This window comes from Streptomyces sp. CLCI03 (assembly GCF_053615355.1).
On record NZ_CM132132.1, the window covers coordinates 677438 to 790886 of the forward strand.

A 113449-nucleotide genomic window follows, 5' to 3' on the forward strand; every position below is an offset into this window, starting at 1 on the left:
GCAGGTGGGTCTCGCGGGTGCGGCGTCGAGGCCGGCGTCCGGGGATCGGCGCACGATCGGCGCTACCCGCGAGGAGGTCGCTACGGCTGATCGCCTGCGATGTGCTCCGGTGCGGCCGGGAGTCGGGTCAGGTACGCCCCCGGCGCATGGCGGACGGCGAGTTCCGCGGTGACGGTGACGCCCGGATCGAGCCAGGCCATGGCGAGCACCCTGCCGGCTATCGTCTCGCTCAAGGCTCTCTCTCCCCCGCTTCATTGCATTCTGTGTGAAGGAGTACACAGGCAACCGAGCTCAGTCAGGCAGGGACGGAAGACATGAAAACGATCGCCGGCTGAAACCCACTCTTCGTACAGATCTACAAGAACCGGTTCGGGCGCGTGCCATGACCGCTGGTCGATGGACCAGCGGACCAGCGGAAATACGAGGTTTTCCGGCGAATGAGGCAGCTGCCACAGAGGCCCCTGCCGCACCGCCGACGGGGCCGGAAGCGGAATTCACGGGTGGCCCATGTCGGCGCGCGCATGGTTTCCCGCCACCCGGCGCGGAGCGGCCTCAGCTCCTGATCGTCGCCCCTGCCGGCGGGAACCGGAATGCGCCGGCGGCTCCTGTGCGGTGTCCGGCGGTCAGCGGCAGGCGTCGATCTCGTGGTGCCACGCGGGGGACGGGAAGGCCTGCGGACAGAGCCGGGCGCACGTGTCCAGGTGGGCCCGGAAGGCCGTGCGCAGGCGGGCCGCGTAGTGGGCGCACAGGGCCTGGGGGGATGTGCCGGTGGCCTCGGCGTGGATCTTCCGGACGCGCGCGCCTTCGGGCGTGGCCGGGTCGTGCGCGTCCGGGGCGTTCAGGGAGTAGTGCGCGTAGAGGTATTCGAGGCAGAGCGCGTGAAGGTCGGGTCGTCGGCCAGTCCTGGGACGGAAAACGGCACGTCGACACCTCCTGACCGGGCGTGACCCCGTGGGTGACGTAGTGAGCGACCGAGATCGCGACACAGAGTATCGATTTATTCGCATACAGTAGTCAAGACTGCGTGGCGTGACCTTCCGGACCCGGGAAGCGGCGCCGTCAGCCGATGGTCAGCACGACCGGACCGCCCGACCGGTCGACCCGGTCCGTCCACCCCGACGCGAGCCGCAGCGACCGCGACGGGGTCGTCCGGAGCGGGTACCTCCGCCGCCACAGCAGCCGGCCGTCCTGGGCGACCGTCAGCACCGGGGCGGTCAGCGGCTCCCCCGACCGCAGCAGCAACGGCCGCCCCGCGAGGGCCGTGAGATCAGTGAGGTCCGTGAGCCGGTTCGGCGTGACCCACAGCAGCGGGGCCCGGACGACCAGCGGTGGCCCCGCCTCCGGCCACGGAGCACCCGAGAGGCGGGCCAGGACCGGGGCCGCGGCGGCGGCGCCCTCCGCGGCCGCCGTGGCGGCCCGCTCGACACCGTGGAGGGCATTGCCCACCGCGAAGACGCCGGGTACCGACGTACGGAAGGAGCCGTCCACGGCGGGGCCTCGGGTGCCCCGGTCCACCACGATGCCGCCGCGGCGCGCCAGCTCGTGGTCGGGGATCCAGTCGCCGGTGAAGACCACCGTGTCGCACGCGAGGATCCCGGTGCGGCCGTCCGCGTGGCGCACGACCACGCCCGACAGGCGGCCCCGGCCGCGTAGTTCGCCGACCGTCGTGGCCGTGAGCAGCGGAACTCCTGGTACGGCGGTGCCGCGGGGGCGCTCGGTGACCATGGCCACCACCTCCGCTCCCGCCCGGCGCAGGGTGCGTACCGCGTGGCGGGCCACCGGCTCGGCGCCCACCACGACGGCCCGCCGGCCGATGTCCTGGCCGTACAGGTCGACCGACTGCTGCAGTTCCCCGGTGGTCAGGACGCCCGCCGGGCGGGAGCCGGGCACCAGCCGGGCGCTGCGCGGGCGTTCCCGGGCGCCCGTGGCGAGGACGACGGCCCGCGCGGTGATCCGCTCCAGGCCCGCCGGGCTCGTGGTCTCCAGGGTCAGCGGGCCGGCCCAGCCGGTGGCGCTGACGCCGGTACGGACCGTCGCCCCGGCGGCCGTCGCCGCCCGCACGGCCCGTCGCGCGTACGTCGGTCCGGTGAGCCAGGGGCGGACCGGCCCGCCGAACCCGCCGTGGTGGCAGTGGCGGGGCACTCCGCCCGCGTCCTGCTCGCGCTCCAGGACCTCGACCTGTCCGGCGCCCGCGCCCGCGAGGCGGGCCGCCAGGCCCAGCCCGGCGGGGCCGGCGCCGACGATCAGGACGTCGACCGTCCGGTCGTGGATCACCGCCGGGCCTCCTCGAACAGGGCGCGGACCGCGGCTCCGCAGTGGAAGCCCTGGCAACGGCCGCCGCGGGCCCGGGTGCGCCGCCGCAGGCCGTCCGGCGAACCGGGCGGGACGGTCGAGGCCAGCGCGTCGCGGATCTCCCCACGGGTGACGCGCTCGCAGTGGCAGACGATGCGGCCGTACTCCGGGTCCCGGGCGATCGACTCGGCGTCGCGGTAGGGGCGCGGGAACGCCTCGCCCAGGTTCGGCATGCGCGGCGGCTCCAGGTCCCGGGCCCCGGCCACCCGCAGGCCGCCGTCGGCGAGCAGTTCCACCACGTACGCGGCGATCGCCATCGAGGCGCTCAGCCCCGTCGAGCGGATCCCGCCCACGGTGACGTACCGCTGCTCGGGGTGGGCCCGGATCGCGTAGTCGTCGTTCCCGGTGGCGGCCCGCAGACCGGCGTAGACGGCGGTGACCTCCTCCTCCAGGAGGGCCGGCAAGATCCGTCGCCCCTTCTGCCGCAGCAGCGCGAGTCCCTCGGCGGTCGATCCCGTGTCCGTCTTGTCGTCGAGGTCCTCGGCGGTGGGCCCGAGCATCACCTTCCCGTACACCGTCGGCGACACCAGGACCCCCTTGCCGAGGGCGCCCGGCACGGGCAGCAGGATGTGTCGTACGAGGCCGCGGGCGAGCTCGTCGAAGACGATCAGCTGGCCGCGCCGGGGCGTCACGGTGAAGTCCGTGTGGCCGAGGAGCCGGTCGATCTCGTCGGCGTACAGCCCGGCCGCGTTGACCAGGTACCGGGTGCGCAGCGGGCCCCGACCGGTGGCCACGGTGTGCGTCTCACCCGAAGTTACCTTCAGTACGCGGCAGTTGAGGTGGAGTTCGACACCGGCGCGCACGGCCTGCGTCGCGTACGCGAGCGTGGTCGTCCAGGGGCAGATGAGGGACTCCCCCGGGACGTCGAGCGCTCCCAGCGCCCCGGGTCCCAGCTCCGGCTCGCGGGCCCGCACCTCCTCGGCCGGGATGATCCGGGCCGAGCGGTAGTCGTTGCGTACGGCCTTCTCCGCGAGCCCCGGCAGCGCGGCCTGCTGCTCCGCGTCCCAGGCGACGAGGAGCGCACCGAGCGGCTCCACCGGGATGCCGGTCGCGGCGGCGTACGCGGACAGCATCCGGTGCCCCTCCCGGACGAGCCGGGACTCCAGGGAGCCGGGCACCGCGTCGAAACCGGTGTGCAGGAGGGCGGTGTTGGCCTTCGAGGTACCGTCGCCGACGTCGTCGGACGCGTCGACGAGGGCGATCCGTAGCGGGAGCCGGGCCAGTTCGCGGGCGATGGCCGTGCCCACCACGCCGGCGCCGACGATCGTCACGTCGTACTCCCCGCCGGGCAGGGCGCCACCGGTGGTGACCGTGGTCGCGGTGGGAGCCGTGGGTACGGTGCCGGCGGTCATGCCGGTGCGTCGCCCAGCAGGGCCGAGACCGCCGCGCGGAACCGTGCGCGGCGTTCCGCCGCCTGCGCCGCGCCGGCGCGCGGCTCGTACACGGCGGAGGGCTTCCATTCGGGGACGGCCTCGGCGACGGTGAGCGAGGGATCGAGCCCGAGTCGGGCGACGGCGCCGACGCCGAGCGCGGTGACGTCCGGCAGCGCCGACACCTCGACGGGGATGCCGAGCAGGTCGGCCTGGGCCTGCATGAGCAGCGCGGAGCGGGTCAGGCCGCCGTCGACGCGCAGGGCGGCGAGCGGAGCGCCCAGGTCGGCGGCGACCGCGTCGGCGAGCTCCGCCACCTGGGCGGCCACGCCGTCGCACAGGGCGCGCACGAGATGTCCGGCGGTGGTGTCGAGGCCCAGGCCGGTGACCGAGCCCCGCAGGTCGCCCCGCCACCACGGGGCGGCGAGCCCCGCGAGCGCCGGGACGAAGGTGACACCGCCGGCGTCCGGGACGCTCCCGCCGACGGTGTCGATGTCGGCGGCACCGGAGATCACCCCGAGATCGGTGAGCCAGCGCACGGCGGAGGCGGCGGTGTACACCTGCCCGTCCAGGCAGTAGCTGGTCCGGCCGGCGAGCCGCCAGGCCACGCAGCCGACCAGACCGGAGGTGCTGCGCAGGGGTCGTGGGCCGGTCTGCGCGAGCAGGAACGCGCCGGTGCCGTAGGTGCACTTGGCGGTGCCGGGCTCGGTGACGCTCTGCGCGAGGAGGGCGGCCTGCTGGTCCACGAGCAGTCCTGTCAGCGGCAGTGCGGGACCGAAGGCGGTGGTGGTGCCGACATGGGTGTCGGCGTCGACGACCTCGGGGAGCCGCTCACCCGTGAGGCCGAAGGCGTCGAGTGCCGCGTCCGACCAGCGGGTGGTGTCGAGGTCGAGGAGCTGGGTGCGGCCGGCGGTGGCCGCGTCGGTGACGAACGCACCGGTGAGGCGGTGCACGAGCCAGACGTCGCTGGTCGTCACGACGCCGCGCCGGGTCAGGTGGCGGCGTATCCAGGCCATCTTGGGGGCGGCGAAGTACGGGTCGAGCGGCAGGCCGGTGGTCTCCCGCAAGGACGGTGCGTGCGGGGCCAGTTCGGTGCAGAGCGCCTCGGCGCGCCGGTCCTGCCAGACGATCGCGTCGGTCAGCGGTTCGCCGGTCGCCGGGTCCCAGGCCAGTACGGTCTCGCCCTGGTTGGCGAGGCCCACCGCCACCACCGGCTCGCCGGCCGCCGCCAGCGCGGCGCGCCCGGCGTCGACCACCGAGTCCAGCAGCTCGCCGGGGGTGACCTCGACCCGGCCGCCCGGCAGGTGGCGGGGCCGCACGGGGGCGGATCCGGAGCCTATGACTCCACGGATCGGACAGACGACCAGCGCCTTGGTCCCCGAGGTGCCTTGATCCACAGCGAGCACCGGGCCCGTCATCACCACTCCGTCCCTGGTGTCGCCTTGATCGAACGTCGGTCGGAAGCCTTCCCCAGCCACCCTCGCCCGTCAAGATCCGCCCGAGGGTCACCGGTTGTGACTGACGCATCTTCATATGTCGATCGTGGCTTGATACTTACGTTCGAACAAGGATCTGGATGCGTATGCTCCTGATCGCCATATAGTGATCGCCGATCAACGGGCAGCGACATCGACCGTGGGTCAACGGCGGGGGTTCGACGAACAGTTCTCGCATGGTTCACGCATCCCTGGCACCGGGCACGGCTGCATCGCGGCAGCCGGCGGCCGGATGGACCCACCTTCCATGCGATCCGAGGACTGATGATCACGACCACCGCAGGACGCGCCCACCCGGGCCGCCGCCGCCCGTCGACCGGGACGAGGTGATGGCGGGCAGCGATTTCCGGCCCGTCTACCACCCGGCCGGTCACGACAAGGAGCTGCGTTCCGCCTCCCAGGACCTGCGCACCGGCCGTTGGGTCTCCATGGCACGCTTACTCGAACGCACCGACAACTGGGGCCTGTGGACCCAGCGCACCCAGGTGCTCGCCGCCGTCGCCGCCGGCTCCGACGTGGTCCAGGCCTGGCGGGCCGAACAACCGCACAGCGTCGCCGCACTCGTGATGCACACGCGCGTCAGCGTCGAACGGGCCGTCCGCGCCCACCGCGCCGGACACGCCCGCACCGGCGAACTGTGGCAGGAAGCGTGGTCGACCTGCCGGGAGGCCGCCCGCATCAGCCCCGCCGACCCCGTGCCCTGGGTCTGCCTGCTCGCCCTCGCCCTCCTCGACGAGCAGCGCCAGATGGCCGAGCACCGGGTGCCACCTCCCGGCCCGATGCTGCCCCCCGGTCCCTGGGGGATCCTCGCGGAGGTCGACAAGCGCGACCCGCACAACCGCGAGGCCTACCACCGCATGCTCCAGTTCGTGTACGCGGGCACGCCCGGACCGCTCTCCGAGGCCGCCAACTTCGTTCACTGGGCCGCTGGTTCCGCACCTCCGGGATCCCCCGTGCACGTCCTGCCGCTCTACGTACGGGTCGAGCGCTACCGCCGCGAACGCGGCCAGGAACGGGCCCTGGACCTGCACTGGGTCGCCGAGGACGCCGTACGCGACGCACTCCACGCCCTGGACACCTGGTTCCACCACGCCGATCTGCCGCGCGCCTCCCCGCTCGACCTGAACCAGCTCGCCCACGCCCTGTGGGGAGCCCTCCAGTTCGACGAGGCGGCCCGCGTCTTCGACGCGATCGGCCCGTACTGGACCACCCTGCCGTGGGCCCACCGGACACGTGACCCGGCCGACCGAGCCTTGGCCGAGGAGGTGTTCCTGCAGGCCAGGTCCCGAAGCCTGGCCGGCCGGAACTGACCCCCGCCGCCTCCCCCGAGGCGCCGACCACTGGCTCCACCCGCACCACCCAGGCCGCACCCGCACCCCCGTGCTCCACCGTCCCCTCGCTCCACAGACCCCCGGAGGTACCGCCGTGTCCAGAACCGATTGGGCAGCCCGCCAGGATCGTAAGGCCCCACCCCAGCAGGACGAGGAACAGCGCCTCAGGGAGCTCGGCTACCAGCCCGTCCTCGCCCGCCGGATGGGTGGCTTCGGAAACTTCGCCATCAGCTTCTCCGTCATATCCGTCCTCTCCGGATGCATGACGCTGTACGGCTTCGGCATGGGCTCCGGCGGCCCGGCCGTGATGCTGTGGGGCTGGATCGGCGTAGGCCTCTTCGTCCTCTGCGTGGGTCTCGCCCTGGCCGAGGTGACCAGCGCCTACCCCACCTCCGGCGCGCTCTACTACATGGCCGACCGGCTCGGCGGCCGCCGCTGGGGCTGGTACACGGGCTGGCTGAACCTGCTGGGTCTGCTCGGCGCCATCGCCGGCATCGACTACGGCGCCGCCCTGTTCACCGGCGCCTTCCTCAACCTCCGCTTCGGGTTCGTGCCCACCCCCGGCTCGACGTTCCTGATCTTCCTGTGCATCCTGCTGCTGCACGCCGCGCTCAACCTCTTCGGGGTCCGCCTCGTCAGCGTGCTCAACTCCATCAGCGTCTGGTGGCACCTGGGCGGTGTCGCCGTGATCGTCGGCGCCCTGGCCTTCATCCCCGACAACCACCAGTCGGCCTCGTTCGTCTTCACCGAGTTCGTCAACGACACCGGCTGGGCCAATCCGTTCTACGTGGCGGCCGTCGGCCTGCTGCTCGCCCAGTACACCTTCTCCGGCTACGACGCCTCCGCGCACCTCTCGGAGGAGACCAGGGACGCCTCCGTCTCCGCCGCCAAGGGCATCGTCCGCGCCATCTGGGTCTCCTGGATCGCCGGTTTCGCCCTGCTCGCCGGCCTCACCTTCGCCATCCAGGACTACGCGGCGGTCCAGGGCAGCGCCACCGGCGTCCCGCCCGCCCAGATCTTCATCGACGCACTGGGCTCCGGCGGCGCCACCGCCCTGCTCCTCGTCGTCATCGTCGCGCAGCTCTTCTGCGGCAACGCCGAGGTCGCCGCCGCGAGCCGCATGGTCTTCGCCTTCAGCCGTGACAACGCGCTCCCCGGATCGGCCCTGTGGCGCAAGGTCAGCGGCCGGACCCAGACCCCGGTGCCGGCCGTCTGGCTCTCCGTCGTCGTCGCCGGCGTACTCGCCCTCCCCTCGCTGTACTCCGCCACCGCCTACGGGGCCGTGACCGCCATCAACGTCATCGGCATCACCCCGGCCTACGCCATCCCGATCTACCTGCGCCTGCGCGCCGGCAACCGCTTCGAGCCCGGCCCCTGGAACCTGGGCCGCTGGAGCAAGCCGATCGGCTGGATCGCCGTCGTCTGGGTGGGGCTCGTCACCGTCCTCTTCTGCCTGCCCCAGAAGTCCCCCGTCACCATCGACTCGATGAACTACGCCGTGATCGCCCTGGCGGTGGTCCTGGTCCTGGCCAGCGTCTGGTGGTACGTCGCACGCCGCTCGTACGGCACCCCCTCGGCCTACGGCAACGCCCGCGAGCAGGCGGAGATCGCCGAGGACATCGTCTGACCCGGCGGGGCCGCCGTGACCGGCCGCGCTCTCGCCCCGTCCCCGGACGGCAGGTGAGCGGCGCACGGCCGGTCAGCGGCGGCCGGCCGGGCGCCGCCGCGGGGGCTCGATGCGCACCCGCCGCTGGGCGGGCCCGCTCTCGATGCCGTCGAGCTGGGCGACGACCGTGCTGCGCAGGTCGTCGTAGTCCTCGAAGCGGAACTCGTGGAACAGCGTGTAGCCGGTCCACATGAGGTTGGCGCAGACCCGGGCCGGCACCCGGCCGGTCCGGGCGCCCATGCCGACCAGCGCCACCGACCGGATGCTGCCCGGTACTTCCGCATTCTGCCGGTGGATCGCCTGGAACGCGGCCGCGCACGCCAGGGCGACGTTCACGGTGTCCCGCACGTTCTGCGAGGACCGCTCCATCGTCGGCGTCGATATCAGGAACTTCGGCACGACCGCCCCCGAGGCGACGCACACCGCGCTTCCCACCGGGAGGCAGCCCGCGAACTGCGCCCGGACGGCCCGCTGCACGCGCAGCTGGATGCCCGCTCCCAGATGCCGCTTGATGGCCGCGTCGACCCCGCCGTCCATCCGCCCTCGGGAGTTGGTCGGGGTGACCCAGGCGTCGACCGCCTCGTCAAGGATCGAACCGTGCCGGATCTCGACCCCGGGCGTGTCCGCGAACGCCGCCCGCCACGCCTGGACCACCTCCGCGTCGGTGTCGGTCAGCACCACCCGCAGCGGCGCCGGCCCACGGTCCACACTCATGATCCACTCCGATCGGGAAGGGAATCCTGCACTGGTGAACGACGCTACCCGGGGCCACTGACAACGCCGTTGGCGGACGCGGACCAGGGCGTGACGACAGGACGGTGCGCCGAGCCCGCCTTGCCCGTATCAAGGCCTGGGAGATCCTGCGCGACCGCCGCCTGAGAGGCGACGGTGCGCGCCACGCGATGCACGACGTCGCCCGCCCGCACAACCTCGCTCCCACGGGACGACTCCCGCCACATGCGGGAATCAGGTGAGGCAGAACTCGTTGCCCTCGATGTCCTGCATCGTGATGCACGACTCGTTGACGCCATCGGCGAGCTGCGTCAGCACGTGCTTCCCGCCGAGCGCCATCAGCCGTGCGCATTCGGCCTCAAGTGTGGCCAGGCGCTCCTCACCCACGAGCCCGGCGCCGGCCCGCACATCGAGATGAACCCGGTTCTTGACGACCTTGCCTTCGGGAACTCGCTGAAAGAGCAGGCGCGAGCCCACACCCGAGGGATCGGTGCACGCGAAGTAGATCTCGTCCTCGGGCGGCAGCGAGCGGTGGAACTCCTCCCACGTGGCAAAGCCCTCCGGGACCGCAGGCACGACGTACCCCAGCACCTCACACCAGAAGGCGGCGAGGCGCGCAGGCTCCGCGCAGTCGAAGGTCACTTGGAACTGCTTGATCGTTGACATCGGCGCACGATAACAGGGGCCCTGCCGATCTCCCCAGGTCAATAGATCTGCACGTGGGGGGAGGAGGCGCGCGGCGACCACCGGTACGCCCACGTGCGCAATCTGGAGGATCTGCGCGGACGGATCGCCCTGCTGGCGGCGGACGAGAAGACGCTGCGCATCGCGGAGGCGACGGCCGGTCGATCGGGCAAGGACGCGCTGGTCGCGTTCGCCGACGCCTGGCGGGAGTACGCCCACGCGCATCCGGGCCGCTACACCGCGCCCCAGACCCGGATCCGGATCGACCCCGAGCTCGCCGCACAGGCACCCGGACCGCGCCGCGCGGTCGAGCTGACCTACGGCATGCTGCGCGGCTACGCGCTGACGGAGCCCGATCTGACCGACGCGGTCCGGCTGTTGCGCAGCACATTCCACGGGTTCGTCGCCCTGGAGGCGGCCGGCGGGTTCGCGCACGAGCGTTCACCACAGCGCTCCTGGGTCCGCACCCTCGACGCCCTGCACACCCTCCTGGAGCACTGGCCCCCGCCCCGCGAAGGAGACTCCTCATGACCGGCCCGACCATCGGCCACCTGCACGGGAACGGCGCGACCCTGCGCTACGAGGTACGTGGCCACGGCCCGCTCCTGCTGCTGATCCCCGGAGGGTCGGGCGGCGCGGCCTCCTTCGACGGCATCGCCGACGACCTGGCCGCCGAGTACACGGTCGCGACCTACGACCCGCGCGGCCTGTCCCGGAGCCCGCTGGACGACCCGGAGGCCGATCAGACCGTGGCCGAGCACGCCGACGACGCGCTGCGGATCGTGGACCTGCTGTCGCCCGGCGAGCCCGCCCGGGTGTTCGGCACCAGTTCGGGCGCGATCGCCGCCCCGCACCTGCTCGTCCGTCCCGAACGCCTCGAACGTGTCGTGGCGCACGAGCCGCCGGTGGTGGAGGTCCTGCCGGACGTCCTCGCGCACCGGGCGCTCCTCGCACGTGTGGGGGGAGACGCTCCGCACCCAGGGGCTCATGCCGGCGATGACCGTGTTCGCCGCCGGCCTGCGCAAGCCCGGGGACATCCCCGGGCCGCCGGCCCAGGTCGCTCTCCCGCCACGGGCGGCGGCTCGCGCCGAGCGGACGATGGCCGACCTGCCGTACTTCGTCGGCCGTATCGTCCCCGCCTTCATGTCCTACGTCCCGGACGTCGACCGGTTGGAGGCCTGGTCGGAGCGGCTCGTGCTCGCCTGCGGCCAGGACTCCCGCGGCGAACTGCCTTACCGTCCGGCGGCTTTCCTGGCCGAGCGCCTCGGCGCTGACCTGCGGCACTTCCCGGGCGGACACACCGGCCTGACGACGCACCCGGCCGAGTTCGGCGAGCACCTCCGGAAGGCCTTCCGGGGCTGACCTCCTCCTCCGCGCGCATCCGGGCTACCGCCGGTCGGCGTACGCCTCGCTGCGCGCGACCCGATGCATTTCTACGCTGGATGAATGAGCATCAGATCCTCCGGGCGCAGAACCGGCGCGGGCGCGGCAGCTCTGGCCATCGGCGCGTCGGTCCTCCTCGTGCCGACGGCCGCGGGCACCTCGCACGCCGAGCCGCTGCCGCCCCGACCCGCCTCGTCCGTCGACGCGTCGCTGTTGCACCGGTCCGGGACCCATGTCCGGGCACGGCAGGGGGCGCCCGCGCTACCGGACGACGTGTCCGCCCTGTCGTGGCTGGTGGCGGACGTGGGGACGGGTGCGGTGCTCGCGGCCCACGACGCGCACCGCCGGCTGCCACCGGCCAGCACCCTCAAGACCCTCTTCGCCCTCACCGCGCTGCCCCACCTGCCCGGCTCGGGCCGGCACACGGTCACCGAGGCCGAGCTGGACGAGGTACCGGACGGGAGCAGCACGGTCGGTCTCTCCGCCGATCACACCTACCGGGTGGCCGACCTGTGGCGGGGTGTCTTCCTCAGCTCGGGCAACGACGCCGTGCACGTGCTGGCCGCGATGAACGGCGGCTGGGACGTCACGTCGGCGCAGATGCAGGCCAAGGCGCGCTCCCTGGGCGCGCGCGACACCACCGTGGTCTCCCCGGACGGTTTCGACGCGGAGGGCCAGGCCTCCTCGGCCTTCGACCTCGCCGTCTTCGGCCGTACGGGCCTGGCCGACCCCGCCTTCGCCGAGTACGCGGCGACCGCCGACGCCCAGTTCCCCGGCGGCACCCTCGCCGACGGCAGTCCCACCTGGACGTACGGGATCGAGAACACCAACCGGCTGGTGACCGGTCAGGACGGGCTGGGCCGCTATCCGGGGATCATCGGTGTCAAGAACGGCTACACCTCCCAGGCGGGTTTCACGCTGATCGCGGCCGCCCGTAGGGACGGCCGTACCCTGCTGGCGACGGTGATGAACCCGCAGTGGGGCGGCGCGAACGCCGTGTACGAGGAGGCGCGGTCCCTGCTGGACTGGGGATTCGCCGCGGCCGGACATGTGGACCCGGTCGGATCGCTGGCTCCTCCCCCGGCGACGCCGCCCGCAGCACCGCCCGCCCCCGTCGCCGCCGGCGCCGTCACGCCGGACCGGCTCCACGTGGGTGCCCCGATGCTGTACGGGCTGTCGGCCGCGTTCCTCGCGGCGGTGGCGGCCCTGGCCGGGACGGCCGTCCTGCGCAGGCGCCGCACCGGGTCGTGACGGGGGGCGCACCGAGTCGTGACGGGGCGCGTCCCGGTCGCCGGCCGCGCGCGCCGGCCGCGGGCACGGTCGACGCGCGAGGGGCAGGGTCCGGTGCCAGGCTGAGGCCGTACCGGACCCGCGAAAGGCAATCCCATGATCACCACTGACTTCGTCCCCGGCTCCCCCTGCTGGCTGGACCTCGGCGTCCCGGACGTCCGCGCGGCCGCGGCCTTCTACGGCGCCGTGCTCGGCTGGGACTACGAGTCCATGGGCGAGGGCGAGGACATGGAAGGCGGGATGTTCCGGAAGGACGGGAAGTTCGTCGCCGGGCTCGGCAGGCTCACCGAGGAAGGCGCCCGCCCGGCCTGGATGATCTATCACAGCGTCACCGACGCGGACGCCACCACCCAGGCGGTGGAACGCGCGGGCGGCACCGTGCGGGTGGCCCCGCGGGACCTCGACGAGTGGGGCCGGATGGCGCAGTACAGCGACCCCCTGGGGGGACAGTTCGCCGTCTGGCAGCCGGGAAGGAGCAAGGGCGTCGAGCTGGTGGACGCGCCGGGCTCACTGTGCTGGACGGAGCTGTACACGACGGACGCCGCCGCCGCGAAGGAGTTCTACGGCGGCGTCTTCGACTGGCGGTTCAGCGACATGGCGCTGCCCGGCGGCGGGGGCGCGTACGCCCTCATCACTCCCGCCGGCCTTCCCGAGGAGCGGATGCACGGTGGCCTCATGGAGCTCCCGGCGGAGCACCTGGCCCTCGCGCACGGGCGGCCGTACTGGCATCCGGTCTTCGCCGTCACCGACTGCGATGCCGCGGTCGCCGCGGTCACCGAGCACGGCGGGAGCGTGCAGATGGGCCCGCAGGACGCGGAGGGCGTCGGCCGGCTCGCCGTCTGCCTCGACCCGGCGAACGCCGACTTCGTGCTCCTCACACCGGTCCGTGGGTGATCCCCCGGCGAGCTCTGTCGCACGTCGCGCGCGGGGACCGCTGGCCGGGGCCGGAGGCCCGTCGAGCGGGGAACCCCGGTGGCGGCCTCGGGTCCGGGCGGGGCAGTCTGTAGTCATGAGAGCGCCCTTGCGCTCGCCTCCCGGACCGCGAGCCGACGGCCACCATCAGGTCCTTTTCGTCTTGGCGAAGTGCGTTCCCTTCGCGATCGCCCTGCTGGTGCTCCTCGTCGAGTTCACGCCCCTGCACGTCCTGTACACCGGCCCCCTGTTGGTCGCGACCCCCGCTCTGGCGGCCGTGACGATGGGCCCCAAGGGCACCCTCGCGGCGGCGGGGGTGGCCGTCGGTGTCAGCGTGACCACCGCCAGCTACAACGGCGCCTGGGGAACCCAGCAGGTGTACACGAACTTCCTCGCCCTGTTCCTGGTCTCGGTGGCGAGTTTCCTGACGAGCCGCTCCGCGCGCACCCGCACGGAGAACGAGCTCAACCAGGTCCGCCGGATCGCCACGGCCGCCCAGGAGGTCATCCTGCGGCCGGTGCCGGACCGGCTGGGGTCCGTACGGTCGGCCAGCATGTACCTGGCAGCCGAGACGGGCGCGCAGATCGGTGGCGACCTGTACGACGTGGTCCAGACCCGGTACGGGGTCCGGATGATCGTCGGGGACGTCCGGGGCAAGGGACTGCCCGCGGTCCGGGCCGCCGCGATCGTGCTGGGCGCCTTCCGGGAGGCCGTGCACTACGAGGCCGACCTGGTGAAGGTCGTCGACCGGTGCGGAGCGGCCCTGCACCGGGACGCCGCCGTATCGGGCGCGGCCGGAGGCGCGGACGCCCTCGTGGAGGGGTTCGTGACCGCGCTCGTGGCCCAGATCCCCGACGGCCGGCACATCGAGATGATCAACCGGGGCCATCCGCCCGCGCTGCTGCTGCACGACGGAGCCGTCCGATCCCTGATGCCCACCGCTCCCCTGCCGCCGCTCGGGCTCGAGGAATTCCTCGACGGCCCTCCCGGGCGGGCGGAGCGCCATCCGTTCGTGCCCGGGGATCGGCTGCTGTTGTACACCGACGGCGTCATCGAGGCCCGTGACCAGGACAAGGCCTTCTTCGACCTGGCCGAGGCCATGGTGACCCTGCGCGACCACACCCGGGAGGCGTTCCTGACGGGCCTGCACCAGGCATTGCTGCGCCACACCCGGAACCGGCTGGCCGACGACGTCGCGGTCGTCCTCGTCGACCGGTACGAGGAGGAAGAGGAGGAGCCAGGGCCGGCCGGAGGGCCGACGTAGGACCCGTGGAGTCGCCCGTACGGTCCAGGACGCGACAGCATGGAGAGAGGCCGACCGGCGAGATGCCCTCGACAGGAGGTGATACGCACAGTGACCAGCCATCGCTTCTCCTTCTGCGGGGCCGAGCTCGCCGCCGTCTACGTGATCGCCGACCAGGGCAGGGAACTCCATCTGGCCGAGCTGACCGGTAACCGTGGCGTCCTCTACGGGCTGCCGGCGATCCTCGCCGTGGCCGGCCATTCGCCCGCCGCCAACGCCTTCCGCTCCGGCCGCCCGCTGTGGCTGACGCCCAAGGAACTCGCCACGTTCATCGAGGAGGACCCCCACCACTTCCCCACCCGGGTGCGCAACAGTGCCCCCAACTCGCCGACCCGGGTCTCGCTGGGCGCGCTGCCCCTGGGATACGACGACATGGAGCTCGGGTGCCTGGTCGTCGCCGGGCAGGCCGGGGACGGCGGCTTCAGCGCCGACGACCGGAGCCTGCTGGAGCTGTACGCCGACCAGGTGGCCACGGGACTCGAATCGGTCGCCGCCCGCTTCGCCGGCCGCAAGGCGCCGCAGTCCCATCTGGGCCAGTCGCTGGTGCCCGACCAGGGCGGCGCCTTCATCCTGGAACTGAGCACCGGCCGGATGGAGGCCCACGCCCATGTGCTGGAGCTGCTCGGGCTGCCTCCCGATCAGTTCGACGGGCAGGTGGAGACCGTGCTCGCCTGTGCCGTTCCCGACGACATGCCCGCGCTGATGGCGATCGTGGAGCCGAACCGGCTGGCCGCGTCCGGACAGCAGCTGGCGTTCCGGATCCGCCGGCCGAACGGCGAGCTGCGCTGGCTGGGGCTGCGTTGCCGCGTGGAGGTGGACTCCGAGGGCATCCCGCGGCGCGTGCTGGGCGTGGTGGCCGACGCCACGTACCTGCGCCCCAGCGCCGACGAGGTCTCCCTGGTGCAGCGGCTGTCGGCGACCCTGGCGGGAGCGGCGACCATCCGGGAGGTCAGCCGGCTGGTGGTCGCCGCCCTGCGCGAGCCGCTGGGCACCTCCCGGGTCGCCGTCGGCGAACTGGAGCCGGATCGGCTCATCGTCACCGCCCTCGATCCGCCGGAGCCCGATGCCTGGCCCGAGGTCTGGCGCGCCGAGTGGCGGTCGGAGTGGCCCGACGTCGCACTGAGCGACCTGCCCACCCTGCAGAGCGCCCTGCGCGGGGGGCATCTGAGCCTGTGGCCGCCGGGGGCGGATCTGGAGCCCGGACTGCTGGGCGTCGGGCCCGGTGGTCTCGCGGTGCTGCCGCTTCCCGCCGACGGTCGGATGGTCGGGGTGGCTCTGGTGGGGTGGGACGCTGAGCACCGGTTCGGACCCGAGGAGCGGACGCTGCTGACCGCGACCGCGGGGCTGGTCGGGCAGGCACTGGTACGTGCCCACGCGCTGGACGCGCGCCATGAACTCGCCACCATGCTCCAGCGCAGTCTGCTGCCCCGTAAGCTCCCGGAGCTGCCGGGCGGGATCGCGGTCGCCCGCTACCTGCCCGCGACCGCCGGGCTTGAGGTCGGCGGGGACTGGTACGACGTCATTCCGCTCCGCGACGGCCATGTGGCCTTCGTCATCGGGGACGTCCAGGGGCACAGCGCGGGAGCCGCCACCATCATGGGCCAGATGCGTACGGCGGTCAGGGCCTACGCGGTGGAGGGACACCCGCCCGATGTGGTGGTCGCGCGGGCCAACCGGCTGCTCGTCGGGATGGAGACGGACCTCTTCGCCACGTGTGGGTACGTGGACCTGGACATGGAGGAGGGCATCGCCCGGGTCGTCCGGGCCGGCCATCTGCCACCGATCCTGCGTCACCCCGACGGCGTCGCCGAGGAGATGGCGGTCGAGGGCGGGCCTCCCCTGGGGGTGCTCGCCGAGGCCGAATTCCCCATGACCGAGGCGGGGCTGCTCCCCGGCACCCTGCTCGTGCTGCTGACGGACGGCATGGTCGAGTCCGCGCGGCTCCCGCTGGACGAGGGCATGCGACGGGTGTGCGACGCGCTCGCGGCGGCCGACCCGGTCGATGTCGGAGCGGTCGCCGACGAGTTGGTCGGCGGTGTGGGGCGGCGCGACGACGACGTGGCGTTGCTGTTGCTGCGCTACGACGGCCAGGGCGACCGGCCGAGACGGAGCCACTGGACGGTGTGGCGGCTGCCCGACGCGGTCCTGCACGCGCGCCGGTTCACGGCGCGCACCCTGCGGTCCTGGGGAGTGGTGGACCAGCTCGACGAAGCCCTGCTGGTCGTGTCCGAGCTGGTCACCAACGCCATCGCGCACACGCAGGGCGAGGTGGGGATGGATCTGACCCTGTCGGCGGACCGGCTGCGGATCGCGGTGAACGACGCGTCGCCGCGCAGCCCCGTCAAGCCGCTCTGGGTGAGCTGGGAGTCGACCGGCGGCCGCGGGCTCCTCATCGTCGACGCGGTGACGGCGGCCTGGGGCTCGGTGCCGCTCAGTGGCGGCAAGCAGGTGTGGGCCGAGATCCCCTGGCGCCGCGACGCCTGACGCGCCGACCCGGACGACCCGGTCCGGAAGTGGTGCCCGGCCGGTCAGGCCGGGAGGGGGCGGATGGCGGGACCGGTGTAGGAGCCGAGGGGGCGGATCAGCGCGTTGTGCTCCAGTTGTTCGATGATGTGGGCCGCCGGCCGGTGATCCGGCTCATCACGAAGAGCGGGGTGAAGGCCGGGGTGTCGAACCCCATCAGGTGGTATGCCAGCCCGGCGGGGTGGTCGAGGTTCGGGTGGATGCCCTTGCGGCTGATCATGGCGTGCCGGAGCGCGGCGTGCAGGGTGGCGAGCCGGGTCGTGTCGGGGTCGGCGGCTCGGGCGACGAGTCGGTCGGTGGCCTCCTGCATGATCGGTACGCGGGAGTCGCCGTCGCGGTAGACGCGGTGCCCGAAGCCCATGACCTTCCTGCCGGCGGCCAGCGCCTCGTCCAGCCACTCCCCCTTCCACGCGGCGGCCGAACGACTGCGCTACGACATCGAGCTGTTGAATGGCTGGATCCGCTCTGGCCGGCCGGGCACTGGGTGCCCGAGCAGATCGTGTGCGCGGGCGGTGAGGCACTGATCGCCGCCCCGGGCGAACACACCCGGCCGATGGAGCGGGAGGCGGTCCGGGCCGCGCGCCCGGACGTACTCCTCGTCATGCCCTGCGGGTTCGCCCCGGAACGCACCCTGCGCGAACGGGACCTGCTGAGCGCGCTGCCGGGCTGGGAGGAGCTGCCCGCGGTGCGCGCGGGTGAGGTGTGGGTGCTGGACGGGCCCGCCTACTTCAACCGCCCGGGCCCGCGCGTCGTGCGCGGTGCGGAGGTACTGGCGCACGTCTTGCACGGGGTCGGGGCGGGCGCCCCGGTGGAGCCGACGGAGGCCGTCCGGCTCGCCCACGGCTGACGGCGGTCCGCCTCCGGCTCGGCGGACGCTCCTCGCGGGTCCACACCCTGCCCTTATTGCATATACATTGCAGTTGCGGGAATTGCACATCAGAGGGTGGAGAGCAGTGAGCGGACCAGTGGTGCTGGGGATCGAGTCGTCCTGCGACGAGACCGGCGCGGGAATCGTGCGGGACGGCAGGCTGCTCGCGCACGTGGTGGCGTCGAGCATGGACGAGCACGCCCGCTTCGGCGGCGTGGTCCCGGAGATCGCGGCCCGTGCGCACCTGCACTCCTTCAACCCGGTCGTCCGGCAGGCCCTCGACCAGGCCGGGCTGAGGCTGAGCCAGATCGACGCGGTCGCCGTCACCACCGGGCCCGGCCTCTCGGGTGCGCTGCAGGTGGGTCTGGCCGGGGCGAAGACGCTGGCGTACGCGGCCGGGGTGCCGCTGTACGGCGTGCATCACCTGGCCGGTCACGTGGCCGCCGACACGTTGGAGCACGGTCCGCTGCCCCGGCCGTGCGTGGTGCTGATCGTCTCCGGCGGCCACACCTCGCTGCTGCTCGTACGCGACCTGGTGCGCGAGCCGATCCTGCACCTCGGGGACACCCTCGACGACGCGGCGGGCGAGTGCTTCGACAAGGTCGCCCGGATCCTGGGCCTGCCCTATCCGGGCGGGCCGGCCATCGACCGGGCCGCCCGCGACGGCGACCCGAAGGCCGTGACCTTCCCGCGCCCGCTCACCAGGCCCGGGGACGACCCGTACGCCTTCTCCTTCTCGGGCCTGAAGACGGCTGCGGCCCGCTGGGCCGAGAAGCACCGCCAACTCGGTCAGGAGCCACCGGTCGCCGACGGCGCGGCCGCCCTGCAGGAGGCCGTGGCGGACGTACTGACCCGCAAGGCCCTCGCCGCCTGCCGCGACCACGACGTCAGGACGCTGATCGTGGTCGGCGGCGTCGCCGCGAACTCGCGGGTCAGGGCGCTCGCGGAACGGCGATGCGCGTCCGCGGGCATCGAACTGCGCGTTCCGCCCCTGACCTTGTGCACGGACAACGGCGCCATGATCGCGGCCGTCGGCGACCTGCTGGTCCGCTCCGGAGCCGAGCCGGCCCCGCTGAACGTGTCCGTCGACCCGTCCGCACCCCTGGAGTACGCCTCCTTGACCCCGCTCCCCGCCCCACCGGTCACCCGCTCCGCGTGAACCCCACCGACACCCTAAGGACCCACCGCATGAGGGGCATACGCCCACTGTCCTCGTTCCTGGCCGCGGCCGCCGTACTGCTCGTACCGGCCTGCGGCAGCACGACCCAGAACCGCACCGACACCGCCGGACCGGGGGTGCAGGGTTTCCCCGTCACCGTGTCCAACTGTGGGGTGGAGACCACCTACCGGCGGCCGCCGCAGCGCGCCGTGTCCCTGAACCAGCACGCCACGGAGGTCATGCTGGCGCTCGGGCTGGAGAAGTCGATGGTGGGCACCGGCTATCTCGACGACAGGATCCTGCCGGAGTACCAGGCCGCCTTCGACTCGGTGAAGGTCCTCTCCAAGGAGTACCCGTCCTTCGAGACGCTGCTGGCCTCCGAACCGGACTTCGTCTACGGCGGGTTCACCTCCACCTTCGACGAGAAGGACGGCCGCGGCCGCCCGACCTTCACCAAGGCCGGCATCAACACCCACCTCAACATCGAAGGTTGTCCGGCCGGGCCGGTGACCATGGCCACCGTCGACGAGGAGATCCGCACGGTCGCCAAGATCTTCGGCGTTCCGGAGCGGGGCGAGCAGCAGGTGAACACGCTGCACGGCACCCTCGACCGGGTGGACGGCGCACTGGCCGGCGTCACCCCGACCAAGCTCTTCGTGTACGACAGTGGGGACAAGACCGCCTTCACCGCCGGCGGCAAGGGCATCGGCAACGAGCTGATCAAGAAGGCCGGTGGGGTCAACCTCTTCGCCGACGTGGACAAGGCCTTCGGTGACGTGTCGTTCGAGCAGGTGGCCGAGCGCGCCCCCGAGGTCATCGTGATCTACGACTACGGCGACCGGCCCGTCGAGGAGAAGAAGAAGTTCCTCCTCGCCAACCCCGCCCTCAAGGACGTCCCCGCGATCAGGAACGAGCGGTTCGCGGTGCTGCCGCTGTCGTCGACCGTGCTCGGTGTCCGCGTCCCGGCGGCCGTGGAGTCGCTGGCCCGCCAGATCCACCCGGACCGCTTCCGGTGACGGAGTCGACCGGTACGGGCGAGGCGGTCGTCGCCCCGACGAGAACCGCGACGAAGGCCTCGGCGGGGAACCCGGTGAAAGCCCCGACGGGAAGCCCGGGGTCCGCCGTGACCCGCCGCCGGTCCGTTCCGTACGCCCTGCTGCTCACCGCGCTGGGAGTCCTGCTGGCGACCACGGCGACGGCCGGCATCGCGATCGGATCGATCGGCGTCCCGGCCGAGCAGGTCTGGGGCATCCTGCTCCACCGGATCCACCCGGTCCTCGCCGACCCGACCTGGACGCCGGTCCGCGAGACGATCGTCGTCGACGTCCGGCTCCCTCGCGTGTTGCTGGCCGGTGTGGTGGGCGCGGGTCTGTCGGTGTCCGGGATGGCGCTGCAGGCCCTGGTCCGCAACCCGCTGGCCGACCCGATGATGCTGGGGGTCTCCTCGGGCGCGTCGGTCGGGGCGGTGCTGGTCCTCGTGTTCCACGTGGGCGTGTTCGGGATGTTCTCCTTGCCCCTGGCGGCGTTCTGCGGAGCCCTGGCCGCGCTGGTCGCGGTGTACTTCCTGGCGCGCTCCGGCGGACGGATGACCACCGTACGGCTGGTACTGGCGGGCGTGGCCATGGCCGAGGTCCTCTCGGCGGTGGCCAGTTTCCTGATCGTCACCTCCAACGACCCGCAGAAGACCCAGTCGGCCCTGCGCTGGATGCTCGGCGGGCTGGCCGGCACCACCTGGACGACGGTATGGATCCCCGTCGGCGCCGTGCTCCTGGGCACGGCCGTCCTGCTGGGGGTGTGCCGTTCCCTCAACCTGCTGCTGGCCGGGGAGGAGGCCGCCGCGGCGCTCGGACTGGACGTCCACCGCTTCCGCGGTGCCCTGTTCGTCCTGGTCGCCCTGATGATCGGCACGATCGTCGCCGTCAGCGGCCAGATCGGCTTCGTCGGACTGATCATGCCGCACGTGGTGCGGCTGCTGGTCGGCGCCGACCACCGCCGCGCGCTGCCCGCCGCCGCCCTCCTCGGCGCCACCTTCCTCATCGCCGCCGACCTGGGGGCGCGCACGCTCATGAGCCCGGAGGAGATACCCGTCGGCATCCTCACCGCCCTGGTCGGCGGCCCGTTCTTCCTCTGGTTGATGCGCCGGAAGGTGGCATGATGACCGACCGCCCGACCCCGAAGGCCGGCGCCCTCGACGCCGAGGAGGTCACCGTCGTGGTGAACGGCCGGACCCTCGTCGACCGCGTCTCCCTGCACGTGGCACCCGGCGAGGTCCTAGGCCTCGTCGGCCCCAACGGCGCCGGCAAGTCCACCCTGCTGCGCACCGTCTACCGTGCGCTGCGCCCCACCTCCGGACGGGTCCTGCTCGACGGCGAGGACGTGTGGCGGATGCCCGGCAAACGTCTCGCACGGCACCTCGCGGCCGTCCTGCAGGAGTCCACGGGCGACTTCGAGCTCACCGTCCACGACGTGGTGGCCATGGGACGCACCCCGCACAAGCGGGCCTTCGCGGGGGACGACTCCGAGGACCGCGCGATCATCATGGACGCGCTGGAGGAACTCGACGTCGCCGCGCTGGCGCAGGCCCCGTTCGACCGCCTCTCGGGCGGGGAGAAGCAGCGGGTCCTGATCGCCCGCGCCCTGGCCCAGCGCACCGGCACCATGGTCCTGGACGAGCCGACGAACCACTTGGACCTACGACATCAGCTGGACGTGCTCCGGCTCGTCCGCAGGGTCGGGGTCACCGCCGTGATCGCCCTGCACGACCTCAACCTCGCCGCGTCCTTCTGCGACCGGATCTGCGTGCTGGACGGCGGCCGCACGGTCGCGACCGGGGCACCGCAGGAGGTCCTCACCCGGGACCTGCTGGCCGAGATCTACCGGGTCGAGGCGGAGGTGTCCCCGCATCCGGGCACCGGGATCCCGCAGGTCACCGTGTTCCCCGAAGCCCGACGTGACGGGATCCGATAGCCGGTGGCCGGTGGCCGGTGGCCGGTGGCGCCACCGTCGTGAGCCGGTGCGGACGCTACGGAAGCGTGTCGTCCCGCCCGCCGCGGCCGGCGCCGGTGACCCGGCGCCTGACCTGGTCCTCCTGCGCGAGCCGCCGCAGCAGCTCGAACACCGGGGCGCAGATCGCGAAGACGATGACGGCCCGCTCGGCCAGGGCCACCGGGTCGTCCAGGCCGGCCGCGCGTTCCAGGTCCAGCCGGGCGACGGATTCGGCGAGCCGGGCGTAGGCGGCGAGCTCGCCGGGGGCGTACTGGGCGTCCAGGCGACGCAACTCCTCCAGCGCCGCCGTCAGCCCCTGCACGTGAGGGGAGGTGCTGGGCGCCTGCCAGTCAAGGTCCGCGAGGAGCCGGGCCACCTCGGCACCGGCGCTCCCCTCGGCCGCGACCTGCGCCTCCGACTCCGCCGCCGCCTCCTGGCCCGCGGCACCCTGGGCCGCCACCGGCACCGGGAGCGCGTAGCTGACCGCTCCGAGGGCGCTCTCGGAACTGTGGGCCTGGTCGACGGCCCCGAGCACCTCACGGGTCGCGGCGATGGACAGGCCGCCGAGCGTGGTCAGCGCCTTGATCAGCCGCAGCCGCTGGGCGTGCTCCTCCCCGTACTCGGCCAGGGTCGCGGCCGTCGCCCGCCCGGCGGGCAGCAGTCCCTGCCGCAGGAAGTACTTGATGCTGGCGACCGGCACGCCGGTCCGCCGGCTGAGCTCCGAGATCTTCATACGGCTTCCCTGCTGGTCTTGCGGTCCGGTATCCGGCATCGGCGATTGGACACCACAGCAAGATACTGCCACTATCCAGTAACTGGATACCATAAGTATCCAACCTCAGGAACGCAGCCGCACCGGAGAATCGATGCCTCACCCCACGCCCCCCTCCGTGCTCCGCCGACCCCAGCTGTGGATCGGGACGGGACTCATCGCCGCAGTGGTCTCGATGCTGTTCGCCCTGCTCTACGTGGGTGGCAACGTCAACCCGAAGGGCAACCTGCGCGACCTGCCCGTGGCCTTGGTCAACACCGACAGCGGAGCGGACGTGGGCGGCCGCCACGTCAACATGGGCGAGCAGATCGTCTCCGGCATCCAGAAGGCCGCCAAGGGCGACAAGAGCATCGACTGGCAGGTCGTCAGCCGGGAGGAGGCCGACAAGCGGCTGGGCCGGGGCAAGGTCTTCGGCGCCCTCGTCATACCCGCCGACTACTCCGCGACGGTGGCGGCCCTCACCGCCCCGCAGCCCGCGCCGCAGGGCCAGGCCGCCCCGCCGACACTGACCGTGCTGACCAACCAGGCGGCCGGCAGCATCGGCTCCTCCATGTCCTCCCAGGCCGCCCAGAAGGCCGCCCACGCCGCCTCCGCCCAGCTCGGCCAGGAGCTCCTCAAGCAGGCCGGCGCCCAGAAGACCCCGCTCCCGACGGCCGCGCAGCTGAAGCTGGCCGACCCGGTGACCGTGACCGTGGCCGACGGCCACCCCGTCGGCGCCCGCAGCGCCATGGGGCTGAGCGCCTTCTACTACGCACTGGTCCTGGTCGTCTGCGGCATGCTCGGCGCCAATGTGGTCAACTCCCAGGTCGACACCGCGCTGGGCTATCTGCACACCGACTTCGGCCCCGTCCGCAAGCGCGAACCCGTGCAGCACACCAGCCGCGTCCGCACGCTGGCCATCGGCATCGCACTCATGCTCGGCCTGTCCCTGGTGATGGGCACCCTGGTCGAGGTCGCCACGGTCGGCATCCTCGACATGGACGCCTCCCACCTGGGTCTGCTGTGGCTCTACTCGGTGGCCACCATCGCCGTGGTGGGCATCGGCAGCCTGGCCCTGTTCGCCGCCTTCGGTACGCCCGGCATGCTGCTGGCCACCATCGTCTTCGTCGCGATGGCCGTACCCTCCTCGGGCGCCACCGTGCCCGTCCAGGCGCTGCCCGGGTTCTTCCGCGCCCTCTCCGAGTTCGAGCCGCTGCGCCAGATCACCGAGGGCCTGCGCTCCCTGCTCTACTACGGGGCCCGGGCCGACGCGGGGCTGACCCGGGCCTGGACCTCGATGGGTGTCGCCCTCGTGGCCGCGCTGATCTTCGGCTTCGCCGTCACCCGCCTCTACGACCGCAAGGGGCTGCACCGCATCCCGCGCCCCGAGGCCGAGTCCGACGCCGCGGCCCCCGCCGAAGCCGCCGAGACCCCCGAGACCGCGACCCCGGCCACGGCCTGACATCGGCTCCGCAGGCCCCGTCCCTCACCCGAGGGGCGGGGCTCGCGTATGTGGTCGACCCTGGCCTCATCGCCGGCGCACGAGACGCACTCGACCCTTCCGCGCGCCAACAGGTCGTGCAGGCCTTCGCTCCCTACCCACGCGGGCGCCCCGGCCAGGACATCGACGGGCGGCCGGTACCGTCCGACTTCGCCGGCATCGTCCTGCCCGAAGAGGACGGCCCGGTCGTTCACGTACGCCTCACGCCGTACCGCCAGGCAACGCGGGGGGCAGGCTCCGGGCCCGGTCGGAAGACCACGCGGAGCACATGGCAGGCTCATGCCGCATGATCGATGAATTCGCGAAGGACACCCTGCACGGGAGACTGCGGCGGGACCGCGAGGCACTGCTCTGGAAACTCGACGGCCTGTCCGAATACGACGCCCGCCGACCTTTGACGGCGACCGGGACCAACCTCCTCGGCCTGGTCAAGCACGTGGCCACCGTCGAGGCCAGGTACTTCGGCGAGGTCTTCGACCGTCCTTCCCCGGAGCCGCTGCCCCGGTGGCAGGACTCCGACGGCAGCGACCTGTGGGCGACCGAGGACGAGACCCGTGATCAGGTCATCGGGTTCTACCGGCGCACGTGGGAACACTCGGACGCGACGATCGACGCGCTTTCCGTCGACGCCCCCGGCCACGTGCCGTGGTGGCCGGAGCCGCATGCCGACACGAACCTGTTCTCCGTCATGGTCCATGTCCTCGGCGAGTCCGTCCGGCACGCCGGGCACGCCGACATCCTGCGCGAAGGCCTCGACGGCCGGACCGGGTTGCGCCCCGAACACGAGAAGCGGATCGACGAGGAAGCCCGCGCGGCCCACCGCGCGAAGATCGAGCGGGCCGCCAGGTCGGCCGTACACGTGACCTGATGTTCGTGCGGCGTGCGGCATGCGGCCGGTGGAGGGTGCTGTTCTGTCGAAGCGTCCGGTTCCCGATGTACTCCGCCGGGCGGCGGGCCGGGCGGATATTGCCTGGTGGCGGCAGCCCAAGTCGGGCAGGGTCCACGTCATGGGTGAGGGTGACGAGATGCGCTACGCGAGCTTCGACTCGGTCGAGGGCCTCCTGCAACGGGGGCGGGGCCTGGGCGCCGTACGGGCTGTGCAGGACCCTCACGTGGCCGCGCCCTTCGTCCACGACGCGATCCGGCGGGACTGGCGGTGGGACGGCTTCGACGCGCGTTCCCGCTACCTCGCCGGTCTGGTCCGGGACCTGCGGCTGCCGCCGGCGCCGGTCGTGGAACTCCTGTCCGGTGACGAGGAGCAGTGCGAACGGGCCGTCGACGTGCTGGAGCTGCTCGCCCTAGGGGGTTGTGACGAGGCCCGGGAGGCTCTGCGCTCCCATGTCCGGGAGGGGGCGCACTGGGTGCGGGTACTGGAGTCGGTCGCCGGGCTCTGGCCCGTGGCGTGGTGGGAGGACCTGGGCGAGGTCGCGCGGCGGCGGATCGGCGGTGAGCCGGAGCCGCCGTGGTTCATCGAGCCGTGGACCCGCTTCGGGATCGAGGTGCGCAGGCCCGACCCGGGCCCGGACCCTGGTGATCTGTCCGACCTCACGGACGGCGAGTTGCTCGACCTCCTGGCCGGGGATCGGGCGGGGAGCGGCGACAGGGTCGCCGCCCTGTCCGAGCTGTCCCACCGGGATCCGGTGGAGGGATTGATCCCGCTCGTGCCCTCGCTCGTCGCTCCGGACGGTCGCCACCCTCTCTCCCGGCTGAGACAGGCCGTCGACCGCCTCGGCCCCCTCGCCGTTCCGGCCGCGCGCCGCTGGGTGACCGACGAACGGGAGTGGCTGGCACGGCTCGGCTCGGACGTCCTTGCCGATCACCTCGGCCCCGAGGTGATACCGGTGCTCGTGGCCGAACTCGCAGAACAATGGCGGGCCCCGGCCTGGTGCGGCCCCGGTGTGACGGCGCGGCGGTTGGCCCGCTTCGGCCCGGCGGCCGCCGGAGCGGTGGCGGACCTGCGCCGGTTCTGGCTGCGCACCCCGCACTCCTGCGAGCGGGCCGACTACCTGGAGGCCTTGGCCGCCATCGACCCGGGTGGGCTGGACCACGCCCACACCGAGTCCCTCTGGGACTGCGAGGAGCGGGCCCGTCTCCTCGGCATCGCCCACGCACCGGACGGGCCCGAAGCCCTGGAGCGGATCACGGCGCTGCGCGACGACCCCATGGAGACCTCGGACGTGCGAGCCGCCGCCGAAGCACGGCTGACCGGCACGACCGCGCGGCGGCCGTCATAGCCCTGTCCCTCGGCCCAGGCACTCGACGAGGCGGGCGGCGAGTGTCGCGTCCGGATCGAGGCGGGGGTTGAAGATGGTGACATCGAGGCCTACGGCGCGTTCGTCGGCCGGCGCGATCCGCAGCACACTCTCCAACTCCGGCCACGTCAGCCCGCCGGGGAGGCGGTGATCGACGGCCGGCATGAGCGCGTCGTCGAGGACGTCGACGTCGAGATGAACCCGGTATCCGGCGCTCTCCTCGTTGCCGAGACGGGGTCGGCCGCGCGGCACGCACCGCGAACGTGTGCCGGATCCCCTGCGATCCACGGACGGGGACGGGTCACGTCACGCATCGGTCGATTCCGGGGACGCTCAGGCAGTACGAGGCCTCCTCCTGCGGCGGTGCTTCGGTGACCAGGCGGAACACGTCCTGGGGGATGGTGAGGACGGCCAGTCCGGTGCGCGGCATGACCACCTGGCCGACCTTCCGCACCAGCACCGCGCGTGCGCTCGCTTCGGTGCGCGTCAGGCGGTAGATCCCGATCGGGACGCGGGCGCCGGCCGGGAATCCGAAGACCGCCAGCCGGTGGCCGCGCTCCCAGCCTTCCACCGTCTCCGCTCCCCGGGTCCGGCGCAGCGGAATCCCGCCGGTGGCGCGTGTGCCGCCGGCGCTCGCCGTCAGGGTGAGCCGACCGGCCGCGGCGACCGCTTCTCGGGCCGGGTCGGGCGGGAGGAACGTCCAGTGTCCGCTCCGCAGGAAGCCGCCGCCGAGGTCTTCGACCTCCAGGCCGCGTCCGTTGAAGAGTTCCTCCTTGGACGGGTTCCCGGAGCTCAGGGCGGCCACGCTCGTCACGGGCGTGGTGTAGGTCCGGCCTCCTGCCGCGATCGTGACCGTGATCGGCCTGCCCTGCGCGAACCCGTACAGGCACAGCGCCGATCGGCCTCCGAGGGCGAACGTCACCGCATCGCCCGACTGCCGCTCGTCGCGGCCCGACGACACCCAGGCCATGGGCCGGTCGGCGGGGCGACCTCGGGTGAGCAGGGCCAGTTCGTCGCCGCAGCGGACGGGATCGGCGCCGGGCAGGCCCATGTCGAACTGCTGGGCCAGCGACAGGTCCGGGGCCGAGGGGCTCGGCGTCCCGGGACGTGTGGTGGCCGTGGGGGCCCTGGCCAGGGGCGATGCCGCCGGGACCTCGTGGCCGGTCGTGCACCCGGCGACGAGAGCGAGAGCCAGGGCGAGAGCGCGTGCCGGAACGAGCGGACGGGGCCCGGTCGGACGCCTCGGGCGCCTCCCGGTGACGGTCGACCGACTCTCGGCGTCGTTCTCATCGCCCTCCGGCGTGTCGCCCGGTGGGCCGTGCGGATGGTCCGGCATACGCCTCCTCACCCCGTCGGCTCACCGGCGCGTCTCGCTGCCGACCAGCACAGTAGGGCCGCCGACCGGGCGGCGTCGGCCGACGCCGCCGTCGGCACCTGAATGCCGCCGTGAATTCCCCGGATCAGAGGCAGGCGCGCGTGCGCCGTGCTCGACCACGCCGTGGGAGCGGGGCTCGGCCCGAACGGTGGATCGGGCGGCGTTCGCGGGCATATACCGAGGGGTGATGAGCATCCCGCCGTCGCACATGTGTCAGCAGGGGGCGCCATGAGGTACGACCTGTCCGATCGCCTGGTGGTGGGGATCGCCTCCAGCGCCCTCTTCGACCTGACCGACGGTGACACGGTGTTCCGGGAGCAGGGCGAGGACGCCTACCGGACCTACCAGGAGACGCATGTCGACGAACTTCTGGCCAAGGGAGTGGCGTTCCCCTTCGTCAGACGTCTGCTGTCCTTGAACGACCTCGCGGAGCAGGCCGACCCGCTGGTCGAGGTCATCATCCTCTCGCGCAACGATCCGGTCACCGGGATGCGTGTCATGCGTTCGATCGAAGCGTACGACCTGCCGATCAGTCGGGCGGTCTTTCGGCAGGGCCGCCCCTCGCACCAGTTCATGCCGGCGCTCAACATGTCGTTGTTCCTGTCGGCCGACGGCCCTGGCATCCGGGACGCGGTCGCGGCCGGGCTGCCCGCGGGACACGTGCTCAGAACGGGGCGGGTCGACGACGAGAGCGATCCCGAACTCCGTATCGCCTTCGACTTCGACGGTGTGGTGGCGAGCGACACGGCCGAGCGGGTCTACCAGCGCGGTGGGGTCGACGAGTTCCGTGCCTTCGAGGTCCGCAATGCCGCCACCCCGCACGATCCGGGCCCGCTACGCGACTTCCTGGCCGGCATCAACCGTATCCAGCGCCTTGAGGAGGCGCGGCGCCGTGAGGACCGCGGCTATCGGCCCCGCCTTCGCGTCTCGCTGGTCACCGCTCGGGACGCCCCCTCGCACGAACGCGCCCTGGTGAGCCTCAAGGAGTGGGGGCTGCGGGTCAACGACGCCTTCTTCCTCGGCGGTATCGACAAGGCCGCCGTCATGAAGGCCCTCGACCCGCACATCTTCTTCGACGACCAGGTCGCCAATCTCAACGGCACCGCCCAGGGCACTCCGAGCGTCCACATCCCCTTCGGTGCGATCAACTCGCCGCCGCCGGGGCCGGCCTGAGCTCCGCGCGGCGACCGGCGACCGGCGGCCGGGCGCGCGGGGCCGGGCGCGCGGGGCCGGGCGCGCGGGGCCGGGAGCGGGGGCCGGTGTCGGTGGGCGCCGGCAGGATGCGCTCCATGAGTTCCGCCACCGCGGCCGATTACGGCTGGATACGCTCCCCCCGCTCGCTGTTCGCCTACGCACTGGAGATCGGATACACGCTGACGTTGGTGCGGGGAGTCTCACCCGCGCAGTTGCTCCACCTCGCGGGGGCCGAGCCGCGCGGTGTGTGCGAGGACCTCCACGCGTTCATCGGGGAACACAATGACTTCCTCGACGGATTCGAGCAGTGGCCCGATGCCTTCCTCGCCGGCGCGTTCACCGTGCCGGGCGACGGAGGGGACTGGGCGCTCGTCCTGGATTTCGGAGGCGATCTGGGCATTCGCCCGGACATCATGGAGGCGCTCTCCGCCACGACACGTGCCGTCTCCCACTCCAGCAACGGGGGGAAGCCGATGGACTTCTTCCACTGGTACGAGGACGGCGAGTTGCGGACCACCTTCGAGTGGCCGGCGGACAGGACGGGCAGCACCCCCGACGCGCTCAACCCCTTGATGCTGCAGGTCGGCCTCGACCCGTCCGGGGACGAAGATCCCGATGTCGACACGAAGGCGGCGGTCCTGGCGCTGACCGAGCGCCTCACGGGTGTCAGGCTGACCGAAGAGCTGCTCGCGACCGCCGAATACCACGTGGGAGCGGTCCCGGAGGAGCCTGTCGGGCACACGGAGCACCCCCCACCGTCGACCGGTTCTGTTACGCGGCCATGACACTCCAACACTTTTGAACACGATCAACAATCGCTAGATTGTTGAACATGATCAAAACTGAGTACGGGGCATGGGTGGGCGACTTCGAGGCCGAGCGGGAGCGCCGATCGGCTCTGGGAGATCCCGACTGGGGGAAAGGCGCGCACCTGCCGGCTGACATCGTCCGCAGCATCCAGAAGTTCCAGGTCGGCGAGGACGGCGACGGCTCCGCACTCACCGCCAAGGCCGACCTCGCGGGTGATCCCGGCTACTCCCGGGCGGTCCGGCTCTTCATCGCCGAGGAACAGAACCACGCGCGCATGTTGAAGCTGCTGCTGGCGGCCGGCGGGGCCGAGACCCTCGACGGGCATTGGAGCGACGCGGCCTTCGTCCGGGTCCGGCGGCTGCTCGGACTACGGGTGGAACTGCTGGTGCTGATGATCGCCGAGGTGGTGGCCCTGGGGTACTACCGAGCCCTGCGCGACGGCGCGACCGACCCGCTGACCACCGAGGTCGCGGGCCGGATCCTGGCGGACGAGGAGCGGCACGTCCCCTTCCACTGCCTGCGCCTGCGCGAGGGGCTCGCCGGGCTGCCCCGACCCGCCCGCCGGGCGGTGACGGCCGGGTGGCGCGGACTCCTGGCCGCTGCCGCCACCTTGGTCGCGGTGGACCACGGTCCGGCCCTGCGGACCCTCGGGGTGGACCGCCGCACCTTCGTCGCACGGACCGTGCGCTCCTCCGCGCGGATGGCCCGAGCGATGGCGGGCGACCCGGTCCCCGCACCGGCGGAGGTGGGCGCGGGCGTCTGACCTCACATCGAGGTGCCGGTGGCGGCCGAGGACGGGACGGGCGGGGTGTCGGTGCGGCGCGGTACCGCCGGCTCACCACCGTCGTCCGCCCCCAGGCCTTCGAGCAGACGCAGACCGTCCTCGGCGGGGCTGCCCGGGGCCGCGGACAACACCAGCAGTTCCATGCCCGATTCGCCCGGCAGGGCGAAGTTCTCCTGGTGCAGTTCCAGCAGTCCCACCAACGGGTGCCGGTACGCCTTGCGTCCGTGGGTGCGGGCGCGCACGTCCGCGCGGGCCCAGAGGCGGCGGAAACGCTCGCTGCCCATCGCCAGTTCGCCGATGAGCGAGGCCAGTCGGGGATCCTCGGGGTACTGGCCGGCGGCCAGACGTAGATGCCCGACCACGTCGAGGGTGCACTTCTCCCAGTCCGCGTAGAGGCCGCGCTCCGCCTCCTCCAGGAAGATGTGCCGGGCGGTGTTCAGGCCCGACACCGGGCGACCGTGGAGGAGCCCCGCCAGACGGTTCCCGGCGAGCACGTCGAGGCGATGGTCCATGACCAGCGCGGGTGCGCCGGCGACCAGGTCGAGGACGCGCAGCACCTCCGGCCGGACCCTCCCCCGGCCTCCGGTCGGGGGCACCCCCTTGCCCGGCGCCTTCGCGCGACGGCGACGCTGCCGCGCGAGCCGGCAGAGGTGCTCGCGTTCGGTCCCGTCGAGGCCGAGGACACCGGCGAGCGCGTCGAGCACCTGCTCCGACGGCTGCGTGGCGCGGCCCTGCTCCAGCCGTACGTAGTAGTCGACGCTGACGCCCGACAGGTGCGCCACCTCCTCGCGGCGCAGCCCTGTCACCCGGCGGCGGCTGTCGGTGGGGATACCGGCGGACGCCGGGTCGACCCGGGAACGCCGGGTCCGCAGGAAGCCCGCAAGATCGTCCATGCCTTCCAGTATGGCTTCGGCGATGCCCGCGAGGGTGGTCCTGTCGGTACCAGGAAGTCCGGTCCGACGGAAGCGGCGCCCCTGAACACCGGACGCCGTGGCCCCCAGGATCGGGGCATCCGATCCGAAGGAGTTGCCATGAAGACGCTGATCGTCCACGCCCACCCGGAGCCGAAGTCGCTCAACAGCTCGCTGAAGGACCTCGCGGTGTCCACCTTGGAGGGCGCCGGGCACGAGGTGCGGGTGAGCGATCTGTACGCGATGAACTGGAAGGCGGTCGTGGACGGCGCGGACTACGGCCCCCACGCTTCCAGTCCGTTGCGGGTCGCCTCGGACTCGGGCCGGGCCTTCGAGGCCGGGGCACTCACCCCGGACGTCCTCGCCGAGCAGGAGAAGCTGCTGTGGGCCGACACGATCATCTTCCAGTTCCCGCTGTGGTGGTACACGATGCCCGCGATCCTCAAGGGTTGGGTGGACCGGGTGTTCACCTACCGCTTCGCCTACGGAGTCGGCGAGCACAGCGACACCCGGTACGGCGAGCGCTTCGGCGAAGGCACCCTCGCGGGCCGCAGGGCCCTGCTGTCGGTGACCGTCGGCGGCCCGCGGTCGCACTACTCGGCTCGCGGGATCAACGGCCCCATCGAGGACCTGCTGTTCCCGATCCACCACGGCATCCTCTACTACCCGGGCATCGAGCCGCTGCCGCCGTTCGTGCTCCACGGCACCGACCGGATGACCGCCGAGGAGTACGCGGTCGCCGCCGAGGCCTGGGAACAGCGCCTGCTCACCATCGAGTCGACCGCGCCGATCGGTTTCCGGCGGCAGAACTTCGGTGACTACGAGATCCCCTCCCTGCACCTGAAGGAGGGACTGGAGCCCGCGGGCCGCACAGGCTTCGGACTGCACCTGCGCGGCTGAGCCTCCCCCGCCCGCGGGCTCCGGGTGGCCTCAGGAGGCCGAAGCGGGTGCGGGTGGCCCGAGCAGGGCCCGGGTGACCTCGGGCGCATGGGCGGCGAAGGGGCCGAGGTCGGTGGCGCGCGGGTAGGCGGGATGGTCCCGGTAGGTGGCGAGCCGGTCCAGCGCGCGCAGGCCGTAGTACGCGGACGGTTCCGCCGCCGTGGCGCGTACGGGGTGGGCGGTTCCCGCCGCGACCGCCGGGAGGATCCGCTCGAACAGGGCGTGGCAGGCGCGGATGCCGCGGAGCATGACCTGGTGGTAGCGGTCCTCCGGCCCGATGGGGAAACGGTGTTCGGCCAGGACGGGACCGGTGTCGATGCCGGCGTCGACCTCGTGGGCGGTGGCGCCGTACTCCGTGTCGCCGTTCAGCAGGGCGAACAGGACGGCCACGGAGGGCAGTCCGCGATGCCGTGGCAGCAGCCCGTTGTGGATGTTGACGATGCGCAGGCCCTCGGCCCGGAGCAGGGGTTCCCGAAAGATCTGCCGGTTGTTGAGGGACCACACTATGCCGTCGGTCCCGGCCCGGGAGAGCGTGTCGGCGTGGGCGTTGACGTCGGCCGCCGCGAGGTGGGGCGCGTCGGCGACCTCCGCGTCCGACGGGTCGGCGGAGCAGACCAGGTCCACCGGGTGGCCGTGGGTGGCCGCGTGGGTGACGGCGCGGCGGAGCAGGGCTCCTTCTCCGACGAAGATCATACGGAGGCCTCCTCGCGGGCGGCGGTCAGGTGCTCGCAGACCTGCCCGAGCGTCAGGTCCCGTACGAGGCAGTCGAGCCGGCCGGTGAACCGTCGAGCCTGATCGGGGGTGAGCAGGTCCGAGGAGACGGCGGTGAGCATCTCGACGAGGGCCAGGGAATCCCCGCCGAGGGCGTGGAAGTCCGAGTCCGGCGACAGCAGTGCGCCGTCGACGCCGAGGACCTCCGCCCAGTGGTGCCTGACCCGCGCGTCCAAGGTGACGGGCCCGGCGCCGGTCGCGGAATCGGCCGCGGCCGGCGCGGACGTGGCGAAGGGATCGGGGAAGGCGGCGAGATCGGTCTTGCCGCTGACCGTGCTGGGCAGTGCGTCGATCACGACGACATGGGCGGGGACGAGGTACGCGGGGAGCGTCCGGGCCAGTTCGGCCCGCAGGGCGCTGCCCAGGTCCCCGCCCGCCTCGGGATCACCGGGGTGGGTCGGCAGTACGTACGCGCAGAGCACGGCCGTCGTGGAGTGCGGGCGGCGGCGGGGCACGACGACGGCGCGGTGGACGGCCGGGTGCGCTTCGAGGGCGGCGACGACCTCGGCGGGATCGACACGGTGCCCGGCGATCTTCACCTGCTCGTCGATGCGCCCGGCGAACTCGACCGATCCGTCGGCCAGTCGGCGTCCGAGATCACCGGTGCGGTAGGCGCGGAGGCCGTCGGCGCCGGTGGTGAAGGTTGAGGGGCGGCCGTCGGGCGGGCCGAGGTAGCCACGGGCCACCTGGGTACCTCGGACGACGATCTCGCCGGTGCGGCCGATGTCCCCCGGTCCGCTGCCGATGGTCTCGCCGTCCTCGGTGACGAGGTCGACCCGGGCGTACGGGCCGGGGCGCCCTATCGGGACGGTGGCACCGCTCTCCGCCCCGTCCACGGTGTGGGCGAGCACGGCGACGGTCGCCTCGGTGGGCCCGTAGGCGTTGATCACACGGCAGTCGGCCCCGAAGGCGGCGTGCGCGGACCGTACGGCGGTGGGCGTGAGGGCTTCGCCGCCCAGCAGCAGGGTGCGCGGGCGTGGCGTGGGGCCGCCGCCCGATGCGCCGAGCAGGGCGAGGTGGGAGGGCGTGAGCGCGAGGGTGTCCGCGCGCTGCCCGGCGACGAGGTCGCGCAGGGTGGCGGGCGAGGGCGCGCCGGGGGCGAGGACGACCGTCCCGCCGGCCGTCAGCGGCAGGAAGAGGGGGAAGCACGAGATGTCGAAGGCGTAGGAGGAGGCGAACCCGAAGCGCGTGCGATCGGTGACGTGGCAGACCTCGGTCATCCAGCGGACGAATCCCATGAGGCTGCCGTGCTCGATCTGCACCCCCTTGGGGCGGCCGGTGGAACCGGAGGTGTGGATGACGTACGCGAGGTCCCGGGGCCGCGCGTCCGCCGCTATGTCCGCCTCGGCGGCCGGGCCGTCGAGCAGCTCCTCGACGGCGAGCAGGGTCCCGGGCACGAACGGGGCGAGATCCTCGACCAGGTGTCGTCGGGTCAGGCAGATGCCGGCGGCGGATCCCTGAAGGATCTCCCGGATCCGTACGCCGGGGTGACCGGGGTCGAGCGGCACGTAGGCGGCGCCCGCCTTCAGGATGCCCCAGAGGGCGGCCACCCCGGCGGGTGTGCGGTCGACGACCAGTCCCACCAGGTCCTCGCGTCCCACACCGCGGCTGCGGAGCCCGGCCGCGACGGCGTCGGAGCGTCGGTCGAGAGCGGCGTACGTGACCACGCCCTCGGGTCCGTCGATCGCGGGCGCCTCGGGGGTGCGGGCGGCCTGGGCGCGGAAGGCGTCCACGACGGTGAGTTCGGGGACCTGCGGGTCCGGACCATCGGCCGGATCGGGCACGGCCGAAGCGGGGTGCGCGGTCCGTGGTGCGGGGCCCGTGGCCGCGGCGTCCTCGGGGGCGAGGCCGGCCAGGACCGTGTCCAGCAGTTGCCCGGCGCGGGCGGCGAGGTCCGGGCCCGCGCCGCGGACGCCGAGGGTGATCTCGGTCGCCGTGCCGGTCTCGGCGGCCACCAGGGAGAGCGGAACCATCGGGGCGTGGACCGGAAGGGCGTAGGCCGTGGACGCCGTGAAGCCGCCGCCGGAGAAGTCCGCCGGGTCCAGGCGGCCGAGGTGGGAGACGACGGCCGAGGCGAGGTGCCGGTCGGTACGTGACGCCACGGCCTGGACGGTGCGCAGCAGGGCTGCGGTCACGGGCCGGGGCAGCGGCGCGAGGGCCGTTTCGAATCCGGCGGCGAGTTCGCCGTTCCCGGCCAGGGCGGTCAGCAGGAGGGTGTGCGCGGCCGTCCAGTCCGCCCCGGGGCGCAGTTCCAGGAACAGCGGCAGGCTCAGGTTGCCGGTGGCCGCGATCCCGGGGCGGTGGCGGCGCAGGTCGACGGGGACCATGACACGGGTGTCGAGCCGGGTGGCATCGGCCAGGGCCTGGGCGAGGCGGGCGGTGAGCGCGGCACGGCGGCCGGGCAGGGTGCGGCGCAGCCACAGCGTCCGGAGCGGGTGGCCGCCGTCGGCCGAGCCGAGCGGGGAGCGCCGGGGAGGCACCGGCGTGGGCCGCGTGCGGGTGCTGCCGAGCCGGCGCAGCAGTCCGGCGTCGGTGTCCGGGTCGAGGGCGGGTCGGGCGGGCTCGCCGCGCAGGGCCCGGAAGACCTCCCGTACCCAGGTCAGGGCGCCGTGGCCGTCCATCAGGGCGTGCGAGGCGCTGAAGACGAGGGTGGTGGGCCGCTTCGGGTCCCCGCCGTCCGCCCCGTCCGCCCCGGGCACGATCAGCACCTCGCAGCCGGGCGGCTCCGTTCGACGCGACGGCCCGGCGGGCAACTCGACCGTCCCGGGTGCCGAGTCGGTGTACGCACCGGCGCGTGGTACGTCGTACCGCACCTGCGGCGGCGGCCCCCCGACGGTCCACATCGCGCCGGCACGTACGAGCCGTGATCCCGGGCAGGACTCGGCGGCGCGGGCCACGGCCTCGCGGAGCGCCCGGGCGTCGGGTACGCCCTCGCCCTCGACGACGATGCGCAGGGCCATGGCCCCGCGGGCGTCCCCGGCGGCGAGGTAGAGGCGTTCGGTGGGCGACACCGGACGCCGGTAGCGGGCGTTCGCACCGGTACGCGCATCGATGTCGGTACCGGCACCGACCTGATGGGATGTCATGACGTGGTGTTCCCTTGTTCGGTGTGGCCGGGGCCGGGGCGGACCGACACGGCGGCCTCGGTGGGGGCGGCCGGGCCGGCGGTCCAGGCGGCCACGCCGCCCACCTCCGTCACCCACTCCCCCAGTGCGCGCAGCCCGTCGGCCTGGGTGCGCGGAGCGGCGTAGCCGAGGTCCCGGCGGGCGGCGGAGGTGTCGTACGTCGCCGAGCGGGTCAGCAGCGCCATCATGTAGCGGCTCATGGGCGGACCGGCGTCCGGACCCGCGTCCGGACCCCTGCCGGCGGACCGGTGGCGCAGGTTCCAGCCCGTCTCGACGGCCGCGGCCAGCCCGCGGCCGAGGAGGAGCGGGATGCGCGGGGCGGGCGGTGGGCAGTCGAAGAGGGCTCCGACCCGCGCGAGGAAGGGCCACAGGTCCGTCTCCTCGCGGTCCGCGACGAAGTAGGCCTTGCCGCCGATCCGCCCGGCGGGCGCGTGTACGGCCCGCAAGCAGGCGTCCACCGCGTTGTCGACGTGGCAGAGCGAGACCAGCACCTGTTTGCCGCCGGACAGGTCGGGCAGTCGGCCCACGCGCAGGGCGTCGACCATGCGCGGCAGGAATCCGGCGTGGTCGCGCGGCCCCCAGATGCCGCGCGGGCGCAGGGCACAGGTGGTGAACTCCGGCCCGTCGGCCGCCCGCACGTGCTGTTCGGCGATCGCCTTCGTCTCGCAGTAGTGGTTGAACCACCGCCGCGGGTAGGGGGTGCTCTCGTCGATGCCGAGACGGTCGCCCTCCCGGATACGCATCAACGCGCTCGGGCTGGAGACGAACACGAACCGCCGGGCGCCCGCCGACCGCGCCGCCGCCAACAGCCGCTGCGTGCCGGTGACGTTGGCGGCCTCGAACTGGGCGCGGCTGCCGTGGTCGACGACCCGTGCCGCGCTGTGCAGGACGGCTTCGCAGCCCTCCGCCGCCCGCCCGAGCGAACCCTCGTCGGTGAGGTCGCCGGTGACGACCTCGACGCCGGGCAGGGAGCCCAGGCGTACGGCGGCACGGCCGGGGCGGACCAGGGCGCGGACCTGATGGCCCTGGCGCAGGGCACCGTCGACGAGGTGCCCGCCCAGGAATCCGGATGCTCCGGTGACCAGGATCTTCACAGCGTCCGCCACCAGGTCGCGCCGTAGAGCATGGTGTTGCGGACCACCGAGGCGGTCCCGTGGCCGGCCTCCCGACCGCGCGGCAGCGCGAGCGGGATCTGCGCGGCGTGCACGCCGATGCTGAGGAAGGCGTCGGCCCACCACAGCCACCGCAGGACGGGAACGTCGGGTACGCCCCCGACCGCGGCCCACACCGCCCCGCCCACGAGGTACGCCCATCCGGCGATCGGCACGATCCGGGCCGCGCGCCGCCCGGTGGACGACGAGGGCCGGGCCTGCTGTCGCTCGGCCCAGCGGGCGAGCTCCTCACGGCCGATCTTGGCGTTGTGCCGGATGTCCACGGGGAATCCGGGGTGGCGCAGGAACTCCCGCAGGCCGGTGGTGGCGGCCTGCGCCTCGGCCATGGTGCCCAACTCGGCGACCAGCCGCGTCCAGGCGGCTTCGTCGAGCTCTGCCCCGTCCGGTCCGGTCTCGGTCTCCACGCAGACGACGGGCCGTTGGGCGCCCGCCGGGCCGATGCCGACCAGGGCGGAGCGGCGGACCAGCGGATGGGCGTTGAAGACTCCCTCGCAGCGCACGGTGTGCAGGTCCCGGTGGCCGGTGCGGACCCGCTGCGCCGCGCGCCCGCAGAACCACAGGCGTCCTTCGGCGTCGAGGTGGCCCAGGTCTCCGGTCCGGTGCCAGACGAGGGGCTCCGCACCGCCGGGGCGTTCCTCGATCGCCTTGTGCGCGGCGTCCGACGCGGGTGCGCGGTGGTAGCGCGGGCTGACGGAGTCGCCCTGGACCAGGATCTCGCCGACGCGCCCGGCCGGCAGGCCGGCCGCGGGGTCGAACCGGGCGAGCGGGCCGTCGGTGACGGGGGCGATGGCCACCCGGGTGCCGGGGACGGGCCGGCCGACACAGGTCCCTTCGCCCGCGGCGGATCCGGCAGCGGTCCCGGCCCCCGTACCTGCCGCGTCACCGGTCACGGTGCCGCCGCCTCGGCGGGCGGTGTCGGGGTCGTCGTCGCCGAGGATCTCGGCCGCCTCGATCGAGGAGATCGGCAGTACCTCCGTGGCCCCGTACGTCACATGGACGCGCGCCTTCTCGTCGAGGACGGAGCGCAGGTCGGCCACGACCGCGTCGGGCACCGGGGCCCCGCCGGAGACGACGCACCGCAGGTCGGGCAGCGGATGGCGGCCGCGGGCGGCGCCGGTGAGGTGTCCGGCCAGGTTCCGCAGCAAGGCGGGCGAGGCGAACATGGTGGTGACGCGGAATTGTTCCAGCGCGGCGACGAGCAGGGCGGGATCCGCCTGGGCCACCCGGGCGGGCGCCAGCGGCGCGAGGACCAGGGTGGATCCGTAGACCAGGTCGAGCACCCCGTAGAAGGGCAGGGTGACCAGCGAGACGTCGTCGCGGGTGCGGCCGTGGACGGCTTCTATCCGCCGGGCGATGGACAGCGCCATGCGGTGGGTGTATTCGACGCCCTTGGCGGGGCCCGTGCTTCCGGTGGTGAAGCCGATCATCAGCAGGTCGTCCCCGCCGGTCGGCGCCGCCGTGTCCACGGGCCCGTCGGTCGCGGGAGCGGTGCGCAGCGCGGCCAGGGTGTGGCCGCGGCCGAGCCGACGGCGCCCCAGGGTGACGGGCACCCGTACGCCGGCGAAGGTACGGCGGCCCAGGACGCGGACGAGCTGGGCGAGGGGCGGCCCGATGAAGGCCTCGGCGCCCACGGCCCGGTAGCAGTGCAGCATGCGCCGGATGCCCATGCCGGGATCGACGACGACGGGCACGGCCCCGACCCGGAACAGCGCGAAGCAGAGGGCGAACAGCTCCGGCCCGGGTGGGGCCATCAGCACCGTGCGCGTGCCCCGGGTGATCCCGGCGCGCCGGAATCCGCGGGACAGTTCCTCGACCGTGTCCTGCAACTCGCCGTAGGTGACGGTGCTGTAGCCGCCGGAGCCGCGGCCGTCGGGATGGACGACGGCCGACTTCTCGGGAAAGGCGCGGGCGTTGCGCTCCAGCCATCCGGCCAGGCCGTCCGACAGGGTGGCGGATCGTTCCACGGCCGGGTCTTCGACGAACCTCGTCTGCGGCATGGGGCTCACCGCCCCTCGGGCCGGTAGAGGGCGCACGCCGCGCTCGGGCCGGCGCCGACCGACACGAACAGGAACTGGTCGTGGTCGTGGTCGTCGTGACGTACGCCGTCCGTCGCCGTGAGGTAGCCGAGGACCGGCGCCGCGGTGTGCGGCTCTCCTTGGGCCCCGACGCCGTCGGCGGTCGCGGCCGGACCGATCACCAACGTCCGGTCGAGGTCGATGTCGAACTCCCGCGCGTAGTCGGCGGCGGCCCGCGCCGCGAACTCGGCCAGCCGCTCCGCGTGGTCCGGCTCGCGTCGGACGGTGATCGCGGTCCGGCCCTGCCGGCCCATGGTGGCGGTGTCGAGGTAGCCCTCGACGTCGGTGGGCCGGTCGGCGGTGTAGTGCCGGACCGGTCCGAACCCGGCGTCGGGGTCGGCGCTGCGCTCCAGCAGGAGGGCTCCGGCCAGGTCCGCGTACGGGTAGTCGACGTCGTCCCGGGCGTCGCCGCCGGGGTGGACGTCGGCGGCCGTGATCAGCAGCCGTTCGGTGCTTCCCGTGTCCAGCAGGGCCTGGCCCACCTGGACGGCGTTCAGTACGCCGCAGGCTCCGTTCATCAGGTCGAAGGAGAATCCCGCGGCCGGTTCGGGGTCGGCGATGTAGTCGAGGTTGATGCCGACCTCCTTCTGGACCAGGGCCGCCATGGCCGGTTCGAAGGTGTTGTGTTCGCGGTAGACGCCGACGTTGATGAGGGTGCCGATCGAGGAAGCCGGCACCTGGGCCCGCGCGAGGGCGCCGCGGGCGGCCCGGCCGGCGAGGTCCACGACGGAGGCCGGGGCGGACCTGTCGGGCAGTGCGGTCGCGGCCGCGGTGATGATCATGCCCATGGCTCACACCCCCACGTTCGTGAGCGTCGCGGAGAGGGCGCCGGTGACCACGCCGGAGGCGGCCGGCACCAGCAGGTACGTGGCTCCGGGGCGGGCGTCGCCCGCCCTGAGGTGTTCGCACAGCGTCAGGAAGTGCGAGGTCGTGGCGGTGTTGCCGTACCGCTCCACGACGGAGAGCGAGTCGGGCATGGGCGTGCCGAATTCGGCCTCGGCCGTCCGGTTGGCGTAGTCGATGAACCGGGTGCCGACCTGGTGCTGGATGATGTGGTCGAACTCCTCGGCGGCGAACGTCCGCCCCCGCTTGGCGAGGAAGTCCTCGTGGAAGCGGGGCCACAGCTTGAGCCGGTCGCGGTTGTGCATCTTCTTGTTGTCCGTGTAGAGGGAGATGCCCGGGGTGCGGTCGCTGGGCATGCCCATGCACAGGTGGGAGTACTCGGAGCAGGTCATGAGCTCGATGTAGTGGATGCGGTCGGCGGCGTCGACGGAGACGTCCAGGACGACCGCGGCCGCCGAGTCGCCGACGGACAGCGAGGCGAACTGCGGGTCGTAGGAGTCGGTCATCTCGCGTGCGGCGGTCTGCGCGACGCGGGTCGCCTGCTCGCCGCTGACGACGAGCCCGCGCCGCACGGCACCGGAGCGGATCATCCGGTCGAGCAGCCACACGCCGGTCATCATTCCGGCGCAGGCGTTGGAGACGTCGAAGTGGATGGCGGAGCGGGCGCCCAGCTCCCCGGCCAGCATCGCGGCGAAGGACGGCTCGAAGGTGAAGCGGCTGCCGTCCTTGAAGCGGGTGATCGACGCGGAGATGACGATGTCGAGGTCGGCGGCCTCGTAGCGGGAGGACCGCAGCGCGTCCCGGGCGGCGGCGAGGGCCATCCCGAACGAGTCCTCGCCGGCGTCCGGTTCGGGGTCGTACACGCGTCGCTCGGTGATCCCGGTGATCTTCTCGATGTCCACGTCCCCCAGCCCCGGGACCAGGGCGGCGAGTTGAGGCGTGGTCTGGACTGTCGGCGGAAGGCAGAGGCCTAAGGCTTCTATTCGGCTGTGTGCGGTGGCGGTGCTCATGTGTGTCGCTCTCCGTGGCGGTCCGCCGCAGGCATGGGAGTGCCAGGGCGGTGGTTGACAGAGGGATTCAAGGGGTGTCCGGGGAATAACGGACAGTCAAGTTACCGTAGCGTACGGAGATGTCGGCGGTGTGACAGGGCTTCGCAAATCCGGAACATACGGTCGAATATCGGCCATCGACCGCCGCTCACCGCCGCCGCGACATCAAGCAGAATCCACGCTTCCACCTCCCTTCACGGCGCCCTCGCGCTCGAAAACCTGTCCGGAACCACTCGGTCCACCTGGTGGACCGCGAGCGACTCGGGCCTGGGGCCCCCGTCGGACCGGCCAAACTGGTGATCGATTTCCGGCCGTCGGGTGGGTATGATCGCCGGCAGCAAGGCCGTAGCGCAGAGGTCGTCGCGCCCACGCATCGAGCTGGAGGACGTCGGTTCGAATCCGACCGGTCTTGCGTCTTCTTCCGCAGTTCTCTCGTCAACGTCGTGATGGACGCCGGGCACCGGCGCAGGAAACCGGTGGAGTGGTGATGACACAGCCGACACCCGTACGGTGCCCCGCGATCGAGCACCCCGACCTACCACCGGCCGACCCGGCGCGCCTCGACCCGCTGCTGGCCCGGCTCGCGGCGGACCGGCCCGTCGAGACCGACGAGACCTTCCCGCTCGGCACCCTGCGCACCGACGGCCGCCTCGACCTGTGCAAGCAGGGGCTCGGCCCGACCGGCGCGGCCCGTCTGCTGCCGGCCGCCACCGCCTCCGCCCACGCCAGGCACCTGCTGCTCGGCACCAACGCCATCGGCGACGCGGGCGCCGACACCCTGGCCGAGGCGCTCGCCGCCGGCCACGGGCTGCACACCCTCTACCTCGGCTGCAACCGGATCGGCCCCGACGGGGTGGGCTCCCTCGCCGGCGCCCTCGGCGAGGACACGACCGTCCGCGCCCTGTGGCTCAAGCGCAACCCGCTCTTCGCGGACGGCGCCCGCACCCTGGCCGCGCTGCTACGCCGCAACACCGTCCTGCGCACCCTCGACCTGGTCAACACCGGGATCGGCGCCGACGGCGTCCGTCTGCTGCTCGACGCCCTGCTGGAGCGCGAACAGCCCCTGGAACGGCTCTTCCTCGGCGGCAACGGCCTCGGTCCCGACGCCGCCCCGCTGCTGGCGGCCCTGATCCGGGAGGCCGGGGTGCGGGAGCTGTACGTCCCCGCCAACCACCTCGGCGACGAGGGCGTCACGACCCTCGCGGCGGCCGCGGCCGACTCCGCCCGCCCGGTCCGCCTCGGGCTCGGCGGCAACGGCATCGGCGCCGCCGGAGCGCGTGCGCTGGCCGCCTCCCTCGGCGGCATCGAGGTGCTCGACCTCGGCCGGACCCTGTCCGAGCGCAGCCTCGGGGCGCCCGGCAACCACCCCGGCGACGAAGGGGCGTACGCCTTGGCCGCGGCCCTTCCCGGCAGCCCCCTGCGTCGACTGGAGCTGCGCCACACCGGCCTCACCGGGCGCGGCGCGAAGAGCCTGCTCGCGGCGGTGCCCGCGGACAGCGCCCTGGAGTACGTCGGCCTGGGCCCCGGACTCCCGCGCCGGGTGAAGCGCTCCTTCACCGAGCGACTGCGTCCCGCCCGCGCGGCGCACCCGGACGTGCGCGCCATCGGCAGTGTGTACCGGTGAGCCCGGTCGACGCCGAACTGTCCGGCGGTTTCCGGCAGGAGGACGGCCCGGCGTGGCAGCGGATCCGCCGTTACGCGGTGCCCGGCCGGATGATCGAACAGGCCACCGCGCACCGCCTGGCCGGTGACTGGCGGGCGGCGTGCACGGCCGCGGCTTTGGACGTCGACTTCGAGCTGTCCGAGGTCGAGGCCCGGTACGGCGCGGGCGTCGCCGGGGCCGTGGCGGAGGACCTGGCGCACTTCGTCCCCGACCTGCTGCGCTGGCACCTGCCCCGGCTCCTGGGCGGCCGCACCACCATCGCCCCCGATCTACGGATCGTGCTCGCCTCCTACGGCGGCCCGGGAGGGCCGGCCCTGTCGGTCACCACGCCCGTCATGACCGAGGGATCGCAGCGGCTGCGCCTGCACTGCGCACCGGTCGTCACCGAGCGGAACAAGTACACGGGACGCGGCTTCGCCCCGGAACACTGGACCGCCATGCGGCCGTTCTGGGACGCCCGCCACGCCGCTGAGCTCGGCGCGCGCTTCGCCGACCCCGACGGCCTCGCCGAGCGGATCGCACGGCTGCGAGCCGCCGGGGACACGGTCGGCGCGTACGAGGCGGCGGGCGTCCTCTGCGACCTGACGGTCCCTCCGGTGCAGCAGTACCAACGCCCGGCGGACCCGGAGGCACTCTTCGCGCGGCTGCCCGCCGACCTCACCAGGATCGCGCCGGAGGTGACGCGGCTCGTGGCGGCCGGTGCCGGCGACCGGTACCGACTCACGGTCGCCTGGCCCTACTCGGCCGTGCTGGAGCACACCGGCCCGGACGCGCTGCGGGCCCGTATCGTCCCGCAGGCCGAGGCGGCATCCCTCCCGGCCCTGCCCCGGTACGCCTGGCAGCGGCTGCCCGATCTCGAACTGGTACGGACCGGCCGGATCTCCCCCGGCGAGCTGCACCCGCTGGTGGCCGACGCGCTGTTCCCGGACGCCGGCCCGGCGGTGGGACCGCCCGGCCCCCGCACGGCCGGCCGGCCGGTACGGGTGCGCTGCCGCGGCGGGTGGCACGAGGTGCGCTCGCGAGGCGGCGTACTCGACGTGCCGCACACCCCGGAGGAGCAGCAACGCGAGCGCGCGATGCGGGCGTTCGGCGGTGCGGTCTCGGGGTGCTTCGCCGTACAGCGGTCCTGGACCACGGGCGAGGGGCGGCTGCCGCGCGGCCTCCGGGCGGAACGGCAGGAGTTCTTCCTGCGCGTCCAGCACGGCGACACCCCTGCCGTGGTGGCTCTGTTGGACGCGGGTGTGGACCCCCGGATCCGGGACGGCCGCCATCGCGGGCTGCTGCACGCACTCCACCTGCTCGACCACGAGGTACTGCTGCCACGGCTGCTGGCGGCCGGTCTCGACCTGGAGGCGCGGGACAAGGCGTACCGCACCCCGCTCCTGTCCGCGGTGCACTGGGGTGGCTCGGCGGACCTGGTCAGGGCTCTGCTGGCGGCCGGCTCCCGCATCGACGTCATGGACGAGATGGACCTCTCCGTGTCCCAGGAGATCCGACGCTACAAGCGGACCGACCTCACCTTCCTCCGGGACCGTGTCGACCAGGAGTTCCCCGGGATCGGCGCCGACTGGTTCGACGAGCACATGGAGTACTGGGAGAACGAGGACGAGGACGGGGACGACGAAGAGGAAGAGGACGAAGCCGGAGAGGACGACGACGCGTGAGCGCCGACCGATCGCGACCCACCCGGGCGCTGGCCGCCGCCGACGCCCTCGGTGCCCGGCTGGACGCCACCCGCACCGAGCCCGCCACCAACCCCCAACTGGAGGCGCTCGCACTGGCCGTGACGGCCAATCAGCCCGTCCTCCTGTGGGGTGAGCCGGGCATCGGCAAGTCCGCCGGCATGGAGCGGCTCGCCACCGCGCTCGACGTGCCGCTGGAGACCGTCATCGCCAGCGTCCACGAGCCCTCCGACTTCGCCGGACTGCCCATCGTCGGCGAGGACCCGGCCACCACGGGGGTCCCGATGGCGCCGCCGGACTGGGCGGTACGCCTCGCTCGCACCGGCCACGGCCTGCTGTTCTTCGACGAGTTGTCCTCCGCCCCGCCGGCCGTGCAGGCGGCCCTGCTGCGCGTGGTCCTGGAACGCCGGGTCGGCAGCCTGGAGCTGCCGGCCGCGGTACGGATCGTCGCCGCGGCCAATCCGCCCGCCAGTGCCGCGGACGGCTGGCACCTCAGCCCGCCGCTCGCGAACCGCTTCGTCCACCTCGACTGGACGCACGACCCGCGCACCGTGGCCCGCGGCATGGCCGGTACCTGGCCCGAGGTGGCGATCCCGGCCGTCGATCCCGCCAAGGCGTCCGGTGCGGTCGCCCGGGCCCGTGGTGCCGTCTCCGGCTTCCTGACCGCGCGGCCGGGTCTGGTCCACCACATGCCGGCCGAGGCCGCCGGGCGGGGCCGCGGCTGGCCGTCCCCGCGCACCTGGGAGATGGCCCTGCGGCTGCTGGCCACGGGGTACGCGGCCTCGTCGGGCCGGGAGGCGCTGGCCGCCGCCCTCACCGGGGCCGTGGGCGAGGCCGCCGGGATCGAGCTGCTGTCGTACCTCGAACACCTCGACCTGCCCGACCCGGACCGGGTCCTGGCCGACCCGGACGCCTTCGCCCTGCCCGAGCGCGGTGACCGGCAGCTGGCCTTCCTCATCGCCGTGGTCGCGGCCGTGCAGAGCGAGCTCACCCGGCCCCGGTGGGAGGCGGCCTGGGCGGTCCTGGCCAAGGCCGTGGACGCGGGCGTGCCCGACGTCGCCGCTCGCGCCGCGGCCGACCTCGCCGCCCTGCGCGACCTCGACTGGCCGGTGCCCGCCGGCATCGACGCCTTCGTGGAACTGCTCCAGTTGTCCGGCTCGCTGCCGGGCGGCGGCTGAGCCCGGCCGGCCGTGCGCCCGGAGTTGGACCGCGCGAAGCTGCTGGCGGCCCGCTACAAGGCGGCCGAGACCCGTCCGTACCTCGCTTCCGCGCTGTACGCCCTGACGGTGGTCCCCTCGGCCGAGGTGCGCACCATGGGCGTCGACCGGTTCTGGCGTTGCTACGTCTCGCCCGCCTTCGTCGAGGCGACCCCGGTCGTCGAGTTGGCCGGGGTGTGGATCCACGAGGTGGCGCACCTGCTGCGCGACCACCACGGCCGGGCCGAGCGGCTGCCCGCCGCGGACCAGCGCGATCCGGTCCGGGTCAACATCGCCCAGGACTGCGAGATCAACGACGACCTGCTGGCCGACGGGCTGGTCCTGCCCGAGGGCCGGATGGAGCCTCGGCTCTACGGCCTGCCCACGGGCGGCCTGTTCGAGGCCTACCTGCCGGCGATCCCCCCGACGCCCCGCGGCCCCGACTGCGGTTCCGGCGCGCACGGCACCCCCACGCCCTGGGAGCTCGGCGAGGACGGCGGCCCCGCCCGGGTCGGCCCGGTGGAGGCGGAGGCGCTGCGCCGGCAGACCGCCGAGGCCGTACGGGCCCACCGGCGCACCCGCGGCCGGATCCCCGCGGGTTGGGCCCGGTGGGCCGAGGAACTCCTGGAGCCCACCGTCGACTGGCGCCAGGCGCTGGCGGGTGCGGTCCGTGAGGCGGCCGCCTGGGCGGCCGGCGCGGTGGACTACACCTACCGCCGTCCCTCGCGCCGCACGCCCGCGCTCGGCGGCCGGGTGGTGCTGCCCAGTCTGCGCAGGCCGCTGCCGCGGGTGGCCGTCGTCATCGACACCTCGGGATCGATGGGCCCGGACGACCTCGCGGCCGCCCTCGCCGAAGTCACCGGCGTCCTGCGGGAGGTGGGCTTCGGCGGCAACCGGATCGCCGTCCTCGCGTGCGATGCCGACGTGCACGCGGTGACGCGGGTGCGCAGCGCCGGCGAGGTGACCCTGGCCGGTGGCGGTGGCACGGACATGCGGGTCGGCATCGACGCGGCCCTGGCCCTGCCCGACCGCCCGAACGTGGTGGTCGTGCTGACCGACGGATACACGCCGTGGCCGCGGGAGACACCGTCCTGCCGGCTGATCGCCGCCCTGGTCGGCGACACCCCGCCGGCGCCCCCGCCCTGGGTGGAGACCGTGCGCGTCACGCCGACCACCTGAACCCGGCACGGACATGGCCGGCAACGGCGCCGGCCCACCCCTCCGTCGTGGCCCTCGTCAACGCCCTTACGCAGGCCTGATATTGCCGGATCGGCAACGCAGGCCCGGTCCTTGACGGCATCCTCCGTCACCCTCTGTGTTTAGCGGCGCGGAATTCGGTAACAAGATGTAGTGACAGGCAGTCAATACTCGACGAAAGGCAGGACCATGAACCTCATTACCGTGCTCATCCTCGTCGCGGTCCTCGCACTTGTCGGTCTTCTGATCGCGGCTCCCAGCGCCACCGTGCGGCGCAACCCCTTCCCGGGCCGCCGACAGCGAGCCGACCACCGGCGCTCCGACGCGCCCCGGTCGACCCGGGTACCCGGCCAGCGGGGCATCCAGCACCACGCGCCCTGACCCCGGGAGCGACCACGGTCGCAGGCCCCGCCGTCAGGCCGGCGGCGGGGGCGGGCCCTGCGTGAGGCTCCGAGCCGCGGCGAACTCCTCGCGGGATGCCTGCTCGGCCAGCTCCAGGTAGCCGTACGCGTCGTCGCCGACCGGGATCCGCAGCGGTGTGGGGTCCTGGGCCGCGACGATGGCGAGGACCCGCTCGGCGAAGTCCTCGGGGCGCCCGGTCTCCGGGTTCTCCGCGAGACCGCGGGCGCCTTCGAGCATCTCGCGGTTGGTCACGTCGTAGGCCGGAATCCGGTGGTGGGCCTCCGTCATGGACGTGCCGTAGCGCGTGGCGAACATCCCCGGCTCCACCACCGTGACGCGGATGTTGTGCGGGGCGGCCTCGACGGCCAGCGCCTGGCTCATGCCCTCCAGCGCGTGTTTTCCGGCGACGTAGGCCGCCAGGCCCGGAAAGGCGATCCGGCCGACGATGGAGGAGATGTTGACGATGTGGCCGTGGCCCTGGGACCGCATCAGCGGCAGGACGAGCCGGGTGAGCCGCCAGGGGCCGACGACCAAGGTCTCCAACTGGTCGCGCAGCTCGGCGTCCGACACCTCCTCGACCGCGCCGAACAGTCCGATGCCCGCGTTGTTGACGAGGACGTCGACACCGCCGAGACGGTCCACGGCGCTGCGCACGGCCTCCTCGCAGGAGGCGGCGTCCCGCAGTTCGAGCGGGATCGGGACGATGCGGCCGGGCCAGGCGGCGGCGAGGTCCTCCAGGTCTGCGGTCTTGCGGGCGGTGACCGCCAGTGAGTCCCCGGCCCGGGCGGCGGCCGTGGCCAGCGCCTGCCCGAGGCCGGAGGAGCATCCCGTGACCAGCCAGCGTCGTCCCATCGTTCCCCCGAGGCGAGTGAGTTGTTCCGGACCGTGGTGGTGACGGTCATGGTCGTGGGGCGGCGGCCCTCGGTCATCCCCTCCCGCGGGGGCGTGCGGAGGCGCGCGGGCGCACCCACGGGCGCGTACGGCACGTCCCGCCCGGGCGGCGCCGGGACGGACGCGGCGCGCCGGCCCACCGCCCGCGGGTGAGGTACTTCACCGTGGGGGACGTCCCGGACCACCGCCGGCGTTGCTAGATTGTCCGGCGGCCGGTCCACGGCCCCGGACGAGATGCGCCGTACCCGGTTACGCACGACGACGCGCGAGGTACTGACACGAGCAGTGCCGTCCGCTGTCCGCACCCGGGCAGCGTCCTCGTCGAGCAAGATGGGCCGAACAGCATGACCGTGCCACTCACCCGCAGCCTGTACCGGACGACCGCGCACGCCGCCGGGGGACGTACCGGATCCGTCCGTACGGACGACGGACGTCTGGACGTCCGCCTCGCCCCGCCGCGCAAGAAGGTCCCCGGTACCACCAATCCCGAGCAGCTGTTCGCGGCCGGGTTCGCCGCGTGCTTCACCTCCGCGCTCGCGGAGGTCGCCGCCGAGTTCGGGGCGGACGCCTCCGCGGCCCGCGTGGCCTGCGAGGTCCAGCTCGGCACCACGGACACGCCCGCGGGCTACGGCCTCGCGGTGACGCTCACCGTCAGCCTGCCCGGGTGGCGGGCGGCGGACCTCCAGCCGCTGCTGCACCGGGCGGACGCCGTCTGCCCGTACGCGCAGGCCGTGCGCGGGAACGTACCGCTGACGCTGCTGGCCGTGGACGAACCCGCTGCCGATGACCGCGCCTGAGCCCCGGCACACCGGGCCGGGCGTCCCCGTGCCCGAGCGCGGCGCCTGGCTGCGGCGCGGCATCAGCCGCGACGGCGGACCCCTGATCGAGGACCGCGAAGTGGTGTGGCTGCAGGCCGGGGCGTTCTACGCCGACAGCCGCGGCTTCGCCGGTACGACGTCCTTCGACGGCTCCCGGACGCGCTTCCACCACCTCACCGGTGAGCCCGGCGAAGACACCGGCACCTTCCGGTGGGACGGTACGAACCTGGTCGAGCGCGGCACCAATCCGGACGGCAGCACCTTCCTGGAGATCTGGACCCCGCTGCCGGACGCCGACGGCGCCTGCGGCTCCTGGTCCGGCCCGGACCACCACGTGGTGCGCGTCGGCCGCCACGTGGTGCACGTCGATTCCCATGCCGGTACGTACTGGCGCCTGTGACCCCTCGCGGGCCGTCAGGGCAGCAGACCCGCCGGGAGGTACTCCTCGTACGACGAGGACGGCCGGCCGGTGACCTGGCGGACCAGGTCCTCCAGGGGATCGACGGCCTCCTGCGGCGCGGGCGCGCCGAGGCGGGCGGCGACATCCTTGCGGAGGGTCGGCAGCTGGGCGTAGAGGCGGTCGCCGGGGCAGGAGGTGGCGTTGAAGTCGCGGTGGCCGTAGATCTCCGACGCGGGCAGGCCGTACTGGTCGCAGATGTGGGCGCACAGGTCGGCCAGCGCCGCGTACTGCGCCGCCGGCGGGGCCTCCGAGGTGTACGTGCCCTCGTTCTCGATGCCGATGGACACCGTGTTCTGGCCGACGCAGTGCGCCGCCCGCACCTGGCGGGAGCCGGTGCGCAGCTCCGCCAGGCTGTTGTGGCGCCCTTCCAGTACGAAGGCCCCGCGGCTGACGGTGAAGTGCTGGCCCGTGTCGATCCAGCCCTGCGCGTCCATGTGGTAGGTCTGGATCGCGCGGGCGAGGGCGTAGGCGCGCTGCTTCGAGTAGTCCGTCACGTTCGCCGTCGCCGTGTGGTGGACGATGATCCGCTCCGGGCGGTTGGCCAGGACGACGACGGGTTCGGACGCCGCGCGCGCACCCCAGGTGGCGCAGCCGATGATGTCCGGGGTGGCGGCGGAGTACGCCCGCCCCGCCGCGGCGAGCGGCAGTGCCGCGGCGGTGGCCAGGGCGAAGGCTCCGGTGAGGACCGAACGGCGTGAGTACGGCGCCGCGGCGCGCGCCGACGGCTGGTGCAGTGCGGAGAAGGTCATGCGGCGCCATTGAAGGGGACTCCCCCCGCGCCGGCCTCGCCGACACACCGCGCGACCCCCGGGAGTGTCCCCGACCGGCCGCGCCCGGGCGGCTCACCGGCCGAGGCTCGGTGGTGTCTCCTCCCCGTCGGTCCACCGGACGCCCAGCCGTTGGCGGGTCAGGAGCCAGCCGCCCCCGGGAGCCCGGCGGAATTCCCAGTCGTAGGGGCCGCCCATGGAGGTGGGCGACGTGCTCCGGTCTCCGCCCGTCACGGCGACGAACCACATGTACCCGACGCCCGTGGCCCGATCCCCCTCCACGTGGAAGTCCATGTTCAGGATGTGGTGTTGCATGTGCGGGAAGTGCGCCTCCGCCTGCTCCACCTTCGCCCGGATCGCCTCGCTCCCGTGGATCTCCCCCCACGGCTCGAACTCCAGCACCGCGTCCTTCGCCCAGCACTCGATCCAGGCCCGCCAGTCCTTGCGGTCCAGCGCCCGCCAGCCGCGGATCATGAGCCGCCGCAGTGCTTCCTTGTCCTCCAGGACCCGCAGCCGGCGCAGCAGGTCCTCGTACGGTCCGGCGGTCACTGCGCGCTCGCGGCGGGGCGTACGACGATCTCGTTGACGTCGACCTCGGCCGGCTGGGCGACCGCGTAGGCGATGGCTCCGGCGATGGCGGACGCCGGCAGCGCCACGGCGCGATAGGCCGTCATGGCCTCCCGCGCGGCAGGATCGGAGATGCCTTCGGCCAGCTCGGATTCGGTCACGCCCGGCGAGACCAAGGTGACGCGGACGGTGCCGTCCGACTCCTGGCGCAGCCCCTCGGATATCGCGCGGACGGCGTACTTGGTGGCGCAGTAGACGGCCGCGGTGGGCGACACCTCGTACGCGCCGACGGAGGCGACGTTCACGAAGTGCCCGCCGCCCTGGGCCCGCATCACGGGCAGCGCGGCGGCGATCCCGTGCAGCACCCCTCGCACGTTCACGTCGATCATCCGGTCCCACTCGTCGACCTTCAACGCGTCGAGCGGCGAGAGCGGCATCACCCCGGCGTTGTTGACCAGCACGTCCACCCGGCCGTACCGGTCGCGAGCGGCGGCCACGAAGGACCGCACATCGGCGGCGTCGGTGACGTCCAGTCGCCGGAACGCCGCGGTACCGCCCGCCTCGTCGATCTCCCGGCCGAGCGCGTCGAGCCGATCGGTGCGCCGCGCGCCCAGGAACAACCGGTGTCCGTCGGCGGCGAGCCGCCGGGCCGTCGCCTCCCCGATCCCGCTGCTCGCTCCCGTGATGGCCACGACCTTGGCTTCGTTCCTCATACCTGCCCTACTCCTCGTCGGAAGCGGATCACTCCGTCCGACCGAGTCTGGGCACGCCGCCGTCGGCCGACCAGGACGCGTCACACCCTGGCGACGCGGCCTGGACGGTGGTCTCCTACCCGGTGGTGACGCTGCCGAGCCACAGCAGGTCGCGGGCGCGGGTCATCGCCACGAAGAGCCGGCTGCGCAGCAGTTCCGCACGCTCCCGGGCCGTCTCGGACGTCTCCGTACCGGCCGGCGTACCGTGTCCGGGGACCGTGTCGTGCCGGGGCAGGAAGACGTGCTTGAACTCCAGACCCTTGGCCCGGTGATAGGTGCCCAGCTTCACCGCGTCGACGGCACGGCCGTCGTAGTGCTCCAACTGGCATACGGGAATACCGGCCTGGGTGAGCAGCCGCTGGTAGTCGCCCACGGCGCGCATGGACGGGCACAGCAGCGCGGTGTCGGCGAGGGCGCCCTCGGGCAGGGAGCGCAGGGCGTCCAGGAGCTCCCGGTCGTGGGCTTCCACGGTGGGCCGGGTGACGCGTACGACCTCCCCGTCGTGGTAGGTGAGGTCGACGTCGCGGCGGCCCGAGGTGCGCAGGCCGTCGAGGTCCTCGAAGGCGTCGTCGGCGACGACGGTGAGCGCCGCGTCCAGGATCTGTTTGCTGTTGCGGTAGTTGGTGCGCAGCACCTGTCCGCGGTCGCCCCGGATGTCGATGCCCGCGTCGGTGAGGCGGAACCCGCCCGGGTAGACGGTCTGCTGGCCGTCGCCGACGAGCAGCAGGCCGTTGGGCACGTCACCGACGAGCGCGTGCAGGAGGCGTACGCCGACGAGCGTGAGGTCCTGGACCTCGTCCACGATGACGGCCGCGTACGGAGGTCCTTCGCGGCGGCGGGACGCTTCGGCCAGGGCGAGGGAGAGGACGTCGTTGAAGTCGTGGACGCCGCGCTCGCCGCGCAGGGATTCGTACGCCTCGTAGAGCTCCCACACGGCTTGGCGGTGCGTGCGATGCAGGCTCGCCCTCCGCCGTCGCCTGGAGACGGCCGCGTACTCCTCGAAGCGGGTGAGGCCGCGTCCCTTGATGACGTGGTCGATCTCTTCGTGCCAGTAGGTGGGGGCCGGGTCGAGCGCGGCCAGTCGGCTCGCGCGGCCGACGTTCTTCCAGGCGAGGCTGAAGGCGGTCTCGGCCTTGTCGCCGTGCAACCGGACGGGTATGCCCCGCTCCTGCAGGAATTCCTGGGCCCAGGAGTGGAGGCTGCGGAAGTCGACCCGGTCGGCGACGGCCGGGGCCATGGCCTTGAGGAAGGTGCTCTGTACGCGGGGCAGGTTGTTGGCGAAGGTGACGTACAGGATGCGGCCGGTGGTCCGCCGGGCCAGGTAGGCCGCACGGTGCAGGGCGACGACCGTCTTGCCGGTGCCCGCCGGTCCGCTGATGCGGGCGGGGCCCGACCAGTCGCGGCGTACCAGTGCCACCTGGTCAGGGTGGAGGAAGGTCATCCACTGCTCGATCGGCGCGCGCCTCGCCCCCTCCAGGGCCGCGTCGCGCAACCCCTGCACGTCGAACAGTCCGTCCGGGGAGCCCGGTCGGTGGGGTTCGGGCGCCGGCGCCGGCCGCGGGTCGATCGCCGACCCCGCGTAGCCCGGGAACACCCGCTCCAGGTGATCGGTGATCGCCCGGACCGACTCGGCGCGCAGCCTGTGCCGTTGTGACAGGAGCACGGGGCCGATCTCGTGTTCGCCCAGGAGCCGGATCCGGCCCAGGGTCGCGTCGAGTCGCTGTCCGGCGAACACCAGCACCGGCTGGACCGCCACCGGTGACATGCCGAGGGCGGCCACCGCGCTCTCGGCCGCCTTCGTGGCGGCGAGCAGTCCGGGTGCGTGCCCTTCGGCCGGCTCGTGGCCGGCCGTGACGTCGACGACGAAGACGCCGCCGGGCCCCACCAGCAGCATGTCCGCGTCGGCGGCCGGGGTCCGGGACCATCGGCGGTCGACGAGCAACCGCCAGCCGCGCGCGGTCAGTACCAGCAGCTGGGCGAGGACCCGCTGCTCCCCCTCGCCGGCCGTGTCCCACCGCAGGGCCTGCCGGCGGGCGGCGTGCCACTGTTCGCGAAGTAACCGCTCCTGGCGCCGTGCCTCCTGCGTCCGCTGCGATGCCGCCCCGCCTGCCCCCATACCAGCCCCCCTCGTACGCGGAGTGACGATCATAGGGCGGAACGCGACGACGGCGGCAGGGCGCCTACGGGGCGGCCCCTTCGCTCGGTCCTGGCCGCTCCGCTCAGTCCTGCCAGTAGAAGACCGACGTGTCGACGCCCAACGGGCCGCGGCTGCCGAAGTGGTACACGCCGAAGTCGGTGACCTGGATGGCGCGGACGCTTTCGTCGAGCCGGCGCGGTCCCGCAGCACCGCCTCGGCCATGCCGTACTTGCCGTCCTGCCGCCGGTCCTCGTGCCGCAGCCACGGCAGCAGCTCGGGGCGGTCCGAGAGCAGGCCCAGCAGCGCGACGCGGACGTGACTCACGTCATCGGTGTCCTGGACGCACGCGATCAGCCGGCCCACGCGCCGCTCCGGCACGCGCCCGGCCAGCGCCTCCACGCAGGCCGCGCGGCGCCACCACGGCTGCTTCGCGTCGGCCACGCACCGCGCGAGGGCGTCCGCGTCGTACGCGTGCAGGGCCTCGGCGTCGGTCCGGCCGGCTTCCGGGGGCAGCTTCTTGATCGTCTTGAGCATCCCGGGATGCTACGCGGCGGCGTCGGGTGTCGGTGGGTGTCGATAGGCTTCGTGGATGGCACTTCCCGACGCTTCCACCGAGACCTCCGACGCTCTGCAGGTACTGCACCGCGTGTTCGGGTACAGCTCCTTCCGCGGCGAGCAGGAGGAGATCATCGAGCAGGTCGTCGGCGGTGGTGACGCCCTCGTGCTGATGCCGACCGGTGGCGGCAAGTCGCTCTGCTACCAGATCCCGGCGCTGGTCAGAGAAGGCACGGGCGTGGTGATCTCGCCGCTCATCGCGCTGATGCAGGACCAGGTGAACGCGCTGAACGCCCTCGGGGTACGGGCCGGATTCCTCAACTCGACGCAGGACACCTACGAGCGGCAGACCGTCGAGCAGTCGTTCCTCGCCGGCGAGCTGGACCTGCTGTACCTGGCACCCGAGCGGCTGCGCACCGAGAGCGCCCAGCGGCTGCTGGACCGGGGCAAGGTGTCCGTCTTCGCGATCGACGAGGCGCACTGTGTCGCGCAGTGGGGTCACGACTTCCGGCCCGACTACCTGGCGCTGTCCATGCTGCACGAGCGCTGGCCGAAGGTGCCGCGGATCGCGCTGACCGCGACGGCGACCGAGGCCACCCATGCCGAGATCGTGGCGAGGCTCGGCCTGGAGGAGGCCCGGCACTTCGTCGCCAGCTTCGACCGGCCGAACATCCAGTACCGGATCGCCCCGAAGAACAATCCGCTCAAGCAGGTGCTGGAGCTGATCCGCGGCGAGCACGCCGGTGACGCCGGAGTCGTCTACTGCCTCTCGCGGGCCTCGGTGGAGAAGACCGCGGCCTTCCTGGTGGAGCAGGGCATCGACGCCGTGGCGTACCACGCCGGTATGGACGCCCGGGCGCGCGCGGCGAACCAGGCGCGGTTCCTGCGGGAGGACGGTGTCGTGGTGGTGGCCACGATCGCCTTCGGCATGGGCATCGACAAGCCCGATGTGCGCTTCGTGGCGCATCTCGACCTTCCGAAGTCGGTGGAGGGCTACTACCAGGAGACCGGTAGGGCCGGCCGCGACGGGGAGCCCGCGACGGCGTGGCTGGCCTACGGGCTGCAGGACGTCGTGCAGCAGCGCAAGCTCATCGAGGGCTCCGACGGCGACGAGACGCACCGCCGCTCGCTGGGCATGCACCTGGACGCCATGCTCGCGCTGTGCGAGACGGTCGACTGCCGCCGGGTGCGGCTGCTGGCGTACTTCGGGCAGGCGGGCACTCCCTGCGGGAACTGCGACACGTGTCTGACGCCGGCCGAGTCCTGGGACGCGACGGTCGCCTCGCAGAAGCTGCTGTCGACGGTGTGGCGGCTCGCGAAGGAACGGCGGCAGAAGTTCGGCGCCGGCCAGATCATCGACATCCTCCAGGGCAAGAAGACGGCCAAGGTCATCCAGTTCGACCACGACGGGCTGTCGGTGTTCGGTGTCGGGGCGGATCTGGGCACCGCGGAGTGGCGGGGAGTCGTACGCCAGCTTCTGGCGCAGCGGCTGCTGGCGGTGGAGGGCGACTACGGAACGCTGGTGCTGACGGAGGAGAGCGGCGAGGTGCTGGGCGGACGCCGCAGCGTCTCGATGCGCAAGGAGAAGGCGCCCGCCGGTCCCGCCCGCAAGGAAGCCGGCTCGCGTTCCGGCAAGGGCGCCCGTGTGCCCGTCGATCTGCCGGCCGCGGCGGAACCGGTCTTCCTGGCCCTGCGTGCCTGGCGGGCCGAGACGGCGCGCGAGCAGGGCGTCCCGGCGTACGTCGTCTTCCACGACGCGACGCTGCGGGAGATCGCGACGCGGGTGCCGGCCACGACGGAGGAGCTGGGTGGCATCGGCGGCGTCGGCGAGGCCAAGCTCGCCAAGTACGCCGAGGGCGTGCTCGCCACGCTGGCGGAGTGCGGGGCGACGGCCTCACCCGATGCGCCGGCCGCGCCTGTGGCACCTGCCGCGCCTGTGGCTCCGGCCGCTCCGGCCGCTCCAGCCGCTCCGGCGCCGTCGTCGGCCCGGCCGGAGCACCACCGGGCGGCGCAGGATACCGAGGAGGAGCCGCCGTTCGACCTGGACGAGATGCCTCCGCCGCCCTTCGACGACGACTGGCGCTAGGCCGTCCAGCCATCCCCCACACCCGGGAGTTACCGATGGGTAGCCATGGGTGCGGCGGCACGGTAGCGTCGGCCGCCTGGAGGGGAGAAACATGCCTCGTACGTTCACCGTGTCCGACAGCATCGTCGTCCACGTCAGTCCCGCCGACGTCTACCGGCACGTGTCCGACCCTGCCCGGATGGGCGGCTGGAGCCCGGAGAACCTCGGCGCCACCGTGCACGGAGGAGCCGGGCCGACACGCGTCGGGACGGTGTTCGACGGGCGCAACAAGCGCGGGGCCTTCCGGTGGACCACCAGGTGCACGGTGACGGCGCTCGAAGAGGACCGGCTGTTCCGCTTCCGGGTGCACGCCATCGGGGTCCGGCGCCCGCGGGTGCCCGGTGCCATCGCGACCTGGGAGTACCGCTTCGAGCCGGTTCCGGAGGGCACCCGGGTGACCGAGACGTGGACGGACGACCGGCGGTCGTGGCCGGACTTCTTGGCCGACGCCTTCGACCGGGTGGCCACCCGGGGACACACCTTCGCCGACTTCCAGCGCGGGAACATCGCCACCACCCTGCGCAACCTCAAGAAAGCGTTGGAACCGGCGTCCGACATGGGGTAACGGTGGGGGCCGTCAGGCTTTCGCGGGTGCTCCGCCCCGCGCACGGCCCTCTACCGAGGAATCCACATGAACCACGCCGTCGAGTCCGTCCGCCCGGAGTCCTTCCGGCTCCTTCCCGGCGCCGCGACGTCACCGGTGATCCTGCACATACCGCACTCCTCGCGCGTCGTACCGGACTCCGTACGCGCCGGGATCGTGCTGGACGACGCCGCGCTCGACCGGGAACTGGACCACATCACCGACTCGCACACGGCGGACATCGCCGCGGCGGCCGCCGCCGGATGCGCCCTCACGCCGTGGCGGTTCGTCAACGGGCTGTCCCGTCTCGTCGTCGACCCCGAGCGCTTCCCCGACGAGCGCGAGGAGATGCTGGCGGTGGGCATGGGAGCGGTGTACACGCGCACCACGCATCGGGAGCGCCTGCGGGCGGACGGCTTCGACGGCGGACCCTTGATCGACCGCTACTTCCACCCGTACGCGGACGCGATGACGCGGGCGGTGGAGGACCGGCTGGAAGCCGTCGGCCGGGCCGTGATCATCGACGTGCACTCGTACCCGACGGAGCCCCTCCCCTACGAGCTGCACGGCGCCGGCCCGCGGCCGCCGATCTGCCTGGGCACGGACCCCTTCCACACCCCGGCCGCCCTCCTCGCCGCGGCCGAGAAGGCCTTCGCGGGCTTCGGCGGCACTGGGCTCGACAGCCCCTTCGCGGGTACGTACGTACCGCTGCGGCACTACGGCAAGGACCCGCGGGTCGGTGCGCTGATGGTCGAGATCCGCAGGGACACCTACATGTCCGAACCGGGCGGCCCCGCCGGACCGGGCCTCGCCACGCCGGCGGCCGCGCTGACCGAACTCGTGGACGGGCTGAGCCTCTAGGCATGCTGCACGGAGGCCATGGCCTTAGAGGATGACGGTGGCCTCCCCCACGTGGGGGAGGCCACCGTCCGGTTGTCGTTCCACAGGGTCGTCGGAGTGCCTCGCGCAGGGTGATGAGGTCTGTCGGACGGCACGTGACGATGTGTGGCATGGGCATGCGAACGAGTGACGCGACGGTCGACTCCGCGGCGCCGCCCCGCTGGGCTGTCCGCGCCGCGCATCTGACGACATGGGTGGTCCTGCCGAGCGGACTGTGGCGGATCGCCCTGGTGCTCGGATACCCGGCCGGATACACGGACGTCGGCTTCGAGAGCTTCCGGACGATCGGCGCGCAGGTGTGGATGCTGACCCTCAGCGTGGTCTGCGAGCTCGCAGCCTTCCTCACGATCGGTCTGGTACGGCCGTGGGGTGAGGTCGTGCCCCACGGGATACCGCTGATCGGAGGGCGAAGGGTCCGCCCCAGGGCCGCCGTGGTCCCTGCCGCCCTCGGTGCGGCGACCCTGACCGTGCTCTGGGCCTTCACACCCTGGTGGTGGCACTTTCCGCACGACGACATGACGCCCACCGGGAGCCTCGTGGTCGGCATCCTCTACCTACCGCTGTTCCTCTGGGGCCCGCTCCTCGCCGCCGTCACCGTCTCCTACCACCGCCGCCATCGCGTGCCGCGCCGCTGAGCGGAGGGCGTCCTCGTCGCACTCGGCGGTCAGGATGGTTGGAGCTGGTCGAAGAGGGCGAGGGCCGCGGTGGGGTCCGGGCTCACGAGGCGTTCCAGCCCGGCCATCGTGATCTTCGCCCACCGGGCGGCCCGTGCCCACATCTGGTCCTCGAAGGCGCGGACGGCCTCGTCCGGATCTCCAGGGCCGGTGGCGGCGAGGGACTCGGCGAGTTCGGCGCCTTCCAGCATCGCGAGGTTCGCGCCGGCCCCCAGTGGGGGCATCAGGTGGGCGGCGTCGCCCAGCAGCGTCACCCCGGGGACGTGGGTCCAGGTGTGGGAGGCGGGCAGGACGTGGAGGGGGCGACGGGTGAAAGCGGTGCCGTGGCGGAGGAGTTCGAGGAGGGGAGCGGCCCAGCCGTCGAAGAGGGCGAGCAGGGCCGCTCTCACCGCCTCGGTGTCGGCCGGGTCGAGGTGCGCGTGCAGGTCCAGCGGCGCACGGAACTGGGCGTACACCTTGACGTGGCCGCCGCTGTTGCGCTGGGCGACCAGGGCTCGGTTGACGCCGTACACCGCCACGGACCCGTCGCCGATCAACCGGGCGAGGTCGGGGTGGCGGGTGTCGACATCGTCCAGGGAGGTCTCGACCAAGGTGACGCCGGTGTACCGCGGCGTCACCGACGAGAGTGCCGGGCGGGTCCGGGACCAGGCGCCGTCCGCGCCGACCACGAGGTCGAACGTCTCGTGTCGCCCGTCCGCGAGATGAACCTGTACGCCGTCCCCGGCTCCGGGCACGACCCGCGTGACATCCCTCCCCCATCGGACGTCGAGCGGGCCGAGCAACAGGTCACGGAGTTGTCCGCGGTCGATCTCGGGGTTGGCCCGGTCGTCCGGGCGCGGTCGCCAGTCGCGCAGGACGGTCCCGTCCACGTCCAGGATCCGCATGGCCTGCCCTTCGGGCCGAGACAGCGCCTGGAACTCCTCCAGCAGCCCCGCCTTGGCCAGCGCGAGCTGCCCCATCCCTTCGTGCAGGTCCAAGGTGCCGCCCGGGGGGCGGGCGTCGGGGGCCGGATCGCGTTCGAGGACGGTGACGGGGTGACCGTGGCGGTGCAGGACGCGGGCGAAGGTGAGGCCGGCGGGACCGCTCCCGACCACGGCGATGCGTTGTCTCATACCGATACACTGTATTGACTCGCGACAGCACATCGCAACGGTACGATCGCACCGTGACTGTGTGGGACCGGCCGGAGCCGTCGACTCAACCCGTACCGCTCGACCGGGAGCGGATCGTCGCCGCCGCCATCGCGCTGGCCGACGAGGGCGGGCTGGAGGCGGTGTCCTTGCGCAAGGTCGCCGCGCGCCTGGACGCCGGCCCCATGCGGTTGTACCGATACATCTCCACCAAGGAGGAGCTGTTCGACCTCATGGTGGACGAGGTCCAGGCCGAGATCCTCCCCGAGGAGCGGCCCGGTGACTGGCGGGAGGCGTTGCGCGTCCTCGCCGAGCGCACCAGGCGGGCCGCTCTCCGCCACGAATGGCTGGCCGACCTGCTCGGCGGTCGCCCGGCCCTGGGCCCCAACGGCCTTGCCGTGACGGAGGCCACGCTGGCCGCGCTCGACGACCGCGCCGATATCGACACCGTCATGCGTGCGGTGGAGACGGTGAGCGCCTACTTCATCGGCGCGATCAGGCGCGAGATCGCGAACCTTCGGGCCGAACGCGCCACGGGCCTGTCCAAGCGCGACTGGCAGCGGGCGTCGGGCCCGCACGTGACGAGAATGCTGGCCACGGGCCGCTTCCCGGCGCTGGCCAAGGCCGTGCACGAGGGCACGGACGTGGACGCCGAGGCGTCCTTCACGACCGGCCTGGACTGGGTCCTCGACGCCGTGGCCGCCAAACTCACCCCGCCGCCGGCGTGACGCTCGACTCGGCGCTCCCGATCTCCCCGTCCTCCCCGTCGGCCTCGTCGATCCGCTGCTGAAGCCATTCACCGGCCCGGTACAGCCCGACTCCCAGGTCGAACCAGTGCCGATCCCTGCGGACTCCGGGCGGTGCGAGGTTCACGGCCGCCCAGCAGAACACTTCCAGCAGCAGGGAACGCCCCTGCTGCACACTGCTCACGGACAAGGCGAAGGGCGCGGCGAGTGCCGCACGGGTGACCAGGATGACCTGGTCGTCCTCGGAGTTCGGACGTCCACCCGTGAGGAATCGCGCGGACGGCCCAGCCGCCCCCGAGGGCGGGTCCCGACCCCTCGTCCGTAGGGATCGCGTGCGGAGACCGAAGTCGCTCCACGCCGCGTCAGGGACGCAGCCGGGCGGCCGCGGCCAGGATCGGGGTGCTCACGACGGTGGCTGCGGCGCCGAGCGTGGTGTCCGTGGCCAGGATCCACCGGACGGTCTTCATGGCCAGGGTGAGGACTTCGCTGCCGCGCCGGCGCATGCCCGCCTCGAAATCCGCCACGGCGTCGGTGAGGGTGGCGGTGCCGTCGGCGACGGCGCCGAGGTGCGTGAGCAGGCCCGCGGCGTCGCGGATGGCCGCGCCCGCTCCCATTCCGGCGGTGGGCGGTGTGGCGTGGACAGCGTCGCCCAGCGCGGTGATCCGGCCCGCGGGCCACGGCGCGAGATCCGCTGCGCGGGTGGAGGCGGCGTTGAAACGGAACCCGGCCACGCTGTGCGGGTCGGCTCGGGCGATGACCTCGAGTGTGTGCTCGGCCCAGCCCCGCTCACGGAACAGGCCGAGCAGCGCGGCCCGCAGCGCGCCGCCACTCAGGTCGCGCAGGGAATCGGTGCCGGTGGATTCGGGGAACATGGCGCCCCAGATGTAGGTGGGTTCGGTGGTGACCGACATCCGTAACTCGGGGGCGTCGAGCGCGGTGTTGCCGACCGGGTCGAGGAAGCCGACGTAGAGCGCTCCCGCGCGCGGGCCGATCGCCAACCCCGATCGTGGCCCGAGTCGCCGATGCTCGCCCGGGCTGAGGTCTTGCCGCAGGGTGCGACCGGAGAACCCCATGATGCCCGTCGGGCTGTTGGTCGGACCTCCGGCCAGGTGTCGGGCGACCACCGAGTGGGTGCCGTCCGCGCCCACCACCAGATCCGCCGAGACCGACGCCCCGTCCGTGAACAGCACTCGGGGCGCACCGTGGTCGTCGTGTCCGACACCGGACACATGGCGTCCCAAGTGCAGGCGATCTCCGACGGCTTCGGCCAGCAGCATGCGCAGGGTGATCCGATCGACGTCGATACTCGCACTGTCGCCGAGGTCCGGCCCGTGGCCCAGCAGCCGGCCGCGGCGGTCCCAGAACGCGTCGCGCTCGCGCAGTCGCAGCGCCGACCCCGATGCCAGCAGCCGCCGCGTGATCTCCGGTTCCACCAGGTCCTTCAGCGCCGACTGCGCCCGCTCGTCCAGGGTGATGTGGTAGCCGCCCGTCGCCGCCACATCGGTGTCTCGGTCGAACACCGCCACCTCGAACCCCCGGCGGCGCAGCCCCGCCCCCAACGCGAGCCCACCGATCCCGCCACCGACCACGACCACCCGCATACCCGACACCGTCCTTCCGCGCCTCTGCTCGCCGAACAGAACCCACCCTGGCAACGGTGGTGGACACCGAGTGGCCACCATCGGTGTCAGGGTGGGACGATGGCGAACACCTCACACCGGGCGTTGCGGCTGCTGTCCCTGCTCGGATCAGGACGGCAGTGGTCGCTGCGCGAGCTCGCCGGCCGGCTCGGGACCAGCGAGCGCACCGCCCGCCGCGACATCGAATCCTTGCGCGCGCTCGACTACCCGATCGCCACCGTTCACGGACCCGACGGCGGCTATCGGCTCGGGGCCGGGCGAACCCTTCCTCCGCTGCTGTTCGACCACGACCAGGCCCTCGCGGTCGCGGTGGCCTTGCAGACCGCGCCGAGCGCGGTGTTCGGCCTGAGGGACGACGCGGCGCGGGCCCTGGCGGCTCTGCACCAGGTCATGCCCCCGACACTGCGGGCATCCATGGAATCCCTGCGCCTCACTCGGCTGCAGAACTATTGGGAGTTCCCCGCTCCCCCCATCGACCCGGCCGCCCTCACCACCGTCGGAACCGCGGTACGCCACCGCCACCTGCTCGTCACCGAGACACTGCGTCCCGACGGCACACGCCCCGAACCCGGTGACCCCGACCACCTGCCCGCCCACCGCATCGAGCCACACCACCTGGTCTACTGGGCCGCCCGCTGGTACCTGGTCGCCTACGACCTCACCGACGACGAGTGGCGCGTGCGCCGCGTCGACCGACTGCATGCCCGCCCCACCACACAGTGCTTCGCCGCCCGCGCGCTTCCCCACCCCGACCTCGCCCACTTCGTGATGAGCACCCACGACCGCGGCGACACGCCCGCCGTCTGGCAGTGCACCGGCACCGCCCGGCTCAACCTGCCCGCTCACGTCGTGGCCCGCTGGGCACCGGGCGGCTCCGTCGTGGAACACCTCGACTCCGACTACTGCCGGCTCACTCTCGGCGCCTGGTCCTGGGCCGGTATCGCCGGCATCCTCGCCACCTTCGACACCGAACTCAGCGACGTCCACCCACCCGAACTCGTCCACGCATGCCGCCGTCTCGCACGCCGGTGGGCCACCATCGTCGACGCGCAGAACCTCGATCCTTCGCATGAATGAGCGGTTCGACCTGTCAGTGGGGCTGGATACGGTCCTGGTACGGCGAACGCGTACACGACTTTGTGGACCGACGGCTCGGTCAGTCTCCAGGGCATCCACCGGCTCGCCCCCGCCTCCGAACTGCGCCGGCTGATCATGGAAGCGGAAAGCCCCACGATGACGCGCCCGGAAGGCTGAACCGCATGGACGATGCGACAAGCGAGGCTGGTCGAGCCTTCCTTCGGACGGTGCAGCAGGGCCAGGTCCGCAGGGGTGTGGTGTCTTCCCTGGTCGATTTCGGCGCGTTCGTCGATCTCGGCGGCTGTGTCGACGGCCTGGTGAACGTGGCGGAGGTGTCCTGGCTGTACTACGACCGTCTGGCGGACGTGGTCGAGGTGGGCCAGGAGGTCACGGTGGTTGTCCTGGACATCGATCTGGACCGGGTCCGGATGTCCCTCTCCTTGAAGGCATTGCAGTTCGACCCGTTCAAGGACTTCGCTCGCACGCACCTCGGCCGCGTACTTGTCGGCCGCGTGACCAAGGTCGTCCCCTTCGGCGTCTTCGTGCACGTACATGAAGGCATTGCAGGCTTGCTGCACAAGTCCGCGTTCGACGTCCCCGACACCGACCGGCCGGCCCCGCTGCCGCAGGTCGGCGACGAAGTCGTCGTGGAGATCTCCGACATCAACTTCGCACGTCGCACCGTCTCACTGACGCTGGTCCGGTGACGGCCCGGCACCGGTTCAGCTGTGGGCCGCGAGGGGTACGGTCACGCAGCGCTCCTCCGGCGGGCGACGACCGGACCCGCTCGTGTGCCGGATCGTTCCAGCCCTGCGGTCACCCCTTCGTGGTCCGGGCGGTCCTGGCCGGCCAGGAGTTCCGAGGGCCGGTATCGCCGGCCCTCGGAGACGGCGACGGCTACGGGGTGGGGAGGAGGTCGGCGACGAGGGCGGCGAACTCCTCGGGGTCGATGATGCGGATGCCCAGTTCTTCGGCCTTGGCGCGCTTGGAGCCGGCCTTCTCGCCCGCCACCACGAGGCTGGTGCGCTTGGACACCGACGACGACGCCTTCCCGCCGGCCCGCTCGATCAGCTCGTTCATCTCGTTGCGGGACAACTCCGCGAGGGGCCCGGTCATGGCTCCGGTCACCACGACGGCCTGCCCGGCCAGCGGGCCGCCCGTGGCGTCCTCGCCGTCGTCTCCGTCGGCCTCGGGCTTCTGCGGTTCGGTGACCTGCGTACCGACGCCCTGGGCCTGGAGTTTGTCGAGGAGCGGGGCGAGTTCGACGAGTTCGGCCGCGATGACGCGGGCCTTCTCGGTGCCGATGCCGTCGACGCCGGCCAGCGTGTCCGCGTCGGCCGCCCTGATCGCGGCCATCGAGCCGAAGTACGCGGCGATCCGGCGGGACATCGTACGTCCGGTGCCGCGGACGCCGAGGGCACAGAACACCCGGCTCAACGCGGCCCCACGGGCGGTCTCGATCGCGGCCAGGAGGTTGGCGGCGCTGGTCTCACCCATCCGCTCCAGTCCGAGGAGCTGCTCGCGGGTGAGCGTGAACAGGTCGGCGACGTCCTCGACCAGACCGGCCTCGACCAGCTGGATCGCGCGCGTGCCGCCGAGGCCTTCGATGTCGAGCTGGTCCCGGCCGGCCGCGTAGATCACGGAGGCCACCGCCTGGCAGCTCCGGCCCCGCACGCACCGCCACCGCTGCTCGGAGGTGTCGATCGCGTCGCCGCAGCGGGGGCACACCTCGGGGAAGGCGATCGAGCTCTCGGTGCCGGTGCGCTGGTCGACCAGCGGTGCCTCGACCCTGGGGATCACGTCGCCCGCCCGGTACACGAACACCTGGTCGCCGATCATGAGCCCGCGGCGGGTGATGTCGGACGGGTTGTGGAGCGTGGCGTAGGTGACCGTCACTCCGTCGATGACCACGGGCTCCAGAACGGCGCGCGGGGCGATGATCCCGGTCCGGCCGACGTTCCACTCGACCGCCAGCAGGCGCGTGACCTTGTGTTCGGCCGCCAGTTTCCGGGCCACCGCCCACCTCGGGGCGCGCGAGCCGTTGCCCGCCTGCCGCTGGTCCTCGGCCGTGTCGGCCTTGACGACGACACCGTCGATGCCGAACGGCAGGTCTCCGCGCAGCCCGGCGATCATGTCGATACGTTCCTGCACCTGCTCCACGGTCTCGCATCGCATCGGGGCGACGGCCGTGCTCGCCGCCGTGTTCGCGCCGAGCGCGGCCAGCCGCAGCAGCAGGGCGACGTGGCCGAGGTCGTCCAGGCCGATCGCGCTGTAGGCGAAGAAGGTCAGCTCGATGCGGTAGGGGCGGTCCTTGGCCCGCAGGGTGCCGGCGGCGCCGCTGCGCGGGTGTGCGAAGGGCGTGGCCTCGTTGGCGAGCCGGATCCGGTTGGCCTCCTCGAACTGCGCGGTCGTCAACAGCACCTCGCCGCGCAGCTCGACGTCGATCGGCTCGGTGAGGACCGGCGGCAGACCGAGGACGGCTTCGGCGGCGTGGGTGATGTCCTCGCCGGCCGAGCCGTCGCCGCGGGTGAGGACCTGGACGAGCCGGCCACCCCGGTACCGGGCGGCCACCGCGAGACCGTCGAGCTTCGGCTCCACGCACCACCCGGCCACCGGTCGCCCGAGACGCCGTTCCAGCCCCGCGGCCCACTCGGCGAGCTCATCGGCGTCGAAGACGTTGTCGAGGGAGAGCATCGGCACCGAGTGCGGGACGTCGCCCTGCACGGCCCCGCCCGCCACCTTCCCGGTCGGCGACGCGGCGAGGACCTCGTCCGGGTGGGTCTCCTCGTAGGCCGCGATGGCACGCAGCAGCCCGTCGTACTCGTCGTCGCCGAGCGGGGTGGTCCCGTCGCCGTAGTAGGCGGCCGAGGCCGCCACGGCGGTGGTCACGGCCTCCGCGTAGGCGGTGGGAGAGAGCAGGGCACTGTTTTCGGTCATGGAAGTCATCATCCTGCCCGGCACTGACAACGCACCGGCCGGGCCGCGGCAGATCACCCCGGAGCACCTCGTGACCTGCGCGGATGCCGCTCGTTCCGACATGTGGCCCGATTCCTGCCGACCGGCCTCCAGGGGCTATCGTCCCGGTCACGGACGGCAATCGGATCGTCCGTCCAACCCGAGGGAACCGAGATGACCGATCTGAACCAGCTGCGGGCGAGCCTTGCGTCGGGTGAACACGCGTTCGCCGACACCTTGGCCTTCGTCGCCGCGCACTACGCCTACGAGCCGCAGGCGTTCCGCAACGGCGAGGTGGAGAACGCCGCGGGTGAGAACGAGGGTTCCTGCAAGACGCTGGGGCTGGCCCTGCTGGAGGGGCTGAGCGACCAGGAAGCCCTGCAGGCCTTCGGCGAGCACTACCGCAGCGTGCTGGCGACGCCGAACGACACCGATCACGGCAACATCCGCAACCTCATGGCCCATGGCCTGGCCGGGGTGAGCTTCGCCGGGCAGCCGTTGACCCGTACGAGCTGACACCGACGGCACCGGCGGCGGGGTGAACCCGGTCTCGGTGAGGGGCTGCCGTGACGGCAGCCCCCGTGTCGGACAGCGGATGCGGACCCGTCGACCCCGGTGGGCCGGCTCACCGCCACCTGGCTCCAGGAGCGCAAGAACACCCCCGAACCCACCCGCGTGGAACGGCTGCGCAGCCAGGGCCTCGACATGGCCCGCGTCTGGGCGCAGACACGGGGCACGGCCGAGCCGATCCGGACGGACCTGCTCGCCGAGGTGGAGAGCAGCGCCCGGCACGCCCACCGCGAAGTGAAGCTCTGACCACCGGTCGTCCCGGAAGGGGACGACCTACGCTGATGCGCTGCCCGTGGGCGCACCTCAGGTCAGGCTGTCGAACTGGCCGAGGAAGGCCCCGACCACCGCCGCGACGGCCCCGCCGGCGAAGAGGAGGCCGACACCGAGGATGAAGGCGACCAGAACGGCGTCCCGGATGCGCCGCCCCCTCGTCCGCAGCGGCAGGACGCGGCCGGGGTCGCGCGGGTCGTACGCCGCCTCGATGCTCCAGGTCGGGATGGAGTGCCGCACGGTACGGACCACGCCGCCCGGATCCGTGTACGCGTACAGGCCGGGCTGGTCCTGCAGCCGGACGGCAGCCGTCCTGACGCCGTGCTTGCGCAGGTACCGCTCCTCGACGGGGGCGTACGCGAGGAACGCGCCGAAGGCGAGGACCGGTATGCCGAAGAAGCTGCACGGGATGATGAAGATCATGGCGGCGGGGCTTCCCGTCAAACCCACGAGCACGCACGCCCCGATGGCCACCAGGGTCGCGACGAGCGCGCCGCGCTTCATGCCGCGAAGCCAGTTCCGATAACTCGGCTGGTACAGGCGCTCGCCCGAGACGAGGTCCGCGCCGTCGATCGCCTCGGTCCGCTCCGGCAGCGCCGCGTTCACGGCGTCGGCGAAGGCGACGCCGTCGGCATCCGCCACGTCCCAGACCCGGTGGACGTGCGTCACATCCGTGGTCGGGGCGGCGGTCAGCTCGATCGTGACGGACCGCCCCTGTGCGCGTACACGGCTGATGGCCTTCAACGGGATGTGCGTCTGCTCGTGCGGACGGCGCACGAGCAGCGCGTCGTTCTCCACGAGCGCGACGGTTTCCTTGCCGGCGTGGAGGACGGGTATGCGGGAAGTGATCGACATGTGCGTGATGGTAAGGGTGGAGGGCTGCGCTCAGGAGCCTTCGGGCGCACCGGACTTGATCGATCCGGGCCCTTCCGTGGCGGGCCGCTTCCGGGCGTCGTCCTGGTCCGCCGGCAGCCGCCCCGCTGTCGCGTGCGGACAGCGCCACGGCGCGCCTAGGCCGGCTTGCGCCACACGGAGATGTGCTTCGCCGAGTCCTGGGTGAACGGGGACCCGTCCCAGTCCGCGACGCGACGTTCCAGCTCCAGCCCGGCGATCCGTGCCATCAGGTCGAGCTCTGCCGGCCAGGCGTACCGATGCCGGGAGTTCTCGCGGCGGTAGCGGCCGTCGTCGCCGTCGCGGGTGAAGTGGTGCGAGACGAGGATCTGTTCGACCAGGTCGAAGGTGTCGAAGCCGAGATGGTGCTCGGAGACGTCGAACGGCACCGCGACCTGGCCGGGGGGCAGGAAACGCAACGGCGGCACGCCCAGCTCGATGACGAAGCGGCCGCCGGGCTCCAGATGCCGTGCGGCGTTGCGGAAGCACTCGACCTGCTCGTCCTGGGTCAGCAGGTTCGTGATGGTGTTGTAGACGAGATAGACGAGGGAGAACGCGCCGGGGACGACGGTCGTGGCCATGTCCCCGATGGTGACCGGGAGTGTGCTCCGGTCGACCTTGCGCCGTAGTACCGCCGCCATGTGCTCCGACAGTTCGATGCCCACCACCGGCACGCCGCGTTCCCGGAGCGGGACGCCCACCCGTCCGGTTCCGATGGCGAACTCCAGCGCCCGGCCGTCCCCGGCCAGCTCGGCGAGGAAGCCGAGAGTCGGTCCGAGAACGGCAGCCGAGGACGTCTCGGTCTCCTCGGCGTCGTAGCGGTCGGCGGTCTCACGGGTCCACAGTTCACTGCTGGTCACGGACGGCCACTCTGCCGGGCGGCGCGGGACGCTGTCGAGGCATTTACCTTCTCCGCGGCGCCCGCGGTCTCGGGCGGCCGGGTCGATGGCACGCCGGTGCGGAACGTGCCCACGATGCCGTCGGGCACCTGCGGTGATCTCGCCGTCGAAGCGCCTTCCCCCTCCCCCGTGCGCACCGGGCGTGACGGGGTCATCACCCCACGCGTCCTGCGAAAACCTGCACATCGCGTTCGCGAACTCGACAAGCGACCTCCCCAGCGGAGCGATAAGCCGGATTTATCCTGATGCTTTGATCCGTATTCGCCCCGCTTCGCTCCATGTAAGCAGCGCGTCGGTCGTATCTGTTACTCGTTTCTGTGAAGAAGTCGCCACCATTCGGTGAATCAAGCTGCACGTCCGTCGACAGAGGCGCCCGTCCGCCCGTGACGGGAAGTCAACGGGATTGGGTGAGGGGCCCGTTCGCGTGCTTTCATCTTGCTCATCGCAGCAGTCCGGAACGGCGGCCGAGTTTCGTGCCGCCGACCGCGCCGCGATGAATTCCTCCCCCCAATGAAAGGTGCGCGCCATGCGTAACGACATCGAGACCCGTGAGATCGACGACACCGAGCTGGACGCCGTGTCCGGCGGCATCATCAGCGTGTCCGGCGGCCTGGCCGGCGCCGTGACCAGCGATGTCAACAACGTCGTGGGCCTCGTGGGCTCCCTCGACACCGTCCGTACCGCGACGGGCATCGTCTCCCACGTCCCCGGCCTCGTCACGGGCATCACCGGTGTTTCGGTGAACGCCGGTCGCGCCGGTCTCTGATCGGGAAATACCCGTGAACCCCGGAGTGTCCCCCACGGCTCCGGGGTTCTCGGCCGTACGTATACGTGCCCGTCCCTTTGTGTGCAGTTGAAGGAACAGTCCGTGCAGTTTCGCCAAAAGGCTCTTTCCAAGCTGCAATCGCCCGAGGAATTCGACCTGCCCGTTCGCTTCGCGCGCCCGCAAGGTCGACTCGTTCTGGCCGTCACACTCGTCGTCATGGCCGCCGCGACCTACTGGGCCTGCACCGAGACCGTGTCGTCCGAGCTGAGCGCGCCCGGCATCCTCACCCGGGCCGAAGGCAGCTACGTACTGCAGACACCGATCGCGGGACAGGTGACCGCGGTCCTCGCCGAAGAGGGCCAGCTGCTCACCGCCGGCGCGCCCGTGCTCAACGTCCGTACGGAGCAGGGGGAACGGCCCGTGCGCGTGGTGACCGGCGGCCGGCTGACGACGCTGGTCGCCAAGGTGGGTTCGGTCATCGCGATGGGCGGTGACGTGGCCACCGTGGAGCGTGTGAAGGATCCCGCGGACCCGCTGGTGGCCGTGCTGTACGTGCCCGGCGGCAGCGGCTCGGCGATCGCCGTGGGCGCCGCGGTCGACCTGGACGTCCAGTCCGTCCCGCAGCAGCGGTTCGGCACACTGCGCGGGCGGGTCACCGAGGTCGGTCGTGCCCCCCTGACCCGGGCGCAGATCGGCGGGTTCCTCGGGGACGGCGGGCTCGCCGAAGAGTTCTCCCGCCACGGCAGCCCGGTGGCCGTGGTCGTCCGGCTCGAACGCTCCGCCTCCACCCCCTCCGGCTATCGGTGGTCCTCCGCGGACGGGCCCCCGTACGCCGTCGATTCGAGGACTCCGGTCACCGGCGCCGTCCACCTCGCCGCGCAGCGCCCCGTCGACTGGCTGCTGCCGTGACCGCCCCGCACCGGACTCCGACTCCCGCCGGGCGCCGGCGCCACCGCCCCGAGCCGAAGGGCGGCTCCCGGCGCAGGCCCGCGTCCGTACCCGTGCCCAGGGGCCGGATCCCCCGCCCCGTACGCACCCCCACCGTGCTGCAGATGGAGGCGGTGGAGTGCGGCGCCGCCGCCCTGGCCATGGTGCTCGGCCACCACGGCCGCTTCGTCCCGCTCGAAGAGCTGCGCATCGCGTGCGGCGTCTCCCGCGACGGCTCCCGCGCCGGCAATCTCCTCAAGGCCGCGCGTGGGTACGGGCTGACGGCCAAGGGCATGCAGATGGACCTGGCCGCGCTCGCCGAGGTGAACGCCCCGGCCATCCTCTTCTGGGAGTTCAACCACTACGTCGTGTACGAGGGCACGAGCCGGCGGCTCGGCCGCAGGGGCGTGTACGTCAACGACCCGGCCGAGGGCCGCCGGTTCGTCCCCATGGAGGAGTTCGACACGAGCTTCACCGGGGTCGTCCTCGTCTTCGAGCCCGGCGACGGGTTCCGGCGCGGTGGCCGCAGGCCCGGCGTCATGGGGGCCGTGCCGGCGCGGCTGCGGGGCACGTCGGGCACCATGGCCGCCGCCGTGGTCGCCAGCCTCCTGCTGGTCGCCGTCGGTGTGGCGGTGCCGGCCCTGAGCCGTACGTACATCGACATGTTCCTGATCGGCGAGCAGACCTCCCTGTTGGGCGTGCTGTTCGCCTCGATGGCCGTCGCCCTCGTCCTCACCGCGACCCTCACCGCGCTGTTGCAGGCCAACCTGCTGCGCGGGCGGATCATCTCCTCGACGCTGAGCAGTGCCCGCTTCTTCCGTCACCTGCTGAGGCTTCCGGTCACCTTCTACTCCCAGCGCAATCCGGCCGATCTGGTCCAGCGTCTGCAGTCCAACGACGCGGTCGCCGAGACCCTCGCCCGGGACCTGTCCGCCGCGGGTGTGGACGCCGTGGTGGTCGTGCTCTACGCGGTGCTGCTGTGGACGTACGATCCGCAACTCACCCTGGTCGGTGTGGCCGTGGCGCTGCTCAACGTCGTCGCGCTGCGCATCGCGATCCGGCTGCGGGCCACCGGTACCCAGAAGCTGCGCGCCGAGAGCGCCCGGCTGACCAACACCGCGTACAGCGGTCTCCAGCTCATCGAGACGATGAAGGCGACGGGCGGCGAGAACGGCTTCTTCCGCCGCTGGGCCGGACAGCACGCGGTCACCCTCGACGTGCAGCAGCGACTCGGCGTGCCCGGTGCGTGGCTGGCGATCGTCGCGCCCACGCTCGCGGCGTTCAACAGCGCGCTGATCCTGACGATCGGCGGCCTGCGGGCGGTGGAGGGACATCTCACGGTGGGCCTGCTCGTCGCCTTCCAGGCCCTGGTGACCAGCTTCACCGCCCCGATCTCCCGGTTGGGCGGCGTCGCCGGCCGGATCCAGGACTTCGCGGCCGACATCGCCCGGCTGGAGGACGTCGAGAACTTCCCGGTCGACCGGGTCTACTCACGGCGCGAGCCCGCGGCCTCCACCCGTCGCCTCAAGGGCCATGTGGAGCTGGACCGCGTCACCTTCGGCTACAACCCGTTGGACGCCCCGCTGCTCCAGGACTTCTCGCTCACGGTCGGACCAGGGCAGCAGGTCGCGCTCGTCGGGGGTTCCGGCAGTGGCAAGTCCACCGTCTCCCGGCTGGTCTCCGGGCTCCACGCCCCGTGGGCCGGGGCCATCCGGATCGACGGGATGCGGCTGGAGGACATCCCGCGCGGGGCGCTGGCCGCGTCCGTGTCCTTCGTCGACCAGGACGTCTTCCTCTTCGAGGGGACCGTCCGCGACAACGTCACCTTGTGGGACCCCTCCATCACGGACGAGGCCGTCGTCGCCGCCCTCCAGGACGCCGCCGTGCACGAGGTGGTGGCCCGCCGCCCCGGTGGTATCCACAGCCGCGTCGAGCAGGACGGCCGTAACTTCTCCGGCGGCCAGCGCCAGCGGCTGGAGATCGCGCGGGCGCTGGTGCGCCGCCCCAGCGTCATGGTGCTCGACGAGGTGACCAGCGCGTTGGACGCGGTGACGGAACAGATCATCATCGACAATCTGCGGCGCCGCGGCTGCGCCTGCGTGGTCATCGCCCACCGGCTGAGCACGGTCCGCGACAGCGACGAGATCGTCGTCCTCGACCGGGGCACGGTCGTGGAGCGCGGACGGCACGACCATCTGGTCGCCGCGCGGGGACCGTACGCCGCACTGGTCAAGGAGCACTGAGGTGACGTACGCGCACCACACCACAGCCACCGGCACGGCCACCGCCACCGGCCCGTCGGGCGGGGCGCCTGACCCCGTCGTCGCCGCTCTGGGGGCGCTGGGTACGCCCGTCGACTGCGCGGGGGTGGGCAGCCTCCCCCTGGAAGGGCCGCTCGTCCTGTGGCTGGTCGTGGAGGGCGCGCTGGACCTGTTCGCCGTGGACGCCGCGCAGTCGGGGCACTGGCACTTCCTGGGCCGGCTGGAGCCGGGCACGCTGCTGCTCGGTCCGGCCGAGGGCCCGGACCACACCCTGGTCGGCCGCCCCCTGCAGGGCTGCCGGCTGCGCCGCGTCGAACTGCGGGAGCTGCGACGCACGCAGTACCCGCAGTACCCGCAGTACGGGGCCGGGTTCCACGCCGGACCGTGGCACACCGACGGCGGGCAGGACGGCGCGGCCGCCGCGGGACGGCCGAGCCCGCTGGAGGACGCCTTCGCGCGCGGCATCGGACGCGGTCTGCGCGTGCTCTACGAGGCGCCGCTGGACGGCACCGCCACCACCGGGCACGGCAGGGCCGACGACGACATCCTGTGGATGCGGATCACCCCCGGCAGCGTCCAGTACGGCGCCTTGTACGAGGCGGAGGCGGTCGGCACCCTCCTCGTCGACGCGGCGATGTGGCAGGGCATGGTCGACCAGCAGTACCGGCTGCTGTACGCCCTCGACGGCTGGATCGAACAGCTCGAACGCGCGCACGAGGACCGTACCGCGGCCGGGATCGAGGCGGGCCGGGCCGCCCGCACCCAGGCGGACCGGACCCTCCTGGCGTCCATCGTCCGCTCCGGCGGCCGGAACCCCCACCGGGGCGGGGACGTCGACGCGACCCTCGCCGCGTGTCGCCTCGTGGCCGGCGCGGCCGGCATCACCCTGACCGCCCCGGGCGAGTCGGGCACCACCACCGAGCAGGTGGATCCCGTCGAACGCATCGCGCTCGCCTCGCGGATCCGTACCCGCGCGGTCGCTCTCGGCGGGCGTTGGTGGCGGGAGAACAGCGGGCCGTTGGTGGGCCGACGCGCGAAGGACGGCGCGCCCGTGGCCCTGCTGTGGCGACGCGGCGGCTACGAGGCGGTCGACCCCGCCACCGGCCGGCGCGAGCGCGTCGACAGCGGCGACGCCGCCGCCTTCGAAGCGCGCGCCGTCATGCTGTACCGCCCCCTGCCCGAGGGGCGGGTGGGTCTGCCCGCGCTGCTCCGCTTCAGCGTGCGCGGCACCTTCCCCGAGCTGCGCGGCCTGCTGCTGGGCGGGCTGGTCGCGGTGGTGCTGGGCGCCCTGGTGCCGGTCGCCACCGGTCAGGTCCTCGGCCGGTACGTCCCGCAGGGCGAGACCGGCCTGATCGTGCGGACCGGGGTGGCGCTGGGCGCGACCGCCGTGGTCTCGGCCGTCTTCATGCTGCTGCAGAACACCTCCCTGCTCCGCATGGAAGGCCGGATCGAGGCCACCTTGCAACCGGCCGTGTGGGACCGGCTTTTGCGGCTGCCGGCGACGTTCTTCGCCGGTCGCTCCACCGGCGAGCTGGCCGGCGCGGCGATGGGCATCAGCGCGATGCGCCGCGTGCTGTCCGGCATCGGCCCGGTCTGCGTACAGGCGGGCGCGGTCGGCGCGGTGAGTCTCGTGCTGCTGCTCGTCCACAGCGTGCCGCTGGCACTGGCGGCGCTGGCCATGCTCGTCGTCATCGCGGTGGTCTTCCTGGGCCTGGGGCTGTGGCAGTTGCGGTACGAGCGCCGGCTGAACACGCTCGGCCTGCGGCTGGGCAACCAGGCCTTCCAGACCCTGCGGGGCCTGCCCAAGCTGCGCGTCGCCGCGGCCGAGAGCTTCGCGTACGCGGCCTGGGCACGGGAGTTCGCCCGTACCCGTGACCTGCACCAGCGGATCGGGCGGACCCAGAACGTCCTCACGGTCCTGGGCGCCGTCCACCTACCGCTGTGCACGCTGGTGATGTTCGTACTGCTGGCCGGCCCGGCCCGCGGCGCCATGTCCGCCAGTGAGTTCCTCACCTTCAGCACCGCGCTGACGATGCTGCTGTCGTCGGTCACGCAGGTGACCGGGGCGCTCCTCTCGGCCGCCGCGGTGCTGCCGATGTTCGAGCAGATCCGGCCGCTCCTGCGGGAGATCCCCGAGGTGGACGGCGGCAGTACCCGCCCGGGGGAGCTGACCGGTGCCGTCGAGGCCAAGAACCTGTCCTACCGCTACGCCGACGACGGCCCGCTCGTGCTCGACGACATCAGCCTGCGGATCGGGCCGGGCGAGTTCGTCGCGATCGTCGGCGCCAGCGGCTGCGGCAAGTCGACCCTGTTGCGCCTGCTCATCGGCTTCGACCGGCCCGTCTCGGGCGGTGTGCTGTACGACGGCCAGGACCTGGCGGCGCTCGACCGGGCGGCCGTACGCCGCCAGTGCGGGGTGGTGCTGCAGAACGCCCAGCCGTTGACCGGCTCGATCCTCGACTGCATCCGTGGCGCCGGGACGTTCTCATCGGAGGAAGCCTGGGAGGCGGCCGCGATGGCGGGCCTCGCGGAGGACATCAAGGCCATGCCGATGGGCATGCACACCATCCTGTCCGACGGGGGCGGGACCGTCTCGGGCGGTCAGCGCCAGCGGCTGATGATCGCCCAGGCCCTCATCCGAAAGCCGCGCGTGCTCTTCCTCGACGAGGCGACCAGCGCGCTGGACAACGAGGCCCAGCGGGTGGTCATCGAGTCCACGCGCGCCTTGCGGGCCACCCGCCTGGTGATCGCCCATCGGCTCTCGACGGTCCTGGACGCCGATCGGGTGATCGTGATGTCGGAGGGCCGGATCGTGCAGCAGGGCCCGCCCGCCGAGCTGCTGGCCGACACGACGGGTCTCTTCCACGGGCTGGTCCGTCGGCAACTGCGTTGACGCCCGACACCCGCCTGCGACCTCGACGGCTCCGCCGGCCGATCGGGCCGGCGCCGGTCACCGGAGCTGGTTCAGGTCGACCGAGTCGGCGGGCGCCGGGGGTGTGGCCTTGACGGGCTCGTCGAAGGCGGAGAAGGTGGCCGCCACCCGCTCGCCGGACGTGTCGGTGCCCTGGACCCGCAACAGGTACGGCTCGTCCTCGGTGGAGACCTGGTACGTGCCCGTCCTGCCGTCGCGTCGGCTGGTGACCGTGATGGCGGGGTGGCCGTCGACGGTCGTCCGGGCGCCCTTGACCAGCTGTTCGCTCGGCGGCTTCGAGGAGAACTCCTTCTTGAAGAAGTCCAGGTCGCAGAGCTGGGCGAAATCGCGCAGCTGCACGCTGTCCGTGGTGCCGTGCAGGTAGCGGCCGTTGATGAGGGCGACCGCGTCCTCCCCCGCGGGGCCCGGTGCCTGGGCCCTGAGCAGGGACTCGTCGAGCTTCATCCAGACGTCGTCGCCGCGTTTGACGATGTCGGCCGATCCCGTGCCGCCGGGAGGCGTGACGGTGCCGACGCAGTTGCCCTGCTCGTCGAACCGGAGATCGAGAGCGGTGGTGCCGGACGTGTTGGTCACCTTGCCCACCATGCGCATGGAGGTGACCCCGGCCATGGCCTCCCGCGAGGCCTGGGCGATGGCCTGGGGGCTGTCGTCGGCGATGCCGTTGTCGTCGGCTCGGGCCACTCCCCCGCTCGTGAGCACCAGCAAGCAGGCGGCTCCGACGGTCACGCGGCGGGCTGCCGCCGCCCTGGGTGCGGACATCGGGCATCACTTCCCTCGGGCTGCGCCGACCGGCGGCGGTCGGCGCCGCTCCGCCGGCGCGGCCGGTCACCTGATCAGCGTAGGACGGCGTCGCGGTGGGCGCAGTTCGGGTGAGTTCGGCCGGACCCGGCCGGGACGGGTCCCGTGTCGGGCAGCATGGTGCCCGATCATGTCCCCCGCAGCACCGCCGATGGAGGGTCCGATGACCGGTTCCACGTCCTTACCGCCGACGAGGGCACGTCTCGCCGCGGCCGTCACGGCCGCCGTCACCGCGCTCATGACGGCCGGGGCCGCCACCGCCGGGGCGAGCGCGCCGCCGCCGGAGGCGAAGGCTCCGAGCGCGTTCGTGGCGCTGAGCGCGGTCGACCCGACGATCATGCAGGAGATGCGGTACGTGCGTCCGCACAACTTCGTGGGCGAGCCGGTCGACGGCTACCGGCAGCCCGTCTGCCTCCTGACCCGCCCGGCCGCGCAGGCCCTGCACCGAGCACAGACCCATCTGCTGCGCCAGGGGTACTCGCTGAAGGTGTACGACTGCTACCGGCCGCAGCGGGCCGTCGACCACTTCGTACGGTGGGCGCAGGACCTCGGCGACGAGCGGCGGAAGGCGGAGTTCTATCCGCGTGTCGACAAGTCCCGGCTGTTCGAGGACGGCTACATCGCGAAGAAGTCGGGGCACAGCCGGGGCAGCACGACGGACGTGACGCTGGTACGGCTGCCGGCGTTTCCGGCGCCCCGGCCGCGGCCGGGGCAGGAGTCGGTGCCCTGCTACGCGCCCCGGGCGGAGCGGTACCCGGACAACTCGGTGGACATGGGCACGGGTTTCGACTGCTTCGACACGCTGTCGCACACCGACGATCCGCGGGTCCAGGGAGCCCAGCGCGCGAACCGGGACCTGCTGAGGTCGACACTGGCGGCGGAGGGGTTCGTCAACCTGCCCGAGGAGTGGTGGCACTTCACGCACAAGCCGGAACTGTTCCCCGACACCTACTTCGACTTCCCCGTCGCCTACCGGTCGGTGTCCGGACACCGCCCCTGAGGCCGCCGCGCGCCGGTACGGGCGCGCGCGGACGCGGCTGTCGGGATGCAGGGGACGCGGGGGCGGCGGACAGTGGAGGCGGGGCCTTCGGCAGACCGGGAGACCCGCGTGACGGATGACGACCCGACGCCCGACCGGACGGTGTCGCCTTTCATGACGGAGGCGGCCTTCCGGTCCCTGCACGCCGAGCTGCGCCGGCAGGCGTCCACCCACGCGGAGCACCGGCGCGGAGCCCTCGCCCACCTGACCTCCGAACGGGTGGTCGCGGCCGCCGCCGGCGTGCGTCACGGGCGCACCCTGTCACTGGCGGCCCCGATCGAGACCCGGCCGGGGCCGGACGATCCGCAACCCGCCGTCTACCGGCTGACCGCCCCGACCCCGCCCGAGACCGGGACCCCGGGGGTGCACTTCGCGCTGGACCGGTTCGCCATGAACGTGCACGGGGACGCCCACAGCCATCTCGACGCCCTGTGTCACGTCGTGTTCGACGGCGAGCTCCACGAGGGCATCCCGGAGAGCCGGCTGGCGGCGGGCGGGGCCCGCGGGATCACCTTGGACCTGGTGCGGGACGGGATCGTCGGCCCCGGGCTCCTGCTGGACGTCCCGCGGCTGCGCGGGGTTCCCTGGCTGGAGCCCGGTGACTTCGTGGGCGTCGACGACCTCCTGGCGGCCGAGGAGGCCCAGGGCGTGCGGATCGGTCCGGGTGACCTGCTGCTCGTACGGGTCGGGCACCGGCGCCGGCGCCAGGAGAGGGGCGCGTGGGACGCGGCGCACTCCCGGGCCGGCCTGCATCCGGCGTGCATGCGGCTGCTGGCCGAGCGGCAGATCGCCGTCCTCGGCTCGGACGGCAACAACGACACGGCCCCGAGCCCGGTGCCCGGTGTCTCCTTCCCCGTGCACGTCCTGGCCCTGCACGCCCTGGGCATGCACCTGATGGATTACCTGGACCTGGACGAGCTGTCCGACGCCTGCGCGGGGCTCGGGCAGTGGCGGTTCCTGTGCACGGTGGCGCCGCTACGGCTGCCGGGGGCCACGGGCTCCCCGGTGAACCCGATCGCCGTCCTGTGACCCCCGCGGCCGGTGTCCGGCTCCCCCATCCCCGGGTGCCGCACCGGCGGGGGGGCGGTTACGTTCGAAAGGGGACCCTGCCGCGACCGGCCCGCCCGGGCGGCGGCACCGCGAGCCGAGGACGGTGATCCGGTTGAACGACGCTCCGCACTACGACGTCATCGTCATCGGAACGGGGGCGGGTGGCGGCACGCTCGCCCACCGGCTCGCCCCGTCCGGCAAGCGGGTGCTGATCCTCGAACGCGGCGGATATCTCCCCCGCGAACGCGACAACTGGGACTCCACGGCGGTGTTCGTCAAGGGGAAGTACCGGGCTCCCGAGTTCTGGTTCGACCGGCACGGCCGCGAGTTCCCGCCCGAGGTCAACTACTACGTCGGCGGCAACACCAAGTTCTACGGCGCGGCGTTGTTCCGGCTGCGCCCGGAGGACTTCGGTGAGCTGCGCCACCACGACGGGATCTCCCCGGCCTGGCCGATCCGGTACGAGGACCTGGAGCCGTACTACACCCAGGCGGAGCACCTGTACCGGGTGCACGGCCGGCACGGCGAGGACCCCACGGAGGGGCCGGCGAGCGCCCAGTACGCCCACCCGCCGGTGGAACACGAGCCGCGGATCCAGCAGTTGAGCGACGACCTGGAGAAGCAGGGCCTGCACCCCTTCCACCTGCCGATCGGGGTGGACCTGGTCCAGGACGCGGCCGGCCGGGCGACCCCGTCCAGCGTCTGCATCCGCTGCAACCGCGTGGACGGCTTCCCGTGCCTGGTGCGCGGCAAGTCGGACGCCCAGGTGATCTGTGTGGAGCCCGCGTTGGAGCATCCGGGCGTCGAGATGGTCACCCACGCCCACGTGGTGCGGCTGGAGACCGACCCGACGGGGCGCACGGTCAGCTCGGTCGTCGCCCGCCTCGAAGGCGGCGAGGAGGTCCGGTTCTCCGCCGACCTGGTGGTCGTGGCCTGTGGCGCGGTCAACTCGGCGGCGCTGCTGCTCGCTTCGGCGAACGACCGGCACCCGCGGGGGCTGGCGAACAGCTCGGACGTGGTCGGGCGGCACTACATGCGCCACAACAACCTGGCCCTGATGGCGGTCTCCAGGGAACCGAACGACACGCAGTTCCAGAAGACCCTGGCCCTGCACGACTGGTACCTGGGCGCCGACGACTGGGACTACCCGCTCGGCGGGATCCAGATGCTCGGCAAGTCGGACGCCGAGCAGATCCACGGCGAGGCCCCGCGCTGGGCCGGCGCGGTGACCCCCGACATGCCCTTCGAGGTGATGGCCCACCACGCCGTGGACTTCTGGCTGTGCGGGGAGGACCTGCCGCTGCCCGACAACCGCGTCACCCTGGACGGCGACGGCCGCATCCACCTCGCGCTCGACGAGTCCCACAACACGGCCGGGCTGAAGCGGCTGCGGCACAAGCTCCAGAAGATGCTGGGCAACCTCGGCATGCACGAGCACCACCTGCTGGACCACAGCCTCTACCTGCACAAGGGCATGCCGATCGGGGCGACCGCGCACCAGGCCGGCACCGTACGGTTCGGCACCGACCCGGCGTCGTCGGCCCTGGACCTCAACTGCAAGGCGCACGACCTGGACAACCTGTACGTGGTCGACACGAGCTTCTTCCCGAGCATCGGCGCGGTCAACCCGTCGCTGACGGCCATCGCGAACGCCCTGCGGGTCGGCGACCACCTCCTGGAACGCATGGGCTGACCCCTGCCTCGGGACACCGCCGACCGGGCGAAGATCCTGGTCCGGGTGGCGCAACGCGGAGCGCAGGGGGCCGCCGCGCCCCGGACACGGTGATTTGGTGACGCCGGACCCGCCGGGGTGCCGTCACCCCCGACGGCACGGGGTGGCGGTGCGAAGGAGGCAGTCCGCCGTGAGTTCCACCGAGGGCGTTCCCCGGGGTGTGATCCCCGCGCACCTGCTCCGGGGCCAGAAGGCACTGGTGACGGGTGCGAACTCCGGGATCGGCAAGGCCACGGCGATCGGCCTGGGCCGGGCCGGCGCGGACGTGGTCGTGAACTACGTGGCCGGACGGGAGGAGGCCGAGAAGGTCGTCGAGGAGATCGCCTCCTTCGGGGTGCGTGCGGCGGCGTACGAGGCGGACGTGTCCGACGAGGCCCAGGTCGTGGCCATGACGGAACGCATGGTCGAGGAGTTCGGGACGATCGACATCCTCGTCGCCAACGCCGGACTCCAACGCGACGCCGCCTTCACCGAGATGACCCTCGCCCAGTGGCAGAAGGTCATCGACGTCAATCTGACCGGGCAGTTCCTGTGCGCCCGCGAGGCGACGAAGGAGTTCCTGCGGCGCGGGGTCGTCCCGGAGGTCTCCAGCTCCGCCGGCAAGATCATCTGCATGAGCTCGGTGCACCAGATCATCCCCTGGGCCGGGCACGTGAACTACGCCTCCTCCAAGGGTGGTGTGCAGATGATGATGGAGACCCTGGCCCAGGAGCTCGCCCCGAAGAAGATCCGTGTCAACGCGATCGCCCCCGGCGCGATCCGGACGCCCATCAACCGCAGCGCCTGGGACACGGAGCAGGCCGAGCAGGACCTGCTCAAGCTGATCCCGTACGGCCGGGTCGGCGATCCGGCGGACATCGCCCACGCGGCCGTCGGTCTCGCCTCCGACCTCATGGACTACGTGGTGGGCGCCACGCTCTACGTGGACGGCGGCATGACCCTCTTCCCGGGCTTCGCCACCGGCGGCTGACCTCCATCCGCGCAACCCCGGGGAGGGACGCATGCACACCACGCTCCACCTGCTGGCGGAGGCACCGCCGCAGATGCTTCCGGCCCGCTCGCTCATGGCCTTCACGCTCGCCTCGCACATCATCCTGGTACCCATGGGCGTGGCGCTGCCGCTGATCACCCTGATCATGCACGGCTACGGGCTGCGGCGCGGCGACGCGACCGCGCTGCTGCTGGCGCGCCGCTGGTCGGCGGTCATGGCGGTGCAGTTCGCCATCGGCGTCGTCACGGGCACCGTCCTGTCCTTCGAGTTCGGCCTGCTGTGGCCGGGGCTGATGGGCCGGTGGGGCGACGTGTTCGGGATCGGCTTCGGCGTCGAGGCCTGGGCCTTCTTCCTGGAAGCCGTCCTCATCGCGATCTACCTCTACGGATGGCGCCGGCTGCCCGCCCGGACCCACTTCCTGCTCGGGCTGCCGCTACCGGTGACGGCGCTGCTGGGTGCCTTCGGCATCCTGGCGGCCAATTCCTGGATGAACACGCCCCAGGGCTTCTCCCTGGACTCCGAGGGCAACCCCGTGGACGTGGACGTCCGCAAAGCGATCTTCACGCCCATGTTCGGTCCGCAGTACTGGCATTTCGTCGTGGCGATGCTGGTGACCGCCGGGTTCGTGGTGGCCGGCGTGTACGCCACCGGCTGGCTGCGCGGGCGCCGCGACCGCTACCACCGCCTCGGTTTCACCGTGCCGTTCACGGTCGCGGCCGTGTTCACCCCCGTCCAGTTCATGCTGGGCGACGCCATCGCCCGGGCGGTGTTCCAGAAGCAGCCGGTGAAGTTCGCGGCGATGGAGATCGTCTGGAACACCGACACGCACGTCCCGGAGTACCTCTTCGGCCGCCTCCACCCGGACGGGACCGTCACCGGCGGCATCAAGATCCCCCAACTCGACTCCATCCTGGCCGGCTTCAGCCCCGACACCGAGGTCCACGGGCTGGCGACCGTACCTGCGGAGAACCGGCCCACCGTCGCCCAGGCCACCCTCATCCACTGGACCTTCGACATCATGGTGGGCATCGGCTCGGTGCTCCTGCTGCTGGTCGTCTGGTACGCGTTCGTCTGGTGGCGCCGCCGCCGGCTGCCCGCCTCCCCGTGGTTCTACCGCAGCGCGGCCTGCGCCGGCGTGGCCAGCGTCATCGCCGTCGAGTGCGGCTGGATCACCACCGAGGTGGGCCGCCAGCCGTGGATCGTCTACGAGAACATGCGGGTCGCCGAGGCGGTGACCGGAGCCCGCTCCAGCTCCTTGTGGACCATGTTCGGGCTGGTCGTCGTCGTGTACGTCTTCATCTTCGGCTCGTTCCTGGCCGTACTCCTGAAGATGCGCACCCGATGGCGCCTGGACGACGAACGAAGGGCCGAGGCGGGCACGATGGCGACACCGGAGACCGACACCCCCTACGGCCCGCGCTCCGCCGTCGCGGCCGGCGACACCCCCGCTCCGGGGAGCGGCGACGGCACCGCGTCGACCGAGGACGGCAGGCCGTGACCGCCGCCGGTGTGGTCGCCGCCGTCCTGCTCCTCGCGGTGGCCGCCTACACCTGCGCCGGTGGCACCGACTACGGCGCGGGCTTCTGGGACCTGACGGCGGGCGGCGCGGAGCGCGGCAAGCGCCCCCGTTGGCTCATCGACCACGCCATGGCCCCGGTCTGGGAGGTCAACAACGTCTGGCTGATCTTCGTCCTGGTCATCATGTGGACCGGGTTCCCGGTGTTCTTCCAGACCGTGTTCCAGGCGATGTGGCTGCCCTTGGCCCTCGCCGCCATCGGCATCGTGCTGCGCGGCGCCGGTTTCGCGCTGCGCAAACCCACCCGCAGGATCGCCGGACGGCGCGTCTACGGCGCCGTGTTCGCCGTCTCCTCGCTCCTCACCCCGTTCTTCCTCGGCGCCGCCGCGGGCGGGATCGCCTCGGGGCGGGTGGGACCGGGCACCGAGCCGACGGCGCACGCCTGGTTCAACCCGACCTCCGTGTTCTTCGGCCTGCTGGCCGTCGTCGGCACGGCCCTGCTCGGGGCGGTGTTCCTGGCCGCGGACGCCGTCCGCTACGAAGCCCCCGACCTGCACGCCTACTTCCGGCGGCGGGCCCTGGTCGCCCTCGCCGTCTTCGCCGTGCTGGGGGCGGTCACGCTGATCGTCGCCCACGGCGACGCACCCCACCTGTGGCACGGCCTCAGCCACGGCGCCGGGCTCGTCCTCGTCGTCCTGGCCGTCGTGGCCACCCTCGTCACGGCATGGCTGCTGCTGCGCACCTCCGGGGCGTGGTCCCGGCCGGCGGCCGTCGTCCTGATGGCCTCGGCCGTGATCGCGTGGGGCGTGGCGCAGCGCCCGTACCTGATCCCCGGCAGGCTGACGGTGGCCGAGGCGGCGGGGGCGCCCAGCACCCTGCACTGGCTGCTGATCGTGACCGTCGTGGCCGCCGTCCTGGTCTTTCCCGCGGTGGCCTTCCTGTACCGGCTCGACACCCGCGGCGAACTGGAACCCCTCACGGACGCCGACCTGCGCCGGGGCGGCCCGGAGCCCGAGAGCTGACGCACCGCCGGTCGGGGCCCGGGGACACGACCTACGGCGCGGAGCCCCGGTTCAGGGCCGCGTCGAGGGTGATCGCCGCGTCGATGAGGGCGAGGTGGGTGAACGCCTGCGGGAAGTTGCCCAGTTGGCGTCCGGTGAGGTCGATCTCCTCGGAGTACAGGCCCAGGTGGTTGGCGTAGCCGAGCATCTTCTCCAGGACGAGCCGGGCCTGGTCGATGCGTCCTGCCCGGGCGAGTGCGTCGACGTACATGAAGGTGCACAGCGAGAACGTGCCCTCGGAGCCGCGCAGACCGTCCGGCGACGCCTCGGGGTTGTAGCGGTACACCAGGCTGTCGCTGACCAGTTCCTGCTCCATCGCGTCGAGGGTGGAGCCCCACATCGGGTCCTGAGGGGTGAGGAAGCCGACGGTGGGCATGCGCAGGAGCGACGAGTCCAGGACCCGGCTGCCGTAGTGCTGGACGAACGCGCCGCGCCCCTCGTTCCAGCCCTTCTCCATGACCTGTTCGAAGATCCGGTCCCGGGTGGCGCTCCAGTGCTGCGCCGGTGCGGGGCGACCGCTGACGCCGACGAGTCGTAGCGCGCGGTCGAACGCCACCCAGGACATCACGCGACCGTAGGTGAAGTCCTGGGCCCCGCCGCGGGTCTCCCACAGGCCCTCGTCGGCCGAGTCCCAGTGCTCCGCCAGCCAGTCCAGCACGTGGAGCAGGCCTTTCCAGCCGCGGTAGCCGAGGTGGATGCCGTGTCGCTGGGCGAAGGAGATGCTGTCCAGCGCCTCGCCGTAGATGTCCATCTGGAGTTGGGTGGCCGCTCCGTTGCCCATGCGGACGGGCGCCGAGCGTTCGTAGCCCTCCCAGTGGTCCAGGGTCTCCTCCTTGAGGTCGGAGGAGCCGTCGACCGCGTACATGATGTTCAGCGGCCCGGTCTCCCCCTGTTCCCCGGCCCGTTCCTCGATCCGGTCGCCGAGCCACCCGATGAAGGCCTTCGCCTCCTCGGTGAACCCCATGCCGAGCAGGGCGTACACGGAGAACGAGGCGTCCCGGATCCAGGTGTAGCGGTAGTCCCAGTTGCGCTCGCCGCCGAGTTGCTCGGGCAGGCCGGTGGTGGGTGCCGCGACGACCGCGCCGGTGGGGGCGTAGGTCATCAGCTTCAAGGTCACGGCGGAGCGCTCCACGGCCTCGCGCCAGCGGCCGGTGTAGCGGGAGGTGCTCAGCCACTTCCGCCAGTAGTGGATGGTGGCGTGGAAGAGCTCCTCGTACTCGGCGAGGCTTATCTGGCGGGGCGGTCCGTCGGCGGCGGACTCCAGGATCAGCCCGCGCTGCTGCCCCGCCTGCAGGCGCAGGGTGAGGTGCACGTCGTGCTCGCCCGTGAGGACGCGGCCCAGCCGTTCGTCCTCCGGCTCCCTGATGGTGTGCACGGTCAGGTTGGTGCCGTCGGCGGTGAACACCGCCCCGTTCTCGGTGAGGTGCAGCTCGTGCGCCTTGCGCCCGTAGTCGAACCGGGGTGCGATCTCGACGTCGAAGGCCATGCTGCCGCGTACGCAGCGGACCATGCGGACCATGCGGTGTCGTCCGGTGACCGTGGTGCCGGTCAGGGGCATGAAGTCGACGACCTCGCCGGCGCCGGCCTCGGTCATGAAGCGGGTCACCAGGACCGCGGTGTCGGGCAGGTACAACTGCTTGGTCGCGTACGTCGCGTGGGCCGGCCGGACGGTGCAGTGGCCGCCCTTGCCCTTGTCCAGCAGGGCCCCGAACACGCTGGGCGAGTCGAAACGCGGACAGCAGAACCAGTCGACCACTCCGTCGGAGGTCACCAGCGCCGCGGTCTGCAGGTCACCTATCAGGCCGTGGTTCTCGATCAGCGGGTATTCGTCCATCAGGGCGTCCCTTCCAACATGCGTCGCCGCCCGGATCTCGGCCCCCCGATCCAGCGTATGCCGGGCCCGCGACACCGTCCCGCTGAGCCGGGCCCACGGCGTACGGTGTGCGCCGCGGGGCTTCCCCGCCGCCCGGCCGGCTCCGCCCGGCCACCGGGTGCGCGCGGGGTTTCAGCCCTCGCTCGCGACACCACGGTCGGGGGCGCTCATGTCCCCCGTCGCGGGAACTCCGTCGGCGCGCCCGTAGCGCAGGTACACGCTGCCCTTCGGGCCGGCCACCGGGGGTGCGAGGAGGGTGAGGTTGGTGGGTACCGCGCCGTCGTCGAACACCTTCTTCCCGACGCCGAGCACGATCGGGTGCAGCCAGAGGTCGAGGCGGTCGAAGAGCTTCTCGCGCAGGAGGCTCTGCACGAGGTTCAGGCTGCCGACGACCTTCACGTTCTCGTGGCGGTCACGGATCTCGCGCACCGCGCCGGCCAGGTCGGGGCCGAGCCGGCAGGAGCCGGCCCAGGAGAGGTCGGGCCTGCCGCGGGAGGCCACGTACTTCGGGACGCGGTTGAAGAGCGTGGCGATGTCGTCGTCCTCGCCGCCCTCTTGGTGGGGCCAGTAGGCGGCGAAGATGTCGTAGGTCCGGCGGCCGAGCAGGAGGGCGTCCGTGCCCTCGTACGCGGCGCCGACCTGTGCCCCGGCCACCTCGTCCAGCAGAGGCGCCTGCCAGCCGCCGAACGGGAACCCGACCGGGTCCTCGTCGGGGCCGCCGGGTGCCTGCCCGACGAGGTCGAGGGTCGCGAACATCTCGATGTGGATGAGGCCCATGGTGTGCTCCCGGTGAGTCGGTCGTCTCCGTCAAGGGATAGACCCGTGCGGGGCCGCGAACTCATCGCCGCGCCGGAGACCGGCCGCTACCGCGTGGGCGCCACGGTCCCGAGGTGCTGTGCGGCCTCGTCGGCGGTGTAGGCGCAGGCGAAGGTGAAGGCGCGCGGGGACGGCCCGTGCGCCCGTAGGTCCGCCAGGCGCTCCAGGGCCTCGGCGACGGTCGGGAAGTGTCCGGCCGGGACCCACCACAGCACCATGTGCGCCTCGACGTGCCGGGCGAACCACTCGCGCCGCCGCCGCATCACCTCCAGGTGCCCGCTGCGGTAGGCGAAGTCCCACAGGGCCTCCCGCGTCCGCCACACCGACAGGTTGACGACGACGTCCTCACCCGCCGGGCGCAGGCCGGTGGCGTCCGCCGCCCCTTCCTCCACGAGCCGCCACACGAAGCCGGGCGTGGCATCGGCGGCGGCGTTGACCGGATCGAGCATCTCGACGAACGGGGTCATGCGCGGGTCGTCGAAGGGGTGGAGGAGGGTGGCGACATTGAGCTGGGCGAGGTGGCAGGCATGCACGGCTTCGGTCATGGCCTCATCCCAGCACAGCTCCATTTTCTATGTCAATCCTCATTGTTTTTAGAATCCTCCAGCACCACGCAGCACTCCCCCGGCCGGGCGTCCATCCGCGCCCGGACCGGGCCGTCGGCACCGATCAACCCCTCCAGCAGCGCGAGATTCATGCCGCAGACGAGCGGCGGGAAGCGTTCGGCCACGGCATGGAAGGGGCAGTTGCGCATCCGGACGACAGACGCACCCCCCTCGACCCCGCCGGAGGCTTCGACGTGCGGTTCGTAGCCCCGCGCGGCCAGCGTCTCCATGGCCTCCTCCAGGCCACCACAGGGCGCCGCCGAGCCGCGCAGACCCTCGCCCCGGCGGCGCGCGGCGGCGCACAGCACGGCGTCCAGCCCGGCCTGCTCGGCGGCCTCGGCGAGCAGCTCGGCTGCGGTGCGGTAGTCACGGGCGGGCAGCGACACCGACCGCTCGCCCCGCGCCCGCGTGTACACCTTGGCCGGACGGCCGGCCCCCGGCCCCGAGCGACCCGTGAGCCGGCGACTGCCGCTCTCCAGCAGCCCGACCTGGGTCAGCTTGTCCAGATGGTGCGCGGCGAGGGTACGGGCCACCCCGGTCGCCTCGGCGGCTTCGTTGCGGCCGACCTCGCGGCCCTGCGCCACCACGTACTCGTACAGACGGCGCCGCACCGGATCCTGCAACACCGCGATCGCATCGATATCCTTCACGCGACCATTCTAGGAACAACGTGGATTGGATATAGAAGGCGAAGTCCACCCCGGCCGGCCCCGCAGGACTCGACGGCCCGCAGGACTCGCTCGCCCCGCCACTGTGGGGACTACCAGCGCATGCGGACGTCCTCGGCCCACCCCAGCAGTCGGTCCACCTCGATCCGCTCGTCGTCGTCCGTGCGGATCGAGCCCGTGTAGTGGCCGAAGCACTGATCCGTGCGGTTGGCGAGGAGACCGATGTCGGTGCGGGTGGACCGGTTGTGGAACGGCGTGAACACCAGGTCCACCCGGTCCGTCCCGGGGCTGCGGATCGACCACGGCGCCAGGTGATCGCCACGGGACCAGCGCCACTCCAGCTCTTGGCCGATCTTGCTGATCCGGCCGTCCACGCACAGCGCGTTCTCGGTCGCCCCGGTGCCGCGCGTCCAGCGACCTCCGAACTGCAGCCCGACGGTGCGGCCGTCCGTACGCCCGGAGGCGGCACCCCAGTTCCACACCACCGGGCGGGGCCATCGGCCCCGCCCGTGGTCGAGGGTGCCCCAGGCGTCCTCGCCGAACGCCAGCACGTCGTCCGCGATGCGGACCGTGCCGGTCGCGGGCCGGGCCGTGTGCTTGGAGGTGTACTGGAAGCGTCTCTCGTCCCAGGGCACCACCACGGAGAGGGTCTCGTGCCCGGCCGGCATCCCGACGACGAGGTCCACCTCCACCGGGCGGCCCCGCGGATCGACGCAGCGAGCGCGTAGGCGGGTGGCGGGGCCCTCGGCGTGGATCTCGATCCGTACCTGGCCCCTGACCGGCCGCGGCGGTCCGACCACGAGCGACGCGGACGCCGGATCCGCAGCTCCCGCGACGGTGTCGGGGAGGCGGACGCCGCATCCGCCGGGCACGATCGCGGTGCGCTCGAACTCCCGGCCGCCCGTACCGTATTCCAGCACGTAGATCGAGTTCAGGGCCAGGTAGTCCAGGTCGCTGACGGTCAGGGCCACCAGGTGGGTCGGCGTGGTCACGCACCAGTACTCCCACCGCTTCGTCCGCCCCCAGCCGGGGATCCGACAGCGGTGCAGCGGTGTGCGGGACCAGCCGATCGCTTGCGGGGCGATCCTTCCGTCCGGACGGCACAGGTCGACGGGCGCGACGATCTCACGTTCGTGCGTGGCCATGGCCGGACCCTACCGGCCCGGGGACGGGCGGGGCGGGCGGAACGTCAGGACGACTGCCGGTCGATCAGGGCGAAGAGGCCCGAAATCTCGGCGCCGCGACGGCGCTTGGCCTCGACGGTCGTCATCCCCGCGTGCAGGGCGGTCGTTCCGTGGGCGTAGGCGTCCTCGATGGGCAGGTAGTACATGAGGTTGAAGTACAGGTGGGGCGCCGGGTGCCGGCGGTCGTGGGCGACCGCGCGGATCCAGGTCGTGGTCCCGTAGTGGTAGAAGAGGCAGAAGCCGATCATCCGGTCCTCGTCGTAGGCGGCCACCACCCGCGCTTCGCCGCCCATCGCGGACGCCTGCCGTTTCAGCAGACCGGTCATGGCGTCCACGCCGTCCCGGTCGTGCCCGTGGTCCTGCTGGTGTCCGGCGAGGAGGACCGCCGCCGCCTCGAAGCAGTCCGCGAGCGCCTGTCGACGTACGTCGACGGCGGTCGCGGCGAACTCGCGGCGTTCGCGGCGTATACCGACGCGGCGCCGCGAGGGCAGGGAGGCGATGTAGTCGTCGATGCCCACGCCGGGGAGCGGGATGAGGGCGTCGTCCTCCAGATGGTGGACCGGGTCCGGGTAGAGGGGGTCGAGCCGGGACGCGGCCGGGGTGGTGAGGTAGGGCCACCAGTGCGTCGTCCCGTGGTGGTCGGCGAAGCCGCGTACGGCGTCCCGGAGGAGCGTGAGGCAGGCGTCCCCCCGGCCGGGGCCGAGGCCGGGTGCGGTGAGCGGGGTGTTGTGGTAGCCGCGGCGCGCGCCGGCGATCACGCGGGGCCGCAGGTGCGGGGGCAGTACGGTTTCGGGCCGGTAGCTGTCGTTCGGCTCCTCCCGCACCAGGTAGAGGGGGGCCGCGGCGAGCAGGGTGCCGTCGAGGTCCCGTACGAGCGCGTACGCGCAGGTGGTGGTGGGGTCCTCCTCCTCACCGGCGAGCCACCGGTGCGAGAGGTAGAGGCCCGCCGGCCGGGCGAGGTGCTCCCACTCGGCGGCGGGGACCTCGTGGATGGACTCGATGATGCTCGTGATCAACGGGGATTCCTTCGGCGGTGGCGGTTGGGGGCCTTGAGGGCGGGCGCGGCGAGTACGGCGAGCAGGCAGGCGGCTGCTTCGACGCCCCACGGGAGGAGGGGGCCGGCCTCCAGCAGTGCGGTGAACAGGGCGGGGGCGGCGACCATGCCGACGGCCCACGAGAACTGGTAAAGGCCTTGCGTGAAGCCCCCGGCCGCTCGGGGGGTGAGGCTCACGGACAGTTCGCTCAGGGCCGGGCCGAGGAGGATCTCCGCCAGGCTGAACAGGACGATCGCCACGACGAGGGCGGCCCAGGCGGTGGAGGCGGCACCGGGCAGGGCGGGCAGCGCGAACGCCCACATCCCGAAGGCCATGATCAGGTATCCGGCGACCACGGCGTGCCGGGGCACCTTGGGCGCCAGGTGCGCGGTGACGACGGTCGAACACGCGGAGACGATGACCGTGTTGACGACGAACAGCACGCTCGCCGCCGAGGCGGGGAGCTCCAGGGCGCGGGTGGTGTAGACGGCGACGAGGACGGCGAGGGCGGCCTGCGCGAGGACGTAGGGGATGTTGAGGGCCACGAGCAGGAGGTAGCGGCGGGTGTGGTCGGCCCGGGTCACGAGGGCGCTCGGCGGCGTACCGTCCGGCCGGGGCGGGGTGGTGGTGAGCGCGGCGAAGCAGGCCGCCGCGAGGAGGTAGGTGGCGGCATCGACCGCGATCATCCAGCGCAGCGAGCCGTTCCCGAACACGGTCAGGGCACCGACCGCGGCGGCGGACCCGGCGGCGAGGCCGACGTTGCGCAGCGAGCCGGTGAACGCGAACCAGGAGCGGCGTTCGTCGGCCCGGGTCACGTGTGTGATCAGGGTGCGCTGTGCGGTGAAGTACATGTTGATGCCGGCTTGGACGAGGACGTACACGCCGGCGACGTGCCACGGCTCGCGGGCGAGCAGGAACAGGGCGAAACCGACGGCGGAGAGGATGTTCGCCCACACCACGACGCTTTTGGGGCCGACGCGGTCCATGAGGCGTCCGGCGAGGAACGTGACGGGCAGGGCGAGGGCCTGACCGACCGTCATCGCCGCACCCACCGTCGCCAGGGGCAGGCCCTGGACGTCGGTGAAGTACAGCAGCCCCAGCGGCAGGAGCATGCCGTTGCCGACGGAGTCGATCAGGTTGCCGGTGATGAAGAGTCCGTGCCCGCGCAGTGCGGGCAGGCCGAGGCGGTCCGCCGCGGTGCGCGGGCGGCGGGTGTCGGTGGCGGCGCTCACCGGCTCAGCAGGGAGGTGATCTTGGCCGTGACATCGGCCGCGGGGAAGCCGGTGGCCTCGTGCAGCTCCGTGAGGGCCTTCACGGTCCGCTCCTCCTCGCCTTGGGCGAGGGTGATCACGACGATGTCCCCGTGGGAGGTGCCGTCGATGACCAACTCGTGCGCGGTGACCACCCTGACCCGTCGGCGGAGTTCGGCGACCACCGCCGGCGGGATGCCGTCCCCGGCGAGGAACTCGACGGCCCAGCCGACCCGTTGTGCCGTGCCTCCGGGAAGGGGGAGGCCGCGGGCCATGCGGGCGAGGGAGGTGAAGGTGTTGGTGTCGGACGCGGCGCAGGAGAGGGTGGTGGCGCCCCCGACACGCGGGTTGATCTCCAGGATCACGAACCGGCCACCCGTGTAGACCATGTCGACGTTCACCGAGCCGTGCACGCCCAGGCTTCCGCAGAAGACCTTCAGCGTGCGGGCCACGTCGGCGAACGCGGCGTCCGCCTCCTCGCGGGGACCGCACCAGCGCAGATCGGCGAAGGTGAACACCGGTTCGGCGCCGGCGCGTCCGGTCCAGCACAGGGGAAGGACCTGGTACGAGCCGGGGTGACCCACGATGTCCACGCTGCACAGGTCGCCTTCGACGACCTCCTCCACCACCGCCGACACCGCCTGCGACCCCGGCTGTGAGACCGCCCCGGCGAGCCGCTCCGGGACGGGTGCGCGGTGGACGTCGAGGTAGGCGTCGAGGTCGGCGGGTGAGCGCAGGGTGCGGATGCCCATGCTGGTCGAGTCCCATACGGGCTTCGACATCAGCGGGTAGCCGATCCGTTCGGCCTGCGCGCGCAGCGCGTCCCGGTAGCCGGGCACCGGGAGGCCCCGCCCCGCCAGCAGATCGGAATCGACCCGGAAGCCCTCGGGCACCGACAGCCCGGCCCGTTTGCAGAGCTGTTTGGTCTCCCACTTGTCCACCAGCAGCATCGTCGCCGCGAGCGGGGTCATGACCGTCGGGATGCCCGCGGCGTCGAGGAAGGTCTTGGCCGCGGCGTCCCGCAACGCGTTCTCGCAGGGCAGCGAGATCGACACCGCCGCGTCCGCCCCCCAGGCGGCGACCGCGTCCGCGAGTTCCCGCGGCGTCACCGACCGATCGAGTCGTTCCCGGTGGCCGGGGAAGTCCTCGTCCCCCACCGTCCCGCTGGTGTGGAACAGCCCGGCCTCGATCCCGTCGGCCGCGAGCCCGCGGACGGCCTGCTGGATGTAGGGGTCGGCGCGCTGGATGCGGACCGACCGTAAGAAAGCGATCTTCCGCACCCGCTTCAGCCCATCTCCACTCGGGACCGGGCGGCCACCCGCTCGGCCAGCCCACGTGCCTGGTCCGCCGTCTCCGCGCGGGCCACCACGTGCCCGATCCGGCAGCTCGAATCCGCCGGCTCCGGCACCGGCGCACCGGGCGCCAGGTGCACCTCGCCGTGCGTACCGGGCAGGTCCGGGATGGACACCCGCCGCAGCACCCCGGCGCGCTCGGGCAGCAGGAATCGGATCGACGCCGCGGCCGTACGGGAGGGGACGGTGTCGGGCAGCCGGCCGAGCACGGCCTGGAGGTGGGCCACGGCCTCGCTGACGCCCGTCGCGGCCTCGACGACCTCGCACAGGTTGTCCCCGGGCAGGCGGGCGCCGGTCTCGATCACGTACGGCGTCTCCGTGCCCGGTGGAATCTTCACCTCCGTGTGCGCTATGCCGTTGCGGACGCCGACGGCGAGCGCCGCCCGCGCCGCGAGGTGCTGCACCGTCCGGACCAGCGGCTCGGGGAGACCGGACGGGCAGGTGTGCCCGGTCTCGATGCGGTACCGGCCCTCGGTGGTGTCCTTCGCGACGACCGGCAGAGGGTAGGCCACCCCACGCGCGACCACCGTGTCGCAGGAGTACTCCCCCCCTGGGATGTACTCCTGCAGCAGGACCCGCGTGTCGAGCTCCAGGCCGTGCGGGTGGGCGTGCGTGAACCGCCGGGCCGCGGCGACCGCCGAGGCGAGCCCCTCCGGAACCTCCGGGACCTCCGCGACGTGCGGACCCTGCGGGGCCCCCGCAGCGTGCTGGGCGTCCGAGCCGTGCGGGCCGTCCGGGCCGTCGACGACGGACACGCCCCACGAGCCGCCCTGCTCCGCGGGCTTCACCACCAACGGCCATCCGAGCCCCCGCGCCCGCGCCACCCGGTACGCCTCGGCGGCGTCGTGCGCGACCGCCCAACGGGGTGCGGGGATCCCGGCCGCCGCGAACGCCTCCCCCATCTCGATCTTGTTCCTGGCCGCCCGTGCGAGCCGGGGATCGTTCCCGGGCAGGCCGATCCGGTCGGCGAGCAGCGCGGCGAGCGGGGTGAACAGCTCGAAGCAGGGGGCGACACCGGCGATGCCGTACCGGCGACAGAAGGCGTCCATGTCCCCCAACGCCCGTGGGGTATCCGTCAGGTCGGTCGCGCACACCCCCGCGAGGGCGGCCCGCAGCCACTCCGGGTAGCCCTCGTGGACGTCCTTGTGGGTGGCCGCGTACAGGCGCACCCCCAGCCGGTCGGCCGCCTCGACGAGGAACCGTCCCGCGTTCCCCATCGGTTCGATCACCAGCACTCCCGGCCCGTGCGGGCCCGCCCCGTTTTTCATTCCTCCAGCAAAGCGGCGGGGTGGGGGTGGCGGCTATCGGCCTGACCGACGAAAAGAACTCGCGTCACAGCATGGGCCTTTGGAGCAACCGCCAACGAACCGGTCAGTAGGCGCGGGGTATTTGGTGCGCCCGCCCGATGGAGCCGGACGAGCGTCCCGTGATCGGATCGCCAGGCCGGGGAAACCCGCGCCGGCAACCCGTACGGGAAGGCAACACCGTGACCAGCAGCCTGCACCAGGAGCTCGCCGACCACATTGAGCAGGGAGTCATTCCGCCCTACCAGTACTCGTACCCGCCCCGCTCCACGTACCGTCCGCTCCCGGAGGGCAAGTGGACCGTGCCCGACGTCTGGGCGAGGGATCTGGCCAACCATCAGGTCCCCGAGCTCAACCTCTACCTGCACGTCCCCTTCTGCGACCGCAAATGCGGCTTCTGCAACCTCTACACGATCATCAGCACCGACGAGGACGTCTTCGACGCCTACACCGACGCGCTCTGTACCCAGATCCGCGATCACGCGGAGATCATCCAGGCGCGGCGGTTACGCACCATCTACATCGGCGGCGGCACCCCGGCGCTGCTCAAGCCCCGCCACTTCGAGCAGATCTTCACCACCATCGGCGAGGTCTACCCCAACTGGCGCTCGACGGCCGAGGAAGTCGCCGTGGAGGCCACCCCGTCGTCGATCGCCGACGCGCCCGACGAGTTCAAGGCCCTCATCGACATGGGCCTCACCCGCGCCAACGTCGGCATCCAGTCCCTCGTCCCGCGCGAGATCCGCGAGGCGGGCCGCGGCGGCGAGGACGAGGGCGTGATCCGCCGCGCCGTCCGCACCGCCCACGAACTCGGCCTGCCGGACCTGTCCACCGACCTGATCATGGGCTTCGCGGGGCAGACCCCCGAGACCTGGCGCCAGAGCGTGGACGAGCTGGCCGCACTCCGGCCCACCACCATCAGCACCTACTTCCTCACGGTGCGGCCGGACGCCTGGTTCTCCAGGACCGGTGCCTACCAGTACATGTGGCAGCCCGAGCTGTACGAGCGCTACGACTACGCCCGCCAGGTGTTCCTCGACCACGGTTACGTCCAGGAGGGCTCCGTCCGCTACAAGAAGCCCGGTCGCGGCGGCTACGTCCAGAAGGTGCTCACCTTCCACGGCGTACCCCTGCTCGGCCTCGGCGTCGGAGCCCGCTCGTACACGAGCGTGCTCGACTACATGTGCGGCAGTGTGAAGCCCTCGGCGGCCGAGGTCGCCGACTACATCGAGCGGGCCAGGAACCACGAGTTGGTGCCCGTCACCGGCTTCGAGCTGACCGCCGAGGAGCTCGTCCGCAAGCGGCTGGTCCTGGACACCTTCGACCTCGACCTCTCGGAGCTCGATCGCTTCGGCTACCAGAAGCACGCGGCCGAGTTCGAGCCCGTCCTCGACGCGGCCGAGTCCAACGGGCTGATCCACCGCCTCGGTCGACGGGTCCAGCTGACCCCCAAGGGCTTCAAGTACCGCGACGTGCTGTCCTGGATGTTCTACTCCGGGTCCGTCAAGGACCTCGACCGCGCGTACTACGAGAACCTCCACGCGGCGAACGAGCGCGCTCGGCGGAACATGGGGGCGACGCCGGTACGGATCACCGGCATCGACCTGCGCGAACGCGAGGGAGTCGCGTGAGCGATCTGTACATCGCGGCGGGTGGCGGCGGCGACGCGCTCGGCACCCTCATCGCCGCCCACGCCCTCGCGGCGGACCCGGCGAACCCGGCCGACCCGGCGAACCCGGCGAACCCGGCGGACCCGGCACGCGCCCCGCTGATCGCCACCTACGCGTGGGAGCGCCCCGAGGTCGACCCGGCCGCCGCCGGCCCCCTCGGGGAACGCGAATTCGACGGGCTCGTCCACGAGGGCGGCGGGATCCGGGGCGGCGGATTCGCGGCCTTCACCCCGGCCACCCGGGCCCGCCCGCCGGCCGGATCCACCCTGCCCGCCCTCGCCGGGGACCTGCCGGCCCGGCTGCTGCTCCTCGACCCCGCCCGGGGGCTCGCCTGCCTGTCACGGCAGATCGGAGCCATGGCCGAAGCCGCGGGCGGCGGCCGGATCCGCGTCGTCGACATCGGCGGCGACATCCTGACCCACGGGGACGAGCCCGGCCTGTGCAGCCCGTTCGGGGACGCGCTCACGCTCGCCGCCTGCCACCTCACCGGAATCCCGACCACCGTCCACGTCGCGGGGCTCGGCCTGGACGGCGAGATCGGTGAGCGGCTCCTGCTCGAACGCCTCGCCGGAAGCCGCCCCCTGGTCCCCGACCGGGAGGCGGCGACCGCGGCCGCCCGCGCACTGGCCTGGCACCCCTCCGAGGCGTCCGCGCTGTGGGCCGCTGCCGTCCAGGGCACCCGCGGCACCGTCCGTACCGCCCGCACCGTCATCCACCTCACGGACACCTCCCCGGGCCTCCACCCCCTACCGTTGCCGGAGGCGATCGCCCACAACGTGGTCGCCCGAGCCCTCGTCGCCGAGCGCCCCGCGACCCTGGGTGCCGCCGCCGACGTCTCCCACCGGCTCACCGGCATTCCCGGGCTGGCGAGCGAGCGCGCCCGAACGTCCCCACAGGACCGGCCCACCCGGGAGATCGCCTTCCTCGACCGGGACACGGCCGTGAAGTCCCTGCACGAAGCGGCCGACGGAACGGACCACATCACCCTCCGCCACGCCGCCCGCTCGCTCGGCCTCAGCTGGACGGACATCCCCGCCCTCCGAGCGGTCCTCACGACGGACACCCCCCTCCTCCGGCTCGCCCCGTAACGGCGGCCGCCCCCACGAGGGTGACGTCCGCCGTTCCACGCTGCCGGGGCACCGGCGTCCTCAGGGGTGACGCCGGTGTCCCGGCCCCGGTGGCCGGGTGCCCGCGCCGCGCCGGTACGGCGCGCCTCGGATCGGATGCCGAGCATGAAAAGATCACTACGGTAAGTGCCGCATGCTGTGGGGAGTACAGATGTCCGAAGGACTGGTCCTGAAGGTCGCGCAGCTCGAACAGATCTGGGCCGACGCCGAATCGAAGCTCGACCAGAGGCGCCGCGAAGAGATCGCGGAGTACATCGCGCGGGCGAAGCAGGCGCTGAAGGACGGCAACGCGCCGGCGGGATACGCGGCGGCGGACCGGGCCCTCACGGGGCTGAAGACGGCCCGCGTCTGACAGCCCGCCGCCCGGGGAGGCGCGGGTGTCGGACGGCGTGTCACCATGCTCGGCATGGATGCTTCCGACCCGACCGGCATGGCTCACGAGGTGCACCGGCGGTGGCGTGCGCGGGAAGCACCCGACGGGGACTTCATCGTGTTCGCCGACGGTTCCCTGTCGGTGATGGACCTGCTGCGCCTCTCCCCACCCGATCGGGTCGGCGACGTCCGGGCCGAGCGGTGGCGGTGGGTGGAGGCCCTGCGGGCGACCGAATGGAGTGCCGGCAACTGGGTGGAGGTCGGCTCCGTGCTCGCCTCGCACGCTCACGACGGAAGCCGCGCCTGGGCCGGAGAGTCCGCGGATCACGGGAGCATCGGCTGGGTCGCCCTGACCCGGGACGACGACGAAGGCACGCTGGAATGGATCGCGACCTCCAGCTGGTCCAATCCGTTCTCCGCGGTCACCTTGGACGAGACCACCGTGACCGCGGTGAGCACCGCGGGCCGCGTCTGGTCCTTCCCTCGCCACGCGCCTCAGCGCGTCGAGATCACCGCGGATCCCGACCATCCGTGGCGAGGTTGACCGACCGATCCTCCCGGACGCGGCCGGTCAGGCGCCGCCGGCGCCGGCCGTCTCCTGCGCGAGCAGGCGGGTCGCCATCGCGCGCATCTCGATCTTGCGGATCTTTCCCGTGACGGTCATGGGGAACTCCTCCACGACGTGGACGTAGCGGGGGATCTTGAAGTGGGCGAGCCGCCCCGCGCAGTACGCGCGGACGGCCTGGGCGGTCAGCGGCTCGGCCCCCTCGCGCATCCGTACCCACGCCATCAGTTCCTCCCCGTACTTCGGGTCGGGCACCCCGATGACCTGGACGTCCAGGACATCGGGGTGCGCATGCAGGAACTCCTCGATCTCGCGGGGGTACAGGTTCTCGCCGCCGCGGATCACCATGTCCTTGATGCGGCCGGTGATGCTCAGGTAGCCGTCACCGTCCATGACGGCCAGGTCACCGGTGTGCATCCAGCCCTCCGGGTCGACGGCCTCGGCGGTCTTCTCGGGCTCGCCCCAGTAGCCGAGCATGACCGAGTAGCCCCGGGTGCACAGTTCGCCCGGGGTGCCGCGCGGGACGGTCCGGCCGGACCCGGGATCGACCACCTTGACCTCCAGGTGCGGGCCGACGCGGCCCACCGTGGAGACCCGGCGCTCGACCGAGTCGTCCACACGGGTCTGGGTGGACACCGGCGAGGTCTCCGTCATGCCGTAACAGATGGAGACCTCGGTCATCCCCATCCGCTCGATGACCTCGTTCATGACCTCCACCGGGCAGGGCGAGCCCGCCATGATCCCGGTGCGCAGGCTCGACAGGTCGTACCCGTCGAACCCGGGGGCGGCCAGCTCGGCGATGAACATGGTGGGGACCCCGTACAGGGAGGTGCAGGCCTCCGCCTCCACCGCGGCCAGCGTCGCCGACGGGTCGAAGGCGGGCGCGGGGATCACCATCGCCGCGCCGTGGCTGGTGCAGGCGAGGTTGCCCATCACCATCCCGAAACAGTGGTAGAAGGGCACCGGGACGCACACCCGGTCGTGCTCGTCGTATCCGCACAGCTCGCCCACGAAGAAGCCGTTGTTGAGGATGTTGTGGTGCGAGAGGGTGGCTCCCTTGGGGAAGCCGGTCGTGCCCGAGGTGTACTGGATGTTGATCGGGTCGTCCGGGCTCAGCGCGGCCTGCGCCCGTGCCAGGGCGGCCGGGTCGCCGCCGCGCCCGCGTTCCAGCAGCGCGTCCCACCGCGGCCCGTCGAACAGGACGGTGAACTCCAGCCCCGGGCAGCGCGGCCGGACCTCCTCGATCATCGCCGCGTAGTCCGAGGTCTTGAAGCGCTCCGCCGCGACCAGCAGCCGGATGCCGGACTGCCCGAGCACGTACTCCAGCTCGTGCGAGCGGTACGCCGGGTTCACGGTGACCAGGATCGCCCCGATCTTCGCGGTGGCGTACTGCACGAGCGTCCACTCGGCGCGGTTGGGCGCCCAGATGCCGACCCGGTCGCCCTTGACGATCCCGAGGTCCAGCAGCCCGAGGGCCAGGGCGTCCACCTCGACGGCCAGCTCCGCGTACGTCCACCGCCGGCCGGCGGAGACGTCCACGAGGGCGTCCCGGTCGGGGAAGCGTCGTGCGGTCCGGTCGAGGTTGTCCCCGATCGTCTCGCGGAGCAGCGGGACCTCGGTACTCCCGGACGCACGACTCGACGCTGTGGACACACGTACCTCCTGGGCTCGCCGCGGCGATGACGACCAACGCGCGCCACCCATGATCCCCTCCCGGCGGGCCGCGACACCAGATGTGCGGGAAGCATCCCTACGAGCCGGAGGAACTGAGCGGGCCCGAGGGACCGGAGGAGCCGGAGAAGGCGGGTCCTACTGCGGCTTCGGCCCCTTCATCACCTTGCTGAGCTGCTCCAGGGCGCCTTCCCGCATGCCCCGGACGTAGTCCCAGCCGTTGTGGTCGCCGCCCTGGATCTCGTGGATCGACACCTTGATCGGGCCCTTGCCGAACTGCTGCTGGAACTTCTCCATCCGGTCACGGCCGCCCTCCTTGGTGCCGTACTGGAAGAGGATGTCCACCTCGGGGCCCTTGGCGCCGATCAGCTTCGGTGCGAGCTTCTCGGGGTTGTTCGCGTCCATCTCCGCCTGGTGGCCCTTCCAGAGCGGGGAGTCGGGGACGATCTCGCCGCCGTTGGCTATGACGGCCCGGAAGCGGTCCGGCTTCTGCAGGAGTTGCTTGAGACCCACGAAGGCGCCGGAGGAGTTGCCCATGAAGGCCCAGCCGTCGCGGGACTTGTAGGTACGGAAGTTGGCGCGGGCGAGGTCGGGTACGTCCTCGCCGATCCAGGTGCCCATCTTGGCCTGGCCGGGGATGTCGGAGCCGTCGTAGTAGTACTTGGCGTCCGGGTTGAGGATCGGCATGACCACGATGAACGGCAGGCTCTTGCCGGCCGCGGCGCCCTCGGCGATGGCCTTGTGGAGGCCCAGCTTCGGCATGGTCGCCCAGTAGTTGTCGGCGTTCCCGTTGCCTCCGGGCAGCGCGATCATGACCGGGAAGGCGCTCTTCGCGTACTCCGGGCGGTCGTACTCCTTGGGCGTCCACACCCAGACGCTGCCGTCGAAGCCGGACTTGGCGCCCTTCACCCGGGCCTTGGATATGCGGGTGCCGTCCTCCAGCTTGACCGTCTGCTTGAAGTCGGTGAAGGGACCGGCGGGGAGGGACACGTCCGGGTCCGCGGTCGGCGCGGCGGCCTGCTTCCCGGCGCCGGCCTCCTTGTCCTTGCCCGCTCCCGCCGAGGGCTTCGCGTAGCTCACGGACTCGCCGTTCCCGTCGAACCAGTCCGTCGCCCAGAAGATCGCCCCGGCGCCGGCGCCGGCGAGCAGGACCACGGCCACCGCGGAGCCGATCCACATCTTCTTGCGGGATCGGCGGGGCTGCTGCGACTGCGGGTACTCGTGCACGAACTTCGCTCCGAACGGTGGGGCTGCCCTTGAGCGGGCAGAACGGGTGCTCCGCCTCTTTGGATGTGCTTATCGACCCGCGAGGTTGCAAAAACATGCAACAAATGTCGTTTAGGTTTCAAATGATCCCGGCGACGGCGGTCCCGCCGACCACCGGTTCCGTCAGGCGGGCCGGATGCCGTCGCAGGCGATGGGCAGGTGGCGGGGACCGCGCAGCACCGCGTTCCGGCGGTACGGGGGCGGGTCCTCCAGCAATCGGGGGTTCTCCAGCCTGCGGGCCAGCTCGCTCAGCGCCAGATGGGCCTCCAGGCGAGCCAGCGGGGCGCCGAAACAGCTGTGGATGCCGCTGCCCAGGCCGAGGTGCTGGATGTCCGTGCGGTCGGGATCGAAGCGGTCCGGGTTCTCGAACCGCTTCGGGTCACGGTTCCCGGACGCGAGGATCAGCGAAACCGTGGCGCCCTTGGGGATGGTCACCCCGCCCACCTCGATGTCGGCGAGCGCGCTGCGCCGGGGCAGCAGCTGCACGGGCGGCTCGTAGCGCAGCAGTTCCTCGACGATCGGTACGGACAGCTGCGGGTCCTCGCGCAGCCGCTGGAGCACGTCCGGGTGGCGCAGCAGGGTGAGCATGCCGTTGGTGATCAGGTTGACCGTGGTCTCGTGACCCGCGATCAGCAGCAGCGCGGCAGTGCTGATGATCTCCACGGTGCTCATGGACCCGTCCGGTTCCTCATCGACGGCCGCCAATTGGGACAGCATGTCCTCGCCCGGGTTCGCGCGGCGTTCCTCGATCAGACCGGCCAGGTACATGCCGAGCTCGATCTGCGCGTCGGCCGCGACCTTGGACGTGGTGCCGGGGTCGACGTCCGGATCGGGGTCCAGGCTGGCGGCGAGGGTGTCGGCCCAGACGTGGAACCGCGGCTCGTCCTCGTGCGGCACACCCAGCAGCCGGCAGATCACCGTCACCGGAAAGGGATAGGAGAACTGCTCGACGAGGTCGATCCGTTCCAGGGAGCCCGCGCCGACGATGCCGTCGATGAGTTCGGAGACGATGCCATCGAGCTCGCCGCGCATGTCGTGGACCCGGTGCGGGGAATGCGGCGGCCCGAAGGGCCGGTTCGTGATGCGGCGCAGCCGGTCGTGGTCCGGCGGGTCGAGCCTGATGAAGACCGGCGGCAGAGTCGAGTCGTCGCCCTCGTCCTGCCCCAACGGGTCGCTCGCCGACAGCGTCAGATTGCGCGGGTCGGAGCTGATGCGCGGATCGTGCAGCAGGGCCTGGATCTCGTGGTAGGTGCTGACGACGTACGGCCCGTCCTCGTCGCGGAACACCGGCGTCCTGCGCAGCTCCTCGTAGAGCGGGTACGGGTCGGCACGGTTGGCGTAGTCGATGATCTTCCGGAGCATGGCTTGGCTCATGGTGTGCCGCCTCCGTCGTCGTCCTCACGGGTCGTCGGTCGACTCCGGACCCCGCTTGATCCAGCATGCACGGAGGCCCCGGGGGACGCCTGCCGGATGGAGAAACCACAGGTCATTGCCTCGGTGGGCGGATCGGGTGGGTCGCCTGCGAGGTCTCCCTCGCGACGGGTCTGCTGTACACCTTCGCCCACCCGAGCGCCGACGAACTGCGGTCGGCCCGCCGGAAGGGCGCCACGGCGATGCCCGACGCCTGGTACCTGACGGCGTTGGACGTACGGACGGGTGATCGGGCATGGAGCCGACCGGTCGGTTCGGGTCCCCTCTTCGACAACCACCACGCGCCGGTGACCCTGGGCCGGGACGGCTCCGCCCATGTCGGTGTCGTCGGCGGCCTCGTCAGGATCACGGACTCCTGACCGGACCTTCGTTTGCGACAATGACACCCAGCGAGGTGGGGAGGGACGCCGTGAACCAGCCGGCTCGACGACCGCGGTCCGAGGACCGTGCCACGGACGGCCGGGCCGAGCGCGGCCGGCAGTCCCGAGTGAAGATCGCCGAGGCCGTACTGTCCCTGCTGGACGAGGGGGAATCCACCTTCCCCGCGGAGCGGGTCGCCGAGCGTGCCGGCGTGTCCCGACGCCTCGTGTTCCACCACTTCGCCGACATGTCCGAGCTGGTGGAGACGGCCATCACGCGTCGGCTGGAGCAACTGATCGAGCAGATCAGGCCGCTTCCGACCACGGGGCCCCGTATCACTCGGGTGGCGGCCCTGACGGAACAGAGGGCCAGGATCCTGGAGTGGATCACCCCGGCCCAGCTCACCCTCATGCGCCTGGCGACACCGGGTGACCGCGTCACCGAGGTCACCCGAGAGGTGCTGGACCTCGCCCGGGCACGCCTGGCCGAGGTCTTCGCGGAGGAACTCGGACGTCTGCCCGCCGAGCGCGGATCCGAGGTGCTCCACGGACTGGACGCGGTGACGACCTGGGGCGCCTGGTACCACTGGCGCAGCAGCGGCCTGAGCTCCGAAGCGGCCGCATGCACGATGGAGACGGCGGTCCACGCCCTGCTCGCCACCACGGACCGCTGAGGCCCGGCCGGGCCGGCCGGGCTCGGCGCTCCGTGCCGACACCCGGGAGGTGCGTGTCGGCACGGGGCGACCGGGGGCTCTACGGAAGCGCTGCCCGCTCCCCCGGCCCTGCGGTGCCGTGCGACAGCCGCCCGTGCAGGGCGGGTCCGCCGAGGGTCACCAGGACGAACAGGAAACCGGCCGTGATCAGCGCAGGCTCGGAGAACCACAGCCCCACGAGCTGATCGACGAGCAGCGCGACAGCCACGAGGAGTACCTTCCCCGCCACCAGGCCGAAGAACAGCCGGCGGTCGACGAGGGCCCGCCCTGAGCGGGCGAGACGGCGGCCGACAAACCGTCCGGCCACGCTGACGCAGAGCACCACCAGGAGGACGCGCAGCGCGTGCTCCCATGCGGGCATGTCACCGCCGAGAGCCCAGATGGCACCCACGGCCGCGCCCACGGCGGCGTAGACCGCGGTCGTACGCGCGCTCCAGGCCGAGGGCACGCTGCCCGCGGGGCTCGTCCGGGAACATGCTCGGGCGCTGTAGACGGACATGTCTCGCCTTTCATGACAGAAAGCAATCAAGCGCTACTAAGAAGCACAAAACAACTTGCACTTCGAGTGCCATATCTTTTGCCCTGATTCGTCAACCCCCCACCTCGGCGACGTGGCCGGATCCTCTCGGTCACACGGTCGGGTGGTACCGCTCGCCCGGGTGGCCAGGGCTCCGCCCGTCCCGGTCGCTCTTCGGCCCGATGGCTTCGGCCCTGGTCGGAGTTCCGTCCGGGGCGAACGAGTGGTGGAAGGTGAACGCGTGCGGCGCGGTGCCGTGGACGTGGAGGTGTTCCAGCCTGGAGACCCCGTCCCGCCAGGTGGGTATCTCGTCGTCGGAGACCCACCAGCACACGTAGTTCGGGTGCCGTGACCGCTCGAACCAGTCGTGACGCCTGTTCAGCGCCTCACGGTGCAGACCGGTGTAGACGGCGTCGAAGGCGGGGTCGAGGTCGGTCCAGAGCGAGAGCGTCGCGGCCAGGGCGGTGGTTTCCACCGTGCGGCCCTTGCCGTACCACGCCGGGACGACGAACTCCCCCCATGCGCCCCAGTCCGCCCCGAAGAGCAAACCCCGGTCACCGCCCGCCACTTCAGCACGCCCGAGATATCCGGGATGCTGGGCGATCTTCCGGTACACGGCCTCACCGATGTCGTAGAACTCGTGCGTGCGAGGGGTGGGATCGGCGAGAGGTGACTGCAGGACGCCGAATGTGTACAGCGCAAGACGGGGCATGTGTCTCTCCCTGGTCGGGGGTGCTCGATGTGGACGCGGTTCGGGGGCTCACGCGTCGGGGGCGAAGACGCGCGGGCATGACCGACCCGCCCGTCGCGGGTGGCTCAACCTGGTGGAACTCCGGTGCGACCGTGGGTGATCGCCGAAGACCAGGTGAAGGTAGCCGTCCCGGCGGGCCCTGTCGAAGTTGCGTTTTCCCTGCCCACGTGGCTTCTCGCACCGGTGCTCGCGGGAGCCGGGGCCCGGCCTGCCACGGGCCGATGCCGCGCGGGTTGCTGCGTGGGACAAATGGCGATGCGCACCGGCTGGAGGTTGGTCAGACTGTCGGCATGACTGCGAAGATCACTCGTATCAACCCCGAGCGGCTGCACGAGACGCCCGGCTATCACCACATCACGGTGGTGGAGACCGGCCGTACGGCCTACCTGGCGGGGCAGTGCCCTCTCGATCGCAGCGGTTCCCTCGTCGGTTCCGGATCGCTCGATGTGCAGGTCGACCAGGTCGTCGCGAACGCACTCACCGCCTTGGCCGCGGTCGATGCCGAGCCGAACCATGTGGTGCGCTCGGTGATCTACGTGCGGAGCGACGACAGAGACGTGCTGGGCGTCGCCTGGCGTCGGCTCACCGACTCACCTCTCGGGCCGGCGTTCACCACCGCCAGCACGCTGTTGGGTGTGTCGCAGCTCGGCTTCACGGGGCAGCTCATCGAAGTGGACCTCACCGTGGCACTGCCCGACCGAGCCTCTTCGTCTTCAGGCCTGCCAGGGCATCCGGCACGCGAGAAGGACAACTCATCGCCCCGCAACGGCTGAAAGGTCGAAGGACGAGCTAAGGGAGGCGGGGAAGGAGCTCCAGCCAGGCTCGCGCCTCCTGGAGAGCGAGGTCGTCACCCTCCAGGAGTGCGCGCAGGGGAAGCAGCGGAGTCAGCATGTTCTTGATCCGTCGCAGTCGCAGCATCCGTTCCCTCGATGCCGACCTCCACCCTTCGGCGAGCCGCGCACCTTCATCCGGCGACATGCCCACGTTCCGCAGAATCTCCGAGCAGAGTGCGGGAAGGTCGCGCACCGCGTCGACGTCACCGACCCCGAACTTCGCGATCAGGTATGCACGCACGTGCGCGGCATCGGCCATCGCCTCTTGTGGCGTTCGGCTCGGCCCCCCTGCCGAGATCGCCGCGAGAGCCAGGCGCCCCCGGCGGAGCCTCGTGTCGTCCGACAGCCCGGAGGACTGCATGCCGCCGACGGCGAAGACACGTAGCTGCACCCAGTGCTCCGGTGAGGAGGCACTCGCTCCCGGAGTCGACAGACACCGTTCCAGTTCCTCCAGGGAAGAACCGAGCCACAGACGCCCGCTCTCGTGGCCGCCGCTCGTCGCGGGGCAACGGTCGGCGGATGGGGATTCCTTCACGTGCACATGCCTCCTGTTCGACGTCAAGGATCTCCTGCGAGGGAGCCACCCACCGACCGCCCTCGCCACGAAACTGCTCCGCAATTGACAGTTGGGGCCAGGCGGCGGCGGGGTCCGGTGATGATGGGCCCGACATGGCCGAAGCCACGGTGGGGACGCGCTCGTGTCCGCCGCCGTCGAGGTGGGGCGGACGGGGGCTGCGGGCTGCCGTGTTCACGCTGCTCAGCGGCATGTTGGCGGTCGTCGGCCACCATCTGGCGTCGGAGGACCCGGCGTCTTGGCTGCGGGCCGCCGTCGGTTCGGTGGTGGTCTTCGCGCTCTCCTGGCTCGCGGCCCGTCCACGCCGCCCCGGGTGGTACGTGGTCACGGCCACCGGGCTGGCTCAACTGCTGCTGCACCGAGCCCTGTCCGTACCCCGGGCGGCCGGCGGCCGGCACACCGAAGCGCACGGAAGCGTGCTGGAGATCGGACGTACGGCCCACCACAGCACGTGGACGATGACGGCGGTCCATTGCGTGGCCGCATGCGTGATGGCTCTGCTCATGCATCGCGCGGACCAGGTGTTGAGCCGGCTGCCGGAGACGGTGGGCCGGTGGGTTCAAGCAGCCGTCGCCGCGACCGTCGCGGCTCTCGGCGTCCGCCGTCGGCCAGGTCCGTGGACGGGCCGGCGGCCGACCCGCCGCGGTGCGGGTGCCGGTTCGGCCGTGCGGCCGACGGTGACCACGATGCTGTGCCACGCGGTGGTACGCCGGGGGCCTCCTGACGCATGTGCAGGAGACGTTCCCCTGATCCTGACGGGCCCTTCGGCTGCAGGTCGAGGCCCGTCACGCGTACCGAGAGGGTTCTCCCCCATGAACGGAACACACACGCGTCGCCGGCTCCGCAGGTCTGTTGTCGCGGCGGTGGGCGCCGTGGTGCTCGTGGGCGTGGCTGCCGGCCCGGCCGCCGCGCACGCCGAGGTCACCGCCTCCGACCCGCGGGCACTCGCCGAGAACGTGACGCTGTCCTTCACCTCCGAGGCCGAATCGGAGACCGCGGGCATCTCGGAGTTGCGGGTGGTCCTGCCGCAGGGCATCGCTCCGGACGCCGTCACCCTGAAGGACGCTCCGAAGGAGTGGAAGCTGACGGCCACGCCGGACGGGTACGCGATCGGCGGTCCGGCCCTCGCGACCGGCACGGACGCCGAGTACAGCGTGACCGTACGCCAGTTGCCCGACGCGAAGTCCCTGGCCTTCAAGACCCTGGAGACCTACGGCGACGGGAAGATCTCCCGCTGGATCGAGGTGCCCACCGACGGCGAGAAGGTCGACAACCCCGCCCCGTTGCTCAAGCTCGCAGCGGCGGCTCCCGGCGCCAAGCCGATCGCGCCCGACCCCGCGCCGTCGCCGAGCGCGGTCGTCCCCTCCACCGAGCCTCCGACCGCGGCCCCGTCGGCCGATCCCGTCGCGGCCGCGGGCGCCGGTCAGGACGCGCAGGCGACGAGCGGCAAGGCCGCGGGCACCAGCACCGGGGCCGTCGTCGGCGCGATCGCCGCCGTCCTCCTGCTGGCCGCGACCGGCTCCTTCTGGTGGGTACGCCGCAACCGCGGCCAGGCCTGACAGCGCCGGTCGGGGCCGGTGCGTGACTCACTCCACGCACCGGCCCACGCACCGGCCCCGACCGCTGCGCCGCCGTGCCAACTCCGCATCACCGCCCGGTGCACACGTAGCTGGACACCGACACGCCGTCCGACCGCCCGGCACGGCCCGCATGGGAGCCGCCTGCCTCCCGCCCCTGCTGACAGCCGGATCCCCGCCGACGGCAGGCGGCCGGTCCGCGGCTGGTCCGCGGTGCTCGCCGTGCTCGGCCGTACGGGCCGGATGACGGCACGGCCGCGGCCGGTCACCTCGGTACCGGCGTGATCCGGACGGTCTCGCGCACGGTGACCTGGTCGATGTCGGTGGTGCGGATCGTGACGCTCACGGTCCACTCGCCGGGCATCGGGAGCCGCAGGTCGTAGGCGGCCCAATACCCCTTCTGATTCTTGAGCTTGGCGTCGAGCGGGCCGATCCCGAGCTCTTCCTGGGTGAGCGTGAGGCGGAGTTCGGGAACGGAGGCGAGACCGCCGTCCGCGGTGAAGACGACGGCTTCGACCGTGTTCTCGCCGACGCGCCCCGGCGACAGCGTGATCTGCACCGTGCCCTGGTGATTGGCCGTGCCCATGTCGAACGGCACGGTGAGCACCTTCACCCCCGAATCGGCCACCGAGGCCGCCGCGGCCTTCTCACCGGCGGCGCGACTGGGCTGGGTGCCGGTGAGCACGGTGGTGATCACCAGGACCACGACGCCGAGTACGGCTTCGACGGTCACCATGCGGCGCAGGCCGCGCCGGTACGTGTCGGCGTCGGAGGCGGGCGGCGCCGTCTTCTCGGTCGGCCCGTCCCCGGCAGGTGTGTCGGGTGCGGTGTCGTGGTCCTGCCGGGCCGGTGCGGTGGGCGCACCCACCGTCTCGGCCACCCGCACCCGCTCGGCGGCACGCACCCGCACCGCCTTCGCCGGCGACGCCTCGTGGACGAGGCGGGCGGTCCAGCGGCGGGAGTACGAGGCCACCCACAGCACCAGGACCACGACGGCGACCTTCACGACGAGGGTCCGGCCGTACGAGGTGCCGGCCAGCGCTTCCCACGAGCCGACCTGCCGCCACGACTGGTAGACGCCCGTGCCGACCAGTACGGCCACGGCTCGGAAGGCCGAGCGGGAGAAACGGGCGATCGCGGACGCCGGAACGCCCTGGTCGGCGGGGCCGCGGCGGCGCAGGAGGAGCAGCAGCGTGATCAGACCGCCCAGCCAGACCCCCATGGCCAGCAGGTGCAGCACGGCCATGGGCATGGCCAGCACCACCTTGATGCCTGCGGCGGCGTGTTCCGCGAAGGCCCAGGTGACCGCCAGGGCCACGGCGAGGAGGGCACCGACCTGCCGGTCCCGGGAACCGAGTTCGGGCACCCGCGCGCCGTCGTCGGCACCGTCGAACCGTCGGGCCCACCGCCTGAGCAGCACGGCGACGACCGCCAGCAGCACGAGCCGTGCCATCAGGGCGCCACCGGGCCTCGTCGTGACGGCCCGGCCCAGCTGGGCCAGGTCGAACGCCGACGTCACCGAGCCGGCCGTCTCGTACGGGCCGCGCAGCAGCAACAGGGCCACCGTGGACGCCGTGAGCGCCGCCCACCCGACGGTCAGCAGCCTGCGCACGGGACGGGTCCCGCCCGCGGTGGGCCAGCACACGAGGACGAACGCGGCGGCTCCGACGAGGAGGGCGAGGCCGCTGTAGGCGACGTGGCGGAGGACTCCGTACAGGCGGCCGACCGCCGTGTCGTCCGGTGAGTCGGTGGCCACCACCGCGGAGGTCTCGGACGGCCGCCCGATGGAGAAGACGAACGCGCCGGAGATCGGATGACCGTCCGCGGACACGACCCGCCACGCCACCGTGTAGGTACCCTGGGGCAGCTTGCCGGACAGCTCCACCCGAGCGGTGTTGTCCTTGCCGTCCGCATGCTGCGCGGGACGGGGGTTCACGCGCTCGTTGGCCGGCGACAGCACGCGCAGCGAGTCGTCGGAGAAGCTGACCGACTCGGTGAAGGTGAGCGTGACGTGCTGCGGCTCGGTCTTCAGGACGCTGCCGTCCGCGGGATCGGAGCCACTCAGTCCGGCGTGCGCGGAGGCCGCGCCCGCCCCGCCGAGAAGCAGGGCGAGTACGGCGGCGACCAGGACCAGGACGGTCAACGGCCTCCTCGTGGGAGGCGATCCACTGGGCATGTAGGCACAGTCTCCGAAGGGGCGGACTCTGGGCGGGCCGGTCGGTGTGGGGGCGGGATGTGGACGATAGTGTTGCCGGCCGCGTGACCGGGCTGTTTGAGCAACTTCGGCTAAAGACGGCGCGGAACGCTCGACTCGGCTCGCTCTCCCTGTAAGGGGCTCACCAGCGCTCTTCCGCCTTCAGTGGGCGGGCACGCGGGAGAACGGGCTGTCGCCGAGGCGGGCCAGCAGGTCCGCCGGGTCCCGGTACGCGACGGCGGCACCGGCTTTCTCCAGGTCCGCGCGGGGGATCCCTCCGCACAGCAGGGCGATCGCGGTCACGCCGGCGCGGGCCGCGGCCTTCATGTCCCAGACGGAGTCGCCGACGAACACCGCGCGGTCGGCCGGTGCCCCTGCCAGGTCGAGGGCGTGCCGGACCGGGTCGGGCGCGGGTTTGCCCTGCTCGACGTCGTCGGAGGTCGCGGTGGCGGTGAGCGCGTCGTCCGCGCCGATGGCCTCGCGCAGTGCGCCCAGTTCCTCGTCCTTGGCCGAGGTGACCAGCAGGACCTTCCACCCGGCGTCCGACAACGTACGCAGGAGGTCGGCGGCCGCGTCGAAGGCGCGGAGCTTCGGAAAGTACGTGGCGTAGAGGGTGTCGTGGGCGGCGCTCAGTCGGTCGTCCTCGGAGTGGTCCCGCTGCTCGCCCAGAAGATGGGAGAGGAGATCCTCGCCGGGCAGGCCGATCGCCCGGTGTACGGCGTGCATGGGCACATGGTGTCCCGCCTGGCGCAGGGCTTCCCACCAGCAGGTGACGTGGATGTGGTTGGTGTCCACGAGGGTTCCGTCGACGTCGAAGAGCGCGGCGCGATCCATGGCGGGGCCTCCCTCACAGCTCGCGAAGGGCGGGCAGGAGCTTCGCCTCGGCCCATTCCAGGAACGGTTCCTGGTGGGCGCCGCCGATCTGGACGAGGGCGACCTCGGTGAATCCGGCCTCCGCGTAGGGGCGCACCGCGTCGACGAAGGCGTCCACGTCGTCGCCGCAGGGGATGGCCTCGGCGACGTCTTCGGGCCGGGTGTGCCGGGCGGCCTGTTCGAAACCGTCCGGGCCGGGAAGTTCGGCGTTGACCTTCCAGCCGCCGAGCGCCCAGCGGAACTGGTCGTGCGCGCGGGCCACCGCGGCGGCGCGGTCGGTGTCGTGGCAGACGGGGAGCTGGCCGACCTTCGGCTTTCCCGCGCCGCCGTGCGCGTCGAACCGCTCCAGGAGCTCGCGGCGCGGTTCCGTGGCGATCACCAGGTCACCCTGCCGGCCCGCCAATGCGCACGAGCGGGTGCCGGAGACGGCGATCCCGATCGGGGGTGGTGCGTCGGGGAGGTCCCACAGCCGGGCGTTCTCGACGTCGAAGTGCGCGCCGTGGTGGCTCACGTACTCGCCGGTGAACATCCGGCGGATGATGTCGACGGCCTCCTCCAGCATGTCCAGGCGTACGTGGGCGGCGGGCCAGCCCGCACCGACGATGTGCTCGTTGAGGTTCTCGCCCGAACCGAGTCCCAGCCGGAAGCGGCCCTCGGACAGGATCTGCACGGTCGCGGCCTTCTGCGCGACGACCGCGGGGTGGTAGCGGAACGTCGGGCAGGTCACGTACGTCATCAGCGGGATGCGGGAGGTCGCCTGCGCCGCCGCGCCCAGGACGCTCCACGCGTACGGGGCGTGCCCTTGGGACTCCAGCCACGGGAAAGAGTGGTCGGAGATCACGGAGAAATCGAAGCCCGCCCGTTCCGCTCCCACCACGTGGGAGACCAGCTCTCGGGGGCCGGCCTGTTCGGTCATCATCGTGTATCCGATCAGCACCATACCCAGCGCGTAGCCGCCATCGGCCTTTCCAAACCCTTTCTCGCCGAGTGTTTCCCGCTCCGCTCGGTGGAGGGAGACACCCGAACGGCCTACCGTGGGGAGGGCAGCAGCTGGAGCGGCCATGCCCGTCGACCCGACCTCCCCCGATCGCGGCCCGCCGGCGACGACCGGGCGGCTGTCGCCCGTCGGGCGGATGCGCAGCGCGTTCCGCCGTGCGCGGGCCGGTCGCCGCTGGGGTCACGTGCGGGACCTGGGGCTGTGGCAACGCGCGCTGGGGTTCGCCGCGCTCGGGTTCCTGACACTGGTACCGCTGCTGATCGTCGTCGCCGCGGCGGACGCCGCCGACGGGCGGGGGTTCGCGCAGTGGCTCGGGGACGGGCTCGGTGTATCGGCGCCGGCCAGGATGGAGATCGAGCGGCTGTTCGCTCTCCCCGGTCAGGCGTGGCGGACCACGACGGCTTTCGGCCTGGCCCTGCTGACCGTGTTCGGCCTGTCCTTCGGGACCGTGCTGCAGAGTGGCTACGAGCAGGTCTGGGACCTGTCCCCGGCCCGTTGGTGGGCCCGGTGGCGGCACGCGCTGTGGCTCGCCGTGCTGGTCGGCGTGCTCTACCTGTCGGCGATCTCCCCGCCGTGGCGGGACTCCCCCGCCCGCGGCGGTGTGACGTTCCTGATCGGCACCCTGTTCTTCTGGTGGTCCCAGCGGCTGCTGCTCGCCGGGCGGGTCGGCTGGATCGCCCTCCTCCCCGGGGCCGTGGCCACCATGCTCGGGCTGCTCGGCCTCCGGATCTTCTCCCGTCTCGTCTTCTCACCGCTGATCGCCTCCAGTGCCGTCACGTACGGCCCGTTCGGAACCGTCCTCGTCATCCAGACCTGGCTCGTCGCCATCGGCGTGGTCGTGTTCGGTGGCGCGCTCGTCGGCCGGCTGTTCCACGAGAGGGTGCCGCGCCGGACGAAGCCGGCCGATACGTCGCCGGGGACCGGGTGAGAGCACCGTCCGGGCCCTGGACCGTCCCAGGCGTCGACGATCACGCGGGCCACGGTGCGTGCCACGGGAGTGTCCTTCCGTCGGTCTCAGTGGGTGAAGCGGTCGGGGTCGGCCGCCCGCCGGTCGGATGCCCAGGCGTCGGGCGCTGATGCGAGCAGTTGTCCGGGGGCGAGCCATGCGTGGATCTCGGCGTACGAGCCGCGTTCGGTACCGAAGGGCTCCTCGTCGTCGGTGCCCTTGGCCCGTTCGTAGACGAAGCCGCGGGTGTCCCGGTCGAAGGGGCGGCCGTCGAAGTTCCGCTCGATGAAGTACTGCTGGATCTCCGGGCGCAGCGCCTCCAGGGCGAACCGCAGGTGCCCCAGCAGCGGATAGTTCCGCAGGACGGCGTGTCGGCGCTGCACGAGGTCGTGGACGGCCACCGCCGCGAGCACCCCGAGCAGGACGAGGAGAAGTACGTTCAGCACACCGCTCGTGTGTCCCGAAGCCGGGCCGTCAACCGCGCCGGAACAGGGCGGCACCGACTCCGCCTCCGGCCCCGTCGGAGCTCTTCGTCGCCCGTCGCGGCACATGTCGCGCCGCCCCCACACCTGACCGGGTCAAGATTCACACGGGTGACGCAGAATGCCAGGCGTGTTCGACGGGTACGCGCAGCCGATCACCTGTTGTCTTGTGGAGGTCACCTTGCCGTCCTCGCTCTCCGACACGATTTCGACTCACCT

At 72.4% G+C, this 113449-nt stretch carries 98 protein-coding genes, 6 pseudogenes and 1 riboswitch; of the genes and pseudogenes, 56 read left to right on the forward strand and 48 right to left on the reverse strand.

The features are described 5' to 3' along the window. Window positions 1-80: 80 nt before the first annotated feature. The 4 genes from ACWG52_RS03125 to ACWG52_RS03140 form a co-directional block, all read right to left on the reverse strand. Entirely contained in the window at window positions 81-233 is a 153-nt protein-coding gene (locus ACWG52_RS03125; RefSeq protein ID WP_389801796.1) for a hypothetical protein, read from the reverse strand. 826 nt (window positions 234-1059) lie between these two features. After that, complete coding sequence (locus tag ACWG52_RS03130; protein ID WP_453127720.1) at window positions 1060-2274, reverse strand: NAD(P)/FAD-dependent oxidoreductase; 1215 nt, start codon at window positions 2272-2274, stop codon at window positions 1060-1062. Next, entirely contained in the window at window positions 2271-3704 is a 1434-nt protein-coding gene (locus tag ACWG52_RS03135) for an FAD-dependent oxidoreductase (RefSeq protein ID WP_389801791.1), read from the reverse strand. Before ACWG52_RS03135 ends, ACWG52_RS03130 begins: the two co-directional genes overlap by 4 nt. Further along, a complete protein-coding gene (locus tag ACWG52_RS03140; RefSeq protein ID WP_389801789.1) occupies window positions 3701-5140 on the reverse strand; it encodes an FGGY family carbohydrate kinase in 1440 nt (479 codons plus the stop codon). Before ACWG52_RS03140 ends, ACWG52_RS03135 begins: the two co-directional genes overlap by 4 nt. Window positions 5141-5547: 407 nt before the next feature. Here ACWG52_RS03140 and ACWG52_RS03145 point away from each other — a divergent pair, with 407 nt between their 5' ends. Both ACWG52_RS03145 and ACWG52_RS03150 read left to right on the forward strand, forming a co-directional pair. After that, complete coding sequence (locus tag ACWG52_RS03145) at window positions 5548-6528, forward strand: hypothetical protein (RefSeq protein WP_389801786.1); 981 nt, start codon at window positions 5548-5550, stop codon at window positions 6526-6528. Between the two features lie 223 nt (window positions 6529-6751). Next, the gene (locus ACWG52_RS03150) at window positions 6752-8176 is read left to right on the forward strand and encodes an amino acid permease (RefSeq protein ID WP_202508489.1); all 1425 of its coding nucleotides are present in this window, start codon (window positions 6752-6754) and stop codon (window positions 8174-8176) included. 72 nt (window positions 8177-8248) lie between these two features. Here ACWG52_RS03150 and ACWG52_RS03155 read toward each other — a convergent pair whose 3' ends face one another. Then, window positions 8249-8929, reverse strand: coding sequence for a macro domain-containing protein (locus tag ACWG52_RS03155; RefSeq protein ID WP_389801783.1), 681 nt, complete (start codon window positions 8927-8929; stop codon window positions 8249-8251). A gap of 252 nt (window positions 8930-9181) precedes the next feature. Then, window positions 9182-9613 carry a VOC family protein gene (locus ACWG52_RS03160; protein ID WP_389801781.1) on the reverse strand — a complete coding sequence of 144 codons (432 nt, stop codon included), beginning with the start codon at window positions 9611-9613 and terminating at the stop codon, window positions 9182-9184. A gap of 84 nt (window positions 9614-9697) precedes the next feature. On the opposite strand from ACWG52_RS03160, the pseudogene ACWG52_RS03165 reads away from it, so the two are divergent. From ACWG52_RS03165 to ACWG52_RS03190, 6 genes and pseudogenes are all read left to right on the forward strand, one after another. Next, window positions 9698-10162, forward strand: a pseudogene (locus ACWG52_RS03165) (TetR-like C-terminal domain-containing protein); the annotation flags it as partial. Next, window positions 10159-10993: pseudogene (locus tag ACWG52_RS03170) on the forward strand (alpha/beta fold hydrolase). The pseudogenes ACWG52_RS03165 and ACWG52_RS03170, both read left to right, overlap by 4 nt. A gap of 84 nt (window positions 10994-11077) precedes the next feature. After that, complete coding sequence (locus ACWG52_RS03175; RefSeq protein ID WP_389801776.1) at window positions 11078-12265, forward strand: D-alanyl-D-alanine carboxypeptidase family protein; 1188 nt, start codon at window positions 11078-11080, stop codon at window positions 12263-12265. A 135-nt stretch (window positions 12266-12400) separates the two neighbouring features. Continuing rightward, window positions 12401-13198: a VOC family protein gene (locus tag ACWG52_RS03180; RefSeq protein ID WP_389801773.1), complete on the forward strand. Its 798-nt coding sequence runs from the start codon at window positions 12401-12403 to the stop codon at window positions 13196-13198. A 181-nt stretch (window positions 13199-13379) separates the two neighbouring features. Beyond that, a complete protein-coding gene (locus ACWG52_RS03185; RefSeq protein WP_389801770.1) occupies window positions 13380-14480 on the forward strand; it encodes a PP2C family protein-serine/threonine phosphatase in 1101 nt (366 codons plus the stop codon). A gap of 39 nt (window positions 14481-14519) precedes the next feature. After that, the gene (locus ACWG52_RS03190; protein WP_389801767.1) at window positions 14520-17003 is read left to right on the forward strand and encodes a SpoIIE family protein phosphatase; all 2484 of its coding nucleotides are present in this window, start codon (window positions 14520-14522) and stop codon (window positions 17001-17003) included. Between the two features lie 44 nt (window positions 17004-17047). Here ACWG52_RS03190 and ACWG52_RS03195 read toward each other — a convergent pair. Next, window positions 17048-17439: pseudogene (locus ACWG52_RS03195) on the reverse strand (citrate/2-methylcitrate synthase); the annotation flags it as partial. A gap of 87 nt (window positions 17440-17526) precedes the next feature. Here ACWG52_RS03195 and ACWG52_RS03200 point away from each other — a divergent pair. The 5 genes from ACWG52_RS03200 to ACWG52_RS03220 all read left to right on the forward strand — a co-directional run bounded on the left by ACWG52_RS03200 (window position 17527) and on the right by ACWG52_RS03220 (window position 22036). Then, window positions 17527-17889 (forward strand): TroA family protein, encoded by a 363-nt coding sequence (locus ACWG52_RS03200; RefSeq protein ID WP_389801764.1) that lies wholly within the window; start codon window positions 17527-17529, stop codon window positions 17887-17889. 106 nt (window positions 17890-17995) lie between these two features. Continuing rightward, complete coding sequence (tsaD, locus tag ACWG52_RS03205; RefSeq protein WP_389801761.1) at window positions 17996-19069, forward strand: tRNA (adenosine(37)-N6)-threonylcarbamoyltransferase complex transferase subunit TsaD; 1074 nt, start codon at window positions 17996-17998, stop codon at window positions 19067-19069. Between the two features lie 29 nt (window positions 19070-19098). After that, window positions 19099-20085: an ABC transporter substrate-binding protein gene (locus tag ACWG52_RS03210; protein ID WP_389801758.1), complete on the forward strand. Its 987-nt coding sequence runs from the start codon at window positions 19099-19101 to the stop codon at window positions 20083-20085. A 107-nt stretch (window positions 20086-20192) separates the two neighbouring features. Then, window positions 20193-21224 (forward strand): FecCD family ABC transporter permease, encoded by a 1032-nt coding sequence (locus tag ACWG52_RS03215; protein ID WP_389803282.1) that lies wholly within the window; start codon window positions 20193-20195, stop codon window positions 21222-21224. Then, on the forward strand, window positions 21224-22036 hold the full coding sequence (locus ACWG52_RS03220; protein WP_453127723.1) for a heme ABC transporter ATP-binding protein: 813 nt from the start codon (window positions 21224-21226) through the stop codon (window positions 22034-22036). Before ACWG52_RS03215 ends, ACWG52_RS03220 begins: the two co-directional genes overlap by 1 nt. Window positions 22037-22091: 55 nt before the next feature. Here the strand turns inward: ACWG52_RS03220 and ACWG52_RS03225 are convergent, their stop codons facing one another. Next, window positions 22092-22787, reverse strand: coding sequence for a MerR family transcriptional regulator (locus ACWG52_RS03225; protein WP_453127725.1), 696 nt, complete (start codon window positions 22785-22787; stop codon window positions 22092-22094). A gap of 133 nt (window positions 22788-22920) precedes the next feature. On the opposite strand from ACWG52_RS03225, the gene ACWG52_RS03230 reads away from it, so the two are divergent. The 3 genes from ACWG52_RS03230 (at window position 22921) to ACWG52_RS03240 (ending at window position 26540) form a co-directional block, all read left to right on the forward strand. Beyond that, the gene (locus tag ACWG52_RS03230) at window positions 22921-24267 is read left to right on the forward strand and encodes a YhgE/Pip domain-containing protein (RefSeq protein WP_389801750.1); all 1347 of its coding nucleotides are present in this window, start codon (window positions 22921-22923) and stop codon (window positions 24265-24267) included. A 325-nt stretch (window positions 24268-24592) separates the two neighbouring features. Beyond that, window positions 24593-25174, forward strand: a complete 582-nt coding sequence (locus ACWG52_RS03235; RefSeq protein ID WP_389801747.1) for a DinB family protein — start codon at window positions 24593-24595, stop codon at window positions 25172-25174. A 139-nt stretch (window positions 25175-25313) separates the two neighbouring features. Beyond that, window positions 25314-26540: a hypothetical protein gene (locus ACWG52_RS03240; protein WP_453127728.1), complete on the forward strand. Its 1227-nt coding sequence runs from the start codon at window positions 25314-25316 to the stop codon at window positions 26538-26540. On the opposite strand, the gene ACWG52_RS03245 is transcribed toward ACWG52_RS03240, so the two are convergent. Together ACWG52_RS03245 and ACWG52_RS03250 are read right to left on the reverse strand one after the other, a co-directional pair. Continuing rightward, window positions 26535-26810: an arginase family protein gene (locus ACWG52_RS03245; protein ID WP_389801741.1), complete on the reverse strand. Its 276-nt coding sequence runs from the start codon at window positions 26808-26810 to the stop codon at window positions 26535-26537. The two genes, ACWG52_RS03240 and ACWG52_RS03245, sit on opposite strands and share 6 nt — an antisense overlap. A gap of 49 nt (window positions 26811-26859) precedes the next feature. Next, the gene (locus ACWG52_RS03250; protein WP_389801738.1) at window positions 26860-27894 is read right to left on the reverse strand and encodes a hypothetical protein; all 1035 of its coding nucleotides are present in this window, start codon (window positions 27892-27894) and stop codon (window positions 26860-26862) included. 267 nt (window positions 27895-28161) lie between these two features. On the opposite strand from ACWG52_RS03250, the gene ACWG52_RS03255 reads away from it, so the two are divergent. The 3 genes from ACWG52_RS03255 (at window position 28162) to ACWG52_RS03265 (ending at window position 30700) form a co-directional block, all read left to right on the forward strand. Further along, window positions 28162-29106 (forward strand): 5'-nucleotidase, encoded by a 945-nt coding sequence (locus ACWG52_RS03255; protein ID WP_390138430.1) that lies wholly within the window; start codon window positions 28162-28164, stop codon window positions 29104-29106. Between the two features lie 116 nt (window positions 29107-29222). Then, complete coding sequence (locus ACWG52_RS03260; RefSeq protein WP_453127732.1) at window positions 29223-29912, forward strand: DUF6461 domain-containing protein; 690 nt, start codon at window positions 29223-29225, stop codon at window positions 29910-29912. Between the two features lie 47 nt (window positions 29913-29959). Continuing rightward, a complete protein-coding gene (locus ACWG52_RS03265) occupies window positions 29960-30700 on the forward strand; it encodes a ferritin-like domain-containing protein (protein ID WP_389801730.1) in 741 nt (246 codons plus the stop codon). Window positions 30701-30702: 2 nt separating this feature from the next. On the opposite strand, the gene ACWG52_RS03270 is transcribed toward ACWG52_RS03265, so the two are convergent. Next, entirely contained in the window at window positions 30703-31614 is a 912-nt protein-coding gene (locus ACWG52_RS03270; protein ID WP_389801727.1) for a helix-turn-helix transcriptional regulator, read from the reverse strand. A gap of 138 nt (window positions 31615-31752) precedes the next feature. Between ACWG52_RS03270 and ACWG52_RS03275 the strand changes: the two genes are divergently transcribed. After that, window positions 31753-32532 carry an NAD(P)H-dependent oxidoreductase gene (locus ACWG52_RS03275; RefSeq protein ID WP_389801724.1) on the forward strand — a complete coding sequence of 260 codons (780 nt, stop codon included), beginning with the start codon at window positions 31753-31755 and terminating at the stop codon, window positions 32530-32532. Between the two features lie 30 nt (window positions 32533-32562). On the opposite strand, the gene ACWG52_RS03280 is transcribed toward ACWG52_RS03275, so the two are convergent. The 6 genes from ACWG52_RS03280 to ACWG52_RS03305 are packed head-to-tail and all read right to left on the reverse strand — an operon-like array spanning window position 32563 to window position 41567. Continuing rightward, complete coding sequence (locus tag ACWG52_RS03280; RefSeq protein ID WP_389801721.1) at window positions 32563-33264, reverse strand: formyltransferase family protein; 702 nt, start codon at window positions 33262-33264, stop codon at window positions 32563-32565. Further along, complete coding sequence (locus ACWG52_RS03285) at window positions 33261-36428, reverse strand: amino acid adenylation domain-containing protein (protein WP_453127733.1); 3168 nt, start codon at window positions 36426-36428, stop codon at window positions 33261-33263. Before ACWG52_RS03285 ends, ACWG52_RS03280 begins: the two co-directional genes overlap by 4 nt. Then, window positions 36425-37573, reverse strand: a complete 1149-nt coding sequence (locus ACWG52_RS03290) for an NAD-dependent epimerase/dehydratase family protein (protein ID WP_390138424.1) — start codon at window positions 37571-37573, stop codon at window positions 36425-36427. Before ACWG52_RS03290 ends, ACWG52_RS03285 begins: the two co-directional genes overlap by 4 nt. Next, the gene (locus tag ACWG52_RS03295; RefSeq protein ID WP_389801712.1) at window positions 37558-39636 is read right to left on the reverse strand and encodes a fatty acid CoA ligase family protein; all 2079 of its coding nucleotides are present in this window, start codon (window positions 39634-39636) and stop codon (window positions 37558-37560) included. Before ACWG52_RS03295 ends, ACWG52_RS03290 begins: the two co-directional genes overlap by 16 nt. A gap of 5 nt (window positions 39637-39641) precedes the next feature. Further along, a complete protein-coding gene (locus tag ACWG52_RS03300; RefSeq protein WP_389801709.1) occupies window positions 39642-40502 on the reverse strand; it encodes a hypothetical protein in 861 nt (286 codons plus the stop codon). A gap of 3 nt (window positions 40503-40505) precedes the next feature. Beyond that, window positions 40506-41567, reverse strand: coding sequence for a 3-oxoacyl-ACP synthase III family protein (locus tag ACWG52_RS03305; protein WP_389801707.1), 1062 nt, complete (start codon window positions 41565-41567; stop codon window positions 40506-40508). A 378-nt stretch (window positions 41568-41945) separates the two neighbouring features. Between ACWG52_RS03305 and ACWG52_RS03310 the strand changes: the two are divergent. The 6 genes and pseudogenes from ACWG52_RS03310 to ACWG52_RS03335 all read left to right on the forward strand — a co-directional run bounded on the left by ACWG52_RS03310 (window position 41946) and on the right by ACWG52_RS03335 (window position 47725). Further along, window positions 41946-42018 (forward strand): annotated as a pseudogene (locus ACWG52_RS03310). A gap of 75 nt (window positions 42019-42093) precedes the next feature. After that, window positions 42094-43230, forward strand: coding sequence for a gala protein (locus ACWG52_RS03315; protein ID WP_453127736.1), 1137 nt, complete (start codon window positions 42094-42096; stop codon window positions 43228-43230). Then, the gene (locus ACWG52_RS03320) at window positions 43227-44933 is read left to right on the forward strand and encodes an ankyrin repeat domain-containing protein (RefSeq protein ID WP_453127738.1); all 1707 of its coding nucleotides are present in this window, start codon (window positions 43227-43229) and stop codon (window positions 44931-44933) included. The genes ACWG52_RS03315 and ACWG52_RS03320 overlap by 4 nt, the downstream gene beginning before the upstream one ends. Further along, on the forward strand, window positions 44930-46129 hold the full coding sequence (locus tag ACWG52_RS03325) for an AAA family ATPase (protein ID WP_390138419.1): 1200 nt from the start codon (window positions 44930-44932) through the stop codon (window positions 46127-46129). Before ACWG52_RS03320 ends, ACWG52_RS03325 begins: the two co-directional genes overlap by 4 nt. A gap of 12 nt (window positions 46130-46141) precedes the next feature. Then, on the forward strand, window positions 46142-47326 hold the full coding sequence (locus ACWG52_RS03330; protein WP_389801696.1) for a vWA domain-containing protein: 1185 nt from the start codon (window positions 46142-46144) through the stop codon (window positions 47324-47326). Between the two features lie 207 nt (window positions 47327-47533). Continuing rightward, a complete protein-coding gene (locus tag ACWG52_RS03335) occupies window positions 47534-47725 on the forward strand; it encodes a hypothetical protein (protein WP_389801694.1) in 192 nt (63 codons plus the stop codon). A gap of 33 nt (window positions 47726-47758) precedes the next feature. Here the strand turns inward: ACWG52_RS03335 and ACWG52_RS03340 are convergent, their stop codons facing one another. Next, window positions 47759-48598 (reverse strand): SDR family oxidoreductase, encoded by an 840-nt coding sequence (locus ACWG52_RS03340; RefSeq protein ID WP_389801691.1) that lies wholly within the window; start codon window positions 48596-48598, stop codon window positions 47759-47761. A gap of 244 nt (window positions 48599-48842) precedes the next feature. Next, window positions 48843-48905, forward strand: a riboswitch (guanidine-III (ykkC-III) riboswitch). 76 nt (window positions 48906-48981) lie between these two features. On the opposite strand from ACWG52_RS03340, the gene ACWG52_RS03345 reads away from it, so the two are divergent. Together ACWG52_RS03345 and ACWG52_RS03350 are read left to right on the forward strand one after the other, a co-directional pair. Further along, window positions 48982-49434 (forward strand): Ohr family peroxiredoxin, encoded by a 453-nt coding sequence (locus ACWG52_RS03345; RefSeq protein ID WP_389801688.1) that lies wholly within the window; start codon window positions 48982-48984, stop codon window positions 49432-49434. Continuing rightward, on the forward strand, window positions 49421-49855 hold the full coding sequence (locus ACWG52_RS03350) for a hypothetical protein (protein ID WP_389801686.1): 435 nt from the start codon (window positions 49421-49423) through the stop codon (window positions 49853-49855). The genes ACWG52_RS03345 and ACWG52_RS03350 overlap by 14 nt, the downstream gene beginning before the upstream one ends. Before the next feature lie 14 nt (window positions 49856-49869). On the opposite strand, the gene ACWG52_RS03355 is transcribed toward ACWG52_RS03350, so the two are convergent. The 4 genes from ACWG52_RS03355 to ACWG52_RS03370 form a co-directional block, all read right to left on the reverse strand. Next, entirely contained in the window at window positions 49870-50664 is a 795-nt protein-coding gene (locus ACWG52_RS03355; RefSeq protein WP_389801684.1) for a peptidoglycan recognition protein family protein, read from the reverse strand. A gap of 93 nt (window positions 50665-50757) precedes the next feature. Continuing rightward, window positions 50758-51231, reverse strand: a complete 474-nt coding sequence (locus ACWG52_RS03360; RefSeq protein ID WP_389801681.1) for a nuclear transport factor 2 family protein — start codon at window positions 51229-51231, stop codon at window positions 50758-50760. Beyond that, complete coding sequence (locus ACWG52_RS03365; protein WP_389801678.1) at window positions 51228-51962, reverse strand: SDR family oxidoreductase; 735 nt, start codon at window positions 51960-51962, stop codon at window positions 51228-51230. The genes ACWG52_RS03360 and ACWG52_RS03365 overlap by 4 nt, the downstream gene beginning before the upstream one ends. A 115-nt stretch (window positions 51963-52077) precedes the next feature. Beyond that, window positions 52078-54672: a UvrD-helicase domain-containing protein gene (locus ACWG52_RS03370; protein ID WP_453127741.1), complete on the reverse strand. Its 2595-nt coding sequence runs from the start codon at window positions 54670-54672 to the stop codon at window positions 52078-52080. A 55-nt stretch (window positions 54673-54727) separates the two neighbouring features. Between ACWG52_RS03370 and recQ the strand changes: the two genes are divergently transcribed. The 4 genes from recQ (at window position 54728) to ACWG52_RS03390 (ending at window position 58936) form a co-directional block, all read left to right on the forward strand. After that, the gene (gene recQ / locus ACWG52_RS03375; RefSeq protein WP_389801672.1) at window positions 54728-56779 is read left to right on the forward strand and encodes a DNA helicase RecQ; all 2052 of its coding nucleotides are present in this window, start codon (window positions 54728-54730) and stop codon (window positions 56777-56779) included. A gap of 91 nt (window positions 56780-56870) precedes the next feature. Further along, complete coding sequence (locus ACWG52_RS03380; protein ID WP_389801670.1) at window positions 56871-57383, forward strand: SRPBCC family protein; 513 nt, start codon at window positions 56871-56873, stop codon at window positions 57381-57383. 66 nt (window positions 57384-57449) lie between these two features. Then, window positions 57450-58262 carry an N-formylglutamate amidohydrolase gene (locus ACWG52_RS03385; protein WP_389801668.1) on the forward strand — a complete coding sequence of 271 codons (813 nt, stop codon included), beginning with the start codon at window positions 57450-57452 and terminating at the stop codon, window positions 58260-58262. Between the two features lie 149 nt (window positions 58263-58411). Beyond that, entirely contained in the window at window positions 58412-58936 is a 525-nt protein-coding gene (locus ACWG52_RS03390) for a hypothetical protein (protein WP_389801665.1), read from the forward strand. A 29-nt stretch (window positions 58937-58965) separates the two neighbouring features. On the opposite strand, the gene ACWG52_RS03395 is transcribed toward ACWG52_RS03390, so the two are convergent. Then, entirely contained in the window at window positions 58966-60087 is a 1122-nt protein-coding gene (locus ACWG52_RS03395) for an FAD-dependent oxidoreductase (protein ID WP_389801663.1), read from the reverse strand. A gap of 53 nt (window positions 60088-60140) precedes the next feature. On the opposite strand from ACWG52_RS03395, the gene ACWG52_RS03400 reads away from it, so the two are divergent. Further along, on the forward strand, window positions 60141-60833 hold the full coding sequence (locus ACWG52_RS03400) for a TetR/AcrR family transcriptional regulator (RefSeq protein WP_389801660.1): 693 nt from the start codon (window positions 60141-60143) through the stop codon (window positions 60831-60833). Here ACWG52_RS03400 and ACWG52_RS03405 read toward each other — a convergent pair. Both ACWG52_RS03405 and ACWG52_RS03410 read right to left on the reverse strand, forming a co-directional pair. After that, complete coding sequence (locus ACWG52_RS03405; protein WP_389801657.1) at window positions 60814-61035, reverse strand: hypothetical protein; 222 nt, start codon at window positions 61033-61035, stop codon at window positions 60814-60816. The genes ACWG52_RS03400 and ACWG52_RS03405 overlap by 20 nt on opposite strands. 178 nt (window positions 61036-61213) lie before the next feature. Then, window positions 61214-62452 carry an FAD-dependent oxidoreductase gene (locus ACWG52_RS03410; RefSeq protein ID WP_453127744.1) on the reverse strand — a complete coding sequence of 413 codons (1239 nt, stop codon included), beginning with the start codon at window positions 62450-62452 and terminating at the stop codon, window positions 61214-61216. A 99-nt stretch (window positions 62453-62551) separates the two neighbouring features. On the opposite strand from ACWG52_RS03410, the gene ACWG52_RS03415 reads away from it, so the two are divergent. Beyond that, window positions 62552-63568, forward strand: a complete 1017-nt coding sequence (locus ACWG52_RS03415) for a helix-turn-helix transcriptional regulator (protein WP_453127746.1) — start codon at window positions 62552-62554, stop codon at window positions 63566-63568. A gap of 182 nt (window positions 63569-63750) precedes the next feature. Further along, complete coding sequence (locus ACWG52_RS03420; RefSeq protein ID WP_389801649.1) at window positions 63751-64275, forward strand: S1 RNA-binding domain-containing protein; 525 nt, start codon at window positions 63751-63753, stop codon at window positions 64273-64275. Between the two features lie 190 nt (window positions 64276-64465). Here ACWG52_RS03420 and ligA read toward each other — a convergent pair whose 3' ends face one another. Beyond that, window positions 64466-66514, reverse strand: a complete 2049-nt coding sequence (gene ligA / locus ACWG52_RS03425; RefSeq protein ID WP_389801648.1) for an NAD-dependent DNA ligase LigA — start codon at window positions 66512-66514, stop codon at window positions 64466-64468. Between the two features lie 183 nt (window positions 66515-66697). Between ligA and ACWG52_RS03430 the strand changes: the two genes are divergently transcribed. Further along, the gene (locus ACWG52_RS03430; RefSeq protein WP_390138403.1) at window positions 66698-67039 is read left to right on the forward strand and encodes a HopJ type III effector protein; all 342 of its coding nucleotides are present in this window, start codon (window positions 66698-66700) and stop codon (window positions 67037-67039) included. Window positions 67040-67138: 99 nt separating this feature from the next. Beyond that, a complete protein-coding gene (locus ACWG52_RS03435; RefSeq protein ID WP_390165758.1) occupies window positions 67139-67339 on the forward strand; it encodes a hypothetical protein in 201 nt (66 codons plus the stop codon). Between the two features lie 57 nt (window positions 67340-67396). Here the strand turns inward: ACWG52_RS03435 and ACWG52_RS03440 are convergent, their stop codons facing one another. Together ACWG52_RS03440 and ACWG52_RS03445 are read right to left on the reverse strand one after the other, a co-directional pair. Next, window positions 67397-68218 carry a hypothetical protein gene (locus ACWG52_RS03440; protein ID WP_390165756.1) on the reverse strand — a complete coding sequence of 274 codons (822 nt, stop codon included), beginning with the start codon at window positions 68216-68218 and terminating at the stop codon, window positions 67397-67399. A gap of 155 nt (window positions 68219-68373) precedes the next feature. Continuing rightward, window positions 68374-69114 carry a class I SAM-dependent DNA methyltransferase gene (locus ACWG52_RS03445; protein ID WP_390138401.1) on the reverse strand — a complete coding sequence of 247 codons (741 nt, stop codon included), beginning with the start codon at window positions 69112-69114 and terminating at the stop codon, window positions 68374-68376. Between the two features lie 565 nt (window positions 69115-69679). On the opposite strand from ACWG52_RS03445, the gene ACWG52_RS03450 reads away from it, so the two are divergent. From ACWG52_RS03450 to ACWG52_RS03465, 4 genes are all read left to right on the forward strand, one after another. Beyond that, window positions 69680-69919: a hypothetical protein gene (locus ACWG52_RS03450; RefSeq protein ID WP_375932417.1), complete on the forward strand. Its 240-nt coding sequence runs from the start codon at window positions 69680-69682 to the stop codon at window positions 69917-69919. 102 nt (window positions 69920-70021) lie between these two features. Continuing rightward, window positions 70022-70828 (forward strand): hypothetical protein, encoded by an 807-nt coding sequence (locus ACWG52_RS03455; protein WP_453127751.1) that lies wholly within the window; start codon window positions 70022-70024, stop codon window positions 70826-70828. Next, a complete protein-coding gene (locus tag ACWG52_RS03460) occupies window positions 70825-73089 on the forward strand; it encodes an NHLP family bacteriocin export ABC transporter peptidase/permease/ATPase subunit (protein WP_390138397.1) in 2265 nt (754 codons plus the stop codon). The genes ACWG52_RS03455 and ACWG52_RS03460 overlap by 4 nt, the downstream gene beginning before the upstream one ends. 1 nt (window position 73090) lies before the next feature. Further along, entirely contained in the window at window positions 73091-76000 is a 2910-nt protein-coding gene (locus tag ACWG52_RS03465; RefSeq protein WP_453127753.1) for an NHLP bacteriocin export ABC transporter permease/ATPase subunit, read from the forward strand. Window positions 76001-76057: 57 nt separating this feature from the next. On the opposite strand, the gene ACWG52_RS03470 is transcribed toward ACWG52_RS03465, so the two are convergent. Next, window positions 76058-76798, reverse strand: coding sequence for a hypothetical protein (locus tag ACWG52_RS03470; protein ID WP_389801630.1), 741 nt, complete (start codon window positions 76796-76798; stop codon window positions 76058-76060). A gap of 202 nt (window positions 76799-77000) precedes the next feature. On the opposite strand from ACWG52_RS03470, the gene ACWG52_RS03475 reads away from it, so the two are divergent. The 6 genes from ACWG52_RS03475 (at window position 77001) to ACWG52_RS03500 (ending at window position 84187) form a co-directional block, all read left to right on the forward strand. Beyond that, window positions 77001-77837: a M15 family metallopeptidase gene (locus ACWG52_RS03475; protein ID WP_390138393.1), complete on the forward strand. Its 837-nt coding sequence runs from the start codon at window positions 77001-77003 to the stop codon at window positions 77835-77837. A gap of 153 nt (window positions 77838-77990) precedes the next feature. Continuing rightward, complete coding sequence (locus tag ACWG52_RS03480; RefSeq protein WP_453129034.1) at window positions 77991-78905, forward strand: cyclase family protein; 915 nt, start codon at window positions 77991-77993, stop codon at window positions 78903-78905. Between the two features lie 133 nt (window positions 78906-79038). After that, window positions 79039-80619 (forward strand): GMC oxidoreductase, encoded by a 1581-nt coding sequence (locus tag ACWG52_RS03485; protein WP_453127756.1) that lies wholly within the window; start codon window positions 79039-79041, stop codon window positions 80617-80619. A 214-nt stretch (window positions 80620-80833) separates the two neighbouring features. Beyond that, window positions 80834-81628: an SDR family oxidoreductase gene (locus ACWG52_RS03490; protein ID WP_389803277.1), complete on the forward strand. Its 795-nt coding sequence runs from the start codon at window positions 80834-80836 to the stop codon at window positions 81626-81628. A gap of 31 nt (window positions 81629-81659) precedes the next feature. Next, window positions 81660-83147 (forward strand): cytochrome ubiquinol oxidase subunit I, encoded by a 1488-nt coding sequence (locus ACWG52_RS03495; RefSeq protein ID WP_389801625.1) that lies wholly within the window; start codon window positions 81660-81662, stop codon window positions 83145-83147. Next, on the forward strand, window positions 83144-84187 hold the full coding sequence (locus tag ACWG52_RS03500) for a cytochrome d ubiquinol oxidase subunit II (protein ID WP_389801623.1): 1044 nt from the start codon (window positions 83144-83146) through the stop codon (window positions 84185-84187). The genes ACWG52_RS03495 and ACWG52_RS03500 overlap by 4 nt, the downstream gene beginning before the upstream one ends. A 31-nt stretch (window positions 84188-84218) precedes the next feature. On the opposite strand, the gene ACWG52_RS03505 is transcribed toward ACWG52_RS03500, so the two are convergent. The 9 genes from ACWG52_RS03505 to ACWG52_RS03545 all read right to left on the reverse strand — a co-directional run bounded on the left by ACWG52_RS03505 (window position 84219) and on the right by ACWG52_RS03545 (window position 94237). Beyond that, window positions 84219-86060, reverse strand: a complete 1842-nt coding sequence (locus ACWG52_RS03505; RefSeq protein ID WP_453127759.1) for a glycoside hydrolase family 15 protein — start codon at window positions 86058-86060, stop codon at window positions 84219-84221. Between the two features lie 171 nt (window positions 86061-86231). Continuing rightward, a complete protein-coding gene (locus ACWG52_RS03510; RefSeq protein ID WP_389801617.1) occupies window positions 86232-86876 on the reverse strand; it encodes a dihydrofolate reductase family protein in 645 nt (214 codons plus the stop codon). An 86-nt stretch (window positions 86877-86962) separates the two neighbouring features. Beyond that, a complete protein-coding gene (locus ACWG52_RS03515; protein ID WP_453127761.1) occupies window positions 86963-87460 on the reverse strand; it encodes a DUF3291 domain-containing protein in 498 nt (165 codons plus the stop codon). Window positions 87461-87492: 32 nt separating this feature from the next. Beyond that, the gene (locus tag ACWG52_RS03520; protein ID WP_390138387.1) at window positions 87493-88170 is read right to left on the reverse strand and encodes a helix-turn-helix transcriptional regulator; all 678 of its coding nucleotides are present in this window, start codon (window positions 88168-88170) and stop codon (window positions 87493-87495) included. A 110-nt stretch (window positions 88171-88280) separates the two neighbouring features. Next, on the reverse strand, window positions 88281-89333 hold the full coding sequence (locus ACWG52_RS03525) for a DUF2804 domain-containing protein (protein WP_453127763.1): 1053 nt from the start codon (window positions 89331-89333) through the stop codon (window positions 88281-88283). 44 nt (window positions 89334-89377) lie between these two features. Further along, entirely contained in the window at window positions 89378-90388 is a 1011-nt protein-coding gene (locus ACWG52_RS03530; RefSeq protein ID WP_389801607.1) for a GNAT family N-acetyltransferase, read from the reverse strand. Continuing rightward, window positions 90385-91638, reverse strand: coding sequence for an MFS transporter (locus tag ACWG52_RS03535; RefSeq protein WP_389801604.1), 1254 nt, complete (start codon window positions 91636-91638; stop codon window positions 90385-90387). The genes ACWG52_RS03530 and ACWG52_RS03535 overlap by 4 nt, the downstream gene beginning before the upstream one ends. After that, window positions 91635-92936 (reverse strand): ATP-grasp domain-containing protein, encoded by a 1302-nt coding sequence (locus ACWG52_RS03540; protein ID WP_389801601.1) that lies wholly within the window; start codon window positions 92934-92936, stop codon window positions 91635-91637. Before ACWG52_RS03540 ends, ACWG52_RS03535 begins: the two co-directional genes overlap by 4 nt. A gap of 5 nt (window positions 92937-92941) precedes the next feature. Then, a complete protein-coding gene (locus ACWG52_RS03545) occupies window positions 92942-94237 on the reverse strand; it encodes an ATP-grasp domain-containing protein (protein ID WP_389801598.1) in 1296 nt (431 codons plus the stop codon). A gap of 257 nt (window positions 94238-94494) precedes the next feature. Here ACWG52_RS03545 and ACWG52_RS03550 point away from each other — a divergent pair, with 257 nt between their 5' ends. The 4 genes from ACWG52_RS03550 (at window position 94495) to ACWG52_RS03565 (ending at window position 98025) form a co-directional block, all read left to right on the forward strand. Next, on the forward strand, window positions 94495-95943 hold the full coding sequence (locus ACWG52_RS03550; RefSeq protein ID WP_389801596.1) for a coproporphyrinogen-III oxidase family protein: 1449 nt from the start codon (window positions 94495-94497) through the stop codon (window positions 95941-95943). Beyond that, entirely contained in the window at window positions 95940-97070 is a 1131-nt protein-coding gene (locus tag ACWG52_RS03555) for a DUF1152 domain-containing protein (protein WP_389801594.1), read from the forward strand. Before ACWG52_RS03550 ends, ACWG52_RS03555 begins: the two co-directional genes overlap by 4 nt. A gap of 190 nt (window positions 97071-97260) precedes the next feature. Continuing rightward, window positions 97261-97461, forward strand: a complete 201-nt coding sequence (locus ACWG52_RS03560) for a hypothetical protein (protein WP_033216028.1) — start codon at window positions 97261-97263, stop codon at window positions 97459-97461. A gap of 54 nt (window positions 97462-97515) precedes the next feature. Further along, a complete protein-coding gene (locus ACWG52_RS03565; RefSeq protein WP_389801591.1) occupies window positions 97516-98025 on the forward strand; it encodes a hypothetical protein in 510 nt (169 codons plus the stop codon). A gap of 27 nt (window positions 98026-98052) precedes the next feature. Here ACWG52_RS03565 and ACWG52_RS03570 read toward each other — a convergent pair whose 3' ends face one another. The 3 genes from ACWG52_RS03570 to ACWG52_RS03580 all read right to left on the reverse strand — a co-directional run bounded on the left by ACWG52_RS03570 (window position 98053) and on the right by ACWG52_RS03580 (window position 102357). After that, complete coding sequence (locus ACWG52_RS03570; protein ID WP_453127767.1) at window positions 98053-99750, reverse strand: AMP-binding protein; 1698 nt, start codon at window positions 99748-99750, stop codon at window positions 98053-98055. A 105-nt stretch (window positions 99751-99855) separates the two neighbouring features. Continuing rightward, window positions 99856-100944, reverse strand: coding sequence for an alpha/beta hydrolase (locus ACWG52_RS03575; RefSeq protein WP_389801585.1), 1089 nt, complete (start codon window positions 100942-100944; stop codon window positions 99856-99858). Window positions 100945-101106: 162 nt separating this feature from the next. Then, complete coding sequence (locus ACWG52_RS03580) at window positions 101107-102357, reverse strand: cytochrome P450 (protein ID WP_389801583.1); 1251 nt, start codon at window positions 102355-102357, stop codon at window positions 101107-101109. A gap of 65 nt (window positions 102358-102422) precedes the next feature. On the opposite strand from ACWG52_RS03580, the gene ACWG52_RS03585 reads away from it, so the two are divergent. Both ACWG52_RS03585 and ACWG52_RS03590 read left to right on the forward strand, forming a co-directional pair. Next, window positions 102423-102773, forward strand: a complete 351-nt coding sequence (locus ACWG52_RS03585) for a hypothetical protein (RefSeq protein ID WP_390165746.1) — start codon at window positions 102423-102425, stop codon at window positions 102771-102773. 50 nt (window positions 102774-102823) lie between these two features. Continuing rightward, on the forward strand, window positions 102824-103447 hold the full coding sequence (locus ACWG52_RS03590) for a TetR/AcrR family transcriptional regulator (protein WP_453127770.1): 624 nt from the start codon (window positions 102824-102826) through the stop codon (window positions 103445-103447). A gap of 79 nt (window positions 103448-103526) precedes the next feature. On the opposite strand, the gene ACWG52_RS03595 is transcribed toward ACWG52_RS03590, so the two are convergent. Both ACWG52_RS03595 and ACWG52_RS03600 read right to left on the reverse strand, forming a co-directional pair. Continuing rightward, the gene (locus tag ACWG52_RS03595) at window positions 103527-103985 is read right to left on the reverse strand and encodes a hypothetical protein (protein WP_390165744.1); all 459 of its coding nucleotides are present in this window, start codon (window positions 103983-103985) and stop codon (window positions 103527-103529) included. A 130-nt stretch (window positions 103986-104115) separates the two neighbouring features. Then, window positions 104116-104715, reverse strand: coding sequence for a DUF3291 domain-containing protein (locus tag ACWG52_RS03600; protein ID WP_390138379.1), 600 nt, complete (start codon window positions 104713-104715; stop codon window positions 104116-104118). A gap of 329 nt (window positions 104716-105044) precedes the next feature. On the opposite strand from ACWG52_RS03600, the pseudogene ACWG52_RS03605 reads away from it, so the two are divergent. Then, window positions 105045-105452, forward strand: a pseudogene (locus ACWG52_RS03605) (RidA family protein); the annotation flags it as partial. Between the two features lie 91 nt (window positions 105453-105543). On the opposite strand, the gene ACWG52_RS03610 reads toward ACWG52_RS03605, so the two are convergent. Continuing rightward, on the reverse strand, window positions 105544-105978 hold the full coding sequence (locus ACWG52_RS03610) for a hypothetical protein (RefSeq protein ID WP_453127773.1): 435 nt from the start codon (window positions 105976-105978) through the stop codon (window positions 105544-105546). Window positions 105979-106973: 995 nt separating this feature from the next. On the opposite strand from ACWG52_RS03610, the gene ACWG52_RS03615 reads away from it, so the two are divergent. After that, a complete protein-coding gene (locus ACWG52_RS03615) occupies window positions 106974-107720 on the forward strand; it encodes a DUF1775 domain-containing protein (protein ID WP_389801565.1) in 747 nt (248 codons plus the stop codon). Between the two features lie 283 nt (window positions 107721-108003). On the opposite strand, the gene ACWG52_RS03620 is transcribed toward ACWG52_RS03615, so the two are convergent. The 3 genes from ACWG52_RS03620 to ACWG52_RS03630 form a co-directional block, all read right to left on the reverse strand. Continuing rightward, entirely contained in the window at window positions 108004-109881 is a 1878-nt protein-coding gene (locus ACWG52_RS03620; RefSeq protein ID WP_453127775.1) for a copper resistance CopC/CopD family protein, read from the reverse strand. Between the two features lie 213 nt (window positions 109882-110094). Continuing rightward, window positions 110095-110766, reverse strand: a complete 672-nt coding sequence (locus tag ACWG52_RS03625; protein ID WP_389801560.1) for an HAD family hydrolase — start codon at window positions 110764-110766, stop codon at window positions 110095-110097. A 13-nt stretch (window positions 110767-110779) separates the two neighbouring features. Next, a complete protein-coding gene (locus ACWG52_RS03630; protein WP_390138375.1) occupies window positions 110780-111745 on the reverse strand; it encodes an LLM class F420-dependent oxidoreductase in 966 nt (321 codons plus the stop codon). 193 nt (window positions 111746-111938) lie between these two features. Here ACWG52_RS03630 and ACWG52_RS03635 point away from each other — a divergent pair, with 193 nt between their 5' ends. Then, a complete protein-coding gene (locus tag ACWG52_RS03635) occupies window positions 111939-112730 on the forward strand; it encodes a ribonuclease BN (RefSeq protein ID WP_453129035.1) in 792 nt (263 codons plus the stop codon). 164 nt (window positions 112731-112894) lie between these two features. On the opposite strand, the pseudogene ACWG52_RS03640 reads toward ACWG52_RS03635, so the two are convergent. Further along, a pseudogene (locus tag ACWG52_RS03640) lies at window positions 112895-113194 on the reverse strand (FMN-binding glutamate synthase family protein); the annotation flags it as partial. Window positions 113195-113449: the final 255 nt, after the last annotated feature.

Bases quoted from the DNA above. Each gene is read 5' to 3' on its own strand.
- ACWG52_RS03135 (WP_389801791.1), bottom strand. From the start codon at position 3,704: ATGACCGCCGGCACCGTACCCACGGCTCCCACCGCGACCACGGTCACC.
- ACWG52_RS03140 (WP_389801789.1), bottom strand. From the start codon at position 5,140: ATGACGGGCCCGGTGCTCGCTGTGGATCAAGGCACCTCGGGGACCAAG.
- ACWG52_RS03145 (WP_389801786.1), top strand. From the start codon at position 5,548: ATGGCGGGCAGCGATTTCCGGCCCGTCTACCACCCGGCCGGTCACGAC.
- ACWG52_RS03150 (WP_202508489.1), top strand. From the start codon at position 6,752: ATGGGTGGCTTCGGAAACTTCGCCATCAGCTTCTCCGTCATATCCGTC.
- ACWG52_RS03155 (WP_389801783.1), bottom strand. From the start codon at position 8,929: ATGAGTGTGGACCGTGGGCCGGCGCCGCTGCGGGTGGTGCTGACCGAC.
- ACWG52_RS03160 (WP_389801781.1), bottom strand. From the start codon at position 9,613: ATGTCAACGATCAAGCAGTTCCAAGTGACCTTCGACTGCGCGGAGCCT.
- ACWG52_RS03175 (WP_389801776.1), top strand. From the start codon at position 11,078: ATGAGCATCAGATCCTCCGGGCGCAGAACCGGCGCGGGCGCGGCAGCT.
- ACWG52_RS03180 (WP_389801773.1), top strand. From the start codon at position 12,401: ATGATCACCACTGACTTCGTCCCCGGCTCCCCCTGCTGGCTGGACCTC.
- ACWG52_RS03190 (WP_389801767.1), top strand. From the start codon at position 14,520: ATGGAGAGAGGCCGACCGGCGAGATGCCCTCGACAGGAGGTGATACGC.
- ACWG52_RS03210 (WP_389801758.1), top strand. From the start codon at position 19,099: ATGAGGGGCATACGCCCACTGTCCTCGTTCCTGGCCGCGGCCGCCGTA.
- ACWG52_RS03220 (WP_453127723.1), top strand. From the start codon at position 21,224: ATGACCGACCGCCCGACCCCGAAGGCCGGCGCCCTCGACGCCGAGGAG.
- ACWG52_RS03225 (WP_453127725.1), bottom strand. From the start codon at position 22,787: ATGAAGATCTCGGAGCTCAGCCGGCGGACCGGCGTGCCGGTCGCCAGC.
- ACWG52_RS03230 (WP_389801750.1), top strand. From the start codon at position 22,921: ATGCCTCACCCCACGCCCCCCTCCGTGCTCCGCCGACCCCAGCTGTGG.
- ACWG52_RS03235 (WP_389801747.1), top strand. From the start codon at position 24,593: ATGATCGATGAATTCGCGAAGGACACCCTGCACGGGAGACTGCGGCGG.
- ACWG52_RS03240 (WP_453127728.1), top strand. From the start codon at position 25,314: ATGGGTGAGGGTGACGAGATGCGCTACGCGAGCTTCGACTCGGTCGAG.
- ACWG52_RS03250 (WP_389801738.1), bottom strand. From the start codon at position 27,894: ATGCCGGACCATCCGCACGGCCCACCGGGCGACACGCCGGAGGGCGAT.
- ACWG52_RS03255 (WP_390138430.1), top strand. From the start codon at position 28,162: ATGAGGTACGACCTGTCCGATCGCCTGGTGGTGGGGATCGCCTCCAGC.
- ACWG52_RS03260 (WP_453127732.1), top strand. From the start codon at position 29,223: ATGAGTTCCGCCACCGCGGCCGATTACGGCTGGATACGCTCCCCCCGC.
- ACWG52_RS03265 (WP_389801730.1), top strand. From the start codon at position 29,960: ATGATCAAAACTGAGTACGGGGCATGGGTGGGCGACTTCGAGGCCGAG.
- ACWG52_RS03270 (WP_389801727.1), bottom strand. From the start codon at position 31,614: ATGGACGATCTTGCGGGCTTCCTGCGGACCCGGCGTTCCCGGGTCGAC.
- ACWG52_RS03275 (WP_389801724.1), top strand. From the start codon at position 31,753: ATGAAGACGCTGATCGTCCACGCCCACCCGGAGCCGAAGTCGCTCAAC.
- ACWG52_RS03280 (WP_389801721.1), bottom strand. From the start codon at position 33,264: ATGATCTTCGTCGGAGAAGGAGCCCTGCTCCGCCGCGCCGTCACCCAC.
- ACWG52_RS03285 (WP_453127733.1), bottom strand. From the start codon at position 36,428: ATGACATCCCATCAGGTCGGTGCCGGTACCGACATCGATGCGCGTACC.
- ACWG52_RS03295 (WP_389801712.1), bottom strand. From the start codon at position 39,636: ATGCCGCAGACGAGGTTCGTCGAAGACCCGGCCGTGGAACGATCCGCC.
- ACWG52_RS03300 (WP_389801709.1), bottom strand. From the start codon at position 40,502: ATGGGCATGATCATCACCGCGGCCGCGACCGCACTGCCCGACAGGTCC.
- ACWG52_RS03305 (WP_389801707.1), bottom strand. From the start codon at position 41,567: ATGAGCACCGCCACCGCACACAGCCGAATAGAAGCCTTAGGCCTCTGC.
- ACWG52_RS03315 (WP_453127736.1), top strand. From the start codon at position 42,094: ATGACACAGCCGACACCCGTACGGTGCCCCGCGATCGAGCACCCCGAC.
- ACWG52_RS03335 (WP_389801694.1), top strand. From the start codon at position 47,534: ATGAACCTCATTACCGTGCTCATCCTCGTCGCGGTCCTCGCACTTGTC.
- ACWG52_RS03340 (WP_389801691.1), bottom strand. From the start codon at position 48,598: ATGGGACGACGCTGGCTGGTCACGGGATGCTCCTCCGGCCTCGGGCAG.
- ACWG52_RS03345 (WP_389801688.1), top strand. From the start codon at position 48,982: ATGACCGTGCCACTCACCCGCAGCCTGTACCGGACGACCGCGCACGCC.
- ACWG52_RS03350 (WP_389801686.1), top strand. From the start codon at position 49,421: ATGACCGCGCCTGAGCCCCGGCACACCGGGCCGGGCGTCCCCGTGCCC.
- ACWG52_RS03355 (WP_389801684.1), bottom strand. From the start codon at position 50,664: ATGACCTTCTCCGCACTGCACCAGCCGTCGGCGCGCGCCGCGGCGCCG.
- ACWG52_RS03365 (WP_389801678.1), bottom strand. From the start codon at position 51,962: ATGAGGAACGAAGCCAAGGTCGTGGCCATCACGGGAGCGAGCAGCGGG.
- ACWG52_RS03370 (WP_453127741.1), bottom strand. From the start codon at position 54,672: ATGCTCAAGACGATCAAGAAGCTGCCCCCGGAAGCCGGCCGGACCGAC.
- recQ (WP_389801672.1), top strand. From the start codon at position 54,728: ATGGCACTTCCCGACGCTTCCACCGAGACCTCCGACGCTCTGCAGGTA.
- ACWG52_RS03380 (WP_389801670.1), top strand. From the start codon at position 56,871: ATGCCTCGTACGTTCACCGTGTCCGACAGCATCGTCGTCCACGTCAGT.
- ACWG52_RS03385 (WP_389801668.1), top strand. From the start codon at position 57,450: ATGAACCACGCCGTCGAGTCCGTCCGCCCGGAGTCCTTCCGGCTCCTT.
- ACWG52_RS03390 (WP_389801665.1), top strand. From the start codon at position 58,412: ATGGGCATGCGAACGAGTGACGCGACGGTCGACTCCGCGGCGCCGCCC.
- ACWG52_RS03395 (WP_389801663.1), bottom strand. From the start codon at position 60,087: ATGAGACAACGCATCGCCGTGGTCGGGAGCGGTCCCGCCGGCCTCACC.
- ACWG52_RS03410 (WP_453127744.1), bottom strand. From the start codon at position 62,452: ATGCGGGTGGTCGTGGTCGGTGGCGGGATCGGTGGGCTCGCGTTGGGG.
- ACWG52_RS03415 (WP_453127746.1), top strand. From the start codon at position 62,552: ATGGCGAACACCTCACACCGGGCGTTGCGGCTGCTGTCCCTGCTCGGA.
- ACWG52_RS03420 (WP_389801649.1), top strand. From the start codon at position 63,751: ATGGACGATGCGACAAGCGAGGCTGGTCGAGCCTTCCTTCGGACGGTG.
- ligA (WP_389801648.1), bottom strand. From the start codon at position 66,514: ATGACTTCCATGACCGAAAACAGTGCCCTGCTCTCTCCCACCGCCTAC.
- ACWG52_RS03430 (WP_390138403.1), top strand. From the start codon at position 66,698: ATGACCGATCTGAACCAGCTGCGGGCGAGCCTTGCGTCGGGTGAACAC.
- ACWG52_RS03440 (WP_390165756.1), bottom strand. From the start codon at position 68,218: ATGTCGATCACTTCCCGCATACCCGTCCTCCACGCCGGCAAGGAAACC.
- ACWG52_RS03450 (WP_375932417.1), top strand. From the start codon at position 69,680: ATGCGTAACGACATCGAGACCCGTGAGATCGACGACACCGAGCTGGAC.
- ACWG52_RS03470 (WP_389801630.1), bottom strand. From the start codon at position 76,798: ATGTCCGCACCCAGGGCGGCGGCAGCCCGCCGCGTGACCGTCGGAGCC.
- ACWG52_RS03475 (WP_390138393.1), top strand. From the start codon at position 77,001: ATGACCGGTTCCACGTCCTTACCGCCGACGAGGGCACGTCTCGCCGCG.
- ACWG52_RS03480 (WP_453129034.1), top strand. From the start codon at position 77,991: ATGACGGAGGCGGCCTTCCGGTCCCTGCACGCCGAGCTGCGCCGGCAG.
- ACWG52_RS03495 (WP_389801625.1), top strand. From the start codon at position 81,660: ATGCACACCACGCTCCACCTGCTGGCGGAGGCACCGCCGCAGATGCTT.
- ACWG52_RS03505 (WP_453127759.1), bottom strand. From the start codon at position 86,060: ATGGACGAATACCCGCTGATCGAGAACCACGGCCTGATAGGTGACCTG.
- ACWG52_RS03510 (WP_389801617.1), bottom strand. From the start codon at position 86,876: ATGGGCCTCATCCACATCGAGATGTTCGCGACCCTCGACCTCGTCGGG.
- ACWG52_RS03515 (WP_453127761.1), bottom strand. From the start codon at position 87,460: ATGACCGAAGCCGTGCATGCCTGCCACCTCGCCCAGCTCAATGTCGCC.
- ACWG52_RS03525 (WP_453127763.1), bottom strand. From the start codon at position 89,333: ATGGCCACGCACGAACGTGAGATCGTCGCGCCCGTCGACCTGTGCCGT.
- ACWG52_RS03560 (WP_033216028.1), top strand. From the start codon at position 97,261: ATGTCCGAAGGACTGGTCCTGAAGGTCGCGCAGCTCGAACAGATCTGG.
- ACWG52_RS03565 (WP_389801591.1), top strand. From the start codon at position 97,516: ATGGATGCTTCCGACCCGACCGGCATGGCTCACGAGGTGCACCGGCGG.
- ACWG52_RS03570 (WP_453127767.1), bottom strand. From the start codon at position 99,750: ATGGGTGGCGCGCGTTGGTCGTCATCGCCGCGGCGAGCCCAGGAGGTA.
- ACWG52_RS03580 (WP_389801583.1), bottom strand. From the start codon at position 102,357: ATGAGCCAAGCCATGCTCCGGAAGATCATCGACTACGCCAACCGTGCC.
- ACWG52_RS03585 (WP_390165746.1), top strand. From the start codon at position 102,423: ATGCACGGAGGCCCCGGGGGACGCCTGCCGGATGGAGAAACCACAGGT.
- ACWG52_RS03595 (WP_390165744.1), bottom strand. From the start codon at position 103,985: ATGTCCGTCTACAGCGCCCGAGCATGTTCCCGGACGAGCCCCGCGGGC.
- ACWG52_RS03600 (WP_390138379.1), bottom strand. From the start codon at position 104,715: ATGCCCCGTCTTGCGCTGTACACATTCGGCGTCCTGCAGTCACCTCTC.
- ACWG52_RS03615 (WP_389801565.1), top strand. From the start codon at position 106,974: ATGAACGGAACACACACGCGTCGCCGGCTCCGCAGGTCTGTTGTCGCG.
- ACWG52_RS03625 (WP_389801560.1), bottom strand. From the start codon at position 110,766: ATGGATCGCGCCGCGCTCTTCGACGTCGACGGAACCCTCGTGGACACC.
- ACWG52_RS03630 (WP_390138375.1), bottom strand. From the start codon at position 111,745: ATGGTGCTGATCGGATACACGATGATGACCGAACAGGCCGGCCCCCGA.
- ACWG52_RS03635 (WP_453129035.1), top strand. From the start codon at position 111,939: ATGCGCAGCGCGTTCCGCCGTGCGCGGGCCGGTCGCCGCTGGGGTCAC.